This is a genomic window from Pseudomonas sp. MN1F, from assembly GCF_009391885.1.
Taxonomy (GTDB): Bacteria; Pseudomonadota; Gammaproteobacteria; order Pseudomonadales; family Pseudomonadaceae; genus Aquipseudomonas.
In genome coordinates, this window is sequence record NZ_VZII01000039.1 from 1 (window position 1) to 93,951 (window position 93,951).

Annotated in this window: 90 protein-coding genes and 4 pseudogenes; 53 read left to right on the top strand and 41 right to left on the bottom strand. The window is 64.0% G+C overall.

Features of this window, described 5'->3' with window-relative positions; translation table 11 throughout:
- Positions 1-375: 375 nt before the first annotated feature.
- Entirely contained in the window at positions 376-2,268 is a 1,893-nt protein-coding gene (gene mrdA, locus F6X59_RS19465) for a penicillin-binding protein 2 (RefSeq protein ID WP_152957657.1), read from the top strand.
- A gap of 47 nt (positions 2,269-2,315) precedes the next feature.
- Here the strand turns inward: mrdA and F6X59_RS19470 are convergent, their stop codons facing one another.
- Positions 2,316-3,218 carry a LysR family transcriptional regulator gene (locus F6X59_RS19470; RefSeq protein WP_152957658.1) on the bottom strand — a complete coding sequence of 301 codons (903 nt, stop codon included), beginning with the start codon at positions 3,216-3,218 and terminating at the stop codon, positions 2,316-2,318.
- Between the two features lie 124 nt (positions 3,219-3,342).
- Between F6X59_RS19470 and F6X59_RS19475 the strand changes: the two genes are divergently transcribed.
- On the top strand, positions 3,343-4,407 hold the full coding sequence (locus F6X59_RS19475) for an AbrB family transcriptional regulator (RefSeq protein WP_152957659.1): 1,065 nt from the start codon (positions 3,343-3,345) through the stop codon (positions 4,405-4,407).
- 82 nt (positions 4,408-4,489) lie between these two features.
- On the opposite strand, the gene F6X59_RS19480 is transcribed toward F6X59_RS19475, so the two are convergent.
- Positions 4,490-4,969: a VOC family protein gene (locus F6X59_RS19480; protein WP_152957660.1), complete on the bottom strand. Its 480-nt coding sequence runs from the start codon at positions 4,967-4,969 to the stop codon at positions 4,490-4,492.
- A 190-nt stretch (positions 4,970-5,159) separates the two neighbouring features.
- Here F6X59_RS19480 and F6X59_RS19485 point away from each other — a divergent pair, with 190 nt between their 5' ends.
- Positions 5,160-6,497 carry a hypothetical protein gene (locus tag F6X59_RS19485; RefSeq protein WP_256669373.1) on the top strand — a complete coding sequence of 446 codons (1,338 nt, stop codon included), beginning with the start codon at positions 5,160-5,162 and terminating at the stop codon, positions 6,495-6,497.
- A 74-nt stretch (positions 6,498-6,571) separates the two neighbouring features.
- On the opposite strand, the gene F6X59_RS19490 is transcribed toward F6X59_RS19485, so the two are convergent.
- Positions 6,572-7,915: an OprD family porin gene (locus F6X59_RS19490; RefSeq protein WP_152957661.1), complete on the bottom strand. Its 1,344-nt coding sequence runs from the start codon at positions 7,913-7,915 to the stop codon at positions 6,572-6,574.
- Between the two features lie 283 nt (positions 7,916-8,198).
- On the opposite strand from F6X59_RS19490, the gene F6X59_RS19495 reads away from it, so the two are divergent.
- Complete coding sequence (locus F6X59_RS19495; RefSeq protein ID WP_152957662.1) at positions 8,199-8,849, top strand: TIGR04211 family SH3 domain-containing protein; 651 nt, start codon at positions 8,199-8,201, stop codon at positions 8,847-8,849.
- A gap of 45 nt (positions 8,850-8,894) precedes the next feature.
- Here the strand turns inward: F6X59_RS19495 and F6X59_RS19500 are convergent, their stop codons facing one another.
- Positions 8,895-9,158, bottom strand: a complete 264-nt coding sequence (locus F6X59_RS19500) for a hypothetical protein (RefSeq protein WP_152957663.1) — start codon at positions 9,156-9,158, stop codon at positions 8,895-8,897.
- A gap of 159 nt (positions 9,159-9,317) precedes the next feature.
- Positions 9,318-10,199: a LysR family transcriptional regulator gene (locus F6X59_RS19505; protein ID WP_152957664.1), complete on the bottom strand. Its 882-nt coding sequence runs from the start codon at positions 10,197-10,199 to the stop codon at positions 9,318-9,320.
- 115 nt (positions 10,200-10,314) lie between these two features.
- Between F6X59_RS19505 and argC the strand changes: the two genes are divergently transcribed.
- Both argC and F6X59_RS19515 read left to right on the top strand, forming a co-directional pair.
- Positions 10,315-11,250 (top strand): N-acetyl-gamma-glutamyl-phosphate reductase, encoded by a 936-nt coding sequence (argC, locus tag F6X59_RS19510; RefSeq protein ID WP_152957665.1) that lies wholly within the window; start codon positions 10,315-10,317, stop codon positions 11,248-11,250.
- Between the two features lie 73 nt (positions 11,251-11,323).
- Positions 11,324-12,010 (top strand): GNAT family N-acetyltransferase, encoded by a 687-nt coding sequence (locus F6X59_RS19515; protein ID WP_152957666.1) that lies wholly within the window; start codon positions 11,324-11,326, stop codon positions 12,008-12,010.
- A gap of 33 nt (positions 12,011-12,043) precedes the next feature.
- On the opposite strand, the gene F6X59_RS19520 is transcribed toward F6X59_RS19515, so the two are convergent.
- Genes F6X59_RS19520 through F6X59_RS19540 form a run of 5 tightly spaced genes read right to left on the bottom strand, consistent with a single transcriptional unit; the run spans position 12,044 to position 16,482 of the window.
- Positions 12,044-12,799, bottom strand: a complete 756-nt coding sequence (locus tag F6X59_RS19520; protein ID WP_152957667.1) for an ABC transporter permease — start codon at positions 12,797-12,799, stop codon at positions 12,044-12,046.
- Complete coding sequence (locus F6X59_RS19525) at positions 12,799-14,004, bottom strand: ABC transporter substrate-binding protein (protein ID WP_152957668.1); 1,206 nt, start codon at positions 14,002-14,004, stop codon at positions 12,799-12,801. The genes F6X59_RS19520 and F6X59_RS19525 overlap by 1 nt, the downstream gene beginning before the upstream one ends.
- Entirely contained in the window at positions 13,991-14,812 is an 822-nt protein-coding gene (locus F6X59_RS19530; RefSeq protein ID WP_152957669.1) for an ABC transporter ATP-binding protein, read from the bottom strand. Before F6X59_RS19530 ends, F6X59_RS19525 begins: the two co-directional genes overlap by 14 nt.
- Positions 14,809-15,873 (bottom strand): acyl-CoA dehydrogenase family protein, encoded by a 1,065-nt coding sequence (locus F6X59_RS19535; protein ID WP_152957670.1) that lies wholly within the window; start codon positions 15,871-15,873, stop codon positions 14,809-14,811. The genes F6X59_RS19530 and F6X59_RS19535 overlap by 4 nt, the downstream gene beginning before the upstream one ends.
- 48 nt (positions 15,874-15,921) lie before the next feature.
- Positions 15,922-16,482 carry a carboxymuconolactone decarboxylase family protein gene (locus tag F6X59_RS19540; protein ID WP_152957671.1) on the bottom strand — a complete coding sequence of 187 codons (561 nt, stop codon included), beginning with the start codon at positions 16,480-16,482 and terminating at the stop codon, positions 15,922-15,924.
- 103 nt (positions 16,483-16,585) lie between these two features.
- On the opposite strand from F6X59_RS19540, the gene F6X59_RS19545 reads away from it, so the two are divergent.
- Both F6X59_RS19545 and F6X59_RS19550 read left to right on the top strand, forming a co-directional pair.
- Positions 16,586-17,494, top strand: coding sequence for an AraC family transcriptional regulator (locus tag F6X59_RS19545; protein WP_152957672.1), 909 nt, complete (start codon positions 16,586-16,588; stop codon positions 17,492-17,494).
- Positions 17,495-17,771: 277 nt separating this feature from the next.
- A complete protein-coding gene (locus F6X59_RS19550) occupies positions 17,772-19,397 on the top strand; it encodes a methyl-accepting chemotaxis protein (RefSeq protein WP_152957673.1) in 1,626 nt (541 codons plus the stop codon).
- Positions 19,398-19,547: 150 nt separating this feature from the next.
- Here the strand turns inward: F6X59_RS19550 and F6X59_RS19555 are convergent, their stop codons facing one another.
- A complete protein-coding gene (locus F6X59_RS19555; protein WP_152957674.1) occupies positions 19,548-20,954 on the bottom strand; it encodes a cytosine permease in 1,407 nt (468 codons plus the stop codon).
- Between the two features lie 316 nt (positions 20,955-21,270).
- Between F6X59_RS19555 and F6X59_RS19560 the strand changes: the two genes are divergently transcribed.
- The 9 genes from F6X59_RS19560 to F6X59_RS19600 all read left to right on the top strand — a co-directional run bounded on the left by F6X59_RS19560 (position 21,271) and on the right by F6X59_RS19600 (position 28,509).
- Positions 21,271-21,756: a flavin reductase family protein gene (locus tag F6X59_RS19560; protein WP_152957675.1), complete on the top strand. Its 486-nt coding sequence runs from the start codon at positions 21,271-21,273 to the stop codon at positions 21,754-21,756.
- A gap of 75 nt (positions 21,757-21,831) precedes the next feature.
- The gene (locus F6X59_RS19565; RefSeq protein ID WP_152957676.1) at positions 21,832-22,872 is read left to right on the top strand and encodes an LLM class flavin-dependent oxidoreductase; all 1,041 of its coding nucleotides are present in this window, start codon (positions 21,832-21,834) and stop codon (positions 22,870-22,872) included.
- Positions 22,873-23,110: 238 nt separating this feature from the next.
- Positions 23,111-23,707 carry an amino acid synthesis family protein gene (locus F6X59_RS19570; RefSeq protein ID WP_003256068.1) on the top strand — a complete coding sequence of 199 codons (597 nt, stop codon included), beginning with the start codon at positions 23,111-23,113 and terminating at the stop codon, positions 23,705-23,707.
- A gap of 68 nt (positions 23,708-23,775) precedes the next feature.
- Complete coding sequence (locus F6X59_RS19575; RefSeq protein WP_152957677.1) at positions 23,776-24,609, top strand: alpha/beta fold hydrolase; 834 nt, start codon at positions 23,776-23,778, stop codon at positions 24,607-24,609.
- Positions 24,606-26,087, top strand: coding sequence for an aldehyde dehydrogenase (locus tag F6X59_RS19580; protein ID WP_152957678.1), 1,482 nt, complete (start codon positions 24,606-24,608; stop codon positions 26,085-26,087). The genes F6X59_RS19575 and F6X59_RS19580 overlap by 4 nt, the downstream gene beginning before the upstream one ends.
- 13 nt (positions 26,088-26,100) lie before the next feature.
- Positions 26,101-26,586: a flavin reductase family protein gene (locus tag F6X59_RS19585; RefSeq protein WP_152957679.1), complete on the top strand. Its 486-nt coding sequence runs from the start codon at positions 26,101-26,103 to the stop codon at positions 26,584-26,586.
- 111 nt (positions 26,587-26,697) lie between these two features.
- Positions 26,698-27,087, top strand: a complete 390-nt coding sequence (locus tag F6X59_RS19590) for a carboxymuconolactone decarboxylase family protein (RefSeq protein ID WP_152957680.1) — start codon at positions 26,698-26,700, stop codon at positions 27,085-27,087.
- A gap of 90 nt (positions 27,088-27,177) precedes the next feature.
- Entirely contained in the window at positions 27,178-27,924 is a 747-nt protein-coding gene (locus F6X59_RS19595) for a GntR family transcriptional regulator (protein WP_152957681.1), read from the top strand.
- Between the two features lie 21 nt (positions 27,925-27,945).
- The gene (locus F6X59_RS19600; protein WP_152957682.1) at positions 27,946-28,509 is read left to right on the top strand and encodes an NUDIX hydrolase; all 564 of its coding nucleotides are present in this window, start codon (positions 27,946-27,948) and stop codon (positions 28,507-28,509) included.
- 87 nt (positions 28,510-28,596) lie between these two features.
- On the opposite strand, the gene F6X59_RS19605 is transcribed toward F6X59_RS19600, so the two are convergent.
- A complete protein-coding gene (locus tag F6X59_RS19605; RefSeq protein ID WP_346651937.1) occupies positions 28,597-29,211 on the bottom strand; it encodes a LysE family translocator in 615 nt (204 codons plus the stop codon).
- 111 nt (positions 29,212-29,322) lie between these two features.
- On the opposite strand from F6X59_RS19605, the gene F6X59_RS19610 reads away from it, so the two are divergent.
- Together F6X59_RS19610 and F6X59_RS19615 are read left to right on the top strand one after the other, a co-directional pair.
- Positions 29,323-29,775 carry an Lrp/AsnC family transcriptional regulator gene (locus tag F6X59_RS19610; RefSeq protein ID WP_152957683.1) on the top strand — a complete coding sequence of 151 codons (453 nt, stop codon included), beginning with the start codon at positions 29,323-29,325 and terminating at the stop codon, positions 29,773-29,775.
- 292 nt (positions 29,776-30,067) lie between these two features.
- Positions 30,068-31,480, top strand: coding sequence for a cytosine permease (locus tag F6X59_RS19615; RefSeq protein ID WP_152957684.1), 1,413 nt, complete (start codon positions 30,068-30,070; stop codon positions 31,478-31,480).
- A gap of 63 nt (positions 31,481-31,543) precedes the next feature.
- On the opposite strand, the gene F6X59_RS19620 is transcribed toward F6X59_RS19615, so the two are convergent.
- The 5 genes from F6X59_RS19620 to glnT all read right to left on the bottom strand — a co-directional run bounded on the left by F6X59_RS19620 (position 31,544) and on the right by glnT (position 37,314).
- Complete coding sequence (locus F6X59_RS19620; RefSeq protein WP_152957685.1) at positions 31,544-32,845, bottom strand: ammonium transporter; 1,302 nt, start codon at positions 32,843-32,845, stop codon at positions 31,544-31,546.
- 59 nt (positions 32,846-32,904) lie between these two features.
- Positions 32,905-34,230: an FMN-binding glutamate synthase family protein gene (locus tag F6X59_RS19625; protein ID WP_016715698.1), complete on the bottom strand. Its 1,326-nt coding sequence runs from the start codon at positions 34,228-34,230 to the stop codon at positions 32,905-32,907.
- 15 nt (positions 34,231-34,245) lie between these two features.
- A complete protein-coding gene (locus F6X59_RS19630) occupies positions 34,246-34,920 on the bottom strand; it encodes a protein glxC (protein WP_152957686.1) in 675 nt (224 codons plus the stop codon).
- A 26-nt stretch (positions 34,921-34,946) separates the two neighbouring features.
- The gene (locus tag F6X59_RS19635; RefSeq protein WP_152957687.1) at positions 34,947-35,852 is read right to left on the bottom strand and encodes a glutamine amidotransferase family protein; all 906 of its coding nucleotides are present in this window, start codon (positions 35,850-35,852) and stop codon (positions 34,947-34,949) included.
- A gap of 127 nt (positions 35,853-35,979) precedes the next feature.
- On the bottom strand, positions 35,980-37,314 hold the full coding sequence (glnT, locus tag F6X59_RS19640; RefSeq protein WP_152957688.1) for a type III glutamate--ammonia ligase: 1,335 nt from the start codon (positions 37,312-37,314) through the stop codon (positions 35,980-35,982).
- A 344-nt stretch (positions 37,315-37,658) separates the two neighbouring features.
- Between glnT and F6X59_RS19645 the strand changes: the two genes are divergently transcribed.
- A complete protein-coding gene (locus F6X59_RS19645; RefSeq protein WP_152957689.1) occupies positions 37,659-38,252 on the top strand; it encodes a cupin domain-containing protein in 594 nt (197 codons plus the stop codon).
- 8 nt (positions 38,253-38,260) lie between these two features.
- Here F6X59_RS19645 and F6X59_RS19650 read toward each other — a convergent pair whose 3' ends face one another.
- Complete coding sequence (locus tag F6X59_RS19650) at positions 38,261-38,965, bottom strand: NUDIX domain-containing protein (protein ID WP_372240455.1); 705 nt, start codon at positions 38,963-38,965, stop codon at positions 38,261-38,263.
- A gap of 137 nt (positions 38,966-39,102) precedes the next feature.
- Here F6X59_RS19650 and F6X59_RS19655 point away from each other — a divergent pair, with 137 nt between their 5' ends.
- The 5 genes and pseudogenes from F6X59_RS19655 (at position 39,103) to F6X59_RS19675 (ending at position 43,242) form a co-directional block, all read left to right on the top strand.
- Complete coding sequence (locus F6X59_RS19655; RefSeq protein ID WP_152957691.1) at positions 39,103-39,753, top strand: nicotinamidase; 651 nt, start codon at positions 39,103-39,105, stop codon at positions 39,751-39,753.
- Positions 39,750-40,949 (top strand): nicotinate phosphoribosyltransferase, encoded by a 1,200-nt coding sequence (gene pncB, locus F6X59_RS19660; protein ID WP_152957692.1) that lies wholly within the window; start codon positions 39,750-39,752, stop codon positions 40,947-40,949. The genes F6X59_RS19655 and pncB overlap by 4 nt, the downstream gene beginning before the upstream one ends.
- A 16-nt stretch (positions 40,950-40,965) precedes the next feature.
- Positions 40,966-41,052, top strand: a pseudogene (locus tag F6X59_RS19665) (arsenate reductase ArsC); the annotation flags it as partial.
- A 206-nt stretch (positions 41,053-41,258) separates the two neighbouring features.
- Positions 41,259-42,827 (top strand): phospholipase D family protein, encoded by a 1,569-nt coding sequence (locus F6X59_RS19670; RefSeq protein ID WP_372240456.1) that lies wholly within the window; start codon positions 41,259-41,261, stop codon positions 42,825-42,827.
- A 16-nt stretch (positions 42,828-42,843) separates the two neighbouring features.
- Entirely contained in the window at positions 42,844-43,242 is a 399-nt protein-coding gene (locus F6X59_RS19675) for a DUF5329 domain-containing protein (RefSeq protein ID WP_152957693.1), read from the top strand.
- A 115-nt stretch (positions 43,243-43,357) separates the two neighbouring features.
- On the opposite strand, the gene F6X59_RS19680 is transcribed toward F6X59_RS19675, so the two are convergent.
- Positions 43,358-43,630: a PepSY domain-containing protein gene (locus tag F6X59_RS19680; protein WP_152957694.1), complete on the bottom strand. Its 273-nt coding sequence runs from the start codon at positions 43,628-43,630 to the stop codon at positions 43,358-43,360.
- 57 nt (positions 43,631-43,687) lie between these two features.
- Positions 43,688-44,122 carry an NUDIX domain-containing protein gene (locus F6X59_RS19685; protein WP_178120115.1) on the bottom strand — a complete coding sequence of 145 codons (435 nt, stop codon included), beginning with the start codon at positions 44,120-44,122 and terminating at the stop codon, positions 43,688-43,690.
- A 176-nt stretch (positions 44,123-44,298) separates the two neighbouring features.
- On the opposite strand from F6X59_RS19685, the gene F6X59_RS19690 reads away from it, so the two are divergent.
- Complete coding sequence (locus F6X59_RS19690) at positions 44,299-45,282, top strand: LysR family transcriptional regulator (protein WP_152957696.1); 984 nt, start codon at positions 44,299-44,301, stop codon at positions 45,280-45,282.
- An 18-nt stretch (positions 45,283-45,300) separates the two neighbouring features.
- Here F6X59_RS19690 and F6X59_RS19695 read toward each other — a convergent pair whose 3' ends face one another.
- Positions 45,301-45,768 (bottom strand): RidA family protein, encoded by a 468-nt coding sequence (locus F6X59_RS19695; protein WP_152957697.1) that lies wholly within the window; start codon positions 45,766-45,768, stop codon positions 45,301-45,303.
- 206 nt (positions 45,769-45,974) lie between these two features.
- Here F6X59_RS19695 and F6X59_RS19700 point away from each other — a divergent pair, with 206 nt between their 5' ends.
- Together F6X59_RS19700 and F6X59_RS19705 are read left to right on the top strand one after the other, a co-directional pair.
- Positions 45,975-46,661 carry a hydrolase gene (locus tag F6X59_RS19700; RefSeq protein ID WP_152957698.1) on the top strand — a complete coding sequence of 229 codons (687 nt, stop codon included), beginning with the start codon at positions 45,975-45,977 and terminating at the stop codon, positions 46,659-46,661.
- A gap of 74 nt (positions 46,662-46,735) precedes the next feature.
- Positions 46,736-47,104, top strand: a pseudogene (locus F6X59_RS19705) (helix-turn-helix domain-containing protein); the annotation flags it as partial.
- A gap of 8 nt (positions 47,105-47,112) precedes the next feature.
- On the opposite strand, the gene F6X59_RS19710 reads toward F6X59_RS19705, so the two are convergent.
- A complete protein-coding gene (locus F6X59_RS19710; protein ID WP_152957699.1) occupies positions 47,113-48,006 on the bottom strand; it encodes a LysR family transcriptional regulator in 894 nt (297 codons plus the stop codon).
- Positions 48,007-48,117: 111 nt separating this feature from the next.
- Here F6X59_RS19710 and F6X59_RS19715 point away from each other — a divergent pair, with 111 nt between their 5' ends.
- Together F6X59_RS19715 and ppnN are read left to right on the top strand one after the other, a co-directional pair.
- Positions 48,118-49,179: a YeiH family protein gene (locus tag F6X59_RS19715; protein ID WP_152957700.1), complete on the top strand. Its 1,062-nt coding sequence runs from the start codon at positions 48,118-48,120 to the stop codon at positions 49,177-49,179.
- Positions 49,180-49,242: 63 nt separating this feature from the next.
- Positions 49,243-50,616 carry a nucleotide 5'-monophosphate nucleosidase PpnN gene (gene ppnN, locus F6X59_RS19720; protein ID WP_152957701.1) on the top strand — a complete coding sequence of 458 codons (1,374 nt, stop codon included), beginning with the start codon at positions 49,243-49,245 and terminating at the stop codon, positions 50,614-50,616.
- A 29-nt stretch (positions 50,617-50,645) separates the two neighbouring features.
- Here ppnN and F6X59_RS19725 read toward each other — a convergent pair whose 3' ends face one another.
- Together F6X59_RS19725 and pssA are read right to left on the bottom strand one after the other, a co-directional pair.
- Entirely contained in the window at positions 50,646-51,812 is a 1,167-nt protein-coding gene (locus F6X59_RS19725) for a GGDEF domain-containing protein (protein WP_152957702.1), read from the bottom strand.
- A gap of 211 nt (positions 51,813-52,023) precedes the next feature.
- Entirely contained in the window at positions 52,024-53,352 is a 1,329-nt protein-coding gene (pssA, locus tag F6X59_RS19730) for a CDP-diacylglycerol--serine O-phosphatidyltransferase (RefSeq protein WP_346651923.1), read from the bottom strand.
- A gap of 158 nt (positions 53,353-53,510) precedes the next feature.
- On the opposite strand from pssA, the gene F6X59_RS19735 reads away from it, so the two are divergent.
- The gene (locus F6X59_RS19735; protein ID WP_152957703.1) at positions 53,511-54,506 is read left to right on the top strand and encodes a GlxA family transcriptional regulator; all 996 of its coding nucleotides are present in this window, start codon (positions 53,511-53,513) and stop codon (positions 54,504-54,506) included.
- Positions 54,507-54,530: 24 nt separating this feature from the next.
- Here the strand turns inward: F6X59_RS19735 and F6X59_RS19740 are convergent, their stop codons facing one another.
- From F6X59_RS19740 to katG, 3 genes are all read right to left on the bottom strand, one after another.
- The gene (locus F6X59_RS19740) at positions 54,531-55,865 is read right to left on the bottom strand and encodes an MFS transporter (protein WP_152957704.1); all 1,335 of its coding nucleotides are present in this window, start codon (positions 55,863-55,865) and stop codon (positions 54,531-54,533) included.
- A gap of 163 nt (positions 55,866-56,028) precedes the next feature.
- Positions 56,029-57,240 carry a M24 family metallopeptidase gene (locus F6X59_RS19745; protein ID WP_152957705.1) on the bottom strand — a complete coding sequence of 404 codons (1,212 nt, stop codon included), beginning with the start codon at positions 57,238-57,240 and terminating at the stop codon, positions 56,029-56,031.
- A gap of 161 nt (positions 57,241-57,401) precedes the next feature.
- Complete coding sequence (gene katG / locus F6X59_RS19750; protein WP_152957706.1) at positions 57,402-59,657, bottom strand: catalase/peroxidase HPI; 2,256 nt, start codon at positions 59,655-59,657, stop codon at positions 57,402-57,404.
- A 348-nt stretch (positions 59,658-60,005) separates the two neighbouring features.
- Between katG and F6X59_RS19755 the strand changes: the two genes are divergently transcribed.
- The 3 genes from F6X59_RS19755 (at position 60,006) to F6X59_RS19765 (ending at position 62,040) form a co-directional block, all read left to right on the top strand.
- The gene (locus F6X59_RS19755; RefSeq protein ID WP_152957707.1) at positions 60,006-60,914 is read left to right on the top strand and encodes a LysR family transcriptional regulator; all 909 of its coding nucleotides are present in this window, start codon (positions 60,006-60,008) and stop codon (positions 60,912-60,914) included.
- 113 nt (positions 60,915-61,027) lie between these two features.
- Positions 61,028-61,615, top strand: coding sequence for a hypothetical protein (locus F6X59_RS19760; protein ID WP_178120116.1), 588 nt, complete (start codon positions 61,028-61,030; stop codon positions 61,613-61,615).
- Positions 61,616-61,722: 107 nt separating this feature from the next.
- Positions 61,723-62,040, top strand: coding sequence for a DUF2388 domain-containing protein (locus F6X59_RS19765; RefSeq protein ID WP_152957709.1), 318 nt, complete (start codon positions 61,723-61,725; stop codon positions 62,038-62,040).
- Positions 62,041-62,101: 61 nt separating this feature from the next.
- Here F6X59_RS19765 and glcC read toward each other — a convergent pair whose 3' ends face one another.
- Positions 62,102-62,866 carry a transcriptional regulator GlcC gene (glcC, locus tag F6X59_RS19770; RefSeq protein WP_152957710.1) on the bottom strand — a complete coding sequence of 255 codons (765 nt, stop codon included), beginning with the start codon at positions 62,864-62,866 and terminating at the stop codon, positions 62,102-62,104.
- Positions 62,867-63,061: 195 nt separating this feature from the next.
- On the opposite strand from glcC, the gene glcD reads away from it, so the two are divergent.
- The 7 genes from glcD to F6X59_RS19805 all read left to right on the top strand — a co-directional run bounded on the left by glcD (position 63,062) and on the right by F6X59_RS19805 (position 71,521).
- On the top strand, positions 63,062-64,561 hold the full coding sequence (gene glcD, locus F6X59_RS19775) for a glycolate oxidase subunit GlcD (protein WP_152957711.1): 1,500 nt from the start codon (positions 63,062-63,064) through the stop codon (positions 64,559-64,561).
- Positions 64,561-65,613, top strand: coding sequence for a glycolate oxidase subunit GlcE (gene glcE / locus F6X59_RS19780; protein ID WP_152957712.1), 1,053 nt, complete (start codon positions 64,561-64,563; stop codon positions 65,611-65,613). The genes glcD and glcE overlap by 1 nt, the downstream gene beginning before the upstream one ends.
- Before the next feature lie 10 nt (positions 65,614-65,623).
- Complete coding sequence (glcF, locus tag F6X59_RS19785) at positions 65,624-66,859, top strand: glycolate oxidase subunit GlcF (protein WP_152957713.1); 1,236 nt, start codon at positions 65,624-65,626, stop codon at positions 66,857-66,859.
- Positions 66,852-67,250 carry a heme-binding protein gene (locus tag F6X59_RS19790; RefSeq protein WP_152957714.1) on the top strand — a complete coding sequence of 133 codons (399 nt, stop codon included), beginning with the start codon at positions 66,852-66,854 and terminating at the stop codon, positions 67,248-67,250. The genes glcF and F6X59_RS19790 overlap by 8 nt, the downstream gene beginning before the upstream one ends.
- A gap of 84 nt (positions 67,251-67,334) precedes the next feature.
- Positions 67,335-69,503: a malate synthase G gene (locus F6X59_RS19795; RefSeq protein WP_152957715.1), complete on the top strand. Its 2,169-nt coding sequence runs from the start codon at positions 67,335-67,337 to the stop codon at positions 69,501-69,503.
- Between the two features lie 206 nt (positions 69,504-69,709).
- Positions 69,710-70,048 (top strand): hypothetical protein, encoded by a 339-nt coding sequence (locus F6X59_RS19800; protein ID WP_152957716.1) that lies wholly within the window; start codon positions 69,710-69,712, stop codon positions 70,046-70,048.
- Positions 70,049-70,087: 39 nt separating this feature from the next.
- A complete protein-coding gene (locus F6X59_RS19805) occupies positions 70,088-71,521 on the top strand; it encodes a PLP-dependent aminotransferase family protein (protein WP_152957717.1) in 1,434 nt (477 codons plus the stop codon).
- On the opposite strand, the gene F6X59_RS19810 is transcribed toward F6X59_RS19805, so the two are convergent.
- Entirely contained in the window at positions 71,514-72,710 is a 1,197-nt protein-coding gene (locus F6X59_RS19810; RefSeq protein ID WP_152957718.1) for a cyanate transporter, read from the bottom strand. The two genes, F6X59_RS19805 and F6X59_RS19810, sit on opposite strands and share 8 nt — an antisense overlap.
- Before the next feature lie 203 nt (positions 72,711-72,913).
- Between F6X59_RS19810 and F6X59_RS19815 the strand changes: the two genes are divergently transcribed.
- Entirely contained in the window at positions 72,914-73,351 is a 438-nt protein-coding gene (locus F6X59_RS19815) for a carboxymuconolactone decarboxylase family protein (RefSeq protein ID WP_152957719.1), read from the top strand.
- Between the two features lie 93 nt (positions 73,352-73,444).
- Here F6X59_RS19815 and F6X59_RS19820 read toward each other — a convergent pair whose 3' ends face one another.
- Positions 73,445-74,170 (bottom strand): hypothetical protein, encoded by a 726-nt coding sequence (locus tag F6X59_RS19820; RefSeq protein ID WP_152957720.1) that lies wholly within the window; start codon positions 74,168-74,170, stop codon positions 73,445-73,447.
- Between the two features lie 79 nt (positions 74,171-74,249).
- Positions 74,250-74,993: a sulfite exporter TauE/SafE family protein gene (locus tag F6X59_RS19825; RefSeq protein ID WP_152957721.1), complete on the bottom strand. Its 744-nt coding sequence runs from the start codon at positions 74,991-74,993 to the stop codon at positions 74,250-74,252.
- 131 nt (positions 74,994-75,124) lie between these two features.
- On the opposite strand from F6X59_RS19825, the gene F6X59_RS19830 reads away from it, so the two are divergent.
- Both F6X59_RS19830 and F6X59_RS19835 read left to right on the top strand, forming a co-directional pair.
- Positions 75,125-75,748, top strand: a complete 624-nt coding sequence (locus F6X59_RS19830; protein WP_152957722.1) for a glutathione S-transferase family protein — start codon at positions 75,125-75,127, stop codon at positions 75,746-75,748.
- 118 nt (positions 75,749-75,866) lie between these two features.
- On the top strand, positions 75,867-78,686 hold the full coding sequence (locus F6X59_RS19835; RefSeq protein WP_178120117.1) for an RHS repeat-associated core domain-containing protein: 2,820 nt from the start codon (positions 75,867-75,869) through the stop codon (positions 78,684-78,686).
- Positions 78,687-78,711: 25 nt separating this feature from the next.
- On the opposite strand, the gene F6X59_RS19840 is transcribed toward F6X59_RS19835, so the two are convergent.
- Positions 78,712-79,902, bottom strand: coding sequence for an MFS transporter (locus F6X59_RS19840; RefSeq protein WP_152957724.1), 1,191 nt, complete (start codon positions 79,900-79,902; stop codon positions 78,712-78,714).
- 94 nt (positions 79,903-79,996) lie between these two features.
- On the opposite strand from F6X59_RS19840, the gene F6X59_RS19845 reads away from it, so the two are divergent.
- On the top strand, positions 79,997-80,908 hold the full coding sequence (locus F6X59_RS19845; RefSeq protein ID WP_152957725.1) for a LysR family transcriptional regulator: 912 nt from the start codon (positions 79,997-79,999) through the stop codon (positions 80,906-80,908).
- Between the two features lie 85 nt (positions 80,909-80,993).
- Positions 80,994-81,971, top strand: coding sequence for a D-2-hydroxyacid dehydrogenase family protein (locus F6X59_RS19850; protein WP_152957726.1), 978 nt, complete (start codon positions 80,994-80,996; stop codon positions 81,969-81,971).
- 9 nt (positions 81,972-81,980) lie between these two features.
- Here F6X59_RS19850 and F6X59_RS19855 read toward each other — a convergent pair whose 3' ends face one another.
- Positions 81,981-82,424, bottom strand: a complete 444-nt coding sequence (locus F6X59_RS19855) for an acetyltransferase (protein WP_152957727.1) — start codon at positions 82,422-82,424, stop codon at positions 81,981-81,983.
- 459 nt (positions 82,425-82,883) lie between these two features.
- On the opposite strand from F6X59_RS19855, the gene F6X59_RS19860 reads away from it, so the two are divergent.
- Complete coding sequence (locus tag F6X59_RS19860; RefSeq protein WP_256669374.1) at positions 82,884-83,882, top strand: 5'-nucleotidase; 999 nt, start codon at positions 82,884-82,886, stop codon at positions 83,880-83,882.
- 43 nt (positions 83,883-83,925) lie between these two features.
- Here the strand turns inward: F6X59_RS19860 and trbK are convergent, their stop codons facing one another.
- Positions 83,926-84,105, bottom strand: coding sequence for an entry exclusion lipoprotein TrbK (gene trbK / locus F6X59_RS19865; RefSeq protein ID WP_152957728.1), 180 nt, complete (start codon positions 84,103-84,105; stop codon positions 83,926-83,928).
- Positions 84,106-84,230: 125 nt separating this feature from the next.
- On the opposite strand from trbK, the gene F6X59_RS19870 reads away from it, so the two are divergent.
- Positions 84,231-85,001 (top strand): SDR family NAD(P)-dependent oxidoreductase, encoded by a 771-nt coding sequence (locus F6X59_RS19870; RefSeq protein ID WP_152957729.1) that lies wholly within the window; start codon positions 84,231-84,233, stop codon positions 84,999-85,001.
- 51 nt (positions 85,002-85,052) lie between these two features.
- On the opposite strand, the gene F6X59_RS19875 is transcribed toward F6X59_RS19870, so the two are convergent.
- A complete protein-coding gene (locus tag F6X59_RS19875; RefSeq protein ID WP_152957730.1) occupies positions 85,053-85,496 on the bottom strand; it encodes a GNAT family N-acetyltransferase in 444 nt (147 codons plus the stop codon).
- A 25-nt stretch (positions 85,497-85,521) separates the two neighbouring features.
- On the bottom strand, positions 85,522-85,884 hold the full coding sequence (locus F6X59_RS19880) for a hypothetical protein (protein WP_152957731.1): 363 nt from the start codon (positions 85,882-85,884) through the stop codon (positions 85,522-85,524).
- Between the two features lie 209 nt (positions 85,885-86,093).
- Here F6X59_RS19880 and F6X59_RS19885 point away from each other — a divergent pair, with 209 nt between their 5' ends.
- A complete protein-coding gene (locus F6X59_RS19885) occupies positions 86,094-87,860 on the top strand; it encodes an alpha/beta fold hydrolase (protein ID WP_152957732.1) in 1,767 nt (588 codons plus the stop codon).
- 156 nt (positions 87,861-88,016) lie between these two features.
- Here the strand turns inward: F6X59_RS19885 and F6X59_RS28725 are convergent, their stop codons facing one another.
- Positions 88,017-88,487, bottom strand: coding sequence for a hypothetical protein (locus F6X59_RS28725; protein ID WP_256669375.1), 471 nt, complete (start codon positions 88,485-88,487; stop codon positions 88,017-88,019).
- Between the two features lie 165 nt (positions 88,488-88,652).
- Between F6X59_RS28725 and F6X59_RS19890 the strand changes: the two genes are divergently transcribed.
- A complete protein-coding gene (locus tag F6X59_RS19890; RefSeq protein ID WP_256669376.1) occupies positions 88,653-89,078 on the top strand; it encodes an anti-virulence regulator CigR family protein in 426 nt (141 codons plus the stop codon).
- Between the two features lie 45 nt (positions 89,079-89,123).
- Here F6X59_RS19890 and F6X59_RS19895 read toward each other — a convergent pair whose 3' ends face one another.
- On the bottom strand, positions 89,124-89,504 hold the full coding sequence (locus tag F6X59_RS19895) for a hypothetical protein (RefSeq protein WP_152957733.1): 381 nt from the start codon (positions 89,502-89,504) through the stop codon (positions 89,124-89,126).
- Between the two features lie 216 nt (positions 89,505-89,720).
- Here F6X59_RS19895 and F6X59_RS29015 point away from each other — a divergent pair.
- A pseudogene (locus tag F6X59_RS29015) lies at positions 89,721-89,876 on the top strand (FAD-dependent oxidoreductase); the annotation flags it as partial.
- 156 nt (positions 89,877-90,032) lie between these two features.
- Here F6X59_RS29015 and F6X59_RS19905 read toward each other — a convergent pair.
- Complete coding sequence (locus F6X59_RS19905; protein WP_152957734.1) at positions 90,033-91,034, bottom strand: zinc-dependent alcohol dehydrogenase family protein; 1,002 nt, start codon at positions 91,032-91,034, stop codon at positions 90,033-90,035.
- A 107-nt stretch (positions 91,035-91,141) separates the two neighbouring features.
- Between F6X59_RS19905 and F6X59_RS19910 the strand changes: the two genes are divergently transcribed.
- The gene (locus F6X59_RS19910; RefSeq protein WP_152957741.1) at positions 91,142-92,020 is read left to right on the top strand and encodes a LysR family transcriptional regulator; all 879 of its coding nucleotides are present in this window, start codon (positions 91,142-91,144) and stop codon (positions 92,018-92,020) included.
- Between the two features lie 60 nt (positions 92,021-92,080).
- On the opposite strand, the pseudogene F6X59_RS28735 reads toward F6X59_RS19910, so the two are convergent.
- Positions 92,081-92,170: pseudogene (locus tag F6X59_RS28735) on the bottom strand (AraC family transcriptional regulator); the annotation flags it as partial.
- Between the two features lie 105 nt (positions 92,171-92,275).
- Entirely contained in the window at positions 92,276-93,217 is a 942-nt protein-coding gene (locus F6X59_RS19920; RefSeq protein WP_152957735.1) for an aromatic alcohol reductase, read from the bottom strand.
- A 98-nt stretch (positions 93,218-93,315) separates the two neighbouring features.
- Here F6X59_RS19920 and F6X59_RS19925 point away from each other — a divergent pair, with 98 nt between their 5' ends.
- Positions 93,316-93,765 carry a helix-turn-helix domain-containing protein gene (locus F6X59_RS19925; protein WP_152957736.1) on the top strand — a complete coding sequence of 150 codons (450 nt, stop codon included), beginning with the start codon at positions 93,316-93,318 and terminating at the stop codon, positions 93,763-93,765.
- Positions 93,766-93,951: the final 186 nt, after the last annotated feature.

The window sequence follows — 93,951 nt, forward strand, 5'->3', positions numbered from 1 at the left end:
TGACGGGCATCCATGCCCGTCACCTCCCTCCGCAAGACCTGCGTTCGGCCTCCTGAAGTCGCAATCTGCGTCGCCTGAACTACCGCGCGCTTAGAAGCAAAAGCAAAAGCAAGAGCAAGAGCAAGAGCAAGAGCAAGATCAAGAGATGTCGTTCAGCTGCTTCAGCCCTGATTCTGAAAGCGCATGAACAAATCTTCATGTTGACCGTTAACGCCCTAATGGTGGGGGGGATGCGCGATCCGGGGCAGTGAGCGGAGCGCGCTTGCCTTGAGGCCCAGGGCCGGGTTGCGTAGCATCGCCGGCCCCGGGGCCGCTGGGCGGCCCAACCGCGGGCGAAGCCCTCGCCTGCCGAATCCGCTACTGTACAGAGCCCCCATGCCGCAACCGATCCCCCTCAAGGACCACGAAAAGGAAAAACACCTGGTCAACCGCCGGCTCCTGGCCTGCGCCGCCCTGGTGTTCAGCCTGTGCGCCGTCCTCGTGGGCCGGCTCTATGTGCTGCAGGTGCTGCAGCACGACCAGCAAAGCGCGGTTTCGGAAAACAACCGCGTACACATCCTGCCCATCGCCCCCGAACGCGGGCTGATCTACGACCGCAACGGCGTGGTGCTGGCCGACAACAAACCCAGCTTCGACCTGACCATGACCCGCGAGCGCGCCGGTGACTCAGCCAAAGTGCTCGACAGCCTGGCGCAAATTCTTGGCCTGGGCGAAGACGACCGCAAGCAATTCGACAAGGACCTGCGCCGCGGCCGCAAGCCGTTCGAGCCGGTCACCCTGATGGTCGGCCTGACCGAAGAACAGATCGCCCTCATCGCAGTCAACCAGTTCCGCCTGCCCGGCCTGGACGTGGAACCGCAGTTCATCCGCGAATACCCACTGGCCGAACACTTCGCCCATTCGGTCGGCTACGTCGGGCGCATCAACGAAAAAGAAGCCAAGACCCTCGACAGCACCGAGTACCGCGGTACCCAGTCCATCGGCAAGACCGGCATCGAGCACTTCTATGAAGCCCAGCTGCACGGCCATGTAGGCTACGAAGAAGTGGAAACCAATGCCCAGGGCCGGGTGATGCGCGTGCTCAACCACAAGGACCCGATCCCCGGCAAGGACATCATCCTCAGCATCGACTCGCACCTGCAGGTGGCCGCCGAAAAGGCCCTGGGCGACCGCCGTGGCTCGGTGGTGGTGCTCGACCCGGCCAACGGCGACGTGCTGGCGATGGTCAGCAACCCGAGCTTCGACCCCAACCTGTTCGTCAAGGGCATCAGCTTCAAGCAATACGCCGCACTGCGCGACTCGATCGACCGGCCGCTGTTCAACCGCGTGCTGCGCGGCCTGTATGCGCCCGGCTCGACGGTCAAGCCGGAAGTGGCCATCGCCGGCCTCGACAGCGGCGTGATCACCCCCGGCAGCCGGGTGTTCGACCCGGGCTACTACGAGCTGCCCAACTACGACCACAAGTACCGCAACTGGAACCACAGCGGCGATGGCTGGGTGGACATGTACACCGCCATCATGCGGTCCAACGACACCTACTTCTACGACCTGGCGCACAAGCTCGGCATCGACCGCCTGCACGACTACATGGCCGAGTTCGGCCTGGGCCAAAAGGTCTCGCTGGACATGTTCGAGGAAGCGCCCGGGCTCATGCCTTCCCAGGCGTGGAAGCGCGCCACCCGGCGCCAGGCCTGGTTCCCGGGCGAGACGCTGATCCTCGGCATCGGCCAGGGTTACATGCAGGTCACCCCGCTGCAGCTGGCCCAGGCCACCAGCCTGCTGGCCAGCAAGGGCGTGTGGCACCGCCCGCACCTGGCCATGACCGTGGGTGGCGAAACGCCGGTCGACCCCAACCCGATGCCCGACATCGTGCTGCACGACAAGCACGCCTGGGACCAGGTCAACGTCGGCATGCAGATGGTCATGCACGACCCGCGCGGCATCGCCCGCGCCGCCGCGGCCGGTGCCCAGTACCGCATTGCCGGCAAGAGCGGCACGGCGCAGGTGGTGGCGATCAAGCAGGGTGAGCGCTACAACCGCAACAAGACCCTCGAACGCCACCGCGACAACGCTCTGTTCGTCGGTTTCGCCCCGGCCGACCACCCGAGCATGGTGGTGGCGGTGATGATCGAGAACGGCGAGGCCGGCGGCCGCGTTGCCGGGCCGGTGGTGCGCGAAGTCATGGATGCCTACCTGCTCGATGAACAGGGCCACCTGAAGCCTCAATATGCCGGCACTCCGGCGGCCAAGGCCGTGCCGCACAGCTGAACCACTGCTGCGCTGACCGCCCAGCAGGCCGTGAGTGAGCCTTTGCTTTACTCACGTTCGAAGAAGCTGCTGCCCTTTTCCTTGAGCAACGTCACCAAAGCCTCTGCCGCCGGCGACAGGTAGCCGTCCGTGCGCACCGACACTGCCACGGTGCGGCGCATGGTGGTCTGCTTGAGCGGCACTTCGCGCAGCCAGGACATGCCCAAGCCATGTTCGAGGGTTTCCCGGGCGGCGAAGCTGAGCAACTGGGTACGCGCAATCAGGCGTGGCAGCAGCGAGATGGCGTTGGTCTCGATCTGCACCTGCGGCGCTGGCAACTGGTGGGCGATGAACACGTTGTCGATCCAGCGGCGGGCGGTCACCGTCGGCCCCGCCAGCACCCAGCGGTACTGGCAGAGGCGTTGCAGGGTGATGGGGCCGGCGAAGATCGGGTGCTCGGCGCTGGCCACCACGATCGCTTCGTCTTCGAGGATGGGATAGGTGGTGAACTCGGGGTCCATGGCGATCTGCGGCGAAATGATCACATCCAGGCGCCCGGCACGCAGGGACTCCTTGAGCACATCGTCCTGGCCGATGGACAGCTTCAAGGTCACTTCCGGTGCCCGTTCCAGCAGCGCTGCGGTCAGGTGCGGCAGCAGGTGATCGGCCATGCTCGCCGCGCAGCCCAGGCGGATGTTGCCGACCAGACCGCTGGCGAAGTCGCGCACCTCGCGCTCGGTTTCGGCGATGTTCAGCTGCAGTTGCCTGCCCCGCGCCAGCAGCAGCTTGCCGACATCGGTGAGCTTGATGCGCCGGCCATCACGCTGGAACAAGCGGGTGCCCAGCGACTCTTCCAGGCGCTGGATGCTCTTGCTCAGTGCTGGCTGGCTGCGGTTGAGCTTCTCCGCCGCCCGGCCCAGGTGGCCCAGCTCGGCGATGGTTTCGAAATAGGTGAGGTCACGCAGGTCCATGATTCATGAATTTCAGTTATGGATTCATCGAAAGTAGAAAATAGACTTGATCGATTGCGCCGTCGATAATTTTCTCCGCTGGCGCTGCCAGCCCCGCGTTATCGCTGCGCAAGGAGTATCCACGTTGCAGACCGCCCTACCCGCCTCTTCCAGACCGCTGTTCCAATGGCTCGCCCTGCTGATCTGCGCCGCTGCCTTTGGCCAGTTGCTGCATGCCCTGGCTGTGCCAGCCGGGTTGTTCCTCGGCCCCATGCTGGTGGCCATCGCCTTCGGCGTCGCAGGCGCCCAACTGCACCTGCACCGCCAGGTGTTTCGCTTCGGCCAAGGCTGCGTCGGCCTGCTGGTCGCCCACTCGGTGAGCTGGGCGGTGCTGGTATCGATGGCCCAGTCCTGGCATCTGATGCTGGTCGCCACCTTCATCACGGTGGTGCTCAGCGCCTTGGTCGGCCTCGGCACCGTACGCTTCGGAGGCATCCCTGGCAGCACCGCCGCCTGGGGTACGGCACCGGGGGCGGCTTCAGCGATGGTGCTGATGGCCGAGGAAAATGGCGCCGACGGCCGCGTGGTGGCGACCATGCAATATGTGCGGGTGGTGTGCGTGGTGATGATCGGCTCGCTGGTCAGCCACCTGCTCGGCGCCACGCCGGGCGCTGGCGCAGTGGCCAATGCGCCAGCGGTTGTGGAAAGCCCGCATTTGCTCGACAGCCTGTTCAGCCTTGGTGTGGTGCTGGTAGGTATCACCCTCGGTAACCGCCTGCCTGCCGGCGCCTTGCTGACTCCGCTGCTGCTCGGCGGCGCCCTGCAACTGAGCGGGCTGCTGACCATCCGCCTGCCTGAACCCTTGCTGGCCGTTGCCTATGGTGCCATCGGCTGCTACATCGGCCTGCGCTTCGACCGGCAGACCGTGCGCTATGTGTGGAAGCGCCTGCCGACCATGATTGCCGGGGCGGTGGCGTTGATCGTGCTGTGCGCCGCGTGTGCCTACGTGCTGGCCCTGGCGATGGGCACCGACTTCCTGTCGATGTACCTGGCGACCAGCCCAGGTGGGCTGGATGCCATGGCGATCATTGCGGTGGAAACCCATGCCGATGTCGGCCTGGTGCTGGCGATGCAGACGCTACGGTTGTTCGGGGTGATCCTGACTGGGGCCTTCTGTGCGCGGCAGATCATTCGCCTGACCCGGGGGTAGTGGGTAGCGGTGCAGTCTGGAGAGTGGTGGCGCCTGGGTGATCAGTGCTACACCATGGTCGCCTGCCGGCATCTGGCCGGGCCTACCCTCTCAATGCAGCCTCGATCTTCGCCACGTCGATCTTGCCCATGGTCATCATGGCTTCAAACGCTCGCTTGGCGGCGGCCTTGTCGGGGTTGGCGATGGCTTCGATGAGGACGCGCGGGGTGATCTGCCAGGAGATGCCCCACTTGTCCTTGCACCAGCCGCAGACGCTCTCGCTGCCGCCGTTGCTGACGATGGCATGCCAGAGCCGGTCGGTCTCGGCCTGGTCCTCGGTGCTGACCTGGAACGAAAACGCCTCGCTGTGCTTGAACGTGGTGCCGCCATTGAGCCCCACGCAAGGGATGCCCATGACGGTGAACTCGACCGTGATCACGTCCCCGGCCTTGCCCGAGGGGTAGTCGCCAGGGGCCGGGTGCACCGCCACCACCTGGCTGTCGGGGAAGGTCCGGGCATAGAAGTTGGCCGCTGCTTCGGCATCTTTGTCGAACCACAGGCAGATCGTGTTCTTGGCAGTCATGGCAAGGCTCCATGGAGAACAGAAAGCCTTGAGTCTAGCTCTTCAGCTCAGGCTGACGATGACCACAGCCAAGCTAACGCTCAGAAGCGCCCTACTAACCACAGAGAAATATCCTACAACCCACCGATTCCCAGGCATTGCATCATTCCTGACGAACCTCACAAGCGACTTTTCGCAGGGAGATACAGGTTTGTCGGATTTCAAATCAAAGTTGCAGCACCTCAGCGCCGAACAGATCGAGGCGTTATACAGCGACTACATCGGCGGTGAAAAAATTGCCCTGCTGCTCGAACGCTACGCCATCGACCTCGCCCCCAGCAGCCTGATCAAGGCCTTCCCCCCGGTGCCTTGCGCCGAGCTCGAGTGCCCTTACTGCGAAGTCAGCCTGTACGAGCGGCGCAAAAGCCGCTCGGCCAACAGCTGGAACGACAACCTTGCCTATTGCCCGAACTGCGCCCACCGTCATTACTTCCCGGGGCGCAACCAATGGCATCGCAATTGTGCCTGCCAGCCTTGCCTGGCGGCGCGTGAACGGGCGAGGCAGGCCAAGGCCATCGAGCAACGCAAGCGCATCAAGGAGCACTGGTCATTGGCCAAGCGCCTGCCGGTGCCGTTGCGCACGCTGTCGATCACCCGCCAGTTGCAGTTGCTGGCGGTGCTAGAAGTACGCATGGATACGCAAAGGGATTGCATCCTGGCTGCGGAAAAAACCAGCGGGGATGCGCGTGTCAGCCCATCCCCGGGCATGGATTCAACCATCCTGCTGGCACTGCACGAGGACCAGATCCTGCTGGTCGACCCCGATTCGCCGCTGGAGGCCTTCAGCGACGACCCGACACCGAAGGCCTGGCAGAACAAGGTGCGCTGGATCGCCAATGTCAGCCTGGATGACCCCCAGCGGGCCGGCGTTGGCCCCCTGTATCGCGCGTTGCACAAGGCTCTGTCCGCTGGCCCGCAGCCGCAATGGCATGACCAACTCGTCGCCGCCATCAAGCTGCTTTGCACCGAAGAAGTCTGCGCCTACATCGCCAGCCGGAGCGCGGAACACGGCCTGCCCTTCGAGGCCAGGAACAAAGCCGCCGAGGCCGCCGCGCAGCTGCTCGACACGCACCCCGTACGGCACATCTGGTCACTGGCCAATACTGCCGTGCGTGGGGCGCTGTCATTCGTCGCTCGCGCCCATGTCAACAAACTCCATGCCGCCAACACCATTCCCGGGAGCATGCTGTCGCTGAGCGAACGCGCCATCCGCGAGGACTGGCAGTTCACTGTATCGAGCTACGACAACCACGCCCCGCGTTCAGGCTTCAGCCAGGCGCTGTTCGACGTGCTGTTGCAACAGCATGATCATGGCCTGAGCCGCAAGGTCAGCGACTACATCGCAGAGCTGCCGGGGAGCGCGGACAGCAAGGGCTGCACGCTGTTCTGCGCTATGTGCGGGTCGAGCCTGGTACATGTGAAGGCGGGGCCTTGGGAAACCATCGTCAATTGCAAGGACTGCCTCGCCAGGACCCTCATATCGACCTGAAAAAAAGCGCCCCACACGGGGCGCCAAACCATCCACCTCTTACCAAAGGAGCTTGAACGCTTCCAAAGGTGAATTCACAGCACTGACAGCGGGTATTCAACGATCAGCCGCACTTCGTCCAGGTCCGACTCGAACGCCGTGGCCCGCGTTGTAGCCTGGCGCACGCGCAATGACAGGTCCTTGGCCGCGCCGCTCTGCACCACGTACTTGACCTCGATATCCCGCTCCCAGCGCTTTTGGTCGGTCAACGGGTTGCCATCCGCGTCGCGGCGCATGTAAAAGGCGTTGGCGTTGGAATAGTCGGCATCGGTACCTTTTGCGTAACGGGTCATGAACGACAGCCCCGGCACCCCGTAGGTCGCCATGTCCAGGTCATAGCGCAGCATCCACGAGCGCTCCTTGGGCGAGTTGAAGTCGCTGTACTGGATGGAGTTGTCGAGGTAGATCGAGTCGGACTGGCGCAGGTAGTCGAAATCGTCATCGCCATTATTGCGCTGGTGGCTCAGCGCCACGGTATGCGCACCGAAGCGCACCCCGACTTTGGCGCTCCAGATATCGTTGTCGAATTCGCCCAGGCGCTGCTGGCCTTCATCGACGGCCTTGTAATAGTTGAAGCCGCCGATCAGGGCGAGGTTTTCAGCAAGCGGCCAGCTGGCACTGGTACCGGCGTAGTACTGGTTCCACACATCCTTGAGCCGGCTGCTGAACAGGCTGACGCTGATGTGTTCGTTGAGGTTGTAATCGCCACCGCCATAGGCGATCCAGGGCGAATCCACCGGGCCACCGTAAAAGGTCACGAAATTCTCGCGCATGTCGCTGGAGACCGGCTGGCTCATCGCATGCAGGCGGCCGCCCTGCAGGGTCAGGTCCTTGAGGCTGGTGTTCTCCACGGTCACGCCGCGAAAGCTCTCCGGCAACAGGCGCGAATCGCCCGCGGCCACCACCGGGTTGGCCGGGAATACATCACCCACCTTGAGCACGGTATCGAACAGTCGCACCTTGGCGGCACCGCCCAGCTTGGTGTATTCGTCACGCGCCTGGCCGTCGTGGTCCACCGGCAGCACATCGAACGAACTGCGCCCGCCGTTGCGCCCACCACCGGTGTCCAGTTTGAGGCCGAGCATGGCGAAGGCATCCAGGCCGAAACCCACCGTGCCCTGGGTGAAGCCGGATTGGTAGCGGGTGATGATGGCGTGCGCCCAGGCTTCGGAGTAACCATTGCTCGCTGGCTTGGTCGCGCTCTGCACCGGGGCTGGCCCGTCGCGGTTGTCGCGGTTGAAGTAGAAGTTGCGGTTGAGCACATTGAGCTTGCTGCCCTCGATGAAACCTTCGGGTTCAGCTTCGGCTGCATTTGCCAGTGCACTGACGCCAGACAGCGTCAGGCATGCAGCCAGGGACAGGGGGGCGGTTCGGGACATCCGAGGCTCCTTGGGTGACGGATTTTTGTTGTGTCGGCGCAGGCAGAGAGTGGGGCCTGGCGGATAACGTCAAGGTGATCGGAGCATTACAATCGTGTCATGCGCAGGCAGTGCCTCTAGCCCGGCATTTGCAACATTCTGTAGGCAATTCCTACGCTCAGCAGTGAACCTGCTTACAAAAATGCGGTCTGTCCCTGACGGTCAATTCACCGACCGGTTCGCCGGCCCCGTCGCTGATCGACAGTTTCCGGGCCTATTTTTCCTGTTGCAGCGAAGACCCAACATGCCTGAATCCCGCCCAGCCTCCCTTGCCCTCCCTGCCCTGCGCGGCAGCCTGCTCGCCGCCCTGGTGGCTCTTGCCGTTCCCGCGCATGCCGAAGAGCCGGCCAGCGATGCGCGCTGGGTCAGCGACAGCTTGAGCACTTACGTGCGCAGTGGCCCGACCGATGGCCACCGCATCGTCGGCACGCTCAAGTCCGGGCAGAAACTCACCCTGGTCGGCAGCCAGGGCAACTACAGCCAGGTGCGTGGGCAGAATGGCGACCTGGTGTGGATCCTCACCAACGACCTGCAATCGGTGCCGGGCCAGAACGAGCGCCTGCCGCAACTTGACGCACAGGTGGCGGAACTGTCCGGGCAGCTCAAGACCATCGATGACAGCTGGAAGAACCGCGTGCAGGGCATGCAGGAAACGCTCGACTCGCGCAAGAAGCTCATCGATGAGCTGGAAGCACGCAACCAGGCGCTCAACGAACAGCTTGAGCAGAGCCAGTCGAGCCTGCGCGACACCCAGGCGCGCCTGGGCGACGAGAACAAGCAGGTGATGATGCGTTACATGGTGTATGGCGGCAGCATCGCTGGCGCTGGCCTGCTGGTGGGGCTGATCCTGCCGGCGCTGACCCGTGGGCGGAAAAAGAACGACCGCTGGTTCTGATGACGGCCATGCCGGCCCCGCGCAGAGGCCGGCATGAAAAAGGCGCTATCGGCTGCGCGCCTTGTTATAGATAGATTTGGCCTGGTCAGCGGCAGACTGACACTTGGCCATATCCCCCGCATCCCGAGCCTTCTTGGCTTCTTCCCATTTCACTTTGAAATCATGAGCCATACCACCGTGCATGGCCTGGCCACTGGCTTTGTGGTCGTCTTCCAGTTCCTTGATCTTCGCATCGCAGTTGGTTTTGGGGTCAGCATGTGCGGCAAAACTCAGCACTGAAGCAATTACCAGCAATAGGATGGATTTCATGGAGCGTTCTCCTGGGAAATCGGAAGGATCATCGAGAGACAATTGGCTCGACGCAGGGGGAAGCATAGTCGCCGATGGGGTTGCAGGGGGCTTGCCGTGACAGATTCAGCGCTCGATCTCACACGCGCCAAAAACCCCACTGCGAACAACCTGCCCGCCCTACTGCCGCAACCGCTCCAACGCATCCAGCACAAACCCCGTAGCCCGCTCTACCTCCCCCTCGCGGCAGGCAATCCCCAGCTGCCGCCACAACCCCGGCCGCAGCGGCCGACGGGTAATCCGCCGGTCCAGCTCGGCGGCCTCGCCTTCCTGCGGCAGCAAGGTCGCGCCATAGCCGGCCCCTACCAGGCTCTTGATCGCATCGTTGTAGTTCAGCTCGATCCGCGGCTCTGGATACAAACCCGCCGCCGCGAACCACTCACCTGTCACCCGCGACAACTGGGTACTGTTGTCATTGAGGATCAACGCACGCTGCGCCAGCCAGGCGGGGGTGACCTTGGCCGGCGGCTGCCAGTCGGCCGGCACATACGCCAGGATCGGGTCGCGCCGCCAGGGCGTGAGCCTGACGCCTTTGCCAGCCACCTGCGGCAGCGCCACCAGGCCGATATCCAGGCTGCCTTCGCGCAAGCGCGCCAGCGAAGCCTGGGAAGTCAGCACCTGAACCTGCACGTCGATACCGGGGTGCGCCTCCCGCAGATGTTCGAGGGCCTTGGGCAGCAGGTGAGCAATGGCACCCGTGGAGGCCCCCAGGCGCACCCGCCCGGTCAGGCCCTCGACCTGGCGGCGCACTTCGTCCAGTGCCAGGTCGGCATCGGCCAGCAACCGGCGGGCCCTGCCCAGCAGGGTCTCGCCGATGGCCGTCGGGCGCACCTGGTTGCGGTTGCGGGTCAGCAGCCGCGCGCCAACCCGCGCCTCCAGCTCGGCCACGTGCAGGCTGATGGTGGGCGGCGCCAGGTTGAGCTGGCGGGCGGCTTCGGCAAAGGAGCCCAGGTCGGCGATCACCACCAGGGTGCGCAGGCGGTCGAGGCTGATTTCGCGCATGGGCAGCGATCCTTTATTCATGAAAACTGAACGTCAGCATCATGATATGCAAATTTTCTTTCGCAGCGCCACAGGCGAGCATAGGCCATCCCCTCCCCTGACCGGCCCCCCGACCATGCACACACCTGTTGTCTTCATCGACGGCGACCAAGGCACCACCGGCCTGCAGATCCACGCCCGCCTGCAAGGCCGCACCGACCTGCGCCTGCTGACCCTGCCGGAAGGCGAGCGCAAGGACCCACAACGCCGCAGCGATGCCATCAACAGCGCCGACATCGCCTTGCTGTGCCTGCCCGACGACGCCGCCCGCGAGGCCGTGGCAGCCATCGAGAACCCGGCCGTACGGGTGATCGACGCCAGCTCCGCCCACCGCACCACGCCAGGCTGGGTCTACGGCTTGCCAGAACTGGACGGGCCACAGGCAGAACGTATCGCCCAGGCCAAGCGGGTCAGCAACCCCGGCTGCTACCCCACCGGCGCCATCGCGCTGCTGCGCCCGCTGGTCAAGGCTGGCCTGCTGCCGGCCGACTACCCGCTGAGCATCCATGCCATCTCCGGTTATTCCGGAGGCGGTCGCGCGGCCGTCGAGCGGCACGAGACACCGGGCGCCGAACAGGCCCCGACCTTGCAGTTGTATGGCCTGGAGCTGGCGCACAAGCATGTGCCGGAGATCCAGCTACACGCCGGCTTGTCGGCACGGCCGATGTTCCTGCCGGGTTACGCGGCCTATCGCCAGGGCATCGTCCTGAGCATCCCGCTGCAACTGCGCCTGCTGCCCGGCCAACCTCGCGCCGAGCAGTTGCAGGCCTGCCTGGAACAGCACTACCAGGGTGCCCGCCATGTGCAGGTGATGCCCCTGCACCAGCAAGGCCCGGCCACTGCGCTCGACCCTGAAGCGCTGAATGACAGCAACGACCTGCGCCTGGCGCTGTATGCCAACCCCGAGCACGGCCAGGTGCTGCTGACGGTAGTGTTCGACAACCTCGGCAAGGGTGCCTCGGGCGCAGCCGTGCAGAACCTCGACCTGATGCTCGCCGCGATGCGCGGTTAAAAAGGGTTTAGACTGTGCACCCCGCGCCAACCCGGCGCGGGGTGAGCCAACCGCAGCCGGAGCCCGTCCACCGATGTTCATCCTGAGCCGCCTTGAAAGCGTGCCACCCGAATCCTTCCAGAACCAGATCCGCGAGTTGGTGATCCACAACGTCGGCGCTCTGAGCAGTGTCGCCATTCGTGCCGAAAACCCGCTGTATCCGCTGTACCAGTACGGTGTCGGCATGGAGGTGCACCAGTACCTGCAAGCCATGGACGGCACCCGCGGCCTGGCCGTGGAACTGACCCTGGCCCTGGATGCCGAGGCCCCGGACCAGTTGCTCGGTTTCGCCCTGACCTTGCCGGCCCAGGACAACCCCCAGGCCTGCGCCCTGGCGTTTCTGGCCGTGGCGCCCAGCCACCGCCGCCAAGGCATTGCCCGTGCCCTGCTGGGTGACGCGCAGGCGCGCTATGCCAGCGTCGAGCTGAATGCCTTTGCCAGCCAGGTGCCATGGTTCGAGAACATGGGCATGCAGGTGGTTGCCGCCAGCGGGCCGCAGGTGCTCATGAGCAGCACCGGCCAGGCCAGTGGTGCGTTGATCGGGCGGCTGGACATTGCGCCGATCTACCAGGCTGCCGAGGTGCTGCAGATTCACACCTACCTGCTCAACCAGCAGGGTGAGGAAGCCATGCTCGATGCCGAGCAGCAGCGCGATGAGTGGCTGGATGAGTTGACCGCCCAGGCCAAGGCCTGTGTGCGGGAGCGTAAGTCGGTGCATTGAAGTGCCGGGGCTGCAAGGCGGCCCCAGCATGCTTCAGGCATGCACCCAGCGCCGATGCAGCCCACGGGCCAGGGCATCGAGCATGAACCCCAGCACGCCGATCAGCAGCACCATCGCCATCAGTTCCGAGTAAGCCAGGCGGTCGCGGGTATCGAGAATGAAATACCCCAGCCCCGCACTCACCCCAAGCATCTCGCATGGCACCAGCACGATCCACAGGATGCCGATGGCCAGGCGCACCCCGGTCAGCACATGGCCGATCACCCCAGGGATGATCACCTTGCACAGGGTTTCCCAGCGCGTGGCACTCAGGCTGCGGCTCAGCTGCAGCCAACGCGGGTCGAGCTGGCGTACGCCCGCGGCGGTGTTTAGCAGAATTGGCCACAGTGCGGCGAAGGCCAGCAGAAAGTAGATTGGCTGGTCGCCCACGCCCATCAGCATCACCACCACCGGCATCCACGACAACGGCGAGATCATCCGCAGGAACTGGAACGCCGGCGTGGTCGCCGCCTCCAGATGCCGGTAGCTACCCACCAGCAGCCCCAGCGGCACACCGACCAGCAGCGCCAGCAACAAGCCGACCAGAATGCGCTTGAGGCTGACCCAGACGTGCCCATAGACCTCGCCCTGGCCAAGCAACTCGACCAGGCTGGCCAGGGTCGCCTGGGGCGAGAAGCGCGCCGACAGGCCATCGGCCTCGCCGAACCACCGCACACCTGCCCACCACAGCACCAGCAACCCCAGCAGGCCAGCCAAACCCAGGCCGGCATGTACGACGTGCTTGCGCATCAGACTGCGAACTCCTCGCTACGCTGGAAGTTCTCGGCAATGCCGAATACCGAGGGGCCACCGACGGCGGCGATGGCGTTGCGCACGAAGCGGTCATCGACCAGGTCGCGAGCCGTCTGCGCCGGGTCCAGCCTGGCGAGAAAGCCGCTTTCGCCCTCGATCAGGGTGTGCTTCAGGCGCTTGACCAGTTCCTCGGTGTAGCTGGGGTATGGGTATGGCTGGAAGTCGATGCGCTTCTCGTCCCACTGCTGATGCTGGATCGCGCCACTGGCAATGTAGCTGGCGCGGTCTTCGGCGGCCGGCGCCAGCACCTTGGTCAGCACCGCTGGCTCATGCGGGGTGTACTTGTTGGGGCCCGCCTTGGACAGCAGCGCCGCCGCTTCGGCGCGGTGGTCGCGGGTCCATTGCTGGGCCTTGACGATGGCGTTGACCACCTTCTGCGACCACTCCGGGCGGTTGTTCAGGTCGTGTTCATGCATGAACACCACGCAGCAGGCGTGGTTGCGCCAGACATCGCCAGTAAAGCGCTGCACGCGGCCGACCTTGAGGTTCTCGGCCAGGGCATTGAACGGTTCGGCGACGATGTAGCCGGCGATGCGCTTGCTGGCCAGGGCTGGCGGCATGTCCGATGGCGGCAGCACCAGCAGGTTGACTTCGTTGGCCGCGAGCTGGGCATTGGCAGGTTTCGACACCGGGGTCAGGCCGTTGTCGTTGAGCATCTGCTGCAGCACCACGTTGTGGATCGAGTACCAGAACGGGATAGCCACGGTCTTGCCGCCCAGCTGCTTCATGTCGCTGATGTCCGGTGCCACGGTCAGGCCTGAACCGCCAACATGGTTCCAGGCCACCACCTTGGCCGGCACTTTGCTGCCATAGCGCGCCCACACGGTCATCGGCGACAGCAGGTGAATGACGTTGACCTGGCCGGAGATGAACGCCTCGATCACCTGCGCCCAGCTGCGCAACAGCACCGGGCGCTCGGCCTTGATGCCTTCGGCCTCGAACAGGCCGTTGTTGTGCGCCACCAGCAGCGGCGTGGCGTCGGTGATCGGCAGGTAGCCGATGCGCACCGGCGCGTCAGGTTCGGCAGCGGCGCGGGCCTGCAGGCTGGAAAGCAGCGGTACGGCACCGGCGGCGGTGAGCATGGCGCTGAGCTTGAGGAAATCACGACGCGAAGTGGAGGAACAGCAGTCATCCATGCACATGTGCAGGCTCCGAAGGCAACGAGGTAGGGGAAGGTTCAGCTGTGCGGCTTGCCCGCCGAAGGGTCTTGAGAATCTCGATTCGCAGCGCACCCAGCTCTTCGACCCGCTGCGAGCGCGGTTGCGGCAGGTCGATGTGCCATTGGCCAAGGATGTGCGCCGGGTGGTTGCCCAGTAGCAGCACCCGGTCGGACAACAACAGGGCTTCGTCGATATCGTGGGTAATCAGCACCGCCGCCGTGTTGTGGGTAGCGATCAGTTGCAGCAGCAATTGCTGCATGTCGGCACGGGTCACTTCGTCGAGCGCGCCGAACGGCTCGTCGAGCAGCAGGACTTCGGGCTGGCGCGCCAGGCAACGGGCCAGCGCGGTGCGCTGGGCCATGCCGCCAGACAACTGCGCCGGATACTGGTTGCGCGCATGGGCCAGGCCCACCGCGCTGATGGCATGGTCGATGCGCGCACGGCGCTCGGCTGCAGCCAGCTTGGGCTGGCGGGCGAAGTCCAGGCCGAAGGCGACGTTCTTTTCCAGGCTCAGCCAGGGCAGCAGGCTTGGGTCCTGGAAGGCCACCGCCAGGCGCGGGTGCGGCCCTTGCAGCGGCTCGCCATGCAGGGTCACGCGGCCGCCGCGCGGCTGCTGCAAGCCAGCCAGCACCCGCAGCAGGCTGGACTTGCCGACGCCACTGGGACCGAGGATGGTCACCACCTCACCTGGCGCCAGTTGCAGGTCGAAGCGTGCCAGGACCTCCTGCCAACCGCCCTCGCGCGGGTAGCCCAGGCTGATCTCGCGGGCTTCGAGCAACGCTTGGCTCATGCGCTGGCGGCCTGGCGATGCAGCTCGGCGCGCAGTTGCACCAGGCTTGGAGTGACGATCGGCACAAACGCCGACTCACGCCAGCGGCGGGCGAAGCCGGCACCGAACTCATCCAGGTAGGCCTTGCCGCCGCTGGCCTGCAACTCCAGCTGCACGGCATCGGCAGCACTTTCGGCAAGGGTGATGCGCAGCTTGAACAGCGCCGCCGGCTGGGCCTGGAAGCGCCCGTCGAGCAGGCCTTGCTTGAGCTCGGCCACGGTGTTTTCCAGGCGTTCCTTGAGCACCTGACGGTGTTCTTCGAGGAACGACAGGCGCCCGTGCAAGTGCTCGTGTACTTCCTGCAGCGACCGCCGCGCCAGGCCAATGGCCATACCGCACTGCAAGGCGAGAAACGCCGGGCGCACCTTGGGCAGGAACTCGCGGGCATTTTCGTGCAGCAGCCAGTCGCGGCTCAGCTCGACCTGGTGGAACGCCAGCGCTGCCGTGTTGCTCGACTGCAGGCCCATCAGCTCCAGGTCGTCAGAGCGCTCCAGGCCCTGGCTGTCGGAGGGAATGGCCATCACGAAAGGCGAGCCACCGGCGTCGTCCTCGATGGCTGCCGCCACGACAAAGCCGCTCTTGCGCAGGTTGGTCACCCAGTGCAGACGGCCTTCCAGTGCCCAGCCCGCTGCCTCGGCGCGGCCACGCACTTGCAATGCCTCGATCCCGGAAAGGAACTTCATGGCGTTGGACAACCCGGTGGCGCCGGCCAGTTCGCCGGTCAGCAGGCTGGGCAGCAAGCGCTCGCGCAAGGCCTGGTTAGGGCTTTGCAGCAGGTATTCGATGAACGCGCGCTGGCCCCAACAAACGAAGGCTGCGGCCAGTGAGCGACTGGCGATGGCGGCGATGGCTTCGACCGCGTGGGTAACTGCGCCGCCGCTGCCACCCAGTGCCGGGGGGACGCCAACACGCAGCAGTTGCGATTCGGCGATGTGCCCCAGCACCTGTTGCGGGTCGCATTGGCCCTGGTCGATTGCCTCGGCGTTGGCATCCAGCCATTGACGAAATGCAGCATCAAGCATGTCCCTACTCCTTTTGAAATCGCAGGCGCCACCAGCGCCAGGCGTCAATTACGCAGTTGGCAGCCAGCGGTACTTGCTCAGCTCGTCGTTGAGCGGCGTCTGGGCGAACACATTAGCAAAGTTGCACAGGGTTGCGAGACTCACGCCGAGAATCACTTCCAGGGCGTTGCCCTCGGTGAAACCGGCTGCGCGGAACGCCTGGTAGGTGGCGTCGCTGACATTGCCGCGGGTTGCAATAACTTCACGGGCGAATTCGGCCAGGGTCTCGTAGCGCGCATCTGGCAGTTCGCCACGAGCCCGCAGGGCGTCGACCACCTCGGCGGGCAGCTTGGCCTTGTTCAGGGCCACGGCGGTATGGCCGGCAACGCAGAAGTCGCAACCGTGTTGGGTCGCGGCAATCAATTGCACCACTTCACGCTCGGCCAGGGTCAGCTCGGATTTGCCGTTCAGGGCCGAGACAGTGACGTAGGTTTCCAGCGCCGCCGGGGCATTGGCCAGCACGCCGAGCAGGTTGGGAATGAAGCCGGAGTTCTTCTGGGCATTTTCGAGGAATGGGCGGGCCGCTTCCGGGGCACTCTGCAGAGTGTGTAGAGTAATGCGCGAGGTCATGGAGTGGTCTCCTGTCGATGTGTGTGCCTACAGTCTGTTGGTTATAAGAAATACCCTCCATATTCATCAGTCGCCTTTCCTTGCTCCTGAGTCTTTGCATTAGATGATTTCATCCAGCCATCTTGTCGATTGGTTATTAGAAGGCCTCGAACTCGACGCCAGCCTGTTCCATGTCGGCCGCTATTGCGGCGGCTGGCATGCCAGCACCCAGGGCATGGGCCGCGCCAGCTTTCACCTGGTGGTGCAAGGGCATTGCTGGTTGCACCTCGATGGCCACGCCGAGGCCGTGCGCCTGGCGGCCGGCGATGCCGTGTTCCTGCTGCGCGACCTGAGCTATCGGCTATCCAGCGACCAGGACCCGATCACCGCCTGCGACCAGCCACGCCAGCAGATGCAGGCGCTGGATGCGACGGCGAGCGATGGGGTGGGCCTGGTCTGCGGGTTTTTCGACTTCCGCGCCGGGTTGTCGTCATTGATCGTCGAGGGGCTGGCCGACTGGATCGTGCTGCGCGCCGATGAGCCGGCCGGCCATGCGGCGCGGGCGTTGTTCGGGCTGATTCTGGAGGAGTGCCAGCGCTCGCCCTCGCAAACCATGCTGGAGCGCCTGACCCAACTGCTGTTTCTGTATGTGCTGCGCCAGCAGGTGCACGGGGGGCAATCGCTGGGCGGACTGGTCGCCCTCGCCCGCCAGCCGGCGTTTGCCGGGTTGCTGGAGCAGTTGATCGAGCAGCCTGGGCAGGCCTGGACGCTGGAGAGCATGGCGGCCTGCACCGGGTTGTCGCGCTCGGCGTTCTTCAAGCGCTTCAATGAGCTGGCCGGGCAGTCGCCGGGGCAAGTGCTGTTGGCGCTGCGCATGCGCCACGCGTGCCGGTTGCTGAAGGCGGGCAATACCGTGGAACAGGTGGCGGTGCAGGTGGGGTACCAGTCGGTAGCGGCCTTTACCCGGGCGTTTGCCAAGGCCATGGGGGTGCAGCCCGGGGCCTATCGGCGGCAACAGGCTGGAACATTCTGACCTGGTAGCGCAGGGGCCCCGCCGCTGCTGGTGATCCTTTGACTGCAAAGTCCTGACAGATCCGTCAAAGAATGACGGATATTTCAGAAGATGTTGTTACATTGAATGGCTGGTCAATATTGATGGCCATATGGCATCATCGAAATCAAAAAAGCATACATGAGGGTGAGGCACACACTTAAATCCGCAGCGCATCGAGAGCCTGGCGCCATTCCCTGGTGGCCCGGCCACCCGCCCATGCTCTTGACGCCTGCACGCCAACGTCAAGGAGCATTCCATGCAGTTACGGAATATGAAGATCGGCACCCGCGCGACCAGCGTTTTCGCCCTGTTGGGCGCATTGGTCCTGGCCATGGGCCTTATCGCAATCTATGAAACCCGGCAGATGGACGCGGCCACGGACGAAATCCGTGTCACCTGGATGCCCGCCGTGGTTGCTCTCGGTGAAATCAGCACCAACCTCGGCCGCGCCCGCGCCGTCACCCTGCGCGCTGCGCTGGATGACAACACCGGCGAGCGTGCGCGCAACATCGACATGCTCAAGGGCATCAACGAGCAGCTCGGCAGTGGCCTGAAGGATTACGAGGACACCATCATCGCTGCGGATGACCGCGCCCTGTTCAACGCCTTCAAAGCTGCCCACCAGCAATACCTCGAACTGCAGTCACGCGTAGTGCAGGATATCGCTGCCGGTCGCATGGACCAGGCCAAGCAGCAGATTAGCGGCCCGCTCACCCAGTACGCCGACACCATGATGAAAGCCATGACCGCACTGATTGCCTACAACGGCAAAGGCGCCGAGGATGCCTCGCAGCGCAGCAGCGATGTGGCCGATGAAGCCTTCACCGCCATCATCGCCTCGCTGGTGATCATCATGCTCGCCCTGGCCGCCATCGCCACCGTGCTCACCCGCAGTATCGTGATGCCGCTGGCCGATGCAGTTGCTGTGGCCGAGCGTGTAGCTACCGGCGACCTGACCCAGGACATCCGTGTCGTCGGCCGTGATGAACCGGCCCTGTTGCTGCGCGCCTTGAGCCGCATGCAGGACAGCCTGCGCGACACTTTGCGCAAGATCGCCGCTTCCTCCGACCAGTTGGCCTCGGCCTCGGAGGAGCTGCACACCGTGACCGAAGACACCAGCCGCGGCCTGCACCAGCAGAGCGCGGAAATCGACCAGGCCGCAACCGCCGTCAACCAGATGACCGCCGCAGTGGAAGAAGTGGCGAACAACGCGGTGAGCACGGCCGATGCCTCCCAAGGCGCCGACCGCACTACCCGCGATGGTCGTGACCAGGTCAACCAGGCCCTGGCCTCGCTCCAGCATCTGGTCAATGACGTGACAGGCACTTCCACCGAGATCGAGCAGCTGGCCAGCAACGCCAACGAGATCAGCCGCGTGCTGGACGTGATTGGCGCGATTGCCGGGCAGACCAACCTGCTGGCGCTCAACGCTGCCATCGAAGCCGCACGCGCAGGTGAAGCAGGCCGCGGCTTTGCCGTGGTGGCCGATGAAGTGCGCGCCCTCGCCCACCGGACCCAGCAGTCGACGGCAGAGATCGAGCAGATGATCGCCGGCATCCAGAACGGTACCGAGCGGGCAGTGTCGGCGATGCACAGCAGCCGCGGCCGGGCGAACGGCACGCTGGAAGTGGCGCAAGGTGCTGGCCAGGCGCTGGAAGTGATTGCCGAGGCGATCGCCTCGATCAACCAGCGCAACCTGGTGATCGCCAGTGCTTCCGAGGAGCAGGCACAGGTGGCGCGGGAGGTGGACCGCAACCTGGTGAACATTCGCGATCTGGCGATGCAGACGTCGGCGGGGGCGAACCAGACCAGTGCGGCGGCGCAGGACCTGTCGCGCCTTGCCGTGGACCTGAATGGCATGGTGGCGCAGTTCAAGGTCTGATCCAAAACAGCTGGGGCCGCTTTGCGGCCCATCGCAGGCAAGCCAGCTCCCACAGGTACGGCGCAAGCCTAGGGCTATGTGTAATCCTGTGGGAGCTGGCTTGCCTGCGATGGGCTGCAAAGCAGCCCCTGTCACAGCAACAACTATCTATCAGTCGTTGACGCTTACAACCCGCCCCGCCTGCTCGGCAGCCTTGCCGCGCGTCGCCAGGCAGTAATACAGCGGCACCGTCACCAGCAAACCGAACAGCCACGACAGGTCAGCCCCTTCGACGATGTTCGAGTACGGCCCCACATACAGCGATGTGTTGGCAAACGGCAGCTGCACCAGGATGCCGCAGGCATAGGCAATGATCGCGTGGTGATTGAAGCGGCCATAGATGCCGCCATCAGCGCGGAAGATCGACGCGATGTCGTACTGGCCCTTCTTGATCAGGTAGAAGTCGATCAGGTTGATCGAAGCCCACGGCACCAGCACCAGCAGCAGCGCCAGGATCAGGCCGATGAACTGGCCGATGAAGCCCGCCGACGCATTCAGCGCGACCATCCCGCAGCCTACCAGGATCACCGTAGCCAGGATCACCCGCACCTTGATGCTTGGCGTCCACTCGGCAATGAAGGTCTGGATTGCGGTGACGATCGACAGCACTGCGCCATACAGGTTGAGGGCGTTGTGGCTGATGATGTTGAGCAGGAACAGCACCATCAGGATCGGGCCCAGCCAGCCGGTGGCCTGCTTGACCGCATCCATCGCATCGGTGCCTTCCGGCACGCACAGCACCGCAATCGCACCAAAGCTGAAGCACAGGATGGTGCCCAGGGTGGCGCCGAAGTAGGTCGCCCAGAACGGCTTGGCGATGCCCACTTCACGCGGCAGGTAGCGCGAGTAGTCGGAGGTGTACGGCGAGAAGCTGATCTGCCAGATGATGCCCAGCGACACGGTGGCAATGAAACCCGACAGGTTGAACGCGCCACGGCTGAAGAAGTCGGCCGGCAGCTCCTGGACGAACATCATGATGAAACCGGCCAGCAGTGCCGAACCCATCACCCAGGTGCCGATGCGGTTGAGGATGTGGATGAAGCGGTAGCCGATCACACCGATAGCCGTCGCACTCAGGGCGCCGATCACGATCGCGCCTGGCATCGGCATGCTGGGGGCAATGCCGTGGATGGTCTTGCCCGCCAGGACGATGTTGGAAATGAAGAAGCCGACATAGATCAGCGCGGTGAAGAACACGATCAGCAGCGCGCCATACCGGCCGAACTGGCCACGGCTCTGGACCATCTGCGGAATGCCCAGCTGCGGTCCCTGCGCAGAGGCCAGGGCAATGAACACGCCCCCGATGAGATGCCCCAGCACGATTGCGATCAGCCCCCACAACAGGTTCAGGTGGAACACCTGGACCACCATGGCGCCGGTGACGATAGGCAGTGGCGCGATGTTGGTACTGAACCAGAGGGTGAACAGGTCACGCGCCTTCCCATGGCGCTCGGCAGGTGGAACGTAATCGACCGTGTGATTCTCGACAAACTGGTGTTGCGACGACGGTTGGGACATAGGATTCAGCTCGAAAGGTCGTTTTTATCGTTGTAAGGAAACCGCATCTAGGCGGCCTCTCAGCTGCGGACCATATTATGGTATTCCAAGCTTTTGACAACACTGATCCGTAGGAAAAAACGCCCGCTGATCTCCTCGCATAACCCCTGCGACAAACCGCCTCACGGCTCAAGCCCACGGTTTACGTGGCCTTGAGCCGTTCATCGTGAAAAACCAGGGCTGAAAATTCCGCTTGCAAAATAGGTATTACGGTATACCATCAGACACATCAACGATAAAAACCGCGGACCACCGCAGCCCTTTAGAGGTACACCAGATGATCGACGCAAGCATCTACAAGAACGTCCTGGGCTCCTTCCCGTCCGGCGTGACCGTTATCACCACCCTGGACGACGACGGCTCGGTCGTCGGCCTGACCGCCAGCGCCTTCTCCTCCCTGTCGATGGACCCGCCGCTGGTGCTGTTCTGCCCCAACTATACCTCCGACTCCTACCCGGTCCTGATCAAGAACAAGCGCTTCGCCATTCACCTGCTCTCCGGTGAACAACAGGCCGAAGCCTATGCGTTCGCCAAGAAGGGCAAGGACAAGGCCGCCGGCATCGAATGGACCCTGAGCGCACTGGGCAACCCGATCCTGGCCGGCGCCACCGCCGTCATCGAATGCGAACTGTGGCGCGAATATGAAGGTGGCGACCACGCCATCATGGTCGGCAAGGTACACAACCTGATCGTCCCTGAAGAAGCCCCACGACCAATGGTCTACTGCCGCGGCAAGATGGCCAGCCTGCCGGCGTTTGCCTGAAGCCTATTCTGAATCGAGACACCTGGCACCGCCCCTGCCCGGCGCCAGAAACTTTCAAGCGTTGAGGAAAGCCCCATGAAATTTTCGTTGTTCGTGCACATGGAACGTTGGGATGAACAGGTCAGCCACCGCCAGCTGTTCGAAGACCTGACCGAACTGACCCTGATGGCCGAGCACGGCGGTTTCAGCACCGTGTGGATCGGCGAACACCACGCCATGGAATACACCATCTCGCCTAGCCCGATGCCGCTGCTGGCCTACCTGGCTGCACGCACCGAGAAGATCCGCTTGGGTGCCGGCACCATCATCGCGCCGTTCTGGAACCCGATCCGGGTTGCCGGCGAATGCGCCCTGCTCGACGTGATCAGCAACGGCCGCATGGAAGTGGGCCTGGCCCGTGGCGCCTACCAGTTCGAGTTCGACCGCATGGCAGGCGGCATGCCGGCCACCGACGGCGGCAAGGCCCTGCGCGAAATGGTGCCGGTGGTGCGCAAACTGTGGGAAGGCGACTACGCCCATGATGGCGAAGTCTACAAGTTCCCCACCTCCACCAGCGTGCCGAAGCCGTTCAACGCCACCCCGCCGATGTGGATCGCCGCCCGCGACCCGGACTCGCACAACTTCGCCGTGGCCAATGGCTGCAACGTCATGGTCACCCCATTGATGAAGGGCGACGAGGAAGTGCTGGACCTGAAGAACAAGTTCCAGGCCGCCCTCGACAACAACCCTGAAGTGCCGCGCCCACAACTGATGGTGCTGCGCCACACCCACGTGCACAGCCCGTCCGAGCCTGATGGCTGGAAAATCGGCGCCCAGGCCATCTCGCGCTTCTACCGCACCTTCGATGCCTGGTTCGGCAACAAGACCACCCCGGTCAACGGCTTCCTCGAGCCGAGCCCGGAGTCGAAGTTCGCCGAAGTGCCGGCGTTCCAGCTGGAGAACATCCGCAAGAACACCATGATCGGCACCCCGGAAGAGATCATCGCCCGCATCAAGTACTACCAGGAGCTCGGTGTCGACGAGTTCAGCTTCTGGTGCGACAACAGCCTGCCCCACGCCGAGAAGAAGAAGTCGCTCGAGCTGTTCATCAAGGAAGTGGTGCCGGCGTTCGCCTGAATTCCCATTGCCTGAGTCATTGCGGGACACGCCCGCTCTCGTGGGCCCCTGTGGCCCGCGTGAGCGGGCTTTTTTTTAAGTGGGTGACCGCCTGGGCCAGTACAGACACCGCAAAAATCAAGGCATCAGGCCACCTTTCGTCCCCTAGCAAGAGAAATTTCCTGCCACCTCTTGCACAACAAATATTATGGTATACCATCAGACAACAAGAGCTGATAACCCTCACCAGGAGCCACCCATGAGTTTCGAAATCCGCAAGATCGTCACCTACTCCGAAGAGACCCGCATCGAAGGCGGCAAGGCCACCGACAAGCCGGTGACCATGGTCGGCCTGGCCGTTGTGATCAAGAACCCATGGGCCGGTCGCGGTTTCGTTGAAGATCTGAAGCCGGAAATCCGCGCCAACTGCTCGGAGCTGGGGGCCCTGATGGTCGAGCGCCTGACCGCTGCCATCGGCGGTGCCGACAAGATCGAAGCCTACGGTAAAGCTGCCGTGGTCGGCGCCGACGGCGAGATCGAACACGCCTCGGCGGTGATCCACACCCTGCGCTTCGGCAACCACTACCGCGAAGCGGTACAGGCCAAGAGCTACCTGAGCTTCACCAACAAGCGCGGCGGCCCAGGCACCTCGATCCAGATCCCGATGATGCAGAAGGACGACGAAGGCCTGCGCTCGCACTACATCACCCTGGAAATGCAGATCGAAGACGCCCCGCGCGCCGATGAAATCGTCGTGGTCCTGGGCGCTGCCGACGGCGGCCGCCTGCACCCGCGCATCGGCAACCGCTACATCGACCTGGAAGAACTGGCTGCCGAAAAAGCCAACGCTCAATAACAACAACCAAGACGGGCCGGGGCGTGGCGTGCTTACCCGCCGCGCCCGACCTTCAAGGAGCGCCCTCCATGATTCAGCCTGTCGCTGAACGTACACCTGCCGGCACCAGCTACCTGTCCGTCGGCCAGGGCCAACCCGTGGTACTGATCCACGGCGTGGGCCTGAACAAGGAAATGTGGGGCGGGCAGATCGTTGGCCTGGCCAACGACTACCGCGTCATCACCTACGACATGCTCGGCCACGGCCAGAGCCGCGTGCCGGCTGCAGACACACCACTGGAAGGCTACGCCGACCAGCTCGCCGAACTGCTCGACCACCTGCAGATTCCACAGGCCACCGTGATCGGTTTCTCCATGGGTGGCCTGGTCGCCCGTGCATTCGCCCTCAACTACCCGCAGCGCCTGGCTGCCCTGGTAGTGCTCAACAGCGTGTTCAACCGCACCCCCGAGCAGAGTGCCGGCGTTATCGCCCGCGCCGCCCAGGCTGCGCAGCTCGGCCCCGACGCCAACGTCGACGCCGCCCTCGACCGCTGGTTCAGCCGTGAATACAAGGCTGCCAACCCGGCGCAGGTCGCCGCCATTCGCCAGGTGCTGGCGAACAACGACCCGCAGGGTTACCACACCACTTATTCGCTGTTCGCCACCCAGGACATGTACCGCGCCGGCGACCTGGGCAGCATCCAGGTGCCGACGCTGATCGCCACCGGCGAACTCGACTCGGGCTCCACCCCGGCCATGACCCGCCAGCTCGCCGCCAGCATTCCTGGCGCACAAAGCGTGGTCCTCGCCGAGCAACGGCATATGATGCCCGTGGAAGCACCGCGTGAAGTCAACAAGATGCTCCTGGACTTCCTCGCCCACGCCCGCACCCTCACCGAATCCGCCAAGGGGATTGTTGCATGACCCTCGTTCGTTTCCAGATGTGCATCGACGGCCAATGGCTCGATGCCCAGAGCGGCAAGACCTTCGACAGCCTCAACCCGGCCACTGCCCAGGCCTGGGCGCAACTGCCCGACGCCGACGAAGCCGATGTCGAGCTGGCCGTACAGGCCGCCCAGCGTGCCTTCGAGAGCAAGGAGTGGCGCAGCATCAGCGCCACTGCGCGCGGCAAGCTGCTGCGTCGCCTGGGTGACCTGATTACCGAGAACAAGGAACACCTGGCCCAGCTGGAAAGCCGCGACAACGGCAAGCTGATCCGCGAAACCCGCGGCCAGGTCGGTTACCTGCCGGAGTTCTTCCACTACACCGCGGGCCTGGCCGACAAGCTCGAAGGCGGCACCCTGCCGCTGGACAAGCCGGACCTGTTCGCCTACACCGTGCACGAGCCAATCGGCGTGGTGGCCGGGATCATCCCGTGGAACAGCCCGCTGTACCTGACCGCAATCAAGCTGGCGCCGGCCCTGGCCGCCGGCAACACCATCGTCCTCAAGCCGTCCGAGCATGCCTCGGCGACCATCCTCGAGCTGGCTCGCCTGGCCCTCGAAGCCGGCTTCCCGGCGGGCGTGGTCAACGTGGTCACCGGCTACGGCCCAAGCACCGGCGCGGCGCTGACCCGCCACCCGCTGGTGCGCAAGATCGCCTTCACCGGCGGCGCCGCCACGGCCCGCCACGTGGTGCGCAGCAGTGCCGAGAACTTTGCCAAGCTGTCGCTGGAACTGGGCGGCAAGTCGCCGAACATCATCTTCGCCGACGCCGACCTGGACAGTGCCATCAACGGCGCCGTGGCCGGCATCTATGCCGCCTCCGGCCAAAGCTGCGTGGCCGGCTCGCGCCTGCTGGTACAGGACGAGATCTTCGACGAGTTCGTCGAGCGCCTGGTCGCCCGCGCCAAGCGCATCCGCATCGGCAACCCGCAGGACGATGCCAGCGAAATGGGCCCGATGGCCACCGCACAGCAGCTGGCGGTGGTCGAAGGCCTGGTCGCTGCAGCCAAGGCCGAAGGCGCCAAGCTGCACATGGGCGGCAAGCGTGCCGAGGTTGAGGGTGATGGCTGGTTCTACGAGCCGACCCTGTTCGAGTGCGACAGCAACTCGATGACCATCATGCAGGAAGAGGTGTTCGGCCCGGTCGCCGCGGTGATCCGCTTCAAGACCGAGGAAGAGGCCCTGGCCATCGCCAACGACTCGCAGTTCGGCCTCGCCGCCGGCATCTGGACCCGCGACCTGGGCCGTGCCCACCGCCTGGCCCGCGACGTGCGTTCGGGGATCATCTGGGTCAATACCTACCGCGCCGTGTCGGCCATGGCGCCGATTGGCGGCTTCAAGAACAGCGGCTACGGCCGCGAGAGCGGCATCGATTCGGTGCTGGCCTATACCGAGCTGAAGACCGTGTGGATCAACCTGTCCACCGCGCCGATGCCCGACCCGTTTGTGATGCGCTAAGAGGTAGCACGAGATGATCGAACCAGGCATCTACAAAGACGTGATGGGCTCGTTCCCGTCCGGCGTCACCGTGGTCACCACCCTGGACGCCGACGGCGGCATCGTCGGCATCACCGCCAGCGCGTTCAGCGCGCTGTCGATCGAGCCGGCGCTGGTGCTGTTCTGCCCCAACTACGCCTCGGACACCTACCCGATCCTGCGTGACAGCAAGCAGTTCGCCATTCACCTGCTGTCCGCCGACCAGACCGCCGAGGCCTATGCCTTTGCCGGCAAGGGCAAGGACAAGGCCAAGGGCATCGAGTGGCAACTCAGCGAACTGGGTAACCCGCTGCTGACCAAGGCCACGGCGATCATCGAGTGCGAACTGTGGCGCGAGTACGACGGCGGTGACCACGCGATCATCGTCGGCGCGGTGAAGAACCTGGTGCTGCCGGCCGAGCCGGTGACACCGATGGTCTACCACAAAGGCAAGCTGGGCGCCCTGCCGCCGCTGGGCTGAGCTTGAGACTGCCGGGGCTGCTTTGCAGCCCCCGTTTCACCCCTTTTTCAGGGGCCGCGCTAATCGTCTCACCCCCGGTTGCGGCCCCTGTTTTATTCCGGAGTACTGCGCATGAGCAACGAAAAGTACGAGAAAGGCCTGCAGATCCGCACCCAGGTGCTGGGCGAGGAGTACGTCAACCGCTCGATCCAGAATGCCGACGAGTTCACCAAGCCATTGCAGGAGCTGGTCACCGAGTATTGCTGGGGCCACGTCTGGGGCCGCGAAGGCCTCTCGCTCAAAGAGCGCAGCATGATAAACTTGGCCATGATTTCCGCGCTCAACCGGCCCCACGAGCTCAAGTTGCACATTCGCGGCGCATTGCGTAATGGCCTGAGCCGTGAACAGATTCGCGAGATCCTGCTCCAGGTCGGCATTTATTGCGGCGTGCCCGCGGCGGTGGACAGCTTCCGCCTGGCCCGCGAAGCGTTCGCTGAAGCCGATGCGGAGTCAACCCGTTAACCGCGGGCTGTTCGAACCCACGCAAGGAGCACCGATGGTTCGGGGTGCTATTGCGGTGGCGGCCGGGCAGCCTCATTCAGAGCGCACTTGATGAAACGCCAGCCTCTCGACGACAGCTTCAAGGTCAACCGCAACCCCGTTACCCTGCGCGAAATCGTGCTCGACAAGCTGCGCGGCGCGATCATGAATTTCCACCTGCTGCCAGGCGACCGCCTGGTCGAGCGCGACCTCTGCGACCGCCTCGGCGTCAGCCGCACCTCGGTCCGTGAAGCCCTGCGCCACCTGGAGTCCGAAGGCCTGGTGGAATTCGCCGACGCCAAGGGCCCGCGCGTGGCCATCATCACCCTGGAAGACGCCCGCGACATCTACGAGCTGCGTTGCGTGCTCGAAGGCCTGATCGTGCAGCTGTTCACCCTCAACGCCAAGGCCAAGGATATCCGTGCCCTGGAGCGCGCGCTCGAGGTCAACCGCGAAGCCCTGGAGGAAGGCGAGCTGCAGCAGGTGCTGGACTCGGTACAAGGCTTCTACGACGTGCTCCTGGAAGGCTCCGGCAACCAGGTGGCGGCCCAGCAGCTGCGCCAGCTGCAGGCACGCATCAGCTACCTGCGCGCCACCTCGGTGTCGCAGGAAAACCGCCGCGGCGCCAGCAACCGTGAAATGGAAAAGATCGTCGAGGCGATCAAGGGCGGCGACCCGCTGGTGGCCCACCAGGCCTCGGTCGATCACGTGCGCGCTGCGGCCAAGGTGGCCCTCGACTACCTGCGCCAGAAACAGGACGACAACACCAAGGTGCGCGACATGGTCGAGCCCCTGGCCATCAAGGATCCACGTATATAAAACCCGCATAGGCCGCTGACCATGCCCAACGCCCCGCGCTACTGCCCACACTGCACCACGGAACTGGCCCGGGGCGTTCCTACCGGCGACACCCACGAACGCCTGCACTGCCCCGGCTGCGGCTATATCCATTACATCAACCCGAAGATCATCGCCGGCTGCATCATCGAGCGCGACGGCAAGTACCTGCTGTGCCAGCGCGCCATACCGCCGCGCCCCGGCACCTGGACTTTGCCGGCCGGGTTCATGGAAGCTGGCGAGACCACCGAGCAGGCGGCCTTGCGCGAGGTGTGGGAAGAAAGCGGCGTACGCGCCGACATCGTCTCGCCCTACTCGATCTTCAGCGTGCCTACAATCTCCGAGGTGTACATCATCTTCCGCGCCATCGCCACTGAAGAGACCGGCCAGTATGGGCCGGAGACGCTGGCGTACAAGTTCTTCGCACCTGACGAGATTCCCTGGGATGAAATCTATTACCCGGCGATCCGGCAGATTCTCGAGCGCTACATCCTTGAGCGCCAGGCCGGGGTGTATGGCATCTACATGGGCAATGACGATACCGGCAAGGTGCACTTCATGCGATAAGCCCCCCGCCAGCCGTGCATTCTGGGTGCATCCCGAAGGCCTTGAGCAGGAGGACCGGCAGCACACATGGCAAGGAGGCCAGTGAACTCAACCCAATTGCCCGGCGATCAAACCCAGGGCCACGGTAATCATCGCCACCCCCGACACCCGCCCGACCATCTTCGCCGCCCCCGGCCGAGTGCTCAGCACCGCTTTGGCGCCATAACCTACCAGCGAATAGATCACCAGCGAGCTGCACAGGTGCACCAGCCCCAGCAGCAAGATCTGCACCGGCACCGGCCAGCTCGACTGCGGGTCGGTGAATTGCGGTAACAGGGCCAGGAACAGCAGGAAAACTTTGGGGTTCAGGCCACTGACGCAAAAGCCCTTCAGCGCCCAGCGCGAGCCCGACTCCCCTGCGCCATCCTGCCCGGCCGACGGTAATGCCGGGCTCAGCAACAGGTTGCCACCCAACCACAGCAAGTAGCTGCACCCTGCCAGGGTCAGCAAGGTCAGCGCCAGCGGGTGACCCGCCAGCAGGCTGCCCACCCCTGCCGCCACCACCAGGGTGGCCAGAAAATGCCCCGACAACATGCCCGCCACGGCAGGCATCACCCAACGCCCACGCATCCCTGCGGAGATCGCATAGGCCCAGTCGGCACCAGGGGTGATCACGAACAGCATCGACACGGCCCAGAACGCCGTCAGCAGGCTGATTGCCACTTGAGTCTTCCTTTCACACAGTTGGGGAGGTGAAGAAAGCCTACGGATTCCACCGGGGGATTTTCTTTCGTATATTTCCCCTAACGCAACTTTTCTGGAAGATTCTTCTCAATGGACAGAACAGACCGAAAGATCCTTGCCGAGCTGCAAAGAGACGGTCGCCTCTCGGTGACCGAGCTGGCCGACCGCGTCGGCCTCAGCCTGTCGCCCTGCCATCGGCGCTTGAAGGCGCTGGAGGAGTCCGGCGCCATCCTTGGCTACCACGCGCGCCTGGCGCCCAGCGCCTTGGGGCTGAATTTTGCCGCGCTGGTGTTCGTCACCCTGCGCGAGGTAACCCGCCAGCCGGTGGCGGATTTCGAGGCAGCGCTGGGCGAGATACCGCAGATCGTCGAAGCCCAGCGGCTGTTCGGTGACCCGGATTACCTGCTGCATGTGGTGGCCAAGGACTTGCCGGCGTTTCAGAAGCTGTATGACGAGCAGCTGACCAGTATTCCCAATGTGAAACGCCTGAGTTCGACCTTGGTGATGAAGGACGTGATCCAGGACCGGGTGCTGCCGATGTAGATTTTCAACCTGCACTGTTAATGCCCACGACGCACCAGTGCAGCTCACCCTCTTTAGCGCGGGAGGCCGCAAACCCCTCTACCCCAGGCCCTCCCGCCAACTGGCACCGTCCTTGCTACCGTCCACCGCTTAAGCTTTTGTCAGCCTTAGGTTTTTTAAGGTTTATGGGCACATATTTACTAATTTCTCGTTATCCCCGCGCCCCGCATCATCGCTCCAACAAGAACGCGTCGCCCTTCGCCGGCACGCATCCGGGCAGCACCCGATGCCCCACCTTGCCTTGGAGTCAGTCATGACCAGTGCAGCCAATTCGGCACCCCTCATAGAAAAACACACGATCGGCTATGTGCCACCGGAAGACCGCCACGGAAAGGTAAGGGATCTGTTCACACTGTGGTTCGGCGGCAATATCGCGCCGCTGCCCATCGTCACCGGCGCGCTGGGCGTGCAGCTGTTTCACCTGAACCTGGTGTGGGGCATCGTCGCCATCCTGGTCGGCCACCTGGTCGGCGGCGTGCTGATGGCGCTGCACTCGGCCCAGGGCCCGCAGATGGGCATCCCGCAGATGATCCAGAGCCGCGCCCAGTTCGGCACCCTCGGTGCGTTGCTGGTGGTGGTAATCGCCGGGGTGATGTACATCGGCTTCTTCGCCTCCAACATCGTCCTCGCCGGCAAGTCGCTGCATGGCGTGGTCGAGGCCGTACCGGTGCCAGTGGGCATCGTCATCGGTGCGCTGGGGTCGGGCATCATCGGCATCATCGGCTACCGCTTCATCCACGTGCTCAACCGCATCGGCACCTGGGTGCTGGGCATCGGCATCGTGGTGGGCTTTGGCTACATCTTCAGCCATGTGCAGAGCGACGACTTCCTCACCCGCGGCGGCTTCAACCTGGCCGGCTGGCTGGCCACCGTATCGCTGGCGGCGCTGTGGCAGATCGCCTTCGCCCCGTACGTGTCGGACTACTCGCGCTACCTGCCGGCCGACGTGAAAGTCAGCTCGACCTTCTGGACCACCTACCTGGGCTCGGCCCTGGGTTCGAGCCTGTCGTTCATCTTCGGCGCCGTGGCGGTGCTGGCGATCCCGGCTGGCGTAGACACCATGGACGCGGTCAAGCTGGCCACCGGCACCCTCGGCCCGGTGATGCTGGTGCTGTTCCTGCTCAGCGTGATCAGCCACAACGCCCTCAACCTGTATGGCGCGGTGCTGTCGATCATTACCCTGGTGCAGACCTTCGCCTACCGCTGGATTCCCACTGCCAAAAGCCGCGCGGTGCTGTCGCTGATCGTGCTGGCGGCCTGCTGCGTGGTGGCGGTGTTCGCCTCGGCCGACTTCATCGGCCACTTCGTCGACATGGTGCTGGTGCTGCTGGTGGTGCTGGTGCCGTGGACGGCGATCAACCTGATCGACTTCTATGCCATCCACAAGGGTGACTACGATATCCAGTCGATCTTCAAGGTCGATGGCGGCATCTACGGCCGTTACAACCCGCAGGCGCTGATTGCCTATGCAGTGGGTATCGTGGTGCAGATTCCTTTCATGAACACGCCGCTGTACGTCGGGCCGATCTCCGAGCACATCAACGGGGCTGACCTGTCGTGGCTGGTAGGACTGGCTGTGACCTCGCCGCTGTACTGGTGGCTGGCTAGCCGTGACAGTGCCTATCGCCGTCGGCAGACCAGTGCCAAGCTGGCCATGGGGCACTGATTCACTTGCACCGGCCTCTTCGCGGGTTCACCCGCGAAGAGGCCGGGACTGGCAACACATCACTCAGAGGTTATAAGCCCGCTCATTGTGCTCAGCCAGGTCCAGCCCCTGCTCTTCCTCTTCCCGGCTGGCCCGCAGCCCCACAGTCAGCTTGATCGCCCCAAGAATCGCCCAGCTCACCACGAAGCAATAAACAAAGGTGAACGCCACGCCCTTGAGCTGCACCAGCGCCTGCCCGATCGGTGAAGCCCCTTCTACATACCCGCCCAACGCCGGCGCCGCAAACACCCCGGTCAACACCGCCCCGACCATCCCGCCAACCCCATGCAGCCCGAACACATCCAGGCTGTCGTCATACCCCAGCGCCTGCTTCAAGCGGGTCACGGCAAAGAAGCAGATCGCCCCCGTTAGCAAGCCGATGACCACCGCACCCAACGGCCCGACAAACGCACAGGCCGGCGTGATCCCCACCAGCCCGGCCAATGCCCCTGAGGCCGCACCCAACGCGGTAGGCCGACCATGCATGACCTTCTCGGTCAGCAACCAGCCGACAATCCCGGCACAGGCCGCGACCATGGTCGCCAGCATCACCACCCCTGCCCCTTCGTTGGCCGCGAGCCCGGAGCCTACGTTGAAGCCGAACCAGCCGACCCACAGCAGCCCCGCGCCGACCAGGGTGAAGCCGAGGTTGTGCGGCGGCATGGCCACCTGCGGGTAACCCTTGCGCTTGCCCAGCATCAACGCGGCGGCCAATGCCGCTACACCGGAGTTGATGTGCACCGCAGTGCCGCCAGCAAAGTCCAGCACCCCCCAGTTGACCATCAGCGCCCCCGGCCCGCCCCACACCATATGGGCGATCGGCGCGTACACCAGGACGAACCAGGCCGCCATGAACAGCAGCGAGGCGCTGAACTTCATGCGCTCGGCAAAACCACCGGCGATCAGTGCCGGGGTGATGATGGCGAAGGTCAGCTGGAATACCGCGAATACCCCTTCCGGGATGGTGCCGACCAGGCTGTCGTGGCCGATGTTGAGCATCAGTGCCTTGTCCAACCCGCCGATGAAGCTGTTGAAGGTCAGTTGCCCCTCGACCATGCCGGTGGTGTCCACCACCAGGCTGTAGCCGAACAGCACCCAAAGGATGCCGATCACCCCGGCCACGGCGAACAGCTGGGTGAACACCGAAAGGAAGTTCTTCGCCCGCACCATGCCGCCATAAAACAGCGCCAGGCCCGGGATACACATCATCAGCACAAACATCGCGGCGCAGATCATCCAGGCGGTGTTGCCCGTATCCAGGGCAGGTTCGGCGGCGTAGGCCAACGGCGTCAACGCGCACAGCACAACAGCTAGGGCAAGCTTCATGGAGTCACTCCTGTGCAAATTAAAACCGCCGGCGCGAAGGCCGGCGGTGTCGAGGTGGATCAGTACTGGGCCTGGCCCGGCACCCAGGCGGTGCCGGCCAGCGGCACCCGGGCCATGGCGGCGGCCTCGACGGTCAGCGCCACCAGGTCCTCGGGGTCGAGGTTGTGCAGGTGCGACTTGCCGCAGGCACGGGCCATGGTCTGCGCTTCCAGCACCAGCACCCGCAGGTAGTTGGCCAGGCGCCGGCCGGCCTCTTCCGGGTTCAGGCGCTTGGCCAGTTCCGGGTCCTGGGTGGTGATGCCGGCCGGGTCACGGCCGTTCTGCCAGTCGTCGTAGAAGCCGGCTGCCGAGCCGATCTTCTTCAGTTCGCTGTCCAGCCGCGGGTGGTTGTCGCCCAGGGCAATCAGTGCCGCCGTGCCGATCGCCACGGCATCGGCGCCCAGGGCCATGGCCTTGGCCACGTCGGCCCCGTTGCGGATGCCACCGGAGACGATCAGCTGCACCTTGCGGTGCATGCCCATCTCCTGCAGCGCCTGCACCGCCTGCGGGATGGCCGGCAGGATCGGGATGCCGACGTGCTCGATGAACACTTCCTGGGTGGCTGCGGTGCCGCCCTGCATGCCGTCGAGCACGATCACGTCGGCGCCGGCCTTAACCGCCAGCTTGACGTCGTAGTACGGACGGCTGGCGCCGATCTTCACGTAGATCGGTTTTTCCCAGTCGGTGATTTCGCGGATCTCGGCAATCTTGATCGCCAGGTCGTCCGGGCCGGTCCAGTCCGGGTGGCGGCAGGCGCTGCGCTGGTCGACACCGATCGGCAAGGTGCGCATGCCGGCGACGCGCTCGGTGACCTTCATGCCCAGCAGCATGCCGCCGCCGCCCGGCTTGGCACCCTGGCCGAGGACGATCTCGATGGCGTCGGCCTTGCGCAGGTCATCGGGGTTCATGCCATAGCGCGATGGCAGGTACTGGTACACCAGGTGCTGCGACTGGCCGCGCTCTTCCGGGGTCATGCCGCCGTCGCCGGTGGTGGTGCTGGTGCCGGCAATGGTCGCGCCACGGCCCAGGGCCTCCTTGGCGTTGGCCGACAGGGCGCCGAAGCTCATGCCGGCGATGGTCACCGGGATCTTCAGGTGGATCGGCTTCTTGGCAAAGCGGTTGCCCAGCACCACGTCGGTGCCGCATTTTTCGCGGTAGCCTTCCAGCGGGTAGCGCGACACGCTGGCGCCGAGCAGCAGCAGGTCGTCGAAGTGCGGCACGCGGCGCTTGGTGCCACCGCCGCGGATGTCGTAGATGCCGGTTTCGGCGGCACGCTGGATTTCCTGGATGGTCAGGCGATCGAAAGTGGCCGACTCACGCAGTACCGGGGGGAATTGCTCGCTCATGGGAATGCTCCTGGATCAGTACGCGCTGGCGTTGTCGACTTTGAAGTTGTACAGCTGGCGGGCCGAACCGTAGCGTTTGAAATCGGCGGCCTTGTGCGCAAGGCCGGCCTTGTTCAACAGCTCCTGCAGCTCTTGCAGGTGCTCGGCGCGCATCTCTTTCTCGATGCAGTCCGAGCCCAGCGACTGCACCGAACCCTTGACGTAGATACGCACCTCGTACAGCGAATCGCCCAGTGCATCGCCGGCATCGCCACAGACGACCAAACGCCCGGCCTGGCCCATGAAGCAGCTCATGTGGCCGATGCTGCCGCCGACCACGATGTCCACGCCCTTCATCGAGATGCCGCAGCGCGCGCCAGCATCACCCTCGATCACCAGCAACCCGCCATGGGCGGTGGCGCCAGCGGCCTGGGAGGCACTGCCCTTGACCCGCACCGAGCCAGACATCATGTTCTCGGCCACGCCCACGCCGACGTTGCCGTGCACGGTGACGCTGGCCTGCTGGTTCATGCCGGCGCAGTAGTAGCCGGCATGGCCTTCGATATCCACCGCCACGGCGGCGTTGATGCCCACGGCAAGGTTGTGCTTGCCGTCGGGGTGGGTCACCCGCCATTCGTGGTCTTGCACGTCGCCATGCAGGGACTGGTTGAGTACGCGCACCGAGGCGCTGGAAAGGTCGATCGTCTTCATGAATGTCTCCAGTGATTCGCTGAGGGTCAGGCGCTTTCGCGTTCCCAGACGTACAGGGTGGCCGGCGCCGGCTCCCAGACCCTGGCCTTGTCGATGCCCGGCAGGCTGGCCAGGGCCTGGTACTCGGAGGCCATGGCCACGTAATCGTCGGTTTCGGCCAACACGGCAGGCTTGCAGGCAATCGGGTCGCGGATCACGGCAAAGCCGTTGCGGGTGCCGATGGCGAAGGTGAAGAAGCCGTCCAGGTCTTCCAGCGCACCCACCAGGGCCTGGGCCAAGGTGTCGCCTTGCTGAAGGCGCCAGGTCAGGTAGCCGGCTGCCACCTCGCTGTCGTTGTCGGTCTCGAAGCTGATGCCTTCGCGCTTGAGCTCCTGGCGCAGGCGGAAGTGGTTGGACAGCGAGCCGTTGTGCACCAGGCACAGGTCGGCGCCGGTGGAGAACGGGTGGCTGCCTTCCATGGTCACGGCGCTTTCGGTGGCCATGCGGGTATGGCCGATGATGTGGCTGCCCTTCATGCCGGCCAGGCCGAAGCGGCTGGAGATTTCCGCCGGCAGGCCCATGCCCTTGAGGATCTCGATGCTCTGCCCGGCGCTCATGATGCGCACCTCAGGGGCCAGTTCGCTCAGGGCCAGGCGGGCCGCGGTCTCGCTGGTGTGCACCTTGAGTACCGCCGCGCTGGCGTTCTGGAACCAGTCCAACGAACAGCCCAGGCGCCCTTCCAGCTGGCCCATCAGCGCCGCCCAGGGGTAGTTGATGTGCGTCGCCTGGAGGGTCAGCTTGACCCAGCCATCGGCCACTTCGTCACCGTAGATGGCGAAGCCGGCGCTGTCCGGGCCACGGTCGGTCATGGCTTCGAGCATGGGTTCGAAGAGCTTGCCGAGCTGGGCTTCCAACTCCGGCTTTTTCAGGTACAGACCTACGATTCCACACATAAAAGGGCCTCACTACGTTCGGCAGCAAGCTGTAAGCGGCAAGCTGCAAGTTGTCCGTGTTGAACGGGGGTTTTGTGTTAGCCGCGCACTGCCTTTCTCTTGCAGCTCGAGGCTTGAAGCTTGCAGCTCAGAAAAACTCGGTGTAGCGCTGGATTTCCCAGTCGGAGACGTGGCGGCTGTACTCCACCCACTCCATGCGCTTGAGCTTGATGAACTCGTCGACGATCTCGGCACCGAGCACCTCGCGGAACAGCGGGTCGGCCTCCAGCGCGTCGGCGGCTTCCTTGAGCGACTGCGGCAAGGTCTTGATGCCGCGTGCGGCGATCTCTTCCAGGCTCAGGTTGTAGAGGTTCTCGTTGCACATCTCGCCCGGCTCCAGCTGGCGGTCGATGCCATCGAGGCCGGCGGCGATGATCGCGGCGGTGACCAGGTACGGGTTGCAGCCGGCGTCTGGCAGGCGGAACTCCAGGCGGCCATAGGGGATGCGCACCATCGCCGAGCGGTTGTTGGCGCCATAGGCAACGAAGGCCGGGGCCCAGGTGGCACCGGACAGCGAACGGCCGACCACCAGGCGCTTGTACGAGTTGACCGTGGGTGCGGCGAAGGCACACAGCGCCGGGCCGTGGGCCAGCAGGCCGGCGGCGAAGTGGTAGGCCAGTTTCGACAGGCCCATGCCGCTGCTGTCGGAGGGGTCGTGGAACAGGTTCTTGTTGGTCGAGCTTGCCAGCGACAGGTGGAAGTGCATGCCATTGCCGGCGCGCTTGGGGTCGGGCTTGGGCATGAACGAGCAGATCATGCCCAGGTCGTTGGCAATCTCGCCGGCGGCCATGCGGAAGAAGGTGAAGCGGTCGGCCGACTCCATGGCGTCGCTGTAGGTGTAGTTGATCTCGAACTGGCCGTTGGCGTCTTCGTGGTCGATCTGGTAGATGTCGAAGCCGACCGGTTGCAGGGCCTCGGTCAGGCGCTCCAGGAACAGCCGCGAGCGCGACAGGCCCTTGTAGTCGTAGCACGGCTTGTCGAGGTTGTCGGAAGCGTCCACCAACTGCAGCTTGCCGCCTTCGTCGCGGCGGAACAGGCTGAACTCGGGCTCAAGGCCGGTGTTCAGGGTCCAGCCCTTGTCGGCCAGGCGCTGCACCTGCTGCTGCAAAACGTAACGGCTGTCATAGGGCCAGGGCTGGCCGTTGACATGGCCCACGCACACCACCCGGCCATAGCCCGGCTGCCACGGCACCGGGATCAGCGTAGACAAGTCGCCACGGGCCATGAAATCCGGGCCATGGGGCTCCATGCCCATGCCGCAGATGGCAAACCCGGCAAAGCCGGCGCCGTCTTCAGCCACCATCTTGAGGCCCGATACCGGCACCGACTTGGTCTTCGCCGAACCGTGGATATCGACGAACTGCGCCAACACATACTTGATGCCGTACTGGTCGAGGGTGCGCTGGGTTTCTGCTGGCAACATGGGTGATCACTCCTGGGTGAGGGGCACTAATTCCGCATGGGAAACTTACTTTCCTCACAGGAATGCAATGTGCTTGCCAACTTGTGATCAACCCGGGTTAAGCAGCGCCTGTGCCGGCCTCATCGCGGCTGAAGCCGGCTCCTACAGGGACCGCGCAAGGCCCTGTAGGAGCGGCTTTAGCCGCGATGAGGCCGGACCAGACAGCGCAAAACCTTGCAGATTTTTATGCGCTATTTATGGGAAACTTGTTTTCACCTGAGGAAAGAAGCAGCCAATGCAGCTGCTCTTCGCACTTTCCCAGTGCGAAATCTTTATTCTTGAACTGAAACCGTGCAGGACATTCGATGCCAACCGAAACCGAACCGCGCCTTCGCCTGGAGCAGTACCTGGGCCTGCAGATCAAGCGCCAGCGCCAGGCCCAGTCGCTCAAGCTCGCCGATGTGGCACGCATCGCCGGCATCAGCCAGGGCATGCTGAGCAAGATCGAGAACGCCCAGGTGTCCACCAGCCTCGATACCCTGAGCCGCCTGTGCGATGTGCTGGGCATGCCGATGGCCAAGCTGTTCAGCCAATATGACCAGCCCGATGGCAATGCCTTGCTGGTCAAGGCCGGTGAAGGGCTGGAGGTGGTGCGCCGCGGCACCGAGAAGGGCCATACCTACCATTTGCTCAATCACGCCAGGGGGCCGAAGAAAAACTTCGAGGCGTACATGGTGACGATGGACGACGCCAGCGAAGAGTTCCCGACCTTCGCCCACCCCGGTACCGAGTTCCTGCATTTGCTGGAGGGGGAACTGGTCTACCGCCACGGCAACCAGCTCTACCGCATGCAGGCCGGCGACAGCCTGACCTTCGATGGCGAAACCCCGCACGGCCCTGAGCAGCTGGTACAGGTACCGATCCGCCTGTTGTCGATCATGAATTACGCAGAGGAATAAGAAGGCGCCTACCCCCCTTCAGGCAACAGGCTGCGATCAAACATGAACACCCGCTCGCCCTGCGGCGTGTACTGATACAACTGCTGCGGGCGGCCCAGCCTGGGCTGGTTCTTCTCCCCGGTATCCCTCACCCACCCCAACTCGCGCAGGCGCTCCAGCCGCTTGCGCAGCGAGGTGTTGTTCACCGCCTGCCCCAGGCACGCCTGCACCGCCCCGAGCGCATCGAGTACGGTGAACTTCTGCGCCAACAGGCACAGCGGCAGGCTGCTATACACCGTCTTCGCCGCCAACCGCTCGCGGGCCCGCTCCACCAGAAGGTTATGGTCGAACGGCAGCAGCACCTTGCGGTCAATCACGCTGTCCAGGTCGAAAAACGCCAGCTGCTCACCTTCAACCTGCTGCTGCGGGTCGAGCAATGCCAGGTAGTAGGTGCTCAACGACCACCCCCGAGGGTCGCGAAAGGCATTGCCTTCGGTGCCCACCTGTTCGAGATAGCGCGGCAGCACCAGGGCTTTCTCGCGCAGGGCGCGTTCGGCAGCGCCCTCCAGGCTGGTATCCGGGGTGCGGCCATTGACGATCACGCCAGGCAACGCCCACTGGCCGGCATGGGGTTCGCGCTCTCGACGGTGCAACAACACTTGCAGATGCTGGGCATCAGGGGCAAGGCGCAGGGCGACGATATCGACACTGGCCAGAACTTCGACTGTACTCACCGGGGGCTCCTTGTTCATCAGCGCAATAATCCACCAGAGCGTCTAAGTATGGCAACCCGCAATAGCGTAGCAATTGTCACTTGACACACTTACAACACCAGGTGAATTATATAGCCATTCCAGCGAGGACACCCGCCATGAAGATCGCCAGTTTCGATGTCGACGCGCAGAACGGCTTCACCGCCAATGCCCCTCAGGAGCTGCCGGTGCCGGAAGGCAACGAGATCGCCCCGGACCTCAACGCCATGGCCCAGCGCGCCGACCTGCGCCTGGGCAGCAAAGACGCCCACCCGGCCAACGCAGCCTGGGTGGTGGCCGAACCTGGCCAGATGCTGCAGCCGCTGCCCCTGGCCAACGCCGACCTGACCTGGGTCAGCCACTGCGTCCCCGGCACTCCCGGTTTCGAACTGCTGCCCGGCCTCCCTGCGCCCATCGACTACGACTACTTCGTCTGGAAAGGCGTCGAGCCCGACCTGCATCCCTACGGCGCCTGCTACCACGACCTCGCCGAGCGCCGCTCCACCGGGGTCATCGAGTTTCTCAAGGTGCAGCAGGTGGGTGCGGTGATCGTCGGCGGCCTGGCCCTGGACTACTGCGTCAAGACCACCGCCCGGCAATTGCGCCAGGCTGGCTTCCAGGTGCTGCTGTACTTGCCAGCCTGCCGCGCCCTGACCCAGGAAGGCGCCATTACTGCCTGCGGTGCGCTGGCCGCCGAAGGCGTGATCCTGTGCGGCGATGAAGCCGCGCTCGACTACCAGCTCACCCTGATCAAAGGGGACCGCCCATGAGCGAAAGCGTTTTTGGCCCACGGATCATCCAGAACCTGCTGGACACCGACTTCTACAAGATCACCATGATGCAGGCGGTGCTGCACAACTACCCCAACGCCGAGGTGGAGTGGGAGTTCCGCTGCCGCAACGGCGAAGACCTCTCCCCTTACCTGGCAGAAATCCGCTACCAGATAGAGCAGCTGAGCGAAGTTACCGTCACCCACGACCAGCTGGCCTATCTGGAAAAGATCCCGTTCCTCAAGCCGGACTTCATCCGCTTCCTCAGCCTGTTCCGCTTCAACCTGCGCTACGTACAGGTCGGCCTGGACGCGGCCGGGCAGCTGGCGATCCGCGTGCGCGGGCCGTGGCTGCACGTGATCCTCTACGAGATCCCGTTGCTGGCGATCATCAGCGAGGTGCGCAACCGCTACCGCTATCGCGATGTGGTGATCGAACAGGTGGGCGAGCGCCTGTACCAGAAAATGGACTGGCTCAAGGCCGAGGCCAGCGCCGACGAGCTGGCCGGTTTCCAGCTGGCCGACTTCGGCACGCGGCGGCGCTTTTCCTACCGGGTGCAGGAAGAAGTGGTGTACCTGCTCAAGCACGACTTCCCCGGCCGCTTCGTCGGCACCAGCAACGTGCACCTGGCACGCGAGCTCGAACTCAAGCCGCTTGGCACCATGGCCCACGAATGGTTCATGGCGCACCAGCAACTCGGCCCACGGCTGGTCGACAGCCAGGCCGCCGCGCTGGAAGCCTGGGTGCGCGAGTACCGTGGCTTGCTGGGCATCGCCTTGACCGACTGCATCACCATGGACGCCTTCCTGAGTGATTTCGACCTGTACTTCGCCAAGCTGTTCGACGGCCTGCGCCACGACTCCGGCGACCCGCTGGTGTGGGCGGAGAAAGCCATCGCTCACTATGAACGGCTGGGGATCGACCCGAAGGGCAAGACGCTGATCTTCTCCGACGGCCTGGATTTCGCCAAGGCGCTGAGCCTGTATCGGGCGTTGCACACGCGGATCAACGTGAGCTTCGGCATTGGTACCCGGCTGACCTGCGATATCCCGGGGGTGGAGCCGATGAACATCGTGATCAAGATGACCGACTGCAATGGCGCGCCAGTGGCGAAGATCTCCGACAGCCCGGGCAAGACCCAGTGCCGGGACGAGAATTTCGTGGCCTACATGAAGCATGTCTTCAAGGTGAGTTGACCCCGCCTGGCGCCGTCCGGATATCGTCATCACCGTTTGCGACAAGGCTGCCGGAGAAGCGTGCCCGGTGTATTTCGGCCCTGCACTGAAATCGCCCATCGGTACGCGTTGAGCAGGAGGGAAGATGATCTCTGCGGCATTACCTGATACGCCCGGAACGATACGGCACCCTCGCAGTTGATCTACGCTTTGAACAACACCGCTGATCGAAGAAACATTGCGCACGGTGGTTACAGCTATGCGCGGGTGGTAAGGGATGGCCCATTCTTCGGCTCCGCCCCCTCATCGCCATCCGCCGGGGTACCCTCCGTGAGATCCAAACAGCCCTTGTTTGCCGTTCTGTTTCTCACGCTGCTCTTCGGTGGCTGCACGACACCCAATGCCCCCCATGAACCCAGTCAGGCCTTGCCCGCCAACGGTTCGGCGTTCGGTCGTTCGATCCAGGCCGAGGTAGCCCCCCATCAAGGACGCTCGGGCTTTCGTCTGTTCCCGGAGAGCGCCGAGGCGTTTGCCGCCCGCGCCGAGCTGATTCGCAATGCTCAAAGCAGCATTGACCTGCAGTACTACATCGTCCACGACGGCATCAGCACTCGGATACTGCTGCGCGAGTTACTCGTCGCTGCCGACCGTGGCGTGCGCGTGAGGATTTTGCTCGATGACACCACCAGCGATGACTTGGAGGAAACCATCGCGACGCTGGCGACGCATCCGTATATACAGATCCGAGTGTTCAATCCTCTGCATCTGGGCCGCAGTACCGTCGTGACACGCACGATGGGTCGGCTCTTCAACCTGTCGCAGCAACACCGGCGCATGCACAACAAGCTGTGGGTGGTAGACAACTGTGTGGCCATTGTCGGAGGGCGCAATCTGGGGGACGAGTATTTCGATGCCGAGCCCAACAGAAATTTTACTGACATCGACATGCTCAGTGTCGGCCCGGTCGCAGAACAATTGGGACATGGTTTCGACGAGTATTGGAACAGTGCCCTGAGCAAGCCGATCGAGCAGTTCATAGCGTTCAAGCCGACGGGCAAAGACCTGGAAGATCTTCGGACTCGGCTGGATGCCTCGCTGGAGGAAACTCGCACTCAGCATCATGCGCTCTATCAGCAGTTGATGAGCTATACCACTCAGCCTCGCCTGAACCACTGGCGCCGGGAATTGATCTGGGCCTGGAACAAAGCGTTGTGGGATGCGCCGAGCAAGGTCCTGGCCGATGGCGAACCCGCTCCGTATCTACTGTTGACCACCCAGTTGGCCCCCGAACTCAACGGCGTCACCCAGGAACTTATCCTGGTTTCGGCCTACATGGTACCCGGCCAACCCGGTGTGATGTATTTGACACGTCAGGCCGACGCCGGCGTGTCGATCAGCTTGCTGACCAATTCGCTGGAGGCGACCGATGTTCCTGCGGCGCATGGTGCCTACGCGCCTTACCGCAAGACCTTGCTCGAGCATGGTGTGCAATTATTCGAGCTACGCCGCCAAGCCGGTGACCATGGCAACAGAAAGCCGCGCCTCTTTCACAAGGGTTCGTCCAACAGTTCCGATTCCAGCCTGCATACCAAGGCGATGATTTTCGACCAGCAGAAAGCGTTCATCGGCTCGTTCAATTTCGACTCACGCTCCTTGCTGTGGAACACCGAAGTCGGCGTGCTGGTCGACGATCCGAAGCTCGCCGGGCAGGTGCGTGAACTGGCGTTGCAGGGCATGGCCCCTGCCCTCAGTTATCACGCCCGGTTGCAAGGCTCCCAGTTGGTATGGGTCACCGAAGACAACGGCAAACAGCATACGTTGACCCAGGAACCGGGGAGCTGGTGGCGGCGCTTCAATGCGTGGCTCAGTAGCACGATCGGGCTGGAGAAAATGTTATAGGTGGGAAGGATCAATCATGCGAGCGTGGGCAAAAGGCTCCGTGCGGCTTATTCGTCAACTGATGATGGCGACAGGTATTTGCCTGCTCGCGATGATCCTTGGCCTCCCCGTATCAGCCCTCTCTCAAGCCGCTAGAGAAATAAGTGGCCTGCTGGACTTCGTAGAGCACAGTGACTGCACATTTGTTCGCAACGGAGCCGAATATCCAGGTTCCCGAGCGCGAGCGCATCTGGAACAGAAGCTGAATTATCTCGAAAGCAAGAACAGGGTGAAAAGCGCGGAAGACTTCATTGACCTTGCTGCCACTAAAAGCAGCCTGAGTGGACGTGCCTATGAGGTGCGATGCCCGGAAGGCGTGCAACCGGCAGGCATCTGGTTGCACCAGGAACTGCAAAGACAACGGGAATCCAAATAACCTGCTCTTGAGCCTGGAAGCGGCAGCTTTGAGCATGATGCGAGACCGGTGTCGTACTCCCTGAAAAAAGCCCGCGTGATGACGCGGGCCGCTCAGAGAGCAACACCCGCCCTGATCAGTTATCCAGCTCGTCCTTGATGATCTTCCCGTCGTGCGGATCGACCTGGAACTCATACTGCTTGCCGTCAGCTTTCATGCCCTCGCCTTCCCAGTGACCATCATCGGCCTCGATCTTGGTGATCTGTGTGTAGCCGGCGCCTTTCAAGGTGGCTTCGGCTTGATCCTTGGTCACCTTCCAATCCGCTCCAGGCTGATCCGCCCATGCTGACGTGGCACCCAACGCCCCTACAAGCGCCAAGCCAGTGAATACTTGAGTCATCGCTTTCATCGCTAACATCCTTTTTCATGGCATTTAATGATCCGACCGGCTCGCTGAACGCGCCGTTCAATCTGGATTGGATACCAACTGAGAAACAGCAGGCTGATCACCATGGACAAGCGCCGACAAATCACGAGCCAGCAAGGCAGCGGCCGTGGGTTTCAGCATGGTCGCGCTCAAGTCCTGCCAACCGACCCACTTGCACGCGACAATGCCGCTGCCAAGCGAGACACTGCAGCCCTCAGCGAAGTCAGCGGTAAAAACATGGTGGAGCACATTACCTACCTCAATGGTGCCCACCCCGTTGAGGCCGCAACAGTGTAACGACAGGGCGTTCCAAAGCGCTCTGGCAGCCGCTCCGATCGGGGCCTCACCCGTCTCAAGCAGACCGCCTGGGAACTTCCATTTAGCGCCCTTCCTGCGCACCAGAAGGACTTGGTCATTTCGGGCACAGAGGATCGTTACCTTTGCCCTGGCGGGACGATGCTTGCTGACGCTCATGAGGGATCGCACCTGCAGAATGCGCGAAATCCTGAACGCTGGAACGAACATCCTTATGCTGATGACCGACAGGCAGGATGTCGAGTTCCGGCACCAGGTGGATACGTCTGCAAGAGCGGGCGCGTCACCTTGGTTGCCCACGCGCCTTCTCGTATCATCTGCACACCGCACCTGGAATGAACCCCGTGAAGCCGTCACCTGGAAGTGTCTCGCCGATCCCTGCCACCACCACTGGGCCCGAATGGGATGTCACTCAGGCGGTCAACCAGCTCTCCTGGGACGATTTGCGCATCATCAAGACCTTGAGTGATTGCGCCAATCGCTCCGCTACGGCGAAGAAACTGGGCATCAACGTTTCAACGGTGTCGCGCCGGGTCTCTCAGGTCGAAAAGACCCTGGGCGTTGCGCTGTTCGACCACCGCAAGGCCGGCTACCTGCTGACCGCCGAAGGCGCGGAACTGCGAGCGCTGGCCGAGCGGGTCGAACTCGATATCGTGAGTGTGACCCGGCGGGTCTCCCGGGCAGGCCAAGGCCCGCTTGGCAAGCTGCGGATCACCACCAGCGACTCACTGCTGCTGTACTTCCTCACCCCGATCATCGCGGATTTCAAAGCGCTCAACGAGGGGATCAGCATTGAAGTGCTGGTCGGCAACGAAACGCTGAGCCTGGCCCGGGATGAATCGGATATCGCGGTACGTGCCACGCGCAAGCCCGCAGAAAGCCTGGTGGGCAGAAAGCTGGCCAACATCGCCTGGGCGCCCTATGCCAGTGTCAGGCAACCGCTACCTGCCGACCCGTTTGCCGAAGGTCACGGTTGGGTGTCGTATTCCGGGGCGCTGTGCGGCTTGAAAGCGACCCGCCATGTGGAAGGCCGGGTTGCGCCGGATTGCATTGCCTACCGCACCGATTCAGTGGCAGCGGCGAGTGCCGCCATTGCAGCGGGCCTGGGTTACGGGTTCCTTCCGTGCATGCTGGGCGACATCACGCCAGGCCTGGTTCGCCTCGGTCCGGTAGTACCGGAGCTGCAGGACGAATTGTGGTTGCTGACCCATCAGGACATACGCAAGTCCTGGCGCGTCAAAGCATTCATGACCTTCTGCGCTGCTGCAGTTGCCGACCTTAAACCCTTGGTCGAAGGGCAGCAGGCGCTTGCGACCTGACAGGCTGATGCCTGGCCCTCAGCCGCGGGTGGCCGGTGCGCCGATCACCGCACGGCAGACGATTTCGATCAGCTGAGGGCGTTGGGCGAGCCTCGACACGCCGATGATGTTGCTCGCCGCCTGGGGCCGATCCGAGCCATAGACCGCCTTGCGCACCTTACCGACCACGGCGAACGCTGCGTCCATGTCGAGCACGTAGAGGGTTTCTTCCACCACATCCTCAAGGCTGGCACCGTACAGGGCGAGCAGCTTGGCGATGTTGGCGTAGCAGACGCGCATCTGTTCGCCCATCGTGGAGAAATCACTCGGCCTGCCGTCGGCATCCAGAGGTGCCGGCGCAACCAGGCTGCCGTCCTCGTCGTGGCTGAACTGGCCGGACACGAAAAGCTCGTTGCCTACCCGCCGCGCCTGCGGATAACCGTAGCTTTCTTCCCATGGAACGCCCCAATAGGCGGTATCGTCGTTGAAAGGTCGTGTAGCGGCCATTGCATTTTCCCGGATGGATGGCGGCTCGGGGTGATCCGCGTGGCTCGAATGCTAGCACCGCGAACGGCATGACCACGGGTGCATTATTGCGCCTTTGGTGGCGCAAACGTGCGCCACCACTGCGCTCGATGTTTGACTATCTTTTGCTGGCACCCAGCGACGACCCGCTGAGGAACGTTGATCACCATCCAGCACAGGGAATAACCATGAGCACTGCAAACACTGAAGTCCTGACCCCATTCAACAGCCAGCTGATCTTCATCGACCAACAGCCGCAAATGGCCTTCGGCGTGCAAAGCATCGATCGTCAGACGCTGAAGAACAACACCGTGGGCCTGGCCAAGGCGGCCCGGATCTTCAACGTGCCGACCACTATCACCACGGTGGAAACCGAGAGCTTCTCCGGCCACACCTACCCCGAGCTGCTGGCCGTGTTCCCGGATGCACCACTGCTGGAGCGCACCTCCATGAACTCCTGGGACGACCAGAAGGTTCGCGATGCCCTGAAGAAGAACGGTCGCAACAAGATCATCGTTTCTGGCCTGTGGACCGAGGTCTGCAACACCACATTTGCGCTGTCCGCCATGCACGATGCCGGTTACGAGATCTACATGGTGGCCGATGCCTCCGGCGGCACGACCAAAGAGGCCCATGACTACGCCATGCAGCGCATGATCCAGGCAGGCGTGGTACCGGTGACCTGGCAGCAGGTGCTCCTGGAGTGGCAGCGCGACTGGAAGAACCGCGATACCTACGATGCCGTGATGGAGCTGGTCAAGGAACACTCCGGTGCCTACGGCATGGGCGTGGACTACGCCTACACCATGGTGCACAAGGCGCCTGAGCGCGTTCAGCACGGCCCGACCTTGGCGCCGGTTGCCGCGCCCCGCTGATCGGCCAGCAGCCACCTTCAGCGGGCAGCCCTGCCCGCTGAGCGTTCCCCCCTCTCGAACAGGAATGGACCCTCATGAGCAGTGGCGATTGCACTGTGCTGGCGACTGTCGCCTCGAAATCGACCGGGCAACTCAAGCCCTGGCAGTTGCACGCCGCCAAGCGGCTGATGTTGGCGCATCTGGACGTAGGCATCTCGGTGACGCAGCTTGCCCAGGCATGCGCCCTGTCGCGCAGCCACTTCACCCGGATGTTCAAGGAAAGCACCCGCGTGCCGCCGCAACAATGGATGCGCGAGCAGCGGATCAGAAAGAGCAAGGAGCTACTGGCAGACGCCAGGATGCTGCTGGCAGAAATCGCGCTGGACTGTGGGTTCTACGACCAGGCGCACTTCTGCCGCACCTTCATGAAGGCTGAAGGGCTCACTCCCCTGGCCTGGCAAAAGCTGACCCATCATCCGGGCGCTTCAACCAGCGGCGCCACGCACAGCTCCATGAACCGCGCCGCCGCCCGCGAAGGCGTGGCGGCGTGGGGCAACAGGATGGAAAAGCGCCTGACCAATGGCGCTGGCGCAATCCGCACCTGCCGCAGTGCGCCGTCCTCATGGCGGATCGACATGGCCGAGACGAATCCAACCCCCATCCCGGCCCGTACTGCCTCTTTCACCCCTTCGACCCCGGCAATCTCCAACGCCACGCGCATCGCCACGCCGTAGCGGGCAAACGCCCGTTCGACGATCTGCCTGACCCCCGAGCCACTTTCGCGCAGCACCAAGGGATAGGCGCCCAGTGACGCCAAGGTTTGCCCCTGAGCCTCGGCAAGCGGATGATCACTTGGCACGATGGCCACGATCTCGTCCTCACGCCACGCGGTCACTTGCGTGCCCAATGGCAGTTCCTGCCCGGGCGGCCCCTCGATCAAGGCGATATCGACACTGTCCAGCGCTGCGACGATCTCCGCCGTGTTGCCGTGGGACGTGGTCACCAGCACCTCCGGATAGCGCTTGTGGAAATCGGCGATCAGGTACGGCAGCAGGTAGCTGGCCGGCGTGGTACTGGCGCCGATGCGCAAGGTGCCCCGCTCCAGCCCGCGCATGGCCTCGCACAAGACCTGGGCCTGGCGGAAGGTGTCGCGCAGGCGCTGGGCATGAGCCAACAGCTGCTCGCCGGCAGCGGTCAGGCGCACGCCACGGCCGGCGCGCTGGTACAGGGGTTCGCCAAAGTCTTCCTGCAGCAACTTGAGCTGGCCGGACACCGCCGGTTGCGACAGATGCAAGGCCTGAGCCGCATGGCTGATATTGCCGTGCTCGGCTACGGTGGCGAAGGTTATCAGCTGTTCTGGGGTCATCCAGTCAAAGTATCAGCTAAGCGGATATTTGCCATCCTAAATTACGATTTTTTATAAGCTTATAACCAGATTAACGTAGGCCATGTCGAAACACTTTCCCGGAGGACTCACATGGCCACGGCAACTTCCAACCCCGCGTTGGCGCCCACCCTCTCTACCCGAGGGCGGCTCAACGGCATCCTGTTCGTCGCGTTGTTCGCGCTCGCCGTCACCCAGCTGGCAGCCCTGCCCGCCATCGCCAGCCTGGGCATCAGCCCGCTGATCGTCGGCATCGTCGCCGGCGCTCTGTACGGCAACGCCCTGCGCGATGGCGTGCCGGCCAGCTGGGCAGCCGGTATCAACTTCTCGGCCCGCGGGCTGCTGCGCATTGCCGTGGCCTTCTTCGGCCTGCGCGTGAGCCTGCAGGAGATCGCCGAAGTCGGCTGGTCCGGCTTGAGCGTATCGCTGCTGGTGGTGACCAGCACCCTGCTGATCGGCCTGTGGTGCGGCACCAAGCTGTTCAAGCTGGACCGCGACACCGCCCTGCTCACCGCGGCCGGCAGCGCGATCTGTGGCGCCGCTGCCGTGCTGGCATTCGAGTCGGCACTGCGCAGCGCCCCGCACAAGAGCGCCATGGCGGTCGGTAGCGTGGTGCTGTTCGGCACCCTGTCGATGTTCCTCTACCCACTGGCGATCAACGCCGGCTGGTTGCACCTGGACACGCTGGGCGCCGGGCTGTTCCTCGGCGGTACGATTCACGAAGTGGCGCAGGTGGTGGGCGCGGCCAGCAATGTCAGCCCCGAAGCCACGCACATCGCCACCATCGTCAAGATGACCCGGGTGATGCTGCTGGTGCCGGTGCTGCTGGTGGTGGGCCTGTGGATCAGCCGTTCGCGCCAACCCGGCCAGGCACAAGGCAACGGCCGCATCGCCATGCCCTGGTTCGCCTTCGGTTTCCTCGCCCTGGTGCTGGTGAACTCGCTGCAGGTGCTGCCGGGCAGCGTGACCCAGGCGCTCAACAGCCTGGACACCTTCGCCCTGACCATGGCCATGACCGCGTTAGGCATGGAAACCCGCTGGAGCCAGATCCGCCAGGCGGGGCCCAAGGCGCTGATCACCGGTGCGCTGCTCAACCTGTGGCTGGTAGGTGGCGGCCTGGCGATTACCCTGGGTGTGCAACGCCTTTTAGGTTGACGTGCATTGATCGGTATGGTGTTGTCTTGCAAGGATGTTTTTACCTGCACAGGAACGACTTAGATGCCTCAACGCCATGTCATCAATGCATCCGTCAGCCCCAAAGGCAGCCTGGAGACGCTGTCGCAACGTGAAGTCCAGCAACTGAGTGAAGTCGGTACCGGTAGCCTCTACACCTTGTTCCGCCAGTGCGCCCTGGCCATTCTCAATACTGGCGCCCATGTCGACAACGCCAAGACCATTCTCGAGGCGTACAAGGACTTCGAAGTCCGCATCCACCAGCAAGACCGCGGCGTGCGCCTGGAGCTGCTGAACGCTCCGGCGGACGCCTTCGTCGATGGTGAAATGATCGCCAGCACCCGCGAAATGCTGTTCAGCGCCCTGCGCGACATCGTCTACACCGAAAGCGAGCTGGCCAGCCAGCGCATCGACCTGGAAAGCTCCCAGGGCATCACCGACTACGTCTTCCACCTGCTGCGCAACGCCCGCACCCTGCGCCCTGGCGTGGAGCCGAAGATGGTGGTGTGCTGGGGCGGCCACTCGATCAGCAGCGAGGAGTACCAGTACACCAAGAAGGTCGGCCACGAACTGGGCCTGCGCAAACTGGACATCTGCACCGGCTGCGGCCCGGGCGTGATGAAGGGCCCGATGAAAGGCGCGACCATCGCCCATGCCAAGCAACGCATGCACGGCAGCCGCTACCTGGGCCTGACCGAACCGGGCATCATCGCCGCCGAGGCGCCGAACCCGATCGTCAACGAGCTGGTGATCCTGCCGGACATCGAGAAGCGCCTGGAAGCCTTCGTCCGTGTCGGCCACGGCATCATCATCTTCCCCGGCGGCGCTGGCACTGCCGAGGAATTCCTCTACCTGCTCGGCATCCTCATGCACCCGGACAACCAGGCCCTGCCGTTCCCGGTGGTACTCACCGGGCCGCGCAGCGCCGAACCGTTCCTGCAGCAGCTGCATGCCTTCGTCGGCGCCACCCTTGGCGAGGAAGCGCAGCGCCACTACCAGATCATCATCGATGACCCGGCCGAAGTGGCCCGGCACATGGTCGAGGGGCTCAAGGAGGTCAAGCAGTTCCGCCGCGAGCGCAATGACGCCTTCCACTTCAACTGGCTGCTGAAGATCGACGGTGGCTTCCAGCACCCGTTCGACCCGACCCACGCCAACATGGCCGAACTGGCCCTGCGCCGTGACTTGCCAGCGCACGAGCTGGCGGCCAACCTGCGCCGGGCGTTTTCCGGGATCGTCGCGGGCAACGTCAAGGACAAGGGCATCCGGCTGATCGAGGAGCACGGGCCGTATCAGATCCGCGGCGATGCGGCGGTGCTGGAGCCGTTGGGGCGCCTGTTGCAGGCGTTTGTCGACCAGCACCGGATGAAACTGCCGGGTGGCGCGGCGTATGTGCCTTGCTATCAGGTAGTGACCTGAGATCGCCGGGGCCGCTGTGCGGCCCCTTGCTATCGCACAGCGCTCGCCACAGTCCGGTCCACCAGGCGAATGCTGTCACGCCCGCCACGCTTGGACTGGTACAACGCCACATCGCCCTGCTCGATCAACGCCGCCAGGCTGGCCGGCGGCTGGTCGAACAGGTTGGCGCCAATGCTCAAGGTCACTGCCTGCGGGGTCGGCATCGCCTCCCTGGCAAACTGCTGGAACTGGTCGCGCAGCTGGCTGCCCAGTTCCACCACGCTCTCGCTGCTGACATCGCTAAGCAGGATCACGAACTCATCGCCGCCCAGCCGCGCGGCCAACGACCGCTCCGGCAGCACCGCGCGGATCATCTCGCTCAAGGCAATCAACAGGCGGTCTCCCGCCGCATGGCCATGCAGGTCGTTGACCAGCTTGAAGTTGTCGATGTCGATCAGTAGCAACGCCCCAGGCTGCGCCGGGCTGACCGCCTTGAACAGGTGCGTGGCCCGCACTTCCAGGGCCCGCCGGTTGTACAGTGCGGTCAGGGGGTCGCGGGCGGCCAGCCGGGCGATGCGCTCTTCACGGCGGTAGCGCACGGTGCCGGTCATCGACAGCGCGATCAGCATGATCGCCATCGCCCCTTCGACCAGGGAAACCTGGATGATCAAGCCACCAAAGGTCGCCAGGTCGATCAGCGAGCCCGGCGTCACCGCCACGATCGCCTTGGCCACATAGAACAGCCCATGGACCAGCAGCACGTAACGCAACTGCACCGCCCCTACACTCAGCGACTTGCCGTGCGGGCGCAGCAGGTAGCTGGCCTTGAGCGTGAGCAACGCCACCAGCAGCGAGTTGACCATCAGCATCACTTTCGACCACTGCGGCCCCACCGGCAGCAGCAGCAAGCCGAACCAGACCAGCACGATCAGCAGCCACGCCCATGACAGCCGGACCTGGGTGAAACGCACCACGCCCAGCAAAAAGAACGCGTGGGCGACCACCAGCAAGCCGTTGGCGAACCAGATACCGATCAGCAGCAGGCCGATGCCGCGCAGCAGGGCCAGGGTCGAACCAACCGTGATGGTGGCGAAACCGGCGCTCCAGCACAGTAGTGATGTTTCGCGGACACTGCGCCACTCGATCGCCAGGTACAACGCAGCCGCAGCGGCCAGGGCGATGCTGATCGTCAGCATCGTGGGTGGATCAAGCGCCATATACGGATTGGCCTGTCTGGTTAACGTGGAAAAGCGCTGATTGTATGCGTTCGAGATAACTTTTCAGAGGGGCGAACCGTCGCGTTGCACGCAAATGGATGTGTCCGCGCAGGGCACGCTCCGCATGCCCATGGCGTTGCCCAGCTTGATGATAGCCTGTGCCAGGCGGCGGTCACTGTCGCTGCCCGCGACGAGGCCCGTGCAGGCGAGCTCAGAGCACCCGTTTGATCAACGGCTCCAGCCGGCTGTAGCGCAGGCGGCGGAGGAACTTGCGTACCTCCTTGGGGTGCTCGGCCTTCTCGCCCAGTTCAGCCACCGTGCCGATCTGCGGCGCATGCCGGCGAATGCCCTCAAGCTCCACCGCCCGTGGTACCAGCCACTGGCCGTGCGGGTCATCGATCAGCAGGCCGTTTTCCAGGTCCAGGTTGAACCCGCGCGGGTTGAGGTTGTTGCCGGTCAGCAGCGAATAGCGCTGGTCGACCCACACGCCCTTGGCGTGGAAGGTATGGCCCGGGTCGTTCCAGATGCGTATCTGCAACTGGCCGCTGGCAATCGCGGCCTGGCGCCGCCGGGCAAAGGCGCGCAGGTTGTCTTCGTACAGGTACGGCAAGGCACCGCTGGCGCTGAACGGCTCGCCCGGGGCGATGTAGAAGTCGTTGGCGGTGCGGTGGCCGACGATCAGCTCGATGCGCACGCCCCGGTCCAGGGCATGGTCGATCTCGCGCATCACCACCCGTGGCGGGTTGAAATACGGCGTGCTGATGATGATCTGCGCACGTGCCGCCGCCAGCAGCGCGCACAGCGTGCGGTTGAGCGGGTTGCCACGGCCGACGCCGAGCAGCGGAACAACGCGCAGCCCCTGCCCCGCCATGGCTGGCGGTGCCTCATAGGCCATGCGCCGCAAGCGTGCGCGCAGGCGCCGGATTTCACCGCGCAGATTGCGGGTTGCCGGTGGCGCGGGCAAGTCCAGGCGCGGCGTGGCGGTGTGGTGCAACAGGCGCCGCACCAGGTCGACCATGGCGTCGGCCAGGGCCGGCGCCTGGAACAGGTGGTAACGGTCCAGCCGGTAACGGTCGAACCGGTGCAGATAGACGTTGTTCAGGCTGGCGCCGGTATAGATCACGCAATCGTCGATCACGCTGCCCTTCAGGTGCAGCACGCCGAACAGCTCGCGGGTCTGCACCGGCACGCCATGGATCACCACGTCGAGCCCACGCAACTGGCGCTGGGCCTGGTACCAGGCCGCGTTGCCCGGCTGGCGCCCGGCCCCCAGCAGGCCTCGGCGGGCACGGAACCAGTCGACCACGATGACGATCTCCAGGCCCGGCCGCTCGGCCTTGGCCTGGTACAGGGCATCGAGCACCTCCTGGCCGGCCTCGTCTTCCTGCAGGTACAAGGCAACGATGACGATGCGCCGGGTCGCCGTGGCAATGCGCTCGAGCAGGCAGGTGCGGTAGGCCGCGGCATCAGGCAACACCTGGATCGCCTCAGGGGCGATGGCGAAACCTGGCAGTGCCGCCAGCATGGATTCGGGGTTCACGTACGATCACCTTCTGTCTGCAATCAGGTCCATTCCTGGCCGTTGCGCCCGGGGTGTATGATCAGCCCGGCAACGACCCATAACAACAAGAAACACGCGAGGCTTGTTTTCCTTCTGCCCCAGACGAACTACGCCTCAGCTTGCACAGGAAGATCGCAATGGTCCACCCCGCGTCCAAAAGCGTAATGCCTTACCCAACCAGGACCTTTGGTTTTCTGGTATTGCCCAACTTCACGACCATTGGCCTGGCATCGGCGGTGGAAACCCTGCGCATGGCCAACCTGGCAGCGCGCCACCCCTTGTACCGCACCGTGTTGATTGCCGCCAGCCCGGAGCCGGTGGTGGCCAGCAATGGCATGCGCGTGCTGCCCGACCACACTATCGCAGACGCCCCGGCGCTGGACGCCCTGTTCGTGGTCGGTGCCAACCCGATCGACCGCAGCCGTGGCGGCACCCGGCCACTGATCGACTGGCTGCGCCAACTGGCGCGCCAGCGCTTGCCGCTGGGCGGGATCTGCACCGGCAGCTACCTGTTGGCCAAGGCCGAGCTGCTCGACGGCTACCGCTGCACCATTCACTGGGAAGACCTGCAGACCCTGCAGGAACACTTCCCCGACATTGTCATCTCCAGCCAGCTGTTCGAACTGGACCGCGACCGTTTCACCTGTTCCGGTGGCGTGGCGGCGATGGACATGATGCTGCAACTGGTCGCCCGCCAGGCCGGTGGCCAGGACATCGCCGCCAAAGCCGCCGAGCTGTTGCTGTGTGACCGTGTAAGGGGGGAGCGCGAGCGCCAGCGCGTGCCGTTGCGCACCCTGCTCGGCAGTGCCCAGCCCAAGCTGAGCCAGGTGGTGGCGATCATGGAGGCGAACCTGGAGGAGCCGCTGGCGCTGGAAGAGCTGGCCAACCTCAATGAAGTGACCGTACGCCAGCTGGAGCGGTTGTTTCACAAGTACCTGCAACGCACCCCCAGCCAGTATTACCTGGAGCTGCGCCTGTCACGGGCACGGGAACTGCTGCTGCGCAGCGATGTGCAGGTGCGCGAGGTGGCGCTGGCCTGCGGGTTCAGCTCACCGGCGCATTTTTCCAAGAGCTACAGTCGCTTCTTCGGCCTGTCACCGTTAGGCGAACGGCGGCAGGCCTCATTGCATTGAAGGACGCTGGCGTGCCGGTGCAGCTCAGTCCGGCAGGGCCGAATGCGCCGTCTCCCGGCACATCAACATGGCCAGCAACGCAACCAGCGCTGCCGCCAACAGGTAGCCTGCCGGGGCCAGCTTGCTACCTGTGGCCTGGATCAACCAGGTGGCAATGAACGGCGCAGTACCGCCAAACAGTGCGTTGGCCAGGTTGAAGCTCAAGGCGAAGCCGCTGAAGCGCACCTGAGTCGGGAATATCTCCGCCAGCAGGCACGGCAAGGTACCGTCGTTCATCGCCAGCATCGCCCCAAAGACGATCTGGATGGCCAGGATCACCAGCAACGGCTGCCCGTCGAGCAATTTGAACAAGGGCACGGTCAGGCCAAGAAACAGCAACGAAGCCACCACCAGCATGGTCTTGCGGCCGAACTGGTCGGACAGCCGCCCCATCAGGAAGATCAGGCCGATATAGGTGGCCAGCGACACCGTAGAGGCAATGAACGAATCACGCTCGCTCATGCCCATCTCGCTGGACAAATAGGTCGGCATGTAGCTGAGCAGCAGGTAGAACGCCACGGCATTGAGGCAGGTGACGCCGAGGCCGATGGCCAGGCTGCGACGATGCCGTGAAAACAGCTCGCGAATCGGCGCCGGGGTCATGCAGGCCTTGTGTTCCAGGCGCTGTTCCATCTCCAGGAACTTTGGCGTGTCCTGCAGGCTCATGCGGATGTAGCGGCCAACCAGGCCGAACGGTGCAGCCAGCAGGAACGGCAGGCGCCAGCCCCAGCTGTGCAGGTCCTCGCTGCTCAGCAGCTCATGCAGCACCGCGACGAATGCCGCACCAAACAGCAGCCCGGCGGCCGTGCTGGCCGGGACGATGCTGGTGTACAGGCCACGCCGGCCGGGCGGCGCATACTCGGCAAGAAAAGCCGCAGCACCGGCGTATTCACCCGAGGCGGAAAACCCCTGGACCAGGCGGATCAGCAACAGCAGGCCGGGCGCCCACAGGCCGATCTGCGCATAACCTGGCAGCAGGCCGATGCAGAACGTTGAAATCGACATGATCAGGATCGACAAGGACAGGGCGTTGCGCCGGCCATGGCGATCGCCAAAATGCCCCCAGACCACGCCACCCAGCGGGCGGACCAGAAATGACAGGGCAAATACCGCGAAGGTTGCCAGCAAGCCGCTGGTCTTGTCGGTCTGTGGGAAGAAGGTGGCGGCAATGATGGTGGCGAGGTAGCCGTAGGCGGCGTAGTCGAACCATTCGACGAAATTGCCCATGAAACTGGCGCGCGCGGCCTTGCGCAGGGCCTGGCGTTCGGCGTTTGGTGCGGCGTTGTCAAGGGAAGGAGCGTTGAGCGTGGTGCTGGACATGACGGGTACCCTCTGATTCTTCTAATTGGAGGCAGGGTCTGGTGGTCATACAGTGGTTTTTATATTGCCCGGGGCGGCCCCTTCGCGGCCGAAGCCGCCCCCACAGGTATTTCACTGGCCTCTGTAGGAGCGGCTTCAGCCGCGAAGCAGGCGACGCCGGTGCTTATTTGCGAATGATGTTGTGCTCCGGCCCAAACGGGAATTTGGTAATGTTCTCGGCGCCGTGCTCATTGACGATCAGGATGTCATGCTCACGGTACCCGCCCGCCCCCGGCCGCCCTTCGGGCAGCATGATCATCGGCTCGATCGACACCACCATACCCGGCTCCAGTACCGTGTCGATGTCTTCGCGCAATTCCAGCCCGGCTTCGCGGCCGTAGTAGTGGCTCAGTGTGCCGAACGAGTGGCCGTAGCCAAACGTGCGGTACTGCAGCAGGTCGTGGCGCAGGAAGATCTCGTTCAGTTCACGGGCGATGTCGCAGCAACGCATGCCCGGGCGCACCAGCTTGAGGCCCGCCTCATGCACCTCGACGTTGGCCTGCCACAGGCGCAGGTGATCGTCCGGGCAATGATCGAGGAACAAGGTGCGCTCCAGCGCGGTGTAGTAGCCGGCGATCATCGGGAAGCAGTTGAGGCTGAGGATATCGCCCTTGTTGACCTTGCGGCTGGTGACCGGGTTGTGCGCGCCGTCGGTGTTGAGCCCGGACTGGAACCAGGTCCAGGTGTCCATCAGCTCGCTGTCCGGGAAGCTTCGGGCGATCTCGCGGACCATCGCCTGGGTGGCGTGCAGCGCCACTTCATATTCCGGCACCTGGTCGCGCAGTGCCTCGACCACCGCCGCCCCACCGATGTCGGCAACCCGTGCGCCATGGCGGATCAGCGCCTGCTCCTCGGCCGACTTGATCATGCGCATGCGCATGCACGGTACACCGATGTCGAGCAGTTCGGCCTTGGGGTAGCAGGCCGCGAGCTTGGCGTGGTTCTGCAGGTTGAGGTGGTCGTATTCGACGCCGATGCGCGAGGCCAGCGGCAGGGCCTGCTGGATGGCGACGAAGTAGTTGTCACGTTGCCAGTCGGTGTAGACGATGTTGTCGGTGCCCACCGTGCGCCGCCAGGGCTGGCCGCCGTCGATGTTGGCGCTGATCGACACCACCTTGTCCTGGGTCACCACCAGCGCGTAGGGGCGGCCGAACGAGCAGTAGAGGAAGTCGCTGTAGTAGTTGACGTTGTGGTACGAGGTGAAGATCGCCGCTTCGATATCCTGCTCGGCCATGTAGGCCCGCAGGCGGGCGTGACGGGCGGCGTACTCCTGTGCGGAGAAGGTCGGTTTGACCTTGTCGCCATTGCGGATTTTCAGGGTCTGGGGCATTTGCATGGTCGGTGTTCCTTGTCGTTGTGAGCACGCTGTTCAGGCCGGCCGCCTGGAAAGCATTGCAACAGAACCAACGAGGACGCTTTTGTATCTATCCGACCTGGAATTGGCGTTATCGCCACAGGCCGGGGGGGCGCCTTGCGCCCCCCCGGCTTCAAACAGCGCTATTTGAGGTCAAACCGGTCAAGCTCCATGACTTTCACCCAGGCCGCGACGAAGTCTTTGACGAACTTGTCATTGCCATCGCTGCTGCCATACACCTCGCTCAACGCCCGCAGTTGCGCATGCGAGCCGAACACCAGGTCGACCCGGCTGCCCGTCCACTTCACCTGCCCGGTCTTGCGGTCGCGGCCCTCGAAGCTGTCGTTGTCCGCCGACGTCGGCTTCCATTCCACGCCCATGTCCAGCAGGTTGCGGAAGAACTCGTTGCTCAGGGTGCCAGGCTTGTCGGTAAACACACCGTCCTTGCTGCCGCCATGGTTGGCACCGAGCACGCGCAAGCCGCCAATCAGCACGGTCAGTTCAGGTGCAGTGAGGGTCAGCAGTTGGGCCTTGTCCAGCAACAGCTTCTCGGCCTTGACGCTGTAGCGGGCCTTGCTGAAGTTGCGAAAGCCATCAGCCAGCGGTTCCAGCACGGCAAACGACTCGACATCGGTCTGCGCCTGGGAGGCATCGACACGGCCCGGGCGGAAGCCCACGCTGATGTTGTGCCCGGCATCCTTGGCGGCCTTCTCCACGGCGGCTGAGCCGGCGAGGACGATCAGGTCGGCCAGGGAGATCTTCTTGCCACCGGCGTTGAACTCGCCCTGGATCTTCTCCAGCGCCGCCAGCACCTTGCCAGTGCCCTGGTTGGCCGCCCAGTCCTTCTGCGGCGCCAGGCGCAGCCGGCCACCGTTGGCACCACCGCGCTTGTCCGAGCCACGGAAGGTCGAGGCAGCCGCCCAGGCGGTGGCCACCAGTTCGGCGACGCTCAGGCCCGATGCGAGAATCCTGGCCTTGAGCCCGGCGATATCCTGCTCGCCCACCAGCGGCTGGTCGGCTTTGGGCAGCGGGTCTTGCCACAGCAACTCTTCGTTGGGCATTTCCGGGCCCAGGTAGCGCGAGAGCGGCCCCATGTCACGGTGGATCAGCTTGTACCAGGCGCGGGCGAAGGCATCGGCCAGCTGGTCAGGGTTGTCCTTGAAGCGCTTGGCGATCGGCCCGTAGATCGGGTCGAAGCGCAGCGCCAGGTCGGAGGTGAGCATCGAGGGCGCGTGGCGCTTGCCCGCGTCATGGGCATCCGGCACGGTGCCTGCGCCTTTGCCATCCTTGGGTCGCCACTGGTGAGCGCCGGCCGGGCTCTTGGTCAGTTCCCACTCGAAGTTGAACAGGTTGTTGAGGTACTCGTTGCTCCATTGGGTGGGCGTCGAGGTCCAGGTCACTTCCAGGCCGCTGGTGATCGTATCGCCACCCTTGCCGCTACCGAACTTGTTGGCCCAGCCCAGGCCCTGCAGCTCCAGGCCTGCCGCTTCAGGCTCGGGGCCGACGTTGTCGGCCGGGCCGGCACCGTGGGTTTTGCCGAAGGCGTGGCCGCCGGCGATCAGCGCCACGGTTTCTTCGTCGTTCATGGCCATGCGGCCGAACGTTTCGCGGATGTCCCGGCCCGATGCCACAGGGTCCGGGTTGCCTTCCGGGCCTTCCGGGTTGACGTAGATCAGGCCCATCTGCACCGCAGCCAGCGGGTTTTCCAGGTTGCGCTCGCTGCTGAGGTCACGGCTCTGTTCTTCGGGATGTTTCTGCGGCTCTGCGACCAGGTCACCCTGCCCTGGCGGCTGCGCCTTGACCTGCTCCTTGCCATAACGGGTGTCGCCACCCAGCCAGACCTTTTCCGAACCCCAGTACACGTCTTCGTCCGGCTCCCACACATCGGCGCGGCCGCCAGAGAAACCGAAGGTCTTGAAGCCCATGGACTCCAGGGCGACGTTGCCGGTGAGGACGATCAGGTCGGCCCAGGAGATCTTGTTGCCGTACTTCTGCTTGATCGGCCACAGCAGGCGCCGGGCCTTGTCCAGGCTGACGTTGTCCGGCCAGCTGTTGAGTGGGGCGAAACGCTGCTGACCGGAACCGGCACCACCGCGGCCATCACCGATACGGTAGGTGCCGGCGCTGTGCCAGGCCATGCGGATGAACAGCGGGCCATAGTGGCCGAAGTCGGCTGGCCACCAGTCCTGGGAGTCGGTCATCAAGGCGGTCAGGTCTTTTTTCAGGGCCTGGAAGTCGAGGCTCTTGAACGCCTTGGCATAGTCGAATTCCGGGTCAGGGCTGGACTTCGACGAGTGTTGATGAAGGATCCTGAGGTTGAGCTGGTCAGGCCACCAGTCACGGTTGGTGGTGCCGCCACCAGCGGTTTGATGGAACGGGCATTTCGATTCGTTCGACATCTGCTGTTACCTTTGGGTCGGTTATCCAGATTTCCGGTCTATGCCAGGTGTTCTTTCAGCCGAGCACTTGGGCTCATGCCTACCCCTCATCAGGTCAAGTCGGTCATGTGCCGACACGGGGCTGGCGAAGCTCTCACGTCACGTGCGGCGCGGTCTTGCACGCAAGTGCTGACACGCCGCCCGCGGGCGGATTTCGCAGGGCCAAGGGGAAGACTAGTCGAGCTTGGGCAGAGGTCTAATAGAGTGGCTCTTGCAGGCTGATAGCCCCGGCACATCCATACAAGGCACTATGCTCAGCGTCGTGCTTCAATACACCGCCAACCCCTCTACCCCCGGTGAGCCAGCCCCATGAACCGCAACGACCTGCGCCGCGTCGACATGAACCTGCTGGTGCTTTTCGAAGCCCTGATGATCGAGCGCAACCTGACCCGCGTCGGCGAGAAGCTGTTCATCACCCAGTCCACCGTCAGCGCCGCCCTCGCCCGCCTGCGCGAACTGTTCGACGACCCGCTGCTGATCCGCAGCGGCCGGGCCATGGAGCCGACGCCGCGGGCGATGCAGATCTTCGCCGAGCTGGGCCCGGCCATGGACGTGATTTCGTCGGCCATCAGCCGCGCCCGCGACTTCGACCCGGCCAACAGTTGCAACCAGTTCCGCCTGGGGCTTTCGGACGACGCCGAGTTCGGCCTGTTCCCGGCCCTGCTGCAGGCCCTGCGCGAGGAAGCACCGGACATCAGCGTGGTGGTGCGCCGCGCCAACTTCCTGCTGATGCCGGGCCTGCTGGCCAGTGGCGAGATTTCCGTGGGCGTGAGCTACACCACCGACCTGCCGGCCACCGCCAAACGCCGCAAACTGCGCGATATCGGTGTGCGTGTGCTGCGCGCCGACGACCGCCCCGGCCCGCTGACCCTCGATGAGTACTGTGCCCGGCCCCATGTGATGGTGTCGTTCTCCGGCGACATGAGCGGCAACATCGACCTCGACCTCGCGCGCATCGGCCGCTGCCGCAAGGTGGTGCTGGCCGTGCCGCAGTTCGGCAGCCTGCGCGCGCTGCTGCGCAACACCGAAATGATCGCCACCGTGCCGGACTACGCCGCCTGTGCCCTGGCCGACGATGGCAGCCTGCGCGCCGACCCGGCGCCCTTCGAGATCACCGAGGCCGAGCTGTCGATGGTCTGGAGCGGCGCCCACGACAACGACCCCGCCGAGCGCTGGCTGCGCGAGCGCATCCTGCAGTTCATGGCCCGCCCGAGCTGATTCATCGACCCCATCGATAGCCACCATGAATGCCATCAAGTTCCGCCGCAGCCGCGGCGGGCGGAAGATGGCGGCATTCACTGATCGATGAGGCTCTCCCCATGAAAACCGGCATGCTCGCTGCCCTGCTCGCCCTGTTCGCTGCCCTTGGCGGTTGTGCCGCGCCGGCTAGCCAGCAGGTTGCCCAGCCTTATGGGCATTTCTACTCGGCCAGCGCCATTTCCAGCGTCGCACTAGCCCCGGGGCAGCACGTGGCCGTGCTGCTCGGGCGCAATACCGACAGCACCCTCAGCTACCTGCAGCAGCACCGTGACGACGCGGTGGCCACAGCGCAGCCGCGCAGCATTCCGGTAGCCTCCCTGCGCGGAGGTAGCCAAGCCTACGACTGGCTGGCGCATTCGCTGGCCCAGCAGTTCGCCGATGTGACCTTTTATGAAGACCTGGACAGCCTGCTCGCCGCCCATCCGGACGTGATCGTGCTGCTGGACAGCGAAAGCCGCCTGGCCACGGCAGACGTGGAGAGCCGGGTGGTGGCGCGATTCTTCGACAGCCAGCTGACCTACATCGGCCGCGCCGAGGGCCGTGCGCGCAAGGATGTCAGCAATGTGGCGCGGATGCTGGAAGACGAACAGGCCGCCAAGGCCGATGCCCTGCGGGATTTCGACGCTTCGCTGCAGCACTTGCTGGGCAGCAAGGTGTAAGGCACAACAACGCCCCAGCAGAAAACAGGGAACTCCCGCCATTCTCCCGCCATCTTAAGCAGTGAGTGGTTTATTTCCTTGTGCTTCACGTTACTGGAGAACACAACATGCGCCACCTAATCCTCGCCCCTGCGCTGCTGCTCGTGCTGCCTGCCGGAGTTGCGTTGGCCAAAGTCGATGCGGGCGACGTCGCCACTTCGGCAGGTGTCTCCGCTTCGCTGTATTCAACCTTCAAGGATGACAAACGGATCATCCCCGCCCAGGACGAGCTTTCTGCGTTCGTCGCCAGCGGCGGTACCATCCGCGGCGCCTATGTGGAGTCGGCGCTGGAACAGGCCCGCAAGGACCATCCAGGGCTGCAGGCCAGTGACGAAGAGCTGGCCCGGGCAATCCTGTCCCAGGATGACCCGATCGCCGATCATTGATTAATCACCTGTACCGGCCTCTTCACCGCTTTAGCCGCGAAGAGGCCGCTACAGGTAACGCTCAGCCCCAACCATCCATGCGCATCGTCGCCCTGACCAAGCGCTGCTCCTCCTGCTCGATCTCGCGCAAACTGTCGCGAATCCCGTTGATATGCTCCCGCGCCGCCCGTTGCGCCTGCTCGGGCAACTGCTCCATCACCGCGTGATACAACCGCGCATGCTGGCGATCGATCTGGCGCTTCTGCGCAGGCCGGCAATAGAGGTTGTTGACCGAGGCGAACACCGTGCTCAAGGTCAGGTCGCTCAGCGACTGCAAGGTATGCACCAGCACCGGGTTGTGTGACGCCTCGCTGATCGCCCGGTGAAACGCATGGTCACGCCGGGCATGCTCGCGTGGGTCGAGCGCTTCGGCAGCAGCATGGGCATCCAGCATGTCTTCATAGCGCCGGCGGATCAGCAGGCGGTCGATATCGGTGGCACGCAAGGCCGCGAGGCGGGCCGACTCGGCCTCCAGCAAGGCCCGCACCTCCAGCAGGTCGAACAGCGTGCGCGGCTGTGAGCTGAACAGGTGCATCAATGGCGTGGCACCCGCCTGCCCGGCAAGGTCGGCAACGAACGAACCGCGCCCCTGCTCGGTATCGATGATGCCGCGCCCACGCAGGATGCGCAGGCCTTCACGCAATGCCGAACGCGAGCAACCGAGCTTTTCCACCAGGCGCCGTTCCGAGGGCAAGGCCTGGCCGACCTTGAGCACACCTTCGACGATCAGCCGCTCGACCCGCTCGGCCACCTGATCCGCGACCTTGGCCTTGCCTTCAATTCCCATGCACAGACTCCAACTGGTAGGACCACTGCTGCCGATGTTTCAAATCTAGCCGGTTGAAGCCATGGATAACCAGTACTTCACGGAAAAACTGGTAGGACCAGTGCCCTGCCCCCTCGACCACCCCCAGCCGAACGCGCAGGCTGCAAGGGCGAACGGTTTGCCCACAACAACAAAAATTGCCGCTGAGTGAGCCTCATGAACATCCTCTACGACGAACGCGTCGACGGCGCGCTGCCCTCGGTGGATCTGCCCGCGCTGCTACAGGCGTTGCACGATGCCCTCCCGGACCTTGAGGTCCTGCACCGCGCCGAAGATCTCAAGCCTTATGAATGCGACGGCCTCTCGGCCTACCGCACCGTGCCGCTGTTGGTGGTGTTGCCCGAACGCCTGGAACAGGTGCAGACCTTGCTCAAGCTCTGCCACCAGCGTGGCGTGCCGGTGGTGGCACGCGGCGCCGGCACCGGCCTGTCGGGCGGCGCGCTGCCGCTGGCCAAGGGCATCCTGCTGGTGATGGCGCGCTTCAACCGCATTCTCGAAGTCAACCCGCAAGGGCGCTTCGCCCGGGTGCAGCCCGGTGTGCGCAACCTGGCCATTTCCCAGGCCGCCGCGCCCCACGGCTTGTACTACGCACCCGACCCTTCTTCGCAGATCGCCTGCTCGATCGGTGGCAACGTCGCCGAAAACGCCGGTGGCGTGCACTGCCTGAAATACGGCCTGACCGTGCACAACCTGCTCAAGGTCGAGATCCTCACCGTCGAGGGCGAACGCCTGACCCTGGGCAGTGACGCCCTCGACAGCCCAGGCTTCGACCTGCTGGCGCTGTTCACCGGCTCTGAGGGCATGCTCGGCATCGTCACCGAAGTGACCGTCAAACTGCTGGCCAAGCCCCAGGTGGCGCGGGTGCTGCTGGCCAGTTTCGACAGCGTCGAGGACGCGGGCCGCGCCGTGGCCGAGATCATTGCCGCCGGCATCATTCCCGGTGGCCTGGAGATGATGGACAACCTGGCGATCCGCGCCGCCGAGGATTTCATCCACGCCGGCTACCCGGTGGACGCCGCCGCCATCCTGCTGTGCGAGCTGGATGGCGTCGAAGCCGATGTGCAGGATGACTGCGAGCGGGTGGCCGACGTGCTCAAGCACGCCGGTGCCCGCGAAGTGCGCCTGGCCTGTGACGAAGCCGAGCGCGTGCGCTTCTGGGCCGGGCGCAAGAACGCCTTCCCGGCAGTGGGGCGAATTTCTCCGGACTACTACTGCATGGACGGCACCATCCCGCGCCGCGAGCTGCCACGGGTGCTCAAGGGCATCAGCGAACTGAGCGAGGAATACGGCCTGCGCGTGGCCAACGTATTCCACGCCGGCGACGGCAACATGCACCCGCTGATCCTGTTCGATGCCAACCTGCCCGGCGAACTGGAGCGCGCCGAGGCCATCGGTGGGCGCATCCTCGAACTGTGCGTGGCGGTGGGCGGCAGCATCACCGGCGAACACGGCGTGGGGCGCGAGAAGATCAACCAGATGTGCGCGCAGTTCAACAGCGACGAAATCACCCTGTTCCATGCCGTAAAAGCGGCGTTCGACCCGCAAGGGCTGCTCAACCCAGGCAAGAACATCCCCACCCTGCACCGCTGCGCCGAGTTCGGCGCCCTGCACGTGCATCACGGGCAACTGCCCTTCCCCGAGCTGGAGCGCTTTTGATGAGCCTGGACCGCGACATCAGCCAGGACCTGCTCGAACAGGTCAACCAGGCCCTGAACCTGGGCACGCCACTGCGCATCCAGGGCGGCAACAGCAAGGCCATGCTCGGCCGCCCGGTGGCCGGCGAGATCCTCGATACCCGCAACCATCGGGGCATCGTCAGCTACGACCCGACCGAGCTGGTGCTCACCGCCCGCGCCGGCACGCCGCTGCTGGAGATCGAGGCGGCGCTGCACGAGGCCGGGCAGATGCTGCCCTGCGAACCGCCGCACCTGGGTGCCGAAGCGACCCTTGGCGGCATGGTCGCGGCCGGGTTGTCCGGGCCGCGGCGGCCATGGGCCGGGTCGGTACGTGACTACGTGCTCGGCACGCGGGTGATCACCGGGCACGGCAAGCTGCTGCGGTTTGGTGGCGAGGTGATGAAGAACGTTGCCGGCTATGACGTCTCGCGGCTGATGGCCGGCAGCTTTGGCTGCCTAGGGCTGCTCACCGAGGTCTCACTGAAGGTCCTGCCACGCCCACGCGAGTGCCTTAGCCTGCGCCTGCCGATGGACCGCCACCAGGCCCTGGCCGAACTGGCTGAATGGGGCCAGCAGCCGCTGCCGATCAGCGCCGCCTGCCACGATGGCGAAACCTTGTACCTGCGCCTGGAAGGCGGTGCAGGCTCGGTGCAGTCGGCGCGTCAGCGCCTGGGCGGCGACGTGCTCGACAGCCGCTTCTGGAGCGACCTGCGTGAGCAGCGCCTGGCCTTCTTCAACGACCCGGCACCGCTGTGGCGGCTGTCGGTGCCGACGGCCAGCGGCGAACTCGACTTGCCGGGGCAGCAGCTCATCGACTGGGGCGGCGCGCAACGCTGGTTGAAGTCGACGGCACCGGCGCAGCTGATTCGCGAACAAGCGGCCAAGGTCGGCGGCCACGCCACCCTGTATGCCCCCGGCGACGACAGCAGCGCGCCGCTGCCGACAGCGCTGATGCGCTACCACCTGGCGCTCAAGCAGCAACTCGACCCCCAGGGCGTGTTCAACCCTGGCCGCCTGTACCCGGACCTGTGAGGCCACGCCCATGCAAACCAACCTGAGCGAGAGCGCCAAGCGCCTGCCCCGCGGCGAAGAAGCCGAAAGCATTCTGCGCACCTGCGTGCACTGCGGTTTCTGCACGGCCACCTGCCCGACCTACCAGTTGCTCGGCGACGAACTGGACGGGCCACGCGGGCGCATCTACCTGATCAAGCAAGTGCTCGAAGGCGCGCCGGTCACCGCCAGCACGCAACTGCACCTGGACCGCTGCCTGAGCTGCCGCAACTGCGAAACCACCTGCCCGTCGGGCGTGAAGTACCACGACCTGCTGGACATCGGCCGCGCCGTGGTCGAGCAGCAGGTGCCGCGCCCGCTCGGCCAGCGCCTGCTGCGCCAGGGCCTGCGCGCAGTGGTGCCACGCCCGGCGCTGTTCAAGGCGCTGACCCGCACCGGCCAGGCCCTGCGGCCAGTGCTGCCGGCCAACCTCAAGCGCAAGCTGCCGGCCCAGGTGACGCCGCCCGGCGAACGGCCCGCGCCGCGCCATGCCCGGCGCATCCTGCTGCTCGAAGGTTGCGTGCAGGCCGCCTTGTCGCCCAACACCAATGCCGCCACCGCGCGCCTGCTGGACCGCCTGGGGATCAGCGTGGAGCCGGCGTACGAAGCCGGCTGCTGCGGTGCGGTGGACTATCACTTGAATGCCCAGGAACAGGGCCTGGATCGCGCCCGGCGCAACATCGATGCCTGGTGGCCCGCCATCGAGGCCGGTGCCGAGGCCATTGTGCAGACCGCCAGCGGCTGCGGTGCCTTTGTGCGTGACTACGGCCACCTGCTGGAAAAGGACCCGCACTACGCCGCCAAGGCTGCGCGGGTCAGCGCCCTGTCGCGGGACCTGGTCGAAGTGCTGCGCGACGAACCGGTCGAACAGCTTGGCCTGTGCGCCGAACAGCGCCTGGCCTTCCACTGCCCGTGCACCCTGCAGCATGCGCTCAAGCTCGGCGGCCAGGTGGAAAGCCTGCTGACGCGCCTGGGCTTCACCCTCACCCCGGTGCCGGACGGCCACCTGTGCTGCGGCTCGGCCGGCACCTATTCGTTGACCCAGCCAGCGCTGTCGCAGCAATTGCGCGACAACCGCCTGAACGCGCTGGAAAGCGGCAAACCGCAAATCATCGCCACCGCCAACATCGGCTGCCAGACCCACCTCGACGGGGCCGGGCGCACGCCGGTGCGGCACTGGATCGAAATTGTCGAAGCAGCCTTGAACCAGGAGAACAGCCATGCATAGCAAGCCCGTGATCGGCCAGGCGGAAGTGTCCCGCCTGCTCGCTGCCGCCCGCCAGGAAGCCCAGGCGCAACAGTGGAACGTGACCATCGCCGTGGTCGACGACGGCGGCCACCCGCTGGCCCTGGAGCGCATGGACGGCTGCGCCCCGTCCAGCGCCTACATCGCCATGGAAAAAGCCCGCAGTGCCGCCCTGGGGCGCAAGGAAACCCGCGACTTCGAACAAATGGTCAATGGCGGGCGCATCGCCTTCGTCACCGCACCGCTGCTGACCAGCCTGGAAGGCGGCGTGCCCGTGCGGGTCGATGGCCAGGTGGTGGGCGCCGTCGGCGTGTCCGGGGTCAAGCCCGAGCAGGATGCCCAAGTGGCCAAGGCAGGCGTAGCGGCCCTTTGAAGGCCCTGTAGGAGCGGCTTCAGCCGCGAAGAGGCCGGCACAAGCGGCACATTTTCTGAAACCTGACCACCGAGCGAGAAGACAATGACCCATCCCCTCAAGGTCGCCCCGACCCTGCAACGCTTCATCGAGGATGAAGTGCTGCCCGGCACCGGCATCGACCCCGCCAGCTTCTGGCAAGGCTTCAGCAGCCTGGTCCACGACCTCGCCCCGCGCAACCGCGAACTGCTCGCCGAGCGCGACCGCCTGCAGCACGAACTGGACACCTGGCACCGCCAGCACCCCGGCCCGATCAGCGACATGCCCGCCTATCAGGCCTTCCTGCGCCGCATCGGCTACCTGGTCGACACCCCGCAGCCAGTGCGTATCAGCACCACCCAGGTCGACCGCGAAATCGCCGAGCAGGCCGGCCCGCAACTGGTGGTGCCGCTGAGCAATGCCCGCTACGCGCTGAACGCCGCCAATGCCCGCTGGGGCTCGCTGTATGACGCGCTGTACGGCACCGATGCCATCCCCGACAGTGACGGCGCCGAGCGCAGCCAAGGCTACAACCCGGTGCGCGGCGCCAAGGTGATCGCATTCGGCCGGGGCTTTCTCGACCGCTCGGCGCCGTTGGCAGGTGCTTCCCACGCTGACGCCCAGGCCTACGCCATCAGCCAGGGCACGTTGCGGGTGACGTTAAGCGATGGCCGCCAGGTCGGGCTCGAAGACGCAGCGCAACTGCGCGGCTATCAAGGCGAACCCGGCCAGCCAACGGCCATCCTGCTGCAACACCATCGCCTGCACTTCGAAATCCAGATCGACCCGGCCAGCACCATCGGCAAGGCCGACCGCGCCGGGGTCAAGGACATCCTCGTCGAAGCCGCACTGACTACCATCATCGACTGTGAAGACTCGGTGGCAGCGGTGGATGCCGACGACAAGGTCAACGTCTACCGCAACTGGCTGGGCCTGATGAAAGGCGACCTCAGCGAACAGGTCAGCAAGGGCGGCAAGTCGTTCACCCGTGCGCTGGCCAAGGACCGCGAATACCACGGCGCCGATGGCGGGCAGTTGACCCTGCCCGGCCGTTCGCTGCTGTTCATCCGTAATGTCGGCCACCTGATGACCAACCCGGCGATCCACGACCGCGATGGCCGGGAGATCCCCGAAGGCATCCTCGACGCCGTGGTCACCAGCCTGATTGGCCTGCACGACCTCAAACGCCGCGGCAACTCCCGCGAGGGCAGCCTGTACATCGTCAAGCCGAAGATGCACGGGCCGGCCGAAGTGGCCTTCGCCGACCAGTTGTTCAGCCGGGTCGAGGCGCTGCTGGGGATGCCCCGGCACACCTTGAAGATGGGCATCATGGACGAAGAGCGGCGCACCAGCGTCAACCTCGCAGCCTGCATCGCCAGCGCGGCAGCGCGGGTGGTGTTCATCAACACCGGTTTCCTCGACCGCACCGGCGACGAGATGCACAGCGCCATGGAAGCCGGCGCCATGCTGCGCAAGGGCGACATGAAAGGCAGTGCCTGGATCCAGGCCTACGAACGCAGCAATGTGCTGGTCGGCCTGGCCTGCGGGCTGCGCGGCAAGGCGCAGATCGGCAAAGGCATGTGGGCCATGCCCGACCTGATGGCGGCCATGCTCGAACAGAAGATCGCCCAGCCCCGGGCTGGCGCCAACACCGCCTGGGTGCCCTCACCGACTGCCGCGACCTTGCATGCGCTGCATTATCACCAGGTGGACGTGCCGGCTGTGCAGGCGCAAATGGAAAACGTCGACCTGGGCGCCGAGCGCGAACAGTTGCTGCATGACCTGCTGAGCATCCCGGTGAGCCCGGACCGCCCATGGAGTGCCGAGGATATCCAGGCTGAGCTGGACAACAACTGCCAGGGCATCCTCGGTTATGTGGTGCGTTGGGTGGAGCAAGGCGTCGGTTGCTCGAAGGTGCCGGACATCCATGACGTGGGGCTGATGGAAGACCGCGCAACCCTGCGCATCTCGGCCCAGCACATCGCCAACTGGCTGCACCACGGGGTGGTCGGCAGTGACCAGGTCGAGGCGACCTTGCAGCGCATGGCCAAGGTGGTGGACCAGCAGAATGCCGGGGATCCGGCGTACCGGCCGATGGCCGGGAACTTTGCGGGTTCGCACGCGTACCGTGCGGCGCAGGCGCTGGTGTTCAAAGGGCGTGAACAGCCCAGCGGGTACACCGAGCCGTTGCTGCACGGGTGGCGCTTGAAGTTCAAGCAGGAAGTTCGTCAGTAAGGGCCATTCGCGGGCGTGCCCACGAATGCGCGGGCACAGCGCGACATGCCCTTCCATCCGCGCCAGCTCGACGCCGATGCTGGCCAGCTTGTCTGGCCTTTCTCGTACTTGCAGAAACTTCCTACAGCGTATTCCGAAGTGGCTTACTTGCCGCCTTCGGGTGGGTGAAAACAAGATCGACGTCTTCGCCCCAGAGGAGGCTGCGCATGCACCCAGATTCCCGCACCAACGCCGAACTGCGCAGTGCCCTGCGCGAACTGCTGGCCCATGATGTCAACAACCCGGACGACGACCCGCACCTGTCAGGCGTGCTGTTCTTCTGCGCCACCGACGAGCGCACCCGGCAACTGGTCGAGCGCATCGAACTGCTGGCCAGCGAAATCTTCTTCGACCCTTGCGGGCGCGCCATCCACCACCGGATGCGCGCCATCGGCGTCAAGGGCGTGTGCATCAAGCAGAAGCGCAAGGCTTCGGCGGATGAAACGGTGATACGCATTGACCTGAACGACAAGGGCTACATCACGGTGAGCACCGCACGGTTCTGATCCGCTATCCTCAGCACTCTCGTGCTTCGGACCGTGATCATGGAACTGCATATCCGCCTGGACGGCCGTAAAGGCCTGGCCGACCAGCTCTACCAGCAACTGCGCGCCGGCATCGACAGCGGCCACCTGGCTGCCGGCACGCAACTGCCGCCAACCCGGCTGCTGGCCGAGCAACTGGGCGTGTCGCGCAAGACCGTGGCCGAGGCCTATTCGCGGCTGACCTACGACAACCTGCTCAGCGGCGTGGTCGGCCGTGGCACCTTCATCACCCCGCGCCAACCAGTGCGCACGGGTGATTCACACACCGTGCCGCTGGCCGCTGCCGCTTCGCTGGAGCGCTGGCAGCAACGCGCCACGGTACTCGCCCGGCGCACCCAGCAAGCCCCTTCGCGCTATGACTTCGTTGGTGGCGCGTCGAGCAAGGCGCAGTTCCCCTTCGACCAGTGGCGCAGCTGCCTGAACTACGCCCTGCGCCGCAGCCAGCGGCACCCCGAGCGGCAGTTTGCTGCCCAGGGCCTGCCCGAACTGCGCGAGGCGATCGCCCACCATATCGCCTACGCCCGTGGCGTGCATTGCAGTGCGGCGGACGTGCTGGTGTGCAACGGCGCCCAGCAGGCCCTGGACCTGATCGCCCGGGTACTGGTCGAGCCCGGCTGCCAGGTGGCCATGGAAGACCCCGGCTACCCGCCAGCACGCCAGTTGTTCCTGGCCCTGGGGGCAACGCTGCAGTCCGTACCGGTGGACGATGAAGGGATGTGCGTTGCGCACATCGCCGAGGGCACCCGGCTGATCTACGTGACCCCTTCGCACCAGTTTCCGCTCGGCATGCCGATGAGCGAAGCCCGCCGTCATGCCTTGCTGGCACGCGCTGCAGAGCTTGGCGCGTTGATCATCGAAGATGACTACGACTGCGAATTCCGCTACCAGGGCCCGGCCGCCGATGCCCTGCAGCGCCTCGACCGGCAAGGGCTGGTGGCGTATGTCGGGACCTTTTCCAAGACCTTGCTGCCGGAACTGCGCCTGGGCTACGCGGTGCTGCCCCCGGCGGTGCTCAGCGCCGCCTGCGTGGCCAAGCACCTGAGCGACTGGCACAGCCCGACCTTGCTGCAGTGGGCGCTGGCGCGGTTCATTGGCGAGGGCCACCTGAACAAGCACATCCGCCGCTGCCATGACATCTACAGTGGCCGCCGCGAGCGCATCCTGGCGCGGCTGGACGGCGACCTGGCCCCCTGGTTCAGCGCCGTGCCCGCCAGTGCCGGGTTCCACCTGAGCGCGCTGGCGCGGCCTGGGGTGGATGTCGAGCTGCTGGCCAACCTCGCCCGCAAGGTGGAGGTCGGCCTGTACTCGCTGGCGCCGTTCTTCAGCGAAGCGCCCGTGCGCCCGGGGTTGCTGCTGGGGTTCGGCGCCATCGAGCTGCTGGATATCGACCCGGCGCTGGACCGGGTCCGCGATACCTTGCAACGCCTCAGTTGACCAGCGCCGCCTGGCCAGCCTGCCGTGGCCGGGCGATGGCCGTTGCATAGCCGCGCGGGGCGAAACAGGCGGTCACCAGCAACATCGCCAGCACAGTGACAGTCAGCAGCGTCCAGGACGCCTGGAAATCACCGCTGACATCGCGCAACCAGCCGGTGATGTACGGGATGATACCGGTGATGATGAAGCCGATGCCCTGCACGAAGGCCGCCAGGCTGCCGGCATCAGCAGGCGTCTTCAGGTGCTCCAGGGTCAAGGTCAGGCTCAGGCTGAAGCAGGCGCCCAGGCCAAAGCCGATCATCGCTACCCACACACCCATGGCCAGCGTCGGAGCCAGCAGCAGGCCGAGGAAACCCGCCAGCTGGATCGACAGCGCCAGCCACAAGCCCGGACGACGGTCGGCAAAGCCGCGCAGCAACAGCGGCAGGCCCAGTGCCCCGCAAACCTGGAAGACGGTCATCAGGCCGACCAGGTCGCCACCGCCCTGTGCTGTGCCACCGTGTTCCAGGTGGTAGGCCGGCAGCCACGCGACCATGCTGGTATAGCCGCCATTGATCAGGCCGAAGTACAGCGCCAGCATCCAGGCCCGGCGCGTGCCGAACCAGTGCCTACCGGTGGCGCCTGCCAGCTTTGGCGCGCGCTCCCGCGGGCGCAGCGCAGCCCAGGCCAGCACCGCCAGTACCGCCGGGATCGCCCACAAGCCAAGCCCGGCCTGCCAGTGGCCGAAGTGCCCGCTGATATGCGGGCCGAGCACCGCCGCCAGGCCGCCGCCAGTCATCAACGCCGCCGAGTACAGGCCCATGGTCCCGGCCAGGCGGCTGGGGAACCAGCGATTGACCAGGCCTGGCATCATGCCCTGCACCACCGCCACGCCCAGCCCGGCCAGCACCGCGCTGGCGATCAGTGCCCAGGCGCTGTCCAGTTGCAGCCGCCACAGGCAGGCCAGGGCAATGGCACTCAGGCCGCCGAGCATGCCGCCGTGTTCACTGATCCAGCGCCGCAGCCAGGGCTGCAGCAACGGCACCAGGCCCATGCACAGCACCGGCAACGCCGTCAGCAATGCCGCCTGCTGGTAGCCCAGCCCGGTGCTGGCGCGCATCGGCTCGAGCAACGGGCCGATACTGGTCAGGATCGGCCTCAGGTTCAGTGCCAGCAAGATCACCAGCAACAGGTTCAACGCCCCTCTCATCACGAATCGATACTCCCAAAGCTTGACCCGGCCATTATCCTGTCCAGGCAGTCAGGGTAGAAATGAAGAGATTGGATGCAGGTCAGTGGCCACCTTAATGGCCCGATTGGCCTCCCGGCAAAGCGCGCGATTGGCTATCGGGCCAATGCGCGGTGGGCGCTAAGGTAGTGCCACGTCCACCACACATTCCCTGGAGCACAACCATGCACAACCGTATCGAATGGGCCAAACACTCGCCGGAAGCCTACAAGGCCATGGTCGGTCTGGAGCAGGCCCTGGCCAAGAGCGGCCTGGAAAACTCACTGCTGGAGCTGGTGCGCCTGCGGGCTTCGCAGATCAACGGCTGCGCCTACTGCGTGAACATGCATGCCAATGATGCGCGCAAGGCCGGCGAGACCGAGGCACGCTTGCAGACCTTGTGCGTCTGGCAGGAGACCCATTATTTCACCCCGCGAGAGCGTGCTGCGCTGGCCTGGGTGGAGTGCCTGACCCGTCTGCCCGAGCGTGGCGCCCCGCAAGGGGAATATGAAGCGCTGCAGCAGCACTTCGAGCCGGCCGAGGTGGCCAACCTGACCTTGGCCATTGCCACCATCAATGCCTGGAACCGCTTTGGCGTAGGGTTTGCCATGGTGCCGGCGTGATCGGTGGACGATCCAGACCGTAGAACTTTGGCGCCTGTGAGACCGAACGCCGCTCGATCTCGCAGGCGCTGCAAACCACAGACTATCCGCCAATCAAACCACAATCCGCCGCCGGGCCAGGCAGGCGTACCCCATCCCCAGCACGCCAAGCAACAACACCCCCAGCAGCCCCACCAGCTCGCTGCTGTAGCGCGCCACCAACGCCGGGAACCCGGTGAACTCGCGGTAGACCCGCACATCCGCCTCGCCACCGGCAAAACTGACCCCAATGCCGCCCTGGCGAATCTGCGTATAGTCGGCGTCGAAATACACCCAGACCTTGCACGCCCCGCCCTTCTCGATGGCCGGTATCTCCACCTGCGCCGTGGCCGCCTCGTAAAGGGTGTCGTTGCCCGCCCCATCGCGCACCTGCACCAGGCCCTTGGCCGGCAGGCGGATCTTCACCTCGCGCGCGTCATTGGCACCACGGTTGTGCAGCTCAATGAGCAAACCGGTGCGGTGGTCGACCAACCCGGCCTCGAAAGGTTTGGCAAACAGCTGCACGTAGGGTGCCTGGGCCAGTTCGATCAGCTTGTCGACCTGATACGGACTCAACGCACCGCCGCTGATGCTGTTGATGCGCGGTTGCAATTGCTCGTACTTGAGCTGCTCGTTGGCCTTGCCGATACGCTCGCTGAACTGGCTGGGATAGGTGAGGTAGGCGTAGGTCAGAGTCGCCTCGAGCCGTGGAGGGGCCTTGAACAGCACATAAGCCACCAGCATGACCATCAGGCCAAGCAGCATGGCGACCAGCAGTTTGCCGACTTTGTCCCAACTCAACGGTGCAATTCCTTCTGTTACGGCACGGAAGATCGAAGCGGCGCAAAGGGTGCCAAGTTCAGCGCTGCCAGGCAAGCGCTCAACGGCTCAACAACTGCGGCAGCGACGCCATCAGCATGGCCACCCCCGAGGCCGTGAGCAAACCCAGTACCACGCGGCGAAACGCCAGTTCGCTGATACCCAGGTACACCCGGGTCCCCAGCAGCGCTGGTAGCGCCATGGCCAGCAGCACCACGCCGAACGCGGGCAGCATGTCGCGGGTCACCACCCCGGTGCCAAGGTAGGTGAGCATGGTCACCAGCAGCATCGACAGGTTGAAGTTCTGGATCACCGCACGCTGGGTATCACGCTCGAAGCCGCGCAAGGTACACCACAGTGTAGGCACTGTGCCGGTAAAACCGCCGATTCCGCCGAGCGCCCCGCCTACAAGCCCCACCGCGCCATCGGCCAGGCGGTTGCCCGGCAGCCGTGGCAGGCGCGGCGCCAGCAGCATCAGCGGGCACCACAGCACCAGCAACGTGCCGAACACCGCCTTGAACCAGAGCATGTCCAGGTACGGCAACACCCACACCCCCAGCGGGATGCCGGCCAGGCCGCCGAGCACGAATGGCCACAGCAGCGCCCAGCTGAAGCCGCGCCGTACGCTGAACACGGCGATGAGCTGCCCGGCGAGGCTGCCGAACACGGTCAGCGACGCCGCCAGGCGCGGTTCCAGGCCCCAGGCCCAGAACGACATGGCGACCATGCCGAAGGCAAAGCCGGATAGGCCCTGGACGAAACCGGCGACGATGGCGCCGAGGGCGATGAGATAGAAGGCATCCATGGGGCGACTCGAGCCTGGCGTGAGCGGCGTTCCACCTTGCCAGAGCCGCACGTGAATGTCTGCCTCAGATCCAGCTTGACCCAAACAAGGCGGTCGTTGACGATCAGCACTCCCCCATCAAGGACGAAGCGATGTTACGGATACTGGGCAGGGCTTCTTCGATCAACGTGCGCAAGGTGCTGTGGGCCTGCGCCGAGTTCAACATCCCCTTCACGCGCGAAGACTGGGGCAACGGCTTCCAGCCCACCGACGCGCCCGAGTTCCTCACGCTTAACCCCAACGCCATGGTCCCGGTGATCCAGGACGGCGACTTCACGCTGTGGGAATCCAACAGCATCATCCGTTACCTGGCCAACCGCTACGGCGACCCGTCCCTTTATCCCGCCGAGGCGCAAGCACGGGCCCGTGTCGATCAGTGGATCGACTGGCAGGCCTCGGACCTGAACCGGGCGTGGAACTACCCGTTCATGTCACTGGTGCGCCAGTCGCCTGCACACCAGGATGCCAAAGCCCTGGCTGCCGGTTGCGCCGAATGGGCCCGGTACATGGGCATCCTCGAGCAACAGCTGGCCAGGACTGGCACCTTCGTTGCCGGCGAGCACTTCACCTTGGCCGACATTCCTGTTGGCCTGTCGGTGCAGCGCTGGTTCGCCACACCGCTGAGCCACCCTGACCTGCCTGCCGTGAGCGCTTACTACGAGCGCCTCAGCCAACGACCGGGCTATCTCGCCCACGGGCGCAACGGCCTGCCTTGACCGGTAAACCCAATTCAGGCTCAGGAGAGGTTGGTGACCTGATAATTTTGCCAGGTGTGCGGCGCAAGCCTTGGACTTAGACTCGCCAATGAGCATTTCCTCGCGCTGGAGCCTGCCGATGCACAACGCCGCTCTTGCTACCCTGCATGCCCGCACGCCAGATGCGGTGGCCAGATCCAGCCTCGACATGCCACTGATGGCCCTGCGCCTGTTGCGCTCTGCGGATGATGCTCTGGCCCGCTGGCTGCGCACGCGCACCGAGGTGGACCTGCTGATGCGCACAGCCAGGGTGTTCGGCGCACGAGCGCTCAGGGTGGCCCCCGGGTCGCCGCTGCTGCCCGATAGCAGCACCGTTGTCCGGCTCGACGGGCAGCCGCTCAAGCTGCATACCGCCGACGGCGATTCCACGCTGACCCTCATCGACAGCGCCGGCCGGCCACTGTGGGCGCAAAATGCCCAGCAGACTTGCACTACAGTCATGTACGAAGCGGCCAGCGAAGGGGGGCGCCCGCGTGCAACATTCGAACAGGCAGCCGGTGATGTGGCGCGCCAGCGAGAACGTATTCTCCATGCAACGATTGAGGCAGCCAATCGGAGCCGCAACCTCGCGGGCAGCCCCATCGAGCAGTTCGATAATGCTGGCGTGACCCAGATCCGGTCGCGCTCATTGACCGATCAGGTGCTGGAAACCCGGCGCCACCTGCTGCGTGCCGAGGCGGGCCTGCCAGACTGGGCAGGTGACAGTGAGAATGAGCTGGAGACCTCACCCTGGCTCATGACAGCTCGCCACGACGCCACGGGAGCCGTTCTGCAAAGCACCAATGCCGCCGACGTAGCCACCCTGACGACCTACGAGGTAAGCGGTGAGGTTTGCCAGATACTGCTGCGTGACGCCAAGGAGCAGGCAGTTGTGCTCAAGGATATACAGCGCCGGGCTGATGGAAAGCTACTGTCACAGACGGCGGGCAACGACGTGGTCGATACCTATGCCTATTCACCCACCACGCATCGCCTGAATCGCCACCTGACGGCACGCCCGGCCAGCCATCGACAAGGCCAGCAGGTGATCTGCGACCTGCATTACCATCACGACCCGGTCGGCAACCTGCTATCGCTCGACGATCAAGGCGCCGACCCGCTGTGGTTCCGCAACCGGCAAGTCAGCGGCCTGCGTGAATTTGGCTATGACTCCTTGTACCGCCTGGCCAGCGCGACCGGCCGCGAACGTGCGGCGGTCAGTGGCATCTGGTCCGCCGCATTCAGCGCTGCGGACCGCCAGGGCGGCAGGATATGGATCCGGTACAGCGAGCGGTATGCGTACGATGACGGCGACAACCTGACAACCCTCGACCACAGCAGTGGCTGGCGTAGCCGCAAGCTGATCGTTTCCAGCCGGAGCAACCGGGCGTTACCGCAGGGCCACGATCTGCTGCCTGACACGGGTTTCCTCCCCGGCGGGCTGCAGAAACAATTGGCCGACGGCAGGCCGCTGGAATGGCTGGCAGACAACCAGCTGCGGCAGGTACGCCTGGTGGTCCGTGATGGCGGGGATGCAGACGACACCGAGCGCTACCACTACGCCGATGGCGGCACCCGCACGCGCAAGGTCACCACGGCAACCACCGCGAGCGGCCGGCAAACAACGATCACGACCTATCTGGAGGGTTGCGAAATACGCCAGCGATGGCTCGACCGCCAGGCACTTGCGCAGAAGCACGTGGTCATCAGCGAAACCTCTGGCGCACGCTGGGTGCATGACCGCCTGAACGGTAAGGTTCATTTACGCTACGCCTTCAGCGACCACCTGGGCAGCGTGGGCGGCGAAACCGACCAAGACGGCAAGCTGGCCAACCGCGAGGAGTACTCCCCCTTCGGCGAAACCACAGGCCTCGACGAAGCAGCGGAGGAAGTCGATGGCCTGACCCAGCGCACGGCGCGCTACTGCGCAAAGGAACTGGACGCTTCCGGTCTGTACTGCTACGGCTCGCGGTATTGCGAAAGAGGCCGCTGGGTCAGTGCGGACCCCGGAGGTACCGTTGATGGTATCAACCTGTATCGGATGGTCAGAAACAACCCATTACGCTATCGAGACGAAACCGGTTTGAATGCTCAGGAGGCAACGCCACCTGGGGCCCCGGGAAACTCGCCACCCAATGATCAGACATCCCTCCCAGACTGGCTTGACCCGACTCGTCCGGAGGTAGTGTTGAGCTTGCTTATCGTCGCTGGAACCCTTGCCTTACTGGGTTTTGTAAACGCCATTGTGCCTCCACTGAACTCACTCAAGTTCGCCTGGCGTGACGGCAATTCCCTGCGCGTGTCCGCAAGCCGTGTCAGGGCTGACCTTTCACGACAGCTCAGCACCCGTACGGGCATAGTGGATGCGATCGAGCTCACTTTCAGGGCACTTACCTTGGCCGCCATCATTTACACCGCTGTGCAAAGGTATGCTTATGGGAACATGACCGAAGCGGGCCGTGCTGGAGTGGTGACCGGCGCTCTCGCGATTGGAACGACTGCAATTCCCGGCTTGAACAGGCTGTACGGATACTGCCGCGACCCTGGAACCCGCAGAAGCCGCCGCCCGATACCCCCCTCGCTGGGCTCAGGCGCAAACTCAGGCCAGATGCCCGACAACCTTGCGATAGCAGAGCAACCGAACGGCAGTACCTATGGGCAGGTAAGCAGAGGACCTACAGGACACCTCTCAACGTCTTCGCACACCATTCTCACCATCGAAGACACTGAACACGCCGAATATTTTGAGCTCGCAACTCAAACAAGTTTTCTGCACGGCCCCGCCACAGCCACACAAAATGACGACGAGCGCGGACCTTTGCCCCCGCAACAGCCTTCGCACATTTCGCGTAGTAGTTCGAGGCGAAGCAGAAGCCGGAGCAGAAGCCCATCCCCCCAGAGTCACAGTACCCGGCTCTAGAAGCTCATCGTGGCAGACAGCAGGGTCACCTCGGCGCTGTCGACCTTGAAGGCATCGCGCGCGCCCCCGGCGCCACCGGCCGCGTCCGCCAGGCGATGGTCAGCACCAGCCCCAGCACCGCCATCCCTGCCCCGGCATACGACACCGCCGGATACCCCAGCCCCGCATTGATCACCGCGCCACCCAGCGCCGCGCCAATCGCGTTGCCCAGGTTGAACGCCCCGATGTTCACCGCCGACGCCAGGTTCGGCGCGTCCTTCGCGGCTTCCATCACGCGCATCTGCAGCGGCGGTACCAGGGCGAAGCTGGCGATGCCCCACACCAGGATCGCCACCGCGGTCGGCAGCGACCAGCCCAAGCTGGCCGGGAATACCAGCAGCACGGCGATCAACACCGCCAGCGACACCATCAAGGTCCGTTCGATCGAGCGGTCCGCCGCTTTGCCACCCCACATGTTGCCCAAGGTCAAACCGATGCCGAACAGCACCAGCATGGCCGTGATGAAGGTCGTCGACGCCTGGGCCTGGTCGTGCAGGATCGGCGCGATGTAGGTGAACACGGTGAACATCGCACTGGAGCCGACCACGGTCAGCGCCAGCGCCGACAATACCGGCCCCCGACCGAGCACGCGGATTTCGGCCAGCGCACCGCCACTTTTCGGCAGCGGCAGGTTGGGCAGCGCGAACCACAGCGAGACCATCGCCACCAGGCCCAGGCCGGCAATACCCCAGAATGCCGTGCGCCAGCCCAGCAGCTCACCGAACCAGGTAGCCAGCGGCACGCCGCCGATGGTCGCCAGGGTCAGCCCCATGAACATCGCCGCCACCGCGCCAGCCCGCTTCTCGGGTGGCACCACGCTGGCCGCGACCACCGAGCCGACGCCAAAGAACGCACCATGGTTAAGCGAGGTGACGATGCGAGCGACCATCAGGCTCTGATAATCGGTGGCCATCGCCGACAGCAAGTTGCCCAGGGTGAAGATCGCCATCAGCCCGATCAGCAGGTAGCGCCGCGGGATCTTGCCGGTGGCCAGGGTCATCAGTGGCGCGCCGAGCAGCACGCCGACCGCGTAGGCACTGACCAGCAGGCCTGCCGCCGGGATCGACACGCCGAGGTCGGCGGCAATACCGGGCAGCATGCCCATGGGGGCGAACTCGGTGACACCGATACCGAAGGCACCGATGGCCAGTGCCACGAGAGGGGGATTGATACGCATACAAGGCTCCTTATCTATGACGGCAATGCTACGATCAGGCTTTTAAATGCACTAGACCGGTTTTACGGCAACCACCTTTGCACTGGAGGCACAGATGGAATTCAACGGGCGCTCCGGGGAGATGGAGGTTTTTGCCAGGGTGGTGGATGCCGGCAGCCTGTCTGCCGCTGGCCGCGAGCTGGGCCTGACGCCCTCGGCGGTGAGCCGCATCATTGCCCGCGCCGAACAACGCCTGGGCACGCGCCTGCTGCTGCGCACCACCCGGGCAATCACCCTGACCACCGAGGGCGAGGCGTACCTGCGCGGGGCGCGGCGCATCCTGGCCGACCTGCTGGAAGTCGAAGAGTCGATCACCGATCAGGGCGTACCACGCGGGCGCTTGCGGGTCAGCGCGGCGCTGGGGCATGGGCGGCAGACAGTGGTGCCGTTGCTGACGGCGTTCAGCGCGCTGTATCCGCAGGTGCTGGTGGACCTGACGCTGAGTGACGAAATCGCCGATATCCATGGCGGCCAGGCCGATGTGGCGCTGCGCTTTGGCCAGCTGCCGGACAGCTCGCTGAGTGCACGCTGCATCGGCCATACCGGCCAGGTGGTGGTCGCTTCGCCCGAGTACCTGGCACGCTGTGGCACGCCGCAGGTGCCGGAAGACCTGGCGCAGCACAACTGCCTGCGCTTCAACTTCCGGCGCGCAGCACCGGATTGGCCGTTTCGCCGGGCGGGGGAAGATTTTTCACTGAAGGTGACGGGGAATATCGAGTGCAGCAGTGGCGAGGCGCTGGCGCAACTGGCCAGGCTCGGGGCGGGGGTTGCCCGGATCGGGACCTTTACCGTAGCCGATGAGCTGAAAAACGGCCAGCTGGTGGCGCTGCTGGAGGACTACAACCCAGGTGACCGGGAGCCACTGCACGCGGTGTTCGTCGGCGGGCCGGCGATGCCGGCACGGGTGCGGGTGTTTGTGGATTTTCTGGTGGAGCATCACCAGGGCTGGCCACTGACTTCAGCCTGACACCGTCTTGCAAGAGCACCTCGGCAAGGCCGCCTTCAAAGACCGCGTTATGCTTAGTCGCAACTCACCTTCAGGACCGACCAAGATGCGCATTGCCATCCCCGACGACTACCAGGACGTCATCCGCTCACTCGACTGCTTCAAGCGCCTGGCCGGGCATGAAGTGAGCGTGTTTCACGACAAGCAGCCTGCCTCGCTGGACGAGCTGGCCGCCCGCTTCGCCGATGCCGACGCCCTGGTCCTCACCCGCGAACGCACACGCATCGATGCTGCCCTGCTCGATCGGCTGCCCAACCTCAAGCTGATCAGCCAGACCGGCAAGGTCGCGGGCCATCTGGACCTGGACGCCTGCACCGCCCGCGGCATCGTCGTTAGCGAGGGGCGCGGCTCGCCAGTGGCACCGGCGGAGCTTGCCTGGACGTTGATCCTGAATGCGCGGCGCCAGTTGGTGCCGGCGATCGAAGCGTTCAAGCAAGGCCAGTGGCAGGTCAACCTGGGCCAAGCGGTGGCCGGCCAAGTGCTGGGAATCTGGGGCTACGGCAAGATCGGCCAGCGACTCGCCCGCTACGCCCAGGCGTTCGATATGCCCGTGCTGGTGTGGGGCAGTGAAGGCAGCCGGGCAGCGGCCGAGGCGGATGGGCACCGGGCAGCGGCATCACGCGAGGCATTTTTTGCCGAGGCGGACATCGTAAGCCTGAACCTGCGGTTGTCAGCGACAACGCGCCATGGGGTGACCTCCAACGACCTGTCGCGGATGAAACCTGATGCCCTGCTGGTGAATGTCAGCCGCGCCGAACTGATTGCACCCGGGGCCCTGCTGCAAGCGCTCGACGCCGGCAGGCCGGGCTTCGCGGCGGTGGATGTGTTCGAACAGGAGCCGATACTCGAGCCGCACCACCCCCTGCTCACCCACCCGCGGGTGCTGAGCACGCCGCACCTGGGCTATGTGGAGAAGAACGGCTACGAGCTGTACTTCGGCGATGCCTTCGACAACGTGGTGGCGTTTGCCCAAGGCACTGCGCAGAACGTCGCCAACCCGCAGGCGCTGACGGTGCGGCGCTGATCTGCGGGTTTACGCCCGGTCAGGCAAGGCCATATGCAACAACGGGAACGGCCGGCCTTCGCCGTCCAGCGGCGAACGCCCGGTCTGCACGAAGCCGTAGTGCAGGTAGAAGCCCACTGCCTGCGGATTCTGCTCGTTCACGTCGACACTCAAGGTATCGCGCGTGTTGCGGCAGAAATCCAGCAGCGCCCGGCCAATACCCTGACCACGCAGGTCAGGATCGATGAAGAGCATTTCAACGTGGTTTTCATTGAGCCCGATAAAGCCCAGCGGCTTGTCTTCAGGGTCGACAGCCACCCACAGCTCGACGGCATGCAGGTAGACGTCGCGCAATTGCGGCAGCAAGGCGTCGATGTCGGACGCCTGTAGAAAGTGATGAGTTGCGCGCACGGCGCGCAGCCAGATGTCGACCAGCCGAGGGTGATCGGCAGCGATAGCTTGGCGAATGATCATGGAATCATCCTGAATTTTCTGATGACGGATTATCGGTGCGCCTTGGCAAGGCGACCGTACTCATGTCGGCATCATGTATGCCCGCTTCGCGAATCAACGCCTGGGCGGTGCACGGCAGAACAGCCGGATAGGTAGGAAGCGCCTATGCTACCCACCCTTGCCGTCGAGGTAAAGACGGTTACGGGGGGATGGATGAGGTCGATGAAGGGATCGGTGCGGCATCTTCAGCGTGAAGACCGCCTGCTCACCCAGCAGTTGCCTGATGCAATAATGGGACTGGTCTGCAACATCCGACATGACATTGACCAGCACCAGGCGCACAGCGTGGCTGCCAGGGTAAAGGCAATCAAATTGTCGGCAATGGGCATGCGAATTCGGGCCTTGGCTGAGCTCGGGCGCAGATTAGCATGGCGTTAGCCTATGATGGTGGCTGGCCCACCGCCTTTCTCAGGACAGCCCATGCCCTACCCCATCGAACAGAAACTCGTCGTCGGCGTCGCCTCCAGCGCCCTGTTCGACCTGACCGTCTCCGACAATATCTACCAGGCCGAAGGCGTCGAAGCCTATCGCCTGCACCAGGAAGAAAACCTCGACGTGCCCTTTCCCAAGGGCGTGGCCTTCCCGTTCATCCGCCGCTTCCTGAGCATCAACAAGGCCTTCCCCGAGCAACTGCCGGTGGAAGTGGTGCTGCTCTCGCGCAACTCGCCGGAAACCGGGCTGCGGGTGTTCCGCTCGATCAACCATTACAACCTGGACATCACCCGCGCAGCGTTCATGTCCGGCCGCTCACCCTACGAATACATCCCGGCCTTCAATGCCTCGCTGTTCCTCAGCGCCCATGAAGGCGACGTGCAACGTGCGATCGACGCCGACTACCCGGCGGGCCTGGTGCTGCCGACGAAGATCTACGATGACGAGATCGACACCGAGCTGCGGGTGGCCTTCGACTTCGATGGCGTGATTGCTGATGACGAGGCGGAGAGCGTGTACAAGCAGCGCCTGAACCTGGATGAATTCCAGGCCCATGAGCGCGATCGCAAAGCCATCCCGCACCAGCCGGGGCCGCTGGCAGACCTGTACCGCAAGCTTTCGCTGATTCGCAAACTGGAAGACCGCAAGTTGGCGCAAGACCCAGCGTACCAGCGCATCCTGCGTATCGCGATCGTCACGGCACGCAATGCGCCGGCCCATGAGCGGGTGGTGACGACGCTGAAGAACTGGGGGGTTTCGCCGGATGAGTCGTTCTTCCTTGGCGGGATGCAGAAGGACCGCGTATTGCAGATTCTCAAGCCGCACATGTTCTTCGATGACCAGCGCAGCCACTTGTTCTCGGCCGCCGGGGATCTGCCGATGGTGCATGTGCCATTCGGGATCGCCAATAGAGTGCGGCCAGAAGCGATAACCGATGATTCGATTGCAGAGGAAAAACCCGAAGGCCGGTGCGCCCGGGATGCGTGAGCATTGGTGGGGCTGTGCGCTCGTGAATACGACCAAGCCTCGTTCAGGGTGACTGCCTAGGCATGCACTTCTCCACCAGCGTATCCCGGTTGGGATTGTTGGGGAGTGTCTTCAAACGATCGGGCTGGCAATGCTCATCGGACACCGCATAGTGAGAAGAGTCGTCGCCACAGGCCGCCAGCAAGGCAGCGATGAAAATCACAAGTACGGATTTGCGAATCATCTGCTCACTCACTCCATTGACGGGCGGAGGTTTGGCAAAAGCAAAGACGTTTGCCAAAAGCTTAGCGCGTCACAGGGCGAGTTCAATGCCAGACTGGTACTCATTTCACTCGCGTGAGGTACTGCATGAGCCTGATACCCAACCTCAATGGCCAAGCCAATGTCCTGATAGTCGGCGCCAGCCGTGGCATCGGCCTGGCGCTGTGTACGGCCTTGCTGGCGCGTGAGGAGGTGGCCAGGCTCTGGGCCGTGTCGCGCAACGCCAAAGGCAATGACGACCTGGCAGAACTCACCCGGCAACACGGCGAGCGCCTGGTGCTGATGGATTGCGACGCGCGTGACGAACCAGCGCTCGCGGCACTGGCAACCGAACTCGGGCATGCCTGCGATCACCTGCACCTGGTCATCAGCACCTTGGGCATCCTCCACCAGGACGGTGCCAAGGCAGAGAAAACATTGGCACAGCTGGACCTGGCCGGCCTGCAGGCAAGCTTCGCGACCAATGCCTTCGCACCGATATTGCTGCTCAAGCACCTGCTGCCCTTGTTGCGCAAGGAGCCCGCCACCTTTGCCGCGCTGTCCGCCAGAGTGGGGTCGATCGGCGATAACCGCCTGGGCGGTTGGTACAGTTATCGGGCCAGCAAGGCGGCGCTGAACCAGTTGCTGCACACCGCCAGTATCGAGCTGAGGCGCCTGAACCCGGCCGCCTCGGTACTGGCGCTGCACCCCGGGACCACTGACACAGCGCTGTCGCGGCCGTTTCAGGGGAATGTGCCAGCGGGCAAGCTGTTTGACCCAGCGTTCGCCGCACAATGCGTCATCGCGCAAGTGGGGCGGTTGGGGCCTGCGGACAGTGGAGGGTTCTGGGCCTGGGATGGCCAAACCATTGAATGGTAAGCCCCTCGCCAACCGTCAGTGCGCGCTGGAAAGGGGCAAACGCTTCGCCAGTCATCGGGTCTTCTCCATCGGCTGGTAGACCAGCCCGGCAAACTCACCCACATCCCCGGCCAATTCGAAGCCGTAGCTCAGGTATGCGGCCACGGAGGGTAAGGAAGCCCTGACGGTCACGACCTGGCTTCTGGCGTGCTTCAGTGCCTCATTCATCAGCCGCGCGCCCACGCCCCGGCGTTGCCATGCGGGCGCCACAAACAGCATGGCTACGTGACGGCCTTCCTTGAGTTCGACCAGGCCGCAGATGAAGCCATCCGCTTCACAGAGCAAGATCAGGTTGTCGCCTTCCATACGTTCGCTGAACGCGCGCTCGGCAGCCACTGCAGCGAACGTCTGCGCGCCCTGCTCCGGCAGCGATGGCGCCACTGCCTGCGTGAATGCCTCCAGACAGAGGGCGCTGGCGCGGGGCAAGTCTGCGTGGGTCAGTTTGCGTATATGCATGCTTGTCATCTCGGCAGTCGGCTTGTCAGTCGATTAACTCGACATAACTGGACTCGCCGCCTCCCTGCGCACCGGACAACCAACCCCAGACGAAGTGCAGCGTTGTGCGGCCATTAGTGTCCTCGCCCACCTCGCCACGCGACCAGCCAGCAAGCAGCTCACCTTCGGTGGTGATGCACTGAAAAAGCAGTTCGAAGGTATGGGTGCCGGTTACCCGACCGACCTGATTGCCCAGGCGGATGCGGCCGCCTTGGTAAGTGCTGGTGATGGCTTCGCCGTCGACAAAATAGCGGAATACCGTACCGCTACCCGATAACCCCTGGCTGTTGCTGGCGACGGTGAAGCGACGGTTGTGCAAACGCGCGTACATATAAGAAGAGTTATCCATGACCCTCGTGCCTTCACGTGACATTCCATTTCAGACAACCGAACCCTATCTGAACCGCGTGGCTATTACCATCCGACCGTCCGGACACATTGACCTGTCCCCTCGTCATGAAATGAAAAATCGCTGACGTGCGATGAGAAGTGGCCGCTGCCACTGCTGCCTTAAAGTCGGTGCACAACAAAACCGTGCCCGCAATCCCGAGAGCAGCCATGAGCAGATCCACCCGAAAGAGCGAGACCGCGCGCCCCTCCCCGCGCGCGCGCAAGCAGGCCGATCGCCCGGACAACACTCAGCAGCAGGCGTTGATCGGCGCCGCTGCCAACCACACCCCAGCGGCCAACCCGCTGGTCAGCATGCGCCCGGCCGACCTGGCCAGCTGGGCCGGCTGCCTGCTCAAGGCCGTGGGCAAATCGCCGCTCAAGGCGGGGGCTCATGCAGGTGGCTACCTGAATTCGCTGCGCAGCATCGCCAGTGGCCGCTCCTGCATCGCGCCAGACCCGAAGGACAAGCGCTTCACCGATCCAGCCTGGCAATCCAACGCTTTCCTGCGCGCACTGCTGCAGAGCTACCTGGCCGGCCAACGTGAGCTGACCGGCTTCATCGAGGCCAGCGACCTTGCCCCACAAGACAAGAGCCGCGCGCGGTTCATCGCAGCATTGCTGGCCGATGCCCTGGCACCGAGCAACTCACCGCTGACCAACCCGGCAGCGCTGCGCAAGATGGTGGACACCGGCGGCATGAGCCTGGCCAGGGGCGTGGGCCAGTTCGGCCATGACATCCTGAACAACCGCGGCCTCCCGAGGCAGGTCGACAGCGCGCCGTTCAAGGTTGGGGAAAACATCGCCACGGCCAAAGGCGAAGTGGTGTTTCGCAACGAGATGTTCGAGCTGCTGCAGTTCGCCCCCACCACCGAAAGGGTCTATGCCCGGCCTCTGGTGATGTCGCCGCCGCAGATCAACAAGTACTACGCCATCGACCTGTCGCCGGAAAAAAGCCTGATCAAGTGGATTCAGGACAGCGGCGTCAGCCTGTTCGTCATCAGTTGGCGCAACCCCAGCCGCGAGCATCGCGACTGGGGCCTGGCCGACTACGCGCTGTGCCTGGACCAGGCGGTGGACGTGGCGCGCAGCATCACCCGCAGCCCGGATGTGAACATGTGGGGTTCCTGCTCGGGTGGCATCACCCTGGCGGCCTACCTGGGTTGGCTGGCGGCCCGTGGCGAAGGCCGCAAGGTCGCCAATACCTGCTGGGCCGTGTGCGTGCTCGACATGCCCTCGGCGCTGGACGACACCGACCTGGGGCTGTTCAACACGCCGGCGGCGCTGCGCGCGGCCAAGGCCAGCTCCCGGCGCAAAGGCGTGCTCAGCGGCCAGGACATGGCCCGCATGTTCGCCTGGATGCGCCCGAACGACCTGATCTGGAGCTACTGGGTCAACAATTACCTGCTGGGCAACAAACCGCCGGCTTTCGATATCCTGGCCTGGAACAACGACACCACGCGGCTACCGGCCCAGCTGCACGCTGACTACCTCGACCTGATCCAGCAGAACCCTTACGTCAACCCGGGTGCCCTGGAGATTGCCGGCGAGTTGATCGACATGCGCCAGGTGCAGGTAGGCGCCTATGTGGTTGGCGGCACCACCGACCACATCACCCCCTGGCAGGGCTGCTACGGCACCGCCCGGCTGTTTGGCGAAGATGCTACCTACGTGCTGTCCAATGCGGGGCACCTGCAGAGCCTGGTGAACCCACCGGGCAACCCCAAGTCGTTCTATTACGCGGCACCGGCCACTGCCGAGGCGCCTGAAGCCTGGCTGCAGAACGCCGGTGAGCGCCAGCAAGGCAGCTGGTGGCCGCACTGGCGCGAATGGATCGGGCAGCGCTCGGGCGACAGCCGGGTGGCGCCGAAGAAGCTTGGTTCGCGCAATTACCGGCCCTTGGGCCCCGCACCTGGTACCTATGTCATGGCGCGTTGAGTCATCAGTTTCCAGGCCTGCGGTGGGCCTGTGGCAGGCCCCCCTGCCAGAGGCCAGGCCCGTAGTCCGTACCTACCAGAACGTATCAGCAAAAAAGCCCAGCATAGGCTGGGCTCTTGGGTACGCTAAGGTTGGTACCGCATCGAAGCTGTCAAATCATCGATCGTTCTTCGAAGAGGACTCGACGGCGTTGGATAGTCCTCTGGAATTGTCATCACCTGGAGTGGTTCGTGAGATGGCAGTGGATTTGGCCAAACCACGAGTGTCCTTGGAGTGAGCAATACCCGAGGTGGTGGTTCCGTGACCCTTGTCACTGTTGCGCGAGCTCCCGTAATGGTTACCGCTTACACCATGGTCGCGTGTGGCCTTGCCAGCGTGATCGCTTTCAGCGCTCTTGCCGTTTCCGCTGGCCCCGCCCATACCACCTGCATGCCCACTTCCATGTCCGCCGCCATTCCCGCCACCGTTACCACCTCCACCGCCATGACCACCACCGCCGCCACCGCCACCGCCACCGCCACCACCTTTGGCATAGGCGGAACCAATAGGTGAGATATCTGCGGGCACGAATGCAGTCATCCCGAGTGCCAATGCGCAGGCAAAGACAGCAACCAGGGGTTTTCTCATTGTTATTCGCCTCCAGAGGCGCGTGGGGGAGCTTAAGTGCTCCTCAGACCGAGAGCAGGCGCTTAAGTTCTTGAATCCCGACAGAATGCTGGCTACCTCAGATGCATTGCCTTCGCGAGTAAGTTGACTATTCTGTGGTGGGATAAAAAATCAAGGAATGCTCCCATGAGAAGGAAGTTGAATGTCGCCGTAGCCCTCTCTCTGGCACTGGTTGCAAGCCCGATGTTGCTGGCCGACCCCGGAAAAGGGAAAGGCCACGACAAGGGTGGGCAACACGCAAACCAGGGCCATCAGGGCAACAGCAACGACTGGCACAATGGGCCTTCCGTTGACTTGGGCGGGGTGCGCGTCATCCTCAATGACAATCGTGATTACTGGAATCCAGGCCCTTCTTTACCGCCAGGTATCCAGAAGAATCTGGCACGCGGCAAACCTCTCCCACCTGGGATCGCCAAGAAGCTGGACAGCCGTTTAATCGGCCGACTTCCCCGTTACGATGGCTATGAGTGGCAACAAGCCGGAACTGACCTGCTGCTTGTGGCAATTACCTCAGGTCTGATCTATGAGGTGCTGCATAACGTTCTGGACTAAGCCCCATCGCCAGCCCTATCAAGAGCCACCCCACATGCCTCCCGTTCATGACGCCGCCCAGGTTTCATGGAGATGGCGCCACAGAACGCGATCCCCCTGAAGGCTGAACAATGCCGTCGAGAGCCGTGTCTTTGCGTCCTGGCCGGGCAGAAGGTGTGTCTCTTGATAGCGGACCACTGCGCCCTCCGGCCATTGCGCCAAGGTTTCCAACCCGGAGAGCTCGATGGTCAACCCCGGCTGGCTACCTGCACGCATTGCGAACAAGGTGGCTACATCCTGCCGGCAAATCTGCAAGCCAGTAGGCGTGATCATGGAGAAGTCTGGCGTGAAGCGCTCGATCATTGCCTGCACCTGGCCCTCCCCTCTGGCGAAGAGCGCCTCGATCAGTACGTGCAGGTCTATGACTTCTTGTAGATAAGGATTCATGGCGTTTCAGTCCTGTTTCGGTAGCCGATTATGAATGATTCCCCGGAAAGCTGTAGGAACTGCAATCATCAGTGAACCTTCGTGGCGGGGGGCGTCGTTCTGGGAGATGCTGCGGGCGTTATGGGTCGTGGCATGTGCAGGATTTTCCAACCTTGAGTGCCGGCCTGTCGGGCCCACTGACGCTATCGGCACGTCGACAGAACGGAGGTAAACAAGGTGAATGTTCAGGACAAGCTGATTGTCGTAATTGGCGCAGGCATCATGGGGGCATCACTGGCGTATCACCTGGCGCGTAAAGGCGCGAGGGTCACCGTGGTCGATGCTGAAGGAATAGCGTCGGGCGTGACTGGCCGTTCATTCGCCTGGAGCAACGAGAATGGCACCTACGCTCAGCGCTACGCCGCTGGTCACAAGCAACCGGTGATGAGCGGCTGCTCTCGACCCAGGTGCCCTTCGTGGAGGACAGCTATCGGCCAGAAGTGGACGCTTCTAACTGTTTGTACGGATAGAGCCCTGGAACACCAAGACCTATTCACTCACCAGTTGAATGACCGTTTTGCCCTTGCTGCGACCTCCTGCGACCTGGCGAAATGCCTCGTTAACCTCTGCCAGCGCAAAGTGCTGCTGATCGACTCGAATGGTCAGCTGCCCGGCATTGGCCAACAAAGCCGCCTCGCACAGGATGTCCCCATGGTGGTCGCGCCCCGTGCCGGTGAGCAACGGCGTCAGGGTGAACACGCCCGAGTAGGTGGCGCTTTTGAACGATAGCGGTGCGAGGCTGTGCTGGCCCCAGCCGAGGCAACTCAGTACGTGTCCGGTATAAGGCTTCACGGCCTGGAAGGACGCATCCAGCGTGCTGCCACCCACGGTGTCATAAACGATGTCGAACCCCTCACCGGCCGTGTACTGCTCGACATAGGCCTCCACGCTTTGCGTCTGGTAGTCGATTGCCGTGGCGCCCAGCGAGCGAATGAAGTCGAGATTCGCCGCCGAACCGGTGGCGTAGACTTCGGCACCGCGCGCCTTGGCCAGTTGCACCGCGACTTGGCCGACCCCTCCCGCACCGCCATGGATCAGCACCCGCTGGCCGGCATGGACATTGGCGCGATCCACCAAGCCTTCCCAGGCGGTGATGAAGACCAAAGGCAAAGCGGCAGCCTCACGCATGCTGAGCACATGTGGCTTTGCCGCAATCAATCGGGCATCCACGGCGATGTACTCGGCCATGGTGCCTTGAGCACCGCCGATCCCGCCGGCCATGCCGAAGACCTCCTGGCCGGGCGTGAAGCCCTCGACCGCCGCGCCCAGCTCGACGACCGTGCCGGCCAGGTCCAGACCGAGCACCGCCGGCAGTGCCTGGCGGGCGTGTGTTCCCGCGCCAGTGGCGATCTTGGTATCGAGTGGGTTGACCCCCGCGGCGTGAACCTTGACCAAGACCTGCCCCTTATCAGGAACAGGGCGAGCCATGTGGCGGACGGCCAGCGGGGCCTGGGCGGACTCGGCGATAGCGGCAAGCATGGTCTGATTCATGACGGGCACCTCTGAATGAATGGACGCTTACAGGTTGCCCCGTCTTATCCATTCTGATAAGAAACTAAATTCGCATATCACTCATTCCTCAAAGAGGCCTAATGGCGATGGACCTGTTCGACAGCATGCGCATCTTCGTGCGCGTCGTGGAGCGTGGCTCGTTCTCGGCGGTCGCGCGCGAACTGAGCATGGGGCAGCCTGCGGTGAGCAAGCAGATCCGTGCGCTGGAGCAGTATCTGGGCGGGCCAGTGTTCGCCCGCAGCACCCGGCTTCTGGCCCTGACCGACCAGGGGCAAGGCTTTTACAGGCACTGCCAGGAAATTCTCGGCCAGCTCGACAGCGCCACCCGCAGCTTCGCCAGTGGCCAAGAGCAAATTGCCGGTCCCCTGCGAATCGCCGCACCGGTCAGCTACGGAAGGTTGTGCATAGCGCCACTGCTTGGGACCTTTCTACAGCGCCATCCCGATGTGCGGATCGACCTGCGCCTGAGCGATCACAACGAGGATCTGCTCAAGGAAAACATCGACCTGGCGATCCGCATCGGGGTGGTCAAGAGCGAGGGGCTGGTGGCCGTCTCTCTGGGCACCAGCACGCGGCGGGTCTATGCCGCGCCCATCTATCTGGATCGCCACGGCCTGCCAGGCGAGCCCGCCGACCTTGCAAACCACAACTGCATCGCCTTCACCCTGCTGGAGCATTACGATCGCTGGCACTTCACCTGCGGTGCGCAAGCGCTCGATGTCGCCATCAAGGGCAACGTCACCAGCAACAGCAGCGAGGCCATACGTGGGATGGTTCTGAGCGGCCTGGGCGTTTCCCTCTCTCCGGAATGGCTGTTCGCAGCAGACGTCCAGCAGGGCAACGTGCGCAGCGTGCTCGACGATTACCAGACCACCGCGCTGCCAGTCAGCGCCGTGTTCAGCCGCGAGCGACGACGCTCGGCTCGGACGATGGCGTTCGTCGATTTTCTCCGGGAGCATTTGTAGCTGCTCCCAAGCGGGACGAAGGCCCGCGCGCGCTGCCGTAACAGGCAGACCTGTTAGGTCTCATGCCGTGTTCTGCTGCAGCCATTCCCTCGGGCTTGCGCCCACCTTGCGACGAAAGGTGCGGGCCAGCGCAGACGGAGTTTCGTAGCCCGAAAATCTAGATAACTTGTCGTCCTCTAAACGTTCAACCCCGGTTATCAGCGTCCACTGTCGAGCCGAGGCGTTTCTCGGCATGTCAGCTATCTGTCGTCGCGCTCACTTGCCCCCAAGGTTCGCCCGAGCCCATTGCTCAGCTGTGGTTACTGGAATCGACTGCTGTTCGTTGAAGGTTCCCGCTTTAGGCCATGCCACACCTCTGCCCTGTGCGAATACAGCACGGTACTTTTTGATGTGATGGGTAGGGTCTTTTCTCAGCTCATCCATCAGGTACGGAACAGTCCACACGTTAGTTTTGAACGGACGACCCAGCGCATGTTCGAGGATGTTCGCGACTTGTCCATACGACACCGTGTCACCTGAGAGATAGACAATTTCGTTGCGCAAGCGAGGTTCGAAGAAGACGATTTCCGCCGTGAGAGCCCCGATGTCGTCTGGTGTGGTGAGCGTCACGCTGTTCTCAAGACTGCCGAGAGCGTTAACGGTGTCGTTGTCGAAGTCGACGACCTCAAATACGGGCTCGAAAAGGAAGCTGGTGAACATGCCCGTCGAGATAATTACCCATTCGGTTTTGTCTTGCGCGCGAAGCGCCTCGCGTACATCGAGTTGAGCATCGAAAAGATCTTGGGGGCTGCCCCGACCGATCACTTCGAAATCCACGCCAAACTGCCACGGGAAGTAGCGCTTCACGCCCGACCTTAGCGCTGCTGTCGCCAGTTTCATGGGAGTTTCTCGACCCGCGACCATGCCGGCACAGCCTATGACAGTATCGAACCGGGCGAACACTTCAGCTAGCTGTTCAATTGAATCGTTCACCAGATCCGCAGCGACCATCTGAATGCCCAGCCCACGAAGCTCGTTGATTTCGGCCTTTTTCGCCGGGGTCTGGGTGTTGATGGTCGACTCCCGGAGAAGAACGCTGATTTGGGAACCAGGTGCGCGTTTGGCCACCCGCGCGAGATTGCGCAAAACCGGTAGACCAAGTTCCCCAGCGCCGAGAACAAGGATGGATTGAGGGGCAAGCGGGGTTGCTTCGGTCATGATTTCTCCTGAGGCGTAATGCCTATAACATGAGCGAATGCTGGCATGATCAGGCAGTACTCGTAAGAAGGCACACGTGTGATACCTAGGAGGAATAAATGACCAATCAGGACGCTCTGAGCCAGGCAGAAGCTATCTGCCAAACGCTCCGAGAAGATGATGATGGCGTCAGGCGGGAAGTCCTCGCTCACGCGGGTAGCCGATGGTCATTGGGCATCCTGCATGCCTTGGGCGTGTACGGCACGATGCGCCACGCCGAGATAAAAAGGCAGATGACTGGGGTGACCCAGCGAATGCTGACCAAGACGCTACGTGCCATGGAGCGAGATGGATTACTGCTTAGACGGGAGTTCGGGGAAGTTCCGCCGCGCGTCGAATACGCGTTGACGCCGCTGGGTATGGAACTGTTGGTTCGGATGTCCCCCGTTTGGATGTGGGTGGTCGAAAACGCCGAGGAATTCCGCAAGGCGCGTCGCGCTTTCGACAGTCAGGATGACAAGAAACCCGCCTGGCAAATCCCCACCCCGGCGCTCTTTAATCCAGAGTAATCGATAGCGCGCACTTCTCGTTCAGGTCAGCAGCACTCGATCTGACCTCGCCAAAATCGAACGCCCGCTTTCGGCTTACAGCCGCCCTTCGCGGAGGGCAGCTTTGGGTCCAGGCTGTGTGAAAACGCCTGCGATTGTCTAACCTTCTGATCGTCGAGATCGCGGCGGGGACGATCATGAAGCGAT

Bases quoted from the DNA above. Each gene is read 5' to 3' on its own strand.
- mrdA (WP_152957657.1), top strand. From the start codon at position 376: ATGCCGCAACCGATCCCCCTCAAGGACCACGAAAAGGAAAAACACCTG.
- F6X59_RS19470 (WP_152957658.1), bottom strand. From the start codon at position 3,218: ATGGACCTGCGTGACCTCACCTATTTCGAAACCATCGCCGAGCTGGGC.
- F6X59_RS19480 (WP_152957660.1), bottom strand. From the start codon at position 4,969: ATGACTGCCAAGAACACGATCTGCCTGTGGTTCGACAAAGATGCCGAA.
- F6X59_RS19490 (WP_152957661.1), bottom strand. From the start codon at position 7,915: ATGTCCCGAACCGCCCCCCTGTCCCTGGCTGCATGCCTGACGCTGTCT.
- F6X59_RS19495 (WP_152957662.1), top strand. From the start codon at position 8,199: ATGCCTGAATCCCGCCCAGCCTCCCTTGCCCTCCCTGCCCTGCGCGGC.
- F6X59_RS19500 (WP_152957663.1), bottom strand. From the start codon at position 9,158: ATGAAATCCATCCTATTGCTGGTAATTGCTTCAGTGCTGAGTTTTGCC.
- F6X59_RS19505 (WP_152957664.1), bottom strand. From the start codon at position 10,199: ATGCGCGAAATCAGCCTCGACCGCCTGCGCACCCTGGTGGTGATCGCC.
- argC (WP_152957665.1), top strand. From the start codon at position 10,315: ATGCACACACCTGTTGTCTTCATCGACGGCGACCAAGGCACCACCGGC.
- F6X59_RS19515 (WP_152957666.1), top strand. From the start codon at position 11,324: ATGTTCATCCTGAGCCGCCTTGAAAGCGTGCCACCCGAATCCTTCCAG.
- F6X59_RS19520 (WP_152957667.1), bottom strand. From the start codon at position 12,799: ATGCGCAAGCACGTCGTACATGCCGGCCTGGGTTTGGCTGGCCTGCTG.
- F6X59_RS19525 (WP_152957668.1), bottom strand. From the start codon at position 14,004: ATGTGCATGGATGACTGCTGTTCCTCCACTTCGCGTCGTGATTTCCTC.
- F6X59_RS19530 (WP_152957669.1), bottom strand. From the start codon at position 14,812: ATGAGCCAAGCGTTGCTCGAAGCCCGCGAGATCAGCCTGGGCTACCCG.
- F6X59_RS19535 (WP_152957670.1), bottom strand. From the start codon at position 15,873: ATGCTTGATGCTGCATTTCGTCAATGGCTGGATGCCAACGCCGAGGCA.
- F6X59_RS19540 (WP_152957671.1), bottom strand. From the start codon at position 16,482: ATGACCTCGCGCATTACTCTACACACTCTGCAGAGTGCCCCGGAAGCG.
- F6X59_RS19545 (WP_152957672.1), top strand. From the start codon at position 16,586: ATGATTTCATCCAGCCATCTTGTCGATTGGTTATTAGAAGGCCTCGAA.
- F6X59_RS19550 (WP_152957673.1), top strand. From the start codon at position 17,772: ATGCAGTTACGGAATATGAAGATCGGCACCCGCGCGACCAGCGTTTTC.
- F6X59_RS19555 (WP_152957674.1), bottom strand. From the start codon at position 20,954: ATGTCCCAACCGTCGTCGCAACACCAGTTTGTCGAGAATCACACGGTC.
- F6X59_RS19560 (WP_152957675.1), top strand. From the start codon at position 21,271: ATGATCGACGCAAGCATCTACAAGAACGTCCTGGGCTCCTTCCCGTCC.
- F6X59_RS19565 (WP_152957676.1), top strand. From the start codon at position 21,832: ATGAAATTTTCGTTGTTCGTGCACATGGAACGTTGGGATGAACAGGTC.
- F6X59_RS19570 (WP_003256068.1), top strand. From the start codon at position 23,111: ATGAGTTTCGAAATCCGCAAGATCGTCACCTACTCCGAAGAGACCCGC.
- F6X59_RS19575 (WP_152957677.1), top strand. From the start codon at position 23,776: ATGATTCAGCCTGTCGCTGAACGTACACCTGCCGGCACCAGCTACCTG.
- F6X59_RS19580 (WP_152957678.1), top strand. From the start codon at position 24,606: ATGACCCTCGTTCGTTTCCAGATGTGCATCGACGGCCAATGGCTCGAT.
- F6X59_RS19585 (WP_152957679.1), top strand. From the start codon at position 26,101: ATGATCGAACCAGGCATCTACAAAGACGTGATGGGCTCGTTCCCGTCC.
- F6X59_RS19590 (WP_152957680.1), top strand. From the start codon at position 26,698: ATGAGCAACGAAAAGTACGAGAAAGGCCTGCAGATCCGCACCCAGGTG.
- F6X59_RS19595 (WP_152957681.1), top strand. From the start codon at position 27,178: ATGAAACGCCAGCCTCTCGACGACAGCTTCAAGGTCAACCGCAACCCC.
- F6X59_RS19600 (WP_152957682.1), top strand. From the start codon at position 27,946: ATGCCCAACGCCCCGCGCTACTGCCCACACTGCACCACGGAACTGGCC.
- F6X59_RS19610 (WP_152957683.1), top strand. From the start codon at position 29,323: ATGGACAGAACAGACCGAAAGATCCTTGCCGAGCTGCAAAGAGACGGT.
- F6X59_RS19615 (WP_152957684.1), top strand. From the start codon at position 30,068: ATGACCAGTGCAGCCAATTCGGCACCCCTCATAGAAAAACACACGATC.
- F6X59_RS19620 (WP_152957685.1), bottom strand. From the start codon at position 32,845: ATGAAGCTTGCCCTAGCTGTTGTGCTGTGCGCGTTGACGCCGTTGGCC.
- F6X59_RS19625 (WP_016715698.1), bottom strand. From the start codon at position 34,230: ATGAGCGAGCAATTCCCCCCGGTACTGCGTGAGTCGGCCACTTTCGAT.
- F6X59_RS19630 (WP_152957686.1), bottom strand. From the start codon at position 34,920: ATGAAGACGATCGACCTTTCCAGCGCCTCGGTGCGCGTACTCAACCAG.
- F6X59_RS19635 (WP_152957687.1), bottom strand. From the start codon at position 35,852: ATGTGTGGAATCGTAGGTCTGTACCTGAAAAAGCCGGAGTTGGAAGCC.
- glnT (WP_152957688.1), bottom strand. From the start codon at position 37,314: ATGTTGCCAGCAGAAACCCAGCGCACCCTCGACCAGTACGGCATCAAG.
- F6X59_RS19645 (WP_152957689.1), top strand. From the start codon at position 37,659: ATGCCAACCGAAACCGAACCGCGCCTTCGCCTGGAGCAGTACCTGGGC.
- F6X59_RS19655 (WP_152957691.1), top strand. From the start codon at position 39,103: ATGAAGATCGCCAGTTTCGATGTCGACGCGCAGAACGGCTTCACCGCC.
- pncB (WP_152957692.1), top strand. From the start codon at position 39,750: ATGAGCGAAAGCGTTTTTGGCCCACGGATCATCCAGAACCTGCTGGAC.
- F6X59_RS19675 (WP_152957693.1), top strand. From the start codon at position 42,844: ATGCGAGCGTGGGCAAAAGGCTCCGTGCGGCTTATTCGTCAACTGATG.
- F6X59_RS19680 (WP_152957694.1), bottom strand. From the start codon at position 43,630: ATGAAAGCGATGACTCAAGTATTCACTGGCTTGGCGCTTGTAGGGGCG.
- F6X59_RS19685 (WP_178120115.1), bottom strand. From the start codon at position 44,122: ATGAGCGTCAGCAAGCATCGTCCCGCCAGGGCAAAGGTAACGATCCTC.
- F6X59_RS19690 (WP_152957696.1), top strand. From the start codon at position 44,299: ATGAACCCCGTGAAGCCGTCACCTGGAAGTGTCTCGCCGATCCCTGCC.
- F6X59_RS19695 (WP_152957697.1), bottom strand. From the start codon at position 45,768: ATGGCCGCTACACGACCTTTCAACGACGATACCGCCTATTGGGGCGTT.
- F6X59_RS19700 (WP_152957698.1), top strand. From the start codon at position 45,975: ATGAGCACTGCAAACACTGAAGTCCTGACCCCATTCAACAGCCAGCTG.
- F6X59_RS19710 (WP_152957699.1), bottom strand. From the start codon at position 48,006: ATGACCCCAGAACAGCTGATAACCTTCGCCACCGTAGCCGAGCACGGC.
- F6X59_RS19715 (WP_152957700.1), top strand. From the start codon at position 48,118: ATGGCCACGGCAACTTCCAACCCCGCGTTGGCGCCCACCCTCTCTACC.
- ppnN (WP_152957701.1), top strand. From the start codon at position 49,243: ATGCCTCAACGCCATGTCATCAATGCATCCGTCAGCCCCAAAGGCAGC.
- F6X59_RS19725 (WP_152957702.1), bottom strand. From the start codon at position 51,812: ATGGCGCTTGATCCACCCACGATGCTGACGATCAGCATCGCCCTGGCC.
- F6X59_RS19735 (WP_152957703.1), top strand. From the start codon at position 53,511: ATGGTCCACCCCGCGTCCAAAAGCGTAATGCCTTACCCAACCAGGACC.
- F6X59_RS19740 (WP_152957704.1), bottom strand. From the start codon at position 55,865: ATGTCCAGCACCACGCTCAACGCTCCTTCCCTTGACAACGCCGCACCA.
- F6X59_RS19745 (WP_152957705.1), bottom strand. From the start codon at position 57,240: ATGCAAATGCCCCAGACCCTGAAAATCCGCAATGGCGACAAGGTCAAA.
- katG (WP_152957706.1), bottom strand. From the start codon at position 59,657: ATGTCGAACGAATCGAAATGCCCGTTCCATCAAACCGCTGGTGGCGGC.
- F6X59_RS19755 (WP_152957707.1), top strand. From the start codon at position 60,006: ATGAACCGCAACGACCTGCGCCGCGTCGACATGAACCTGCTGGTGCTT.
- F6X59_RS19760 (WP_178120116.1), top strand. From the start codon at position 61,028: ATGCTCGCTGCCCTGCTCGCCCTGTTCGCTGCCCTTGGCGGTTGTGCC.
- F6X59_RS19765 (WP_152957709.1), top strand. From the start codon at position 61,723: ATGCGCCACCTAATCCTCGCCCCTGCGCTGCTGCTCGTGCTGCCTGCC.
- glcC (WP_152957710.1), bottom strand. From the start codon at position 62,866: ATGGGAATTGAAGGCAAGGCCAAGGTCGCGGATCAGGTGGCCGAGCGG.
- glcD (WP_152957711.1), top strand. From the start codon at position 63,062: ATGAACATCCTCTACGACGAACGCGTCGACGGCGCGCTGCCCTCGGTG.
- glcE (WP_152957712.1), top strand. From the start codon at position 64,561: ATGAGCCTGGACCGCGACATCAGCCAGGACCTGCTCGAACAGGTCAAC.
- glcF (WP_152957713.1), top strand. From the start codon at position 65,624: ATGCAAACCAACCTGAGCGAGAGCGCCAAGCGCCTGCCCCGCGGCGAA.
- F6X59_RS19790 (WP_152957714.1), top strand. From the start codon at position 66,852: ATGCATAGCAAGCCCGTGATCGGCCAGGCGGAAGTGTCCCGCCTGCTC.
- F6X59_RS19795 (WP_152957715.1), top strand. From the start codon at position 67,335: ATGACCCATCCCCTCAAGGTCGCCCCGACCCTGCAACGCTTCATCGAG.
- F6X59_RS19800 (WP_152957716.1), top strand. From the start codon at position 69,710: ATGCACCCAGATTCCCGCACCAACGCCGAACTGCGCAGTGCCCTGCGC.
- F6X59_RS19805 (WP_152957717.1), top strand. From the start codon at position 70,088: ATGGAACTGCATATCCGCCTGGACGGCCGTAAAGGCCTGGCCGACCAG.
- F6X59_RS19810 (WP_152957718.1), bottom strand. From the start codon at position 72,710: ATGAGAGGGGCGTTGAACCTGTTGCTGGTGATCTTGCTGGCACTGAAC.
- F6X59_RS19815 (WP_152957719.1), top strand. From the start codon at position 72,914: ATGCACAACCGTATCGAATGGGCCAAACACTCGCCGGAAGCCTACAAG.
- F6X59_RS19825 (WP_152957721.1), bottom strand. From the start codon at position 74,993: ATGGATGCCTTCTATCTCATCGCCCTCGGCGCCATCGTCGCCGGTTTC.
- F6X59_RS19830 (WP_152957722.1), top strand. From the start codon at position 75,125: ATGTTACGGATACTGGGCAGGGCTTCTTCGATCAACGTGCGCAAGGTG.
- F6X59_RS19835 (WP_178120117.1), top strand. From the start codon at position 75,867: ATGCACAACGCCGCTCTTGCTACCCTGCATGCCCGCACGCCAGATGCG.
- F6X59_RS19840 (WP_152957724.1), bottom strand. From the start codon at position 79,902: ATGCGTATCAATCCCCCTCTCGTGGCACTGGCCATCGGTGCCTTCGGT.
- F6X59_RS19845 (WP_152957725.1), top strand. From the start codon at position 79,997: ATGGAATTCAACGGGCGCTCCGGGGAGATGGAGGTTTTTGCCAGGGTG.
- F6X59_RS19850 (WP_152957726.1), top strand. From the start codon at position 80,994: ATGCGCATTGCCATCCCCGACGACTACCAGGACGTCATCCGCTCACTC.
- F6X59_RS19855 (WP_152957727.1), bottom strand. From the start codon at position 82,424: ATGATCATTCGCCAAGCTATCGCTGCCGATCACCCTCGGCTGGTCGAC.
- F6X59_RS19860 (WP_256669374.1), top strand. From the start codon at position 82,884: ATGCCCTACCCCATCGAACAGAAACTCGTCGTCGGCGTCGCCTCCAGC.
- trbK (WP_152957728.1), bottom strand. From the start codon at position 84,105: ATGATTCGCAAATCCGTACTTGTGATTTTCATCGCTGCCTTGCTGGCG.
- F6X59_RS19870 (WP_152957729.1), top strand. From the start codon at position 84,231: ATGAGCCTGATACCCAACCTCAATGGCCAAGCCAATGTCCTGATAGTC.
- F6X59_RS19875 (WP_152957730.1), bottom strand. From the start codon at position 85,496: ATGCATATACGCAAACTGACCCACGCAGACTTGCCCCGCGCCAGCGCC.
- F6X59_RS19880 (WP_152957731.1), bottom strand. From the start codon at position 85,884: ATGGATAACTCTTCTTATATGTACGCGCGTTTGCACAACCGTCGCTTC.
- F6X59_RS19885 (WP_152957732.1), top strand. From the start codon at position 86,094: ATGAGCAGATCCACCCGAAAGAGCGAGACCGCGCGCCCCTCCCCGCGC.
- F6X59_RS28725 (WP_256669375.1), bottom strand. From the start codon at position 88,487: ATGAGAAAACCCCTGGTTGCTGTCTTTGCCTGCGCATTGGCACTCGGG.
- F6X59_RS19890 (WP_256669376.1), top strand. From the start codon at position 88,653: ATGAGAAGGAAGTTGAATGTCGCCGTAGCCCTCTCTCTGGCACTGGTT.
- F6X59_RS19895 (WP_152957733.1), bottom strand. From the start codon at position 89,504: ATGAATCCTTATCTACAAGAAGTCATAGACCTGCACGTACTGATCGAG.
- F6X59_RS19905 (WP_152957734.1), bottom strand. From the start codon at position 91,034: ATGAATCAGACCATGCTTGCCGCTATCGCCGAGTCCGCCCAGGCCCCG.
- F6X59_RS19910 (WP_152957741.1), top strand. From the start codon at position 91,142: ATGGACCTGTTCGACAGCATGCGCATCTTCGTGCGCGTCGTGGAGCGT.
- F6X59_RS19920 (WP_152957735.1), bottom strand. From the start codon at position 93,217: ATGACCGAAGCAACCCCGCTTGCCCCTCAATCCATCCTTGTTCTCGGC.
- F6X59_RS19925 (WP_152957736.1), top strand. From the start codon at position 93,316: ATGACCAATCAGGACGCTCTGAGCCAGGCAGAAGCTATCTGCCAAACG.